Consider the following 101,149-nt stretch of genomic DNA (forward strand, 5'->3'; position numbering starts at 1 on the left):
TGTGGCTCTTCTCCCCTCTGAACTACTCCCCCCCCCCCCCCCCCCCCCCCGCCCCGCGCCCCCCCGCCCGCGCCCCCCCCCCCCCCCCCCCCCCCCCCCCCCCCCCCCCCCCCGGCCGTGGCGTTCTGCCTGGCCGCGGCGTTTTGCCCGGCCGCGGCGTTTTGCCCGGCCGCCGCGGCAGCTCGCGTCGGGCACGTCACAGCACGTTCTGCACGGACTCCGCGACCGCCGAGATCCTGGTGTACACCCCCGGGCGCCCGGCCTGCGCGCAGCCGGCCCCCCAGGACACCAGGCCGGCCAGCCGCCCGCCCACCAGCAGCGGGCCGCCGCTGTCGCCCTGGCAGGCGTCCTTGCCGCCCCGGTCCTCCCCCGCGCACACCATGGTGCTCGCGTCGTACGCGCTGTCCGGTCCGCCCGGGTAGGCGCGCCCGCAGGCGGCGTCCGAGATCACCGGCACCGTCACCTGCCGCAGCGTGTTCGAGTAGCTGCCGTTGCCCCGGGTGTCGCCCCAGCCGAACACCGTCGCCGGGGTGCCCACCGCGTACGGCCGGCTCTCGCCCGCGCCCACCATCTCCAGCACCTGCCGGTCCTCCTGCGGCTCGGCCAGGGTGACCACCGCCACGTCCCGCGAGTTCGCGGCGAAGCTGTAGTTCGGCTCGATCCACACCCCGCTGACCGCCACCTCCTGCCCCGCGCTGCCCCGCAGGTCGTCCCGCCCGACGATCGCCCGCAGCCCCGGCCGCTGGACCGGCCGGCCGGTGGTCTCGTCGTAGAAGCAGTGCGCGGCCGTCACCACTTTGGTCGGGGTGACCAGCGCCCCGCCGCAGAACTGCCCGGAGCGGGACGAGCCGAACTGCGCACGGCTGGACAGCGCCACCATCCACGGATGATCGCTGGTGCTGGCACTCGTCCCCCCGACGATCCGCCGCTGCGCGGCGGCCGGGGCGGCCGCACCCAGCGCGATCAGCGGGGCAGGCAGGGCCGCCAGGGCGACGAGCGCGACCGCCCGGCGGCGGAGCCGAGGCGCGGACGGGTCCAGGATGGGCACCGGTTCTCCAGGGGGTTCGGCATGCAGACGTGGGAAGTGCACTGGTCGGAGTGCGACAACCTGCCCAGCGTAGTCGCCCCGTCACCCACCGTGCCCAATCCGAACGCACCGGCCACCCCATCGGGCGACCCCCGGACATACGAACGGGCCCCTCCGCCGGCGGCGAAGGGGCCCGTCCAGGTGACGAACTGTCAGTCCAGGTAGTCGCGCAGCACCTGCGAACGCGACGGGTGGCGCAGCTTCGACATGGTCTTCGACTCGATCTGACGGATGCGCTCACGCGTCACGCCGTAGACCTTGCCGATCTCGTCCAGCGTCTTCGGCTGACCGTCGGTCAGGCCGAAGCGCATCGAGACCACGCCCGCCTCGCGCTCGGACAGGGTGTCCAGCACCGAGTGCAGCTGCTCCTGGAGCAGGGTGAAGGAGACCGCGTCGGCCGGAACGACCGCCTCGGAGTCCTCGATCAGGTCACCGAACTCGCTGTCGCCGTCCTCGCCGAGCGGGGTGTGCAGCGAGATCGGCTCGCGGCCGTACTTCTGAACCTCGATGACCTTCTCGGGGGTCATGTCGAGTTCCTTGGCCAGCTCCTCCGGGGTGGGCTCGCGGCCCAGGTCCTGGAGCATCTGGCGCTGCACGCGGGCGAGCTTGTTGATGACCTCGACCATGTGCACCGGGATACGGATGGTGCGGGCCTGGTCGGCCATGGCGCGGGTGATCGCCTGCCGGATCCACCAGGTCGCGTAGGTGGAGAACTTGTAGCCCTTGGTGTAGTCGAACTTCTCGACCGCACGGATCAGACCGAGGTTGCCCTCCTGGATCAGGTCCAGGAACAGCATGCCGCGGCCGGTGTAGCGCTTGGCCAGCGAGACCACCAGGCGGAGGTTGGCCTCCAGCAGGTGGTTCTTGGCGCGGCGGCCGTCCTCGGCGATGATCTCCAGCTCGCGCTTGAGCTTCGGGGCGAGCTTGTCGGCCTGGCTCAGCTTGTCCTCGGCGAACAGGCCGGCCTCGATCCGCTTGGCGAGCTCGACCTCCTGCTCGGCGTTGAGCAGCGGGACCTTGCCGATCTGCTTCAGGTAGTCCTTGACCGGGTCGGCGGTGGCACCGGCCACCGCGACCTGCTGCGCCGGGGCGTCGTCCTCGTCGTCGTCGGAGAGCACGAAGCCCTGGTCCGACTCCTCCTCGGGGCCGCTCTCTTCCTTGCCGTCGCCGGGCAGGGCCACGTCTTCGAGGAGCTCTTCCTCGCCGATCATGTCCTCGTCGCCCTTGGCGCCGGCCTTGCCGGCCGCGGTCTTCTTGGCGGCGGTCTTCTTCGCGGGAGCGGCGGTCTTCTTGGCCGCCGCCTTCTTCGCCGGCGCGGCCTTCTTGGCGACCGGGCGGGCCTCGGCGAGACCGATGGTCTCGACGACGGTGACCTCACCGGTCGTCACCGCGGCGGCCACGGCCACCGACGGGGCCGAGACGGGCGCGCCGGGGGCGATCCGGACCGGGGGCTTGGTCTGGGCGACCGGCGTGCGGGTGGTGACCGCCTTGGTCGCGGTGCGCTTGGTGGTGCTCTTGGCCGCAACGCTCTTGCGCTTGGCGCCGGCCGGCTCGGCCGCGCTGACCATGAGCTCCACCCCCTCCTCAATCAGCACCTGATTGAGGCTGCGCATGACGTTCTTCCACTTGGTGACCGGGATCTGGTCCGCCTCGAACGCGTGGCGCACGTCGTCACCGGCGATCTGCCCCTGGGCCTTGCCCCGCTCGATGAGCGCCAGCAGTGCCGCGGACTCGGCGATCTCGGGGGGAAGCGAACGGGATGTGCTGGCCGACACGAACAACCTCTCGGACGATGAGTGGACGATCCCGCACCGACCGCCCGAGCAGCTCGGGTGGGTGGACGGTGATCGGGGTCTGCAGGACGGCAGCAGCGCCGCGCACCAACACAGCCATCTGGTCTGTGGTGGTATTCCGGAGCTGCTTCCGCTCCGTACACATCGCTGCCGCCACTCAAGTGTTACGCATGCCCGTCGTGGCGCCCGTCACACCACCCGGCGGCCGGTACGGGCTGCCCCGGGCGGCCTATCGGCGAGCGCGGCGCCGGGGCCCTCGCGGCCGGCGGCCGAGGGCCCGGTGGCACCCTCCCGGACGGACCGCGTGCCTTTGCGGACAAGGTACCGGGGCCCTCGTGGGCGAGGTCTTCGCGGGCCGCCTCGCGGTGTGGCCCGCGCAACTGTGTGGCACGCGACACGCCGATGGCCCCCCGGCTGCGGGTGGAGCAGCAGAAGGGCCATCCGTTCGGAACGGGCGGGGCTGGACCGCTCAGTGCTCCCGCGGGGCCGGGACGGCGTGCTCGACGTCCGGGTGGACGGTGAGCAGCGCGCGGACGGCGGCCTCGGCGGCGGTGCCGTCCCCGGCGCCGAGCGCGTCGACCAGGCGGGTGTGCAGGCCGACCGCCGACTCGGACGGGCGCTCGCAGGTACTGCCGGAACCGCCGGACACCTGGAGCGCGCCGGCCACGATCCCGGAGAGGTGCTCCAGCATCCGGTTCCCGGCCATCTGCAGCACCAGACCGTGCAGCTCGGCGTCGGCGCGGGAGTAGCTGACCAGATCGCCCTGGCTGCCCGCCTGGCTCATGATCTCGGTCAGCTCGGCCAGCCGCTGCTGAACGTCCTCCCGGCCGTGGCCGGCGGCGAGGCGGGCGGCCAGCGGCTCGATCGCCCAGCGCAGCTCGAACAGCTCACGGCGCTGCTCGTCGCGCTGCGGCCCGAAGGCGCGCCATTCGATGATGTCCGGGTCCAGCAGGTTCCAGTCGCTGACCGGGCGGACCCGGGTCCCGACGTTCGGCCGGGCCGAGACCAGGCCCTTGGCCTCCAGCACCCGGAGCGACTCGCGCACCACGGTGCGGGAGACCTCGAAGCGCTGGCCGATCTCCTCCGGCACCAGCGGGCGATCGGCGCCCAGGTCTCCGGAGACGATCATCTGGCCGAGCTGCTGAACCAGCTGGCCGTGCAGGCCGCGGCCGCGGCTGCTGGTGGTCTTCCGACCGGCCCGGGCGAGTTCGTTCTCCGCCCCCTCCCAGCGGGGAGCGGGTGGCATCGGGCGGTCGGCGTACGGAAAACGGTCCAGCTCGGAGGCGGAGATCGACTCGGCCTGGCGAGCGGCGGTCACGGTGGGGTGCGCAAGGGTACTCACGCCATCCTTTGTCGGCGATCGGCGGGGCCGTCTTGAGCATTCTCCTGAAAAGCACACGAAAGGGTGATCGGCCGTGTCTGGATAATTGACTTCTTATCAGCCAGAAATGCGCATATCGGTCATCCTGGCTCGAATTCAGCTGCCGTTCCGAACGGTGCTTCACCCCGCCGCCACCGGCTCCGCCACACCTGCCGAACCGTCAGCACCGGCTGCCCGATGCACCGCCACCAACAGTTCCGGGGCGGGGTTTCCGTGCGGATTCCCGCGGTGCGCTGGGCATCCGAAAGCGGGCGGGGCCTTCCTGGCAGGCCGGGTCGTTACAGTGCGCGGCGGCGGAACTGGGCCACCAGCACCGCCAGCACCAGCAGCCCGGCCGGCGCCAGCAGGGCGGCGATCACCACGACGTCCAGCGCCGCCGCCGTCCGGTCGGCCGCCTCGCGCACCAGGTTGAAGCCGTACTGGAAGGGCAGCAACTCCCATACCCACAGCGGCCAATTCCGGCCGGAGCGGTGCAGCAGCAGACCGGCGGTGGGCTCCAGCAGGGCAGGCGTCGCGCAGGTGAGCAGAACTCCCAGGACGGCACTGCGCACCAACGTCGCCAGCAACAGGCCGGCCCAGCCACCGGCCACCGCCAGCGCCAGGAACACCGGGAGCGGACGGCCGATCCCGCCCACCGCGAACGGGCCCGCCGCCGGGGCCGGCGCCAGGCCCGGGAAGGCCGTCAGTTCGGCGGGGTGCGGCAGGGCGAACACCGCCGAGGCATCCACCGCGCCGGGCAGCGCGAACCGGACCACCAGGGCGTTCACCACGAGCGTCAGCACCGCCAGCAGGAGCGCCGCCGCCCCGACCACCAGCAGCTTCGCGAGGAGCGCGCCGAGCCGCCGGCCCAGATTCACCCGGGACGCGGCCAGGCCCGGCCAGCGCATCTCGTGGCTGTACGCCAGCGCGCCGAGCACCGCAGCGGCCAGCGCGGTCAGCGGGAGCGGCAGCCACGGGACCACACCGGCCAGCGCCCGCACCGCCCCCGGCACCGCCAACTTCCCGGCCGGGAACCGCTGGGCCAACGTCGCCGCCAGGGCCGCGTTCAGCAGCAGTGCCGCCGCGACCACCACCCACGTGGAGCGCACCCCGCGCAGCCGACGCACCTCACAAGCCACCAACCGCACCGTCACTCACTCCCGTTCTCGTCACCGACGGCACGCCTGCGCACCGCACTTGCCCCGCCCTCGCCCGCCGACACCTGCGCCCGACCCGCCGCCGCCGACCCGGTCGGCCTGGCCGGCCCGGCCGACCGCAACTCGGTGGCGTGGACCGGCCGGAGACGCACCTGCGCCCGGTCCTGCTCCTGCGCGGGCACCGGCCCCTGGGCTTGCGCCGGAGTGGAACCGTGGCCAACTCCCCTGATCCGGGCGGGAGTCAGCAACTCAGCGTCGGTCGGGTTGGCGGCCAACTGGTCGGCCTCGAGCACGATCGGCGTGGACGCGGCGGGCGTCGGGCCGGGCCGGGTCGCTGCGGGCTCGGGAGCGTTTCCGGCGGGCTGCTCCAGGTGTTCGGAGACCGGCTGCTCGGTGCGTACTCGGCGGAGCGCGGAGGCGCCGCGGGGCGTCCGGCGGGTGAGGTCGACAACGGGCGGCTCGGCCGGGGGCGTCGGGGCTGCGGGCGTCGCCTCGGGGGCAGTCGGGGCTGCCAGGGCTGCCGGGTCGGGCGGGGCCGCCGGGTCGGGCGGGGCCGCCGGGTCGGGCGCGAGGGCGGCGGCGGCCCAACGGCCGGCCTGGAGGCCGCGATGGCCGAGGGCGCGGTGCTCGATGGTTCGCTCGGCGTCCGGGCCGGCGGCCGGGCGGCCGACGGTGACGGGCCTCGGGGCGGCGGGGGCGATCTGGGCCTGCCCGCCGGTACTTTGCCGGACCGGGCTCTGCCAGGCCGGACGGATCGCGACCTGGCCGGAGTGGCCCGATCCGCTGGGCAGGGCGGCCGGGAAGGAGATCGGACGCTGCACCACCCGGTCGGCCAACTCGTGCAGCAGGACACCGTTGCGGTAGGCGAGTTCACCGATCTCGGTGCGACCGACCCCGCTCACCGCGAGACCGACACCGCCCTCCCGCCGGACCTGCGCACCTTGGGCGACCAGCAGGTCCGCGAGACGGGCCATCTGCGGGCCCCGGACCAGGACTTCGGGGTGCAGCCGGCTGCGGCGGAACTCCACCACGGGCTGGTCGGCGGCCAGCCTGCCAGCGTCCAGGGTGATCACCCGGTCGGCGAGCACGGCGGCCGCCTCCGGGCTGCGGGTGGACATCAGCACGGTGCCGCCCGTCAGCGCGAAGGAGCGCAGAAAGCCGTGCAACCACTCCTCGCTGCGCGGAGACAGGCCCTCGGCCGGGGCATCCAGCAGCAGCGTCGCCGGGTCGCCGAGCAGGGCGGCGGCCAGGGCGAGCCGGCGGTGCATTCCGGGCGAGAAGGTGCCGATCCGGTGGTCGGCGACAGGGGCGAGGCGGACCTGCTCCAACAGGTCGTCGGCCCGACGCGCCGAAACCCCGACCGCCCCTGCCAGCATCCGCAGGTGCGCCCGGGCCCGCTGCCCCGGATGTCCGGCCTCCGGCCTGCCGGACGGCAGCAGCGTGCCGATCTCCCGCTCCGGTCGCCGGATCCGCCGATAGGTGCGGCCGTCGAACAGGGTGAGGCCGTGGCCGCGTTCGAGCTCCACCATCAGCCGGAAAGCGGTGGACTTGCCCGCCCCTTCCTCCCCCAGCACCGTGGTGATCATCCCTGGACGGGCGTCGAAGGTCAGGTCCAGCACCGCTGGGGGGTGGCCCCTTCGGTATTTCTTGGTCAGTCCGGTGATTTGGATCATCGCCGCCCGCTCCCTCGCCCGCCGACAGACCGGGGTTCGTCCGCCAGGCCTGAGCCTGCACAGTAGGACGCGGAAGCGGTGAAACCAGGCATTCCGGATGGATCGTTGACGGTGTTAGCGCCGAGCTCACCCGAACAGGGGACAGCGCACTCGCGCCACTGACGATTTACTTACGGATCGCCACCACCCCACCACCACAAGGGAACTGGCCCACCTCGTCTCGCCGAGCCCTCCCCTCGGCGACGGCGGCCACGACCTCGCCAGGGTCGGACGTCAGGCCTCGGGGCGGAGCATCGGCGGATTGAGGACGGTCGCCCCGCCCGCGGTGAACAGCTGTGCGGGGCGCCCGCCTTGACGGGTCGTCGTGCCGCCGGAGGGCAGCAGGAAGCCCGGGGTGCCGGTGACCTTGCGGTGGAAGTTCCGCGGATCCAACACCACGCCCCAGACCGCCTCGTACACCCGGCGCAGCTCGCCGACGGTGAACTCCGGCGGGCAGAAGGCCGTTGCCAGCGAGGAGTACTCGATCTTCGACCTGGCCCGCTCCACGCCGTCCGCCAGGATCTGCCCGTGGTCGAAGGCCAGCAGTTCACCGTCGTTGCCGTCGACGCCGAACAGTTCACTGACCGGTGCCCACCGGGCGCTGCTGGCGTCGCCGCCCGCACGGGGCGACGGCAGGTCCGGGGCGAGCACCAGGTACGCGACGCTCACCACCCGCATCCGGGGGTCGCGCTGCGGGTGTCCGTAGGTGGCCAGTTGCTCCAGGTGCGCCCCGAACGGGTTCTGCCCCGCCAGGACTTGGCCCGGTGCGGACTGTGCCCGCAGCCCGGTCTCCTCCGCCAGCTCCCGGGACGCCGCCTCGGCCAAGCCCTCGTCCGGCCGCACGAACCCGCCGGGCAGCGCCCAGTAGCCCTGGAACGGCGCCTCACCACGCTTCACCAGCAGGGCGCACAGCTCATGGTCGCGCACCGTCAGCACCACCAGGTCAACCGTGACTGCGAACGGGGGGAAGGCCGACGGGTCATAACGCGACATGCCGCCGATCTTAGTCGTCTCTCTGACGATAATCACAGACCACGGCCTTTTCCCGTCCCCTTTCCCGCGCCTTTCTCTTGTCCTTCTCCCGTCCTTCCCGTCTTCTCTCCCGCCTCCTGGACCGCCCCGTGGACGGTCAGCCGGCGGCCAACTGCAGGAACGACGGCGCCTCTTCCACCACCGCGACGCCAATCCTGCTGACCCGAACCGAGAACGGCTCGCCGGCCACCCGCAGGCCGGTGAGTTCCAATGCGCCCAGGGGCGCGGTGCTCGCCGGGTGGGTGGCCACCCGCCCTGAGGGGACGTCGGGCCGGACTCCGGCCAGTGAGAGCACCAGGTGGACGGCCGCGGCCGCCGACATGGCGGCCGGACGGCAGGCCGCCGGGTGCGGCACCGGTGGGCAGTCGGCGACCTTCTGCTCGCCCGCGTACATCTCCGGCAGCCGGTACTCGAAGTGCGCGGACGCCTCCAACAGGCCTTCCAGCAGGATCTCGGCCTCCCGCTCGAATCCGGCGTCCACCAGCCCGCTCACCGCGAGCGCGGTCTCCTGCACCCGGACCACGCCGCTGCGATGGCCGAGCGGGTTGAACCGTGGGGACTTCGCGCTCAACGTCCGCAGGCCCCACCCGCAGTCGAGTTCGGGCGTCACCAGCCGCTGGGCGAGCAACCTGGTCTGCTCCCGGTCGAGCAGGCCCTCGTGCAGCTCGCCCTCGGCGCCGAGTCCGACGTCGAAGAGGTGGACCAGAGTTGAGGCGAGGGCCGGCACCGGCCGGTCCGGGCCCAGCAATGCGGCTGCCGGCCGACCACCTGACAGGTCGTCGATCCAGAACTGCTCGCGGAACCGTTCCCTCAGCTCAGCTGCCCAGGCCCGCCACTCCGCCGCTCCGGGACGGTCGAACGCTTCCAGCAGGTCCGCCCCTTGGAGCGCCGCGCGGTGCGCCTGCGCCTGGACTTCGCACCTGGCCGGACCTGGCCGCGCGGCCCGCTCCTCCGCCGGGCGACCGAGGTCGGTGACGAAGCCGACCGGCCCGTCCGGCCCCTCCGCCACTGCGGCCCGCAACGCCCCGAGGGCGCGCTCCGCGGCGGGCAGCAACTCGGCGACCTCGGCCCGGGGCATGCCCCAACGCCAGGCCTCTGCCAGCACGGTGACGAACAGCAGCGTCGCCTCCGTGGCCGTGCAGCTCGCCGGCAGCTCCGGGCCTCCGTGCCGCAGCGGCCCGGGGATCACGCCGTCCATCGCCTGCGCCGCCGCACCACTGTCAGTGGCCGGGGCGGACACGCTGCCCGCGCCCTGCACAGCGGCAGGCTGCGCTGCCGGTGCGCCGCCCGGCGCGGCGGCGACGGCCGGCGACGAACCGACCGCCGATGGGCTGGATGCCCCGTCGGCAGCGCCACTTTCGGCCGGGCGTGCGGCGCCTGCCGATGGCTGGGGCGCGAGGTGCTGACGGCGGGCCGTCGCGCGGAGCGTTCCGGCAGCGAGCCGGGTGCCGAGCGGCAGCGTCATCCGGGCCGCCCAGAGCGCGTCGGCGGCGGTGAGGCCGAAACGCCAGGGGGCGCCCGAGGCGGTGTAGAGGTCGGTCGGACGGTCCGCGTCGGCGAGCAGCAGCCCGCTCAGCGTGCCGAGGGCGCGGCCGACCAGGCGTGTGGCACGGCGGTCGTCGGCCCGGACCTCCGGCTCGGACCACGGCAGCGGCACACCCGGGCCGCGCCCCGTCGGTGGACGACCGGTCGATGGAGCCTCCAGCTCCACCTGCAGGTCCACCGACCATCGGGCCCCTGGCTGGATGTCCAGATCCCACCGGAGCACACCCGCGCCGGCCAGCACCGCGTGCGGCGACGGGCGGGCGCTGACGGTGGCCGCGCGGCCCTGCCCGGCCCAGCGCAGGCCCGAGGACTGGACCTGGCCCGGCAGGTCGGCCGAGCGCCGGCCCGCCGCGATGTCGGTGAGCTGGCCCAGGTCGGTACCCAGGGCGATCTCCAGTGGGAGGCGGGCCGGTCGGGCACCGGTGTTCCGGACCGTCACGGTCTCCGCGCCGTCGGCGTGCCGCAGCCGTTCGACCGTCAGCGCCGGATCCGGGTCGAGATCGCCCGGCACCCGGACCGAGCCGAGGAACCGAGCCGCCGCCGCGGACGTCAGGGTGCCCTGGAGCGGGAGCGGCTCCACACCACCGAGGCGCAGCTCCATCCTGGCCAGGGTGCGCACGCCGTGCCGGAAGAAGCCGTGCAGGCTCTGGCCCCGCAGCTGTCCGTCCGGGCCGGAGGCTGCCATGCCCGGGGCATTGACGCACAGGACGTCGTGCGCCGCCGAGGGCTGCGGTCGTGGCACCGCCGCCGGAGCCGGCTGGCGGGCCGCCCCTGGAGCGGCCGCACCGGCCACCTGCTCCGAGCGTGCGCCCGCCACGCCACGCCCCGGGGCCGTCACGCCCGGGCCCGACCGGGTCGGGGTGCTGTAGGGCGGGGTGGGAGTGCCGTACGGCGGGGTGGGAGTGCCGTAGGGCGGGGTGGCCCCCGGTGCGTAGGGCGTGGGCGTGGTGGGAGTGCCGTACGGCGGCGTGCTGAGCGGGGCTCCGTGCTGCTGGACGGCGGCACCCGCGAGCGGCGTGCCGTACGCGGGGGTGGCGGATGCCGGGCTCGCGCCGGGCGTCCCGGGGGCGTGGCCGGTGGGTACCGGGGCGCCGGTGGGCGTGCCGTGCGGGGGTGTGGCCCGGCGCGGACTCGGTGGGCCGGCCAAGTGTGGGGGCATGAGGGGAGCCGCTGCTCCGATGGGTGCCGAAGCGCCGCCCGGTGCGGGCGGGTTGGTGGGCGGCAGCGGGTGGGACGCTGCGTGGGGTGGCCTTGAATCGGTCACCAGGCTCTCCTCCCCTCGACCGGCCGACGGCTGCGGGCCCGGCCGGCCGCGAGCGTGCTCGATCGCGGACTTTGCTGCTCTGCCGCCGGAACACGCGGCTCTGACCTGGGCGGGACCGGATCGCCGGTGCTCCGCCCCGACCGGGGTGGTGTCCCGGCCCGGACGCCAAGGTCGCGCGTGGCCCGGTCGCACCGGGTCGAGCGACGCGTGACCGGTGCCCGACACGGTCGCCCTGGCCGCTACTGGCCCGGCGGTGCCGGTTCTGGTTTCGGCGTTCCGCAGGTTGAACGCCGTACACCTGCCCGAGGTCACGCCTGTCCGGCGGACCTCCGGTCGAATGCGGCCACGCGCCGTCGGTCCTTCGGCAGTCTGCGGCCGGCACCCGGGGTGCCCGCTATGTCGTGGCGCCGTTCGGGGTTCTCCGCACGTGGCGGCCGCCCCCTGGCGGCTCCTGTCCGCCGTCAGGATACGGTGCGAGCACGGCGACGGAACCCCTGGTGACCTCGGTGACCGGCGCCGCAACCAGCCTGTGACCAGCTCACATCTAGGAGTTGCATGTCCTCCCTCAGCCGCATCCCCGGGATCGTCGCCACGGATCATGTCTTCCGGGTGCCGCTGGACCACGGAGCTCCGGGCGGCGAAGCGATCAAGGTCTACGCCCGCGAGGTGGTGGCCGCCGGACGCGAGCACGACGAACTTCCTTGGCTGCTCTACTTGCAGGGCGGCCCGGGTGGAAAGGCCAATCGGCCGCTCGGCCGGGACGGCTGGCTGGACCGGGCGCTCGACGACCACCGGGTGCTGCTGTTGGACCAGCGCGGCACCGGCCGCTCCACGCCCGCCAACCGGCAGACCCTGGCCCGGCGCGGCGACGCCCGGCAGCAGGCCGACTACCTGGCGCACTTCCGTGCCGACTCGATCGTCCGGGACGCCGAGCTGATCCGCCGCCAACTGCTGGGCGAGGACGGTCGATGGAGCCTGCTGGGGCAGAGCTTCGGCGGCTTCTGCACCCTCACCTACCTCTCGCTGGCCCCGGAGGGCCTGCGAGAGGCGTTCGTCACCGGCGGGCTGGCCGGCCTTCGCCGCTCGGCGGACGAGGTCTACCGCGCGGCATACCCGCGGGTCGCCCGCAAGAACGCCGGGCACTACGCGCGCTTCCCCCAGGACGTGGCGGCGGTACGGCGAATCGCGGCGCACCTGATCGAGCAGCCCGCGCCTCTGCCGGACGGTGGGGTCCTCACCGTCGAGGCCTTCCAGGCGCTGGGCATGATGCTGGGCAGCGGCACCGGCTCCTACGTCCTGCACTATCTGCTGGAGGAGGCCTGGGTGGAGGGGGCGGACGGGCCGGAGCTGTCCGACACCTTCCTGGCGGGGGCGCAGGTGCAGCTGTCCTTCGCCCAGGGGCCGCTGTACGCCGTGCTGCACGAGTCGATCTACGGGCAGCGCTCGGTCGACGCCGGGGCCACCGACTGGTCGGCGGAGCGGGTGCGCAAGGAGTTTCCCGAATTCGACGCCGCGGCAGCGCTGGCCGGGGACGGGCCGGTACTGCTCACCGGCGAGATGATCTACCCCTGGATGTTCGAGACCGACCCGTCGCTGCGGCCGCTGCGCGAGACGGCGCAGCTGCTGGCCGAGCGCACCGAGTGGCCCGACCTGTACGACCCGCAGCGCCTGGCTTCGAACCAGGTGCCGGTGTACGCGGCGGTGTACCACGACGACATGTACGTGGACACGGCGCATTCGCTGGAAACCGCGGATGCGGTGGCCGGTGTGCGGACGTGGATCACCAACGAGTGGGAGCACGACGGGGTGCGGGTGAGTGGCCGCCGGGTGCTGGACCGCCTGATGCGGATGGCGCGCGGCGAGGTCTAGCCGTTCGCCCCGCGGCCGGGGGATGAGCATACGCATGTCAGCCTCCGGTGGACTGCTGGTGTCGGAATGCCCTGCTGCGGGGCCTGGGGATTCGCGGCGACGCGGCCCGCGGCGGGCAGGATCGGTGCTCGCCGCCCGGCCGGCGGACCTCGGCTGACGCGGCGTCGGGCGAGATTGTCGACCGGCCGCCGCCTGGGCTGCCGTCCTCGCCCGGCTCGGCGTGGCCCGGCCCGGGCTCGGCGCCCGCGCGGTCCGGCCCGGATCCGCCCTGGCCTGCCCTGACGGCTTTCGTCGGTTCGGCGCCGGACCGGGGCGGGGGCCCGGGCGGGGCGGCGGACGCCCGCGAGGGACCGCCGGGCCGTTCGGCTCCCGACGGCCCGGCGGGCGGCAGGAGTTCTGGGTGCCGGCGGCTCCCCGCCCCGCGCAGCCGGGTGCTGCGTTCGCTCCGGACCACCTGGAGCAGTGCCTCCGCGGCGAGGCCGGAGTTCAGTGATTCGTAGAGCAGTTGGGCAAGGGTGTAGCCCGCGTCCAGTTCCAGTGCCCTGGCCAGTACGACCCTCGCCGTGGCGGGGTCTCCGGCCAGCCAGGACGTCCAGGCCAGCAGTGTCATCGGCGGGGCGGCGAGGTGTTCGAACGGGTCGACGCAGCGCTGGATGAGGTAGCGCCACAGCTTCTGGGCGGTGGCGAGTTCGTGCGGTTCGGCGTACTCGGCGGCGCGATCGCGGCCGAGTTTGTCCTGCAGGCCGATCAGCAGGCGGGCCGTCCGTCTGGTGTCGAGCTCCCGGGCGCCGCTGCGGAACTCGGCCATCGCGCTGGCCAGCAGCTCGTCGGTGCGCTCGACCGCCGTATGGCGGCCGCCGGGGCCGGCCAGCTCACGGATGAACGGCGGCCCGGCGTCTTCCAGGGCGCGGCGCTGCACCTCGCAGAGCGGCGGGCCCACCGGGGCGAGGCCGGCCACGATCGCCTTGCGGCTGCCCCTCGGGGCGAGGCCCGCGAAGGTGGCCGCGGCGGCGAGCGGACTGGGCTCGTGGGCGGCACGGACCGGAGTGCCGTCCGGCGGACAGCAGTCGACTCCGGTGCACAGGAAGGACCACCAGCGGCCCGCAGAGACGCACAGCGACTCCTTGACGATCACCTGCTCGCCCTGGAAGGCCCTGGTGAGTGCGGCAGCCAGTGGGCGGAGCTCCGCCAGCACGGCCTGCCGCCCCTCGGACACTGGCGTGCCGTCGGCGGGATCCCGGCACAGGTACAGCAGGACTTGGACGGGGCGGCGGTCGCGCTGTTCGGACAGCTCGACCAGCAGCCGGGCGGATTCTTCGGCGGTGCGCTCCCAGGATTCCGGATCGGCCGGAATGTCGATCCGGATCACTCCGCCCTGATCGAGCGCGGGGCCCTGCAGGCCCACCGCGACGATGCTGTCGTCGGGGAAGAAACCCAGCAGGTAGGGGAGCATCTCCGCCATGTCGGCGGGGCCGCGCAGCCGGACCGGGAGGTGGCCGGGGCGCGAGGAGGGCTTGGTGGTGCGGTCGTCTGCGGTCATGGCGGAAAGCCTGGACCCGATTCCGCCACCACTGCGGATATTTCATTCGCCCTGTGGATAAACCGGGGGGTTCAGCATTAGCTACCCCTAATGGCGGACAATTCCGGCCCGAACAGCGCACTCTGACGCCATATCACCCGATTAGATCCAGGTTGTCCACAGCCCGCCATTCGCGGTCCGTCCGTGAAGCGCGGTATCCATGACCTCATGCAGACGCGCGAACTCCATCCGACCACCCCAGCCGACCGCAAAGCCGTCCGGGCCGCCGCGGAAGCCGTGCTGCACAGCCTCGCGGGGCCCTCCGCGACGCTGCGCGAGGACCAGTGGAAAGCCATCGAGGCCCTGGTGGTGGACAGCCGCCGCGCCCTGGTGGTGCAGCGCACCGGATGGGGCAAGTCCGCCGTCTACTTCATCGCCACAGCGCTGCTCCGCGCGCGCGGGGCCGGCCCGACGGTGATCGTCTCGCCGCTGCTGGCGCTGATGCGCAATCAGGTCGAATCGGCCGCCCGGGCGGGCATCCACGCCCGGACGATCAACTCGGCCAACCCGGAGGAGTGGGAGGAGATCCAGCAGGAGGTCGCCGACAGCCGGGTCGATGTCCTGCTGGTCAGCCCGGAGCGGCTCAACAACCCCGACTTCCGCGATCAGGTCCTGCCCAAGCTCGCCGCCTCCACCGGCCTGCTGGTGGTGGACGAGGCGCACTGCATCTCCGACTGGGGCCACGACTTCCGGCCCGACTACCGACGGCTGCGCACCATGCTCGCCGAGCTCTCCCCCGGCGTCCCGGTGCTGGCGACCACGGCGACCGCGAACGCCCGGGTCACCGCGGATGTGGCCGAGCAGCTCGGCACCGGCGTCGGTGACGCGCAGGCCCTGGTGCTGCGCGGCCCGCTGGACCGGGAGAGCCTCAGCCTCTCGGTGCTCTCGCTGCCCGACCCGGCGCACCGGCTGGCCTGGCTCGCCGACCACCTGGCCGATCTCCCCGGCTCCGGCATCATCTACACCCTGACGGTCGCCGCCGCCGAGGAGGTCACCGAGTTCCTGCGCGAGCGCGGCTACCCGGTCGCCTCCTACTCCGGCCGGACCGAGGACGCCGAGCGCCGCGAGGCCGAGGCCGCCCTGCTGGCCAACCGGGTCAAGGCCCTGGTCGCCACCTCCGCGCTCGGCATGGGCTTCGACAAGCCGGATCTCGGCTTCGTGGTCCACCTCGGCTCGCCGAGTTCTCCCATCGCCTACTACCAGCAGGTCGGCCGCGCCGGCCGTGGCGTCGACCGTGCCGAGGTGCTGCTGCTCCCGGGCCGGGAGGACGAGGCGATCTGGCGGTACTTCGCCTCCATCGGCTTCCCCGCCGAGGAGCAGGTCCGCCGCACCCTGGCCGCGCTGGCTGAGGCCGGCCGCCCGCTCTCCACGGCGGCACTGGAGACCTCTGTCGACCTCCGCCGCTCCCGGCTGGAGATCATGCTCAAGGTGCTCGACGTGGACGGCGCGGTCCGCCGGGTACGCGGCGGCTGGGAGTCCACCGGCGAGCAGTGGCGGTACGACGGCGAGCGGTATGCCAAGGTCGCCCGGGCCCGCACGGCCGAACAGCAGGCGATGCGGGACTACATCGCGACCGAGGGCTGCCGGATGGAGTTCCTGCGCCGCCAGCTCGACGACCCGGAGGCAGCCCCGTGCGGGCGCTGCGACCGGTGCACCCATGCCCAGCACTCCACCGAGGTCTCGGCCGAAGCCACCGGCGCGGCCCGCGCCGCCCTCGGCCGGCCCGGGGTCTCCTTCGAGACCCGGCGAATGTGGCCGACCGGCATGGAGTCCCTCGGTGTCCCGCTGCGTGGCCGCATCCCTCCCACCCAGCAGGCCGAGCCGGGGCGCGCCCTCGGCCGGCTCTCCGACATCGGCTGGGGCACCCGGCTTCGCACGCTGCTCGACGAGCGTTCCCCGGACGGCCCGCTGCCGCGCGAGGTGCTGGACGCCGTCGTCGGTGTGGTCGCGGACTGGGCACGCGGCCCGGGCGGCTGGGCCGGACCGGCCGGTCCGGACGGCACCCGGCTGGAGCGCCCGATCGGCGTGGTCGCCCTGGAGTCCTCCACCCGACCACAGTTGGTGTCCGATCTCGCCGGAGGCCTCGCCTCGATCGGCCGGATGCCACTGCTCGGCCGGATCCAGTACGCCACCGGGGAGCCCCCGCACGGGCCGCGCAGCAACAGCGCCCAGCGGCTGCGCTCGGTCGCCGGAACGCTCGTACTCTCGCCGGGCCTGGCCGACACACTGGCCGCGACTCCCGGCCCGGTCCTACTGGTGGACGACCTGGTGGATTCCGGCTGGACGCTGACGGTCGCGGCTCATCTGCTCCGCCAGGCGGGTGCCACCGCGGTGCTCCCACTCGTCCTGGCCATCCGGGGGTGAGGACGATTCGGCCGGGCTCGACGCCGGGCCTGGCACTCCGGCACGCCCGGACGCCAGGCCCCGTTCACCGGTCGGCCTCCACACACCCCGCTCACCGATCGGTCAGCCGAATGGCCGCACGACAGGGCTGGGACATGTCGGGCAATTAGGCGGGTCCCGGGCGGCGTTTGTCAGTTCATCATTGCCGCCCGGCGGCTCTCGCCCGAGAATTGGAAGGCATCCAGCGCCCGGTCCGTCGGACCCGGCCTTCGGCGTACGCCCGCGCACCTCCGGGAGCGTGGGCACGGGAAGGAGGATCGTGATCAACGGCATCGACCGAGGTCCTTCCCACTACGACGGCCGTCGGGCCATCATGCTGCAGGAGTGGGAGCGCCTCGGCGTGCCCCTCCTTCGCACACCCCGAGAGTTCGTCACCGAACTTCACCAGCGGCACCTACCGCAGCCCGGCACCACCGTGGTCGCGGTACTCGACCCCGAGCATCGGGTGGTGGCGTCGGCCTCCTTCGGCGTCCGCCCGCAGTTCAGCGACGGCTGGGACCACCGCAACGCCCTGCTCGGCCACCTCCGCCGGGTCACCCCGCACGACCTGAGGCGAATATCCCCGAGCCGCACCGCCGTCCTGCTGCGCTGCCGCGACGGCGGGCCGGACTGGACCGAGCAGGACGGGGCCTGGATGTGGGCGCTGCGCGCCGCCGCCGAACTGCACGGGCTGCGCTGCGGCTCGTACCTGACGCTCACCCCGGCCGGCTGGCAGTCGCTCGGCGACGGCCGGCGCGGGCGCAATCCGCACGCCGGGTCGTGGGCGCTCGGCCCGATTCACACCGTCACCGAACTACCCTCGCGCATCCCGTCCGGCACCGGCTCCGAACACCCCGCACTGCCGGCGCCCTTGGAGCCACCGGTCGCCCCGGTCACCTCACTGAACGCGATCCGCGCCCTGGAGGCCGGCCGCGACAGCCGGGCGATCCGTAGAACCGCCACCCGCTGAGCGGTCGTCCACCCGCGGTGACCCGCTCACCGAAGCAGGCAGCCCGACGCGCCCCGGCAGCAAAAGCCCCAACGGCACCGCAGGACAACCGCGTTACGGCCCGACGGAACCAGGACATGGCAACGGTCCGGCCCCGCCCGCAGACGGAGCCGGACCGGCACGACGAACCGGCGGTCAGGCGGACCGGCAGACCAGCGGACCAGCGGTCAGGCGAACAGCGGGGCGACGGTGTCCGTCTCGCCGCAGACCACCAGCAGCTTCGCGGCACGCTCCAGCGCCTTGCGCGCCGCAGCGGCCACCCGCTCCGGGTGATTCTCGTTGACCACCAGCACCACCACGTCGCGGCGCAGCGTCCGGGCCGTGGCGGCGTCGGCGTAGAACACGTCGCCGCCGTCGGCGAGTTGAGCCCAGTAGCGCTCCTCGCCGAAGCTCGTCTCGTGCTCCTGCCAGGGGTGCGCGGCACCGACTGTCAGGACCAGCACGTCGCCGGGGCGGCGGCCGGACTCCAGCAGTGCGTCGACGGCCTCGTCGGCGCGGTCGAGCGCCTCGGCCGTAGCCACGGGCAGGAGTTGAACGGTCGGCCGACCGGGGCGCGGCGCGTGGCCGGGCTTGGGTCGGGGTGCGGGCCGCGGACCGGGAATCGGCCGGTCCGCACGGGGCGGTGCGGGACGCGGCGGGCCGGGGCGAGGGCCCGGGACCGGAGCGGCGACGGCGGTGGAGGAAGGCATACGGTGGGCAGGTGCGTCCGACTTGTGGGGAAGGGGAACGCCGGGGCCCGGGATCGTCTCGTGAATCTCCGGCTCCTCGGGGAAGACAGGCATACCCGGATTCCTATCAAATGCCGGTCGGATGCGCACGGGCACCCCACCACTTGAAAGTGTCGCCGCCGGAACGCGGGTACGCCACAACGCCCGAGTGACGGGTGGATGAATGTTGACGAACCGTCAGAATCGACGAATATCGACGGACACGGTCGCCGCCAAAGCCCTCGGAGGGCACCCGGCAGCCGCAGCGAACCATCGGATTGTGCGACTGCGCGAGGGCGCGTTGCGGCACTGAGGGCGCTCAGAAACCGAGCGAGAGCTGCTCGCCGGTGTCGACCGGGATCCGCTGCCGCTTGAGGTGGCTCCACTTCGGCAGGGCGTCCATGTAGGCCCAGGACAGGCGATGGTGCTCGGTGGGCCCGAACTCCTCCAGTGCGGCGCGGTGGGTCGGCGAGGGGTAGCCGGCGTTCTCCTCGAACGCGAACGCCGGGTGGTCCACCCCGAGTTCGGCCATCAGCGCGTCCCGCCGGACCTTGGCCAGCACCGAGGCGGCGGAGACGCAGACGCACGACTGGTCGCCCTTGATCACCGTACGGACCCGCCACGGGCCGCCCAGGTAGTCGTGCTTGCCGTCCAGGATCACCGCGTCGGGCTGCACCGGCAGCGCCTCCAGGGCGCGGACGGCGGCCAGCCGCAGCGCGGCCGTCATGCCGAGGTCGTCGCACTCCTGGGACGAGGCGGCGCCGATCGCATAGGCGGTCACCCAGTTCTCCAGGATCGGGACGAGCGCCTCCCGGCGCCGCTCGGTGAGCAGCTTGGAGTCGGTGAGCCCCTCCGGCGGGCGGCGCAGGCCGGTGACGGCGGCACCGACCATGACCGGCCCGGCCCAGGCGCCGCGGCCCACCTCGTCCAGCCCGACCACCAGGCGGGCTCCGGCCCGGCGCAGGGAGCGCTCGACCGAGTGGGTCGGGGGGTCGTACGGCATCGGGGTTCCTTCACTGGACAGGGGGACAGCCGGGGCCGCGCACGAGGACGCGCCCAGCTGCTTTCAGCCTACGCCGCCGCCCGGACAGCCCAGCCGCCCAAGCCGGGCCCGGCGGCCCAAGCCGGGCCCGGGCCCGCCACGCCACGCCACGCCACCGGGCCAAGCCCGCTCCCCCGCCCGGCCCGCGTCACGGCCTGATCGCCGGCAGCAGCACCTGCCCGAGCAGGTCCTCGCAGAACTCGTCGTCGAACACCCCGGCGCAGAACTTGGCGCGGTACAGCAGCATCGCCGGCAGCACGTCGGCGACGATCGACACCGCCGCGCCCCGGCGGACGTCGCCCCGGGCCTCGCCGCGGCGCAGGATGCCGAGGATGCCCTCGGCGGTCGGTCCGACCACCCGCTCGTGCATGAAGCCCTTGAAGAACTCGGCGCGCTCGTGGTCCAGTTCACCCATCAGGGCGCGGACGGCCGCACCGGTCCGGGAGTTCAACACCGCGATGTAGGCCTGGATGACGTGCCGCAGCTCGGCCTCCGCGGAGCCGAGGTCGGGGATGTCGGCGGGGGGCGGCATCACGGCGACCAGGGCGTCCATCACCAGGTCCGCCTTGGAGGCCCAGCGCCGGTAGAGCGCGGCCTTGCCGGTCTGCGCGGCGCCGGCCACGCCTTCCATCGTCATCCGGGCGAACCCGCCGGACGTGAGCTGGTCGAGCGCGGCCTCGAAGATCGCGGCCTCCAGCGCCTTGCCGCGCCTGCGCAGCGGGGCTCCCTCCACGGGGCCGTCGGCCGATTGCCGCCGGTCCGGCTGATCCATCGTCATCCACCCTAAAAGACGGTTGCGTTCACTATCGGCGCCGACTAATGTCCCCGACAGTGAACGAGACCGTTCACTATCCGCATTGCCGAGCACCTTACCCAAACAGCAACCGATAGCAGTAGCCGGCAGGGGGCACAACAGTGGCTATCTCCGACATGCTCAGCAAGTCGGCTCCACCGGGGGCCGGTCGCGACCGGCGCAAGGGCATCACGCTCACCGTCATCGCGGCCACGCAGCTCATGGTCGTCCTCGACGCGACCATCGTGAACATCGCGCTTCCGCACATCCAGGACGCGCTGAAGTTCTCCACCACCGACCTGTCCTGGGTGATCAACGCCTACACACTGACGTTCGGCGGCCTGCTCCTGCTCGGCGGCCGGGCCGGTGACATCCTCGGCCGCCGGCGGGTGTTCGTCGTGGGCGTACTGTTGTTCGGCCTGGCCTCGCTGCTCGGCGGTTTCGCGCAGAACGGCGGCATGCTGCTGGCCGCCCGGGCGCTGCAGGGCGTCGGCGGTGCGATCTGTTCACCGACGGCGTTCGCGCTGATCGCCACCAACTTCAAGGAGGGACCGGAGCGGAACCGCGCGTTCGGCGTCTTCTCGGCGGTGGCCGGCTCGGGCGCCGCGATAGGCCTGCTGGCCGGCGGAGTGCTCACGGAGTACCTGAACTGGCGCTGGGTGTTCTTCGTGAACGTGCCGATCGCCGCGCTGATCGCCATCGCCGCGCCGCGCTACATCAACGAGTCCGAGCGGCACCCGGGCGCCTTCGACCTGCCCGGCGCGCTCGCCTCCACCCTCGGCCTGGTCAGCCTGGTGTACGGGTTCATCCACGCCGCGGACCCGAAGGCCGGCTGGGGCAACGGCGTGACGATCGCCTCGTTCGCCGTCGGCGCGGCCCTGCTGGTCGCGTTCGCGGTGATCGAGCAGCGCACCGCCCAACCGATCACCCCGCTGCGGCTGCTGCGGAACCGCAACCGCACCGGCGGCCTGATCATGATGCTCTGCCTGGCCGCGGCCATGTTCGGCATCTTCTTCTACGTCACGCTCTTCGTTCAGCGCGTGCTCGGCTACAGCGCGCTCAAGGCGGGTGTGGCCTTCCTGCCGATCAGCGCCGCGATCATCGTCGCCGCGCAGCTCGCCTCCGCCCTCCAGGCCAGGCTCGGGCCCAAGCCGTTCCTGGCCACCGGCAGCCTCCTGGTGACGGCCGGTCTGAGCTGGCTGACGCAGACGGACGTGCACAGCAGCTACCCACTGGGCGTGCTCGGCCCGACGGTCACCTTCGGCTTCGGCATGGGCCTGATCTTCGTCCCGGTGATGCTGATGGCGGTCTCCGGGGTCGCGGCGCACGAGACGGGCGCGGCCTCGGGCCTGCTCAACTCGGTGCAGCAGATAGGTGGTTCGGTCGGCCTGTCGATACTCACCACGGTCTTCGCCAAGGCCGCCACCTCCGAGGGCAGCCGCCAGCAGCCGGACTTCCTCGCCCACGCCGGCCCGGCCGAGCTGCAGTTCGCCCAGCAGCACCAGACCTTCCCGCCCGGCAGCAGGTGGGCCAACGAGGTGCTGGCCTACGCCGTCTCGCACGCCTTCGTGGCGGGTGTGGCGTTCGCGGCGGTCGCGCTGCTGTCCGCAGTGTTCGTGGTCAGGGCGAGGGCCTCCGACCTGCCGGCCGAAGCCCCGGCCGGAATAGCGATATGACGCCACATCACGCCGGCTGACGCACAAGGAGGGCGGGGGGTGCCACTCGACACTCCCCGACCCCCGTCAACGACCGCCGGCCGCCGGCCGCCGAACGTCAGCGGACCTCAATGACCGTGACCAGCCCGACCCGCCGGCAGGCCTCGCCTCGGTCCCAGACCACGGGGTGTGCCGCGAGGATCTCCCGGGCGCGGGCCTCGGCCCGGCTGACGGCGTACCAGGAGGGCGCGGGCTCGTTCGCCAGGTCGGCGGCGATGGGCTGGAGCGCGCAGGTGCGCAGGTCCTCGGGCAGCCGGTCGAGAGCGGGCACGGCGTCGACGGAGAGGCCACGCAGGTAGTCGACGTCGAGGTGGGCCGCGGAGGTGCGGTAGCGGTCGACGTTCTGCTCGGCGATCAGGCCGTCGGTCCGCAGCAGGCCGAACAGCGCCACGGCCAGGGCGGCACTGAGCACCACCGCGCGGGGCAGCCAGCGGCGGGAGGAGAGCACCGAGCCGACCAGCACCATCAGGAAGACCAGGCCGAGCCAGATCTCCATCGCGGCGACGTTGACCCGCAGGCGGGTGAGTCCGAAGGCGTCCATGTACAGGCTCATCCGGACCAGCGCGGTGCCGACCACCACCAGGGTGAGCGCGCACAGCAGTCCGAGCATCACCTTGACCAGCAGCCGGTCGCCCGCGTTGCTGCGCGGCGCCCAGTACTTGGCGAGCGCGACGACCACCAGGGTGAGCACGGCGATCCAGAGCAGCTGCCAGAAGCCCTGGCGGGCGTACTCGGCGGGGGTCATCCCGGTGCGGCGCATGATCGAGCCGTAGCCGCCGATCAGCACCACCAACTGCACCACCACGAAGACGCCGAACAGCAGGTTCATGACCGCCAGCGGCATCGCCCACTCCAGCCGTCCGCGCTCCTTGCCGGCCCGGGTCCTGGTGCGGTCCCAGCGGCGGGGGGCGGCCGCAGCGTGCGCGGCACCCAGGGCAAGCAGCACTCCACCGACGAAGTACACGAAACGCTGCGGGACGTCCCCGGCCTCGACCGAAGGAACGAGGTGCCCCAGCAGGCCGGCAACGGTGGAGTCGGCGCCGGCGAACAGCATGCCGAAGACCACCAGCAGCACCAGGGAGACTCCGACGGCCTTCACCACCTGCCCGACCCGGGCCTTGGCCGGAAAGCGACGCTCCTTCAGCGCCCGTATTCCCCACGCGAGTCCGGGCAGGAAGTGGGCCCACAGACCGATCGATCCCATCGCCACCCCGACCCAGCGGGCGCCGCCGTGCAGGGTGAGTGAGGCGACGCAGATCGCGGCGATCACCGCGAGCGTCACCGCCCCACCCGCACCGCTGACGGCCGGGACCAGGCAGAGCAGCAGCGCGGCCGCGGCGAACGCCAGGTGCCAGGGCTTGACCCGCCGCCCGGTGCCCAGTGCGGTGATCGCGGCACCGACCGCGCCCGCGAGGGCGCAGAGCAGCAGGTTGACGCCGAGTCCGCCACCGAGCGCCAGTGCGCTGACCAGCCCGGACGCACCCGCCGCCGCCAGCACCCGCAGCCCGGCGGGCTCGATCGTCCGGGCCTTGCTGGGCCGCAGCCACTCCGGCTCGGGCAACGGCGCCTGCGGCCGGTGCTGGTACGGCGCGTAGGGATTGGCACCCGCCACACCCGCCACACCCGCCGCACCCGCCGCAGTCGCCGAGCCCGCAGCGCCCCCCAGCGGCGTCCCCTTCCCGAACGCCCCCGGACGCGGCCCCGCAGGTGCCGCGAACGGGTCCGCCGGCTGCGGCTGTTCGCCGGAAGCCCCGGGACCGGTAGAACCGCCAGCGCCACTGGAGTCGGACGGCTGCGACATGAAACCCCCTCAGAATGCGGGCATGCGGCGGTTTTCGGCCAGCCGCACGCCCGGTCGTGCCGGTGACTCTAGAGCCCGAACACCACTTCTGAACAGGTTCAAAAAGCCGCCGGGGCGGCTTGGTCACAGACTTGTGACACAAACCGCCCCGGCGGTGGGACGACAAGCGGGACAACGGGTGGGACGTCGGACGGGGCCAACAGGCCCGGTCAGTAGGCCCCGTACAGCGAGTACACGAGGTTGTCCTTCACGGCGGTGCCGAAGCTCGCCGGGAAGGTGCCGAACGGGACGCTCGCGTTGCTGTAGACGCCGGACCCGGCGGGGCCGGAGCTGTAGTGCATGTTGTTGACCGTGGAGCTGGTGCCGTTGGAGTTGTAGACCAGCCAGTAGGTGGTGTTGGCGGCCAGCGTGTAGGTGACGGGGGCGCTGTTCCAGGCGTTGGCGTTCAGCACGCCGACCGAACTGGTGGCCAGCAGGGCGTCCGGCGAGCCACCGTTGTCGCTGTAGACGGCGATCTGGAACTGGTTGTTGGGCGAGGCGCTGGTCTGTCCGGTGTGCACGTTCAGCGAGCTGAGCGCGATCGGCGAGTTGCCGGTGGTGATCTTCGAGCCGTTGAGGTGGTTGGAGTTGGTGTCGTCGAGCTGGGTGCCGATGGCGTTGTTGCCGATGGTCTGCGGCGGTGCGCCGGCGGTGGTGAAGGCCGCCGTGTAGGCGGCGGCCTGGGTGTTGCCCGCCAGGTCCTTCACGTTGGCGACGCTCAGCGTGTAGCCGGTGTTGAGCGAGAGGGCGGCGTTCGGGGTGAAGGTGGCGGTGTTGGTCGCGGAGTCCAGCGCGACGGTGCCGACCACCGCGGTGCCGCCGCTGGTGGTCTTCAGCGTGACGTTGGTGGAGTTGACGGTGGCGGCCTGGACCGGCTCGCTGAAGGAGGCCTTCACCGGGGCGGTGGCGGCGACGCCGGTCGCGCCGTTGGCCGGGACGGAACCGGTGACGGTCGGCGGGACGGTGTCGGTGCCGTAGGTCGCGGTGTAGGAGCCCACGTTGCCGTCGAAGAAGGCGTACGTGATGCCGTGGATGGTCTCGATCCGGTAGTTGACGGCGGTGGTGCCCTGCTTGATGCCGGTGAGCGTGCCGCCCGCCGAGTTGACCGGGACCATGGCGCGCAGGCCGTTCGCGCCGCCGGTGATGCTGAAGCTCAGGGTGTTCGCGTTCCACGCCATCCCGGAGAACGCGGAGCCGTTGCGGAAGTCCAGCCAGTTCAGCAGCTGGCGGCCGGAGACCACCGGGGTGCCGTGCGCCTTGGCCGAGGCGATGACCTGGTCGGACGCGGTGGAAGCGGCGTAGTCGGTGTGGATGTTGGCGGTCAGGACGGTGTAGTAGCCCTTGGCGTTGTACGCGTTGTCCAGCAGCGTGTTGACGGTGCCCGGCATGGACTGCCCGGACTCGTCGGTGAGTTGGGTGGTGGCCTGGTACTCGTTGATGGTGGCGCCGTTGCTGTCCGCGAACTTCATCGGCAGGCCGGTGCCGTTGAAGTAGCCGGGCCGGTCCTGCACGAAGCTGCCCGGGTAGTAGTAGTAATCGGTGTCCAGCCGGATGCCGTTGGCCAGCTTGGTCTTGGCCTGGGTGGCCCAGTCGTCCCACTCGACGCAGTGGGTGCGGGTGCTGTCCGGGTTGGGCAGCGAGGGGTACTTGGCCTTCCAGGCGGCGAGCTGGGTGGTGTAGACGTTCGCCAGGTCGGTGGGGGCGCCCCACGGGGTGCAGTTGGTGGTGATGTGGGTGCTGATCTCGAAGCCCTGGTCGGAGTAGGCCTTGGCCTGGGCGTCGGTCATCGGCCCGCTGGCGTAGACGTTGGACGAGGCGCGCACGCACTCCCAGTTGGCGACGTTGCAGCCGGCCGGGCTCTGCGCGATGTAGCCGTCGAAGCGTCCGGTGGTGCCGCCGATGCCGTGGTCGTCACCGGTCATCACCACGACGGCCTTGACGTCGCGGGGGAAGTACCAGAACTTCGGCAGCGGCTTCTTGGCGGCGTCCATGGTGGTGATCAGGTTGCCGAGCAGGCGCTGCTGTTCGTCGGCGATCGGGATCTGCGCCTTGTCGAGGTTGTTCCAGTTGAGTTGGCCGCCCGTGCCGAAGAACATCTCGCTGGCTTCGATGCCGTCCACGTTGTCGCGCTGCTGGCCGCCCCAGGCGATGTTGCCCTGGCGGGTCTGCACCACGGACTTGGCGAGGTCGAAGGTGAACGCGGCGGCCTGGCCGGTGCCGGCGGTGCGCAGGGTGACGGCCGGGTTGGTGGTGGCCACGGCGACGTCGCTGTACAGGGTGGCTACGGCGGTGGCGCCGTTCAGCGTGTACTTGTCGGCGGTGCCGTGGAAGCCCATGGTGTCGGAGGTCAGTCCGGTGCCGGGCGCGGCGGTGGTGTCGATCTTCAGGTAGGAGTCGGCCAGCGTGTCGGTGGTGGCGGTGAGGCCGAGCAGTCCGGCGAGCTGCTTGTCGGGCCGCATCGCGACCAGCCGTCCGCCGCCGTTCACCCAGGTGGTGAACATGGTGGTCTGGGCGGCCGTCAGCTGGTTCTCCGCCAGCAGCACCACGTCGTACTGGGCGAGCGTGGCGGAAGTGACGGTGCCGAGGTCGGCGGTCTTGTAGTAGTTCAGGCCCTCGGCCTTGAGGATCTCGCCGTAGTACGAGGTGTACGGGTTGGCGGGGTCGGTGACCAGCAGGATCGGGCCCTCGTTGCCGGGGCCGTTGCCGGGTGTGGTGCTGCCGCCGCCGGACGGGGTGTAGGTGGCGTAGATGGAGTAGTTGAGGCTGCCGGTGGAGACGGCGCCGAAACTGCTGGGCCAGGTGCCGAAGGCCTGGCCGCCGGTGGAGTAGCCGCTCTGGCCGCCGCTGGAGTAGTTGAGGTTGTTGACGGCGGCGGAGACGCCGTTGGAGTTGTACGCCAGCCAGTAGGGCGTGTTGGGCGCGAGGGTCGCGGCGACCGGCAGGGTGTTCCAGGCGTGCGCGGTGAGCGTGCCGGACGCGGAGGAGCCGAGCAGCGGGCCGGGCTTGCCGGCGACGTCGCCGTACACCGCGACCTGGTACTGGTCGTTGGGCGTGGAGCCGACGGCGCCCACGTACACGCTGACGCTGTTGACCGTTCCGCCGCTGGAGCCGGTCACGAAGCGCGAGGTGTTGATGTAGTTGGAGTCGCCGGAGTCGGTGGCGGTACCGACGGTGTTGTTGCCGAGGACGGCGGTGGTGTCCGCGTGTGCCGCGGGCGCCGCCATCAGTCCGGTGGATGCGAGCAGGGCCACGAGCAGCCCGGCGAGCCGTTTTCTGAACCTCACGCCAACCCCCCAAGGTCGGATGACCGGATGAACGGCAGAAGTGCCGTCCTCCGTCCTATCGGCTCCGACCCCGGCGCGTCCGCAGAACCCTCACATCACAGCCACGACTTCCGGCCAACTCGAACGCGAAAGCTCCGCATCCGACCAGTATGTCTGCACACCTTCAACACGGCCGTTTGCGTTCAACACTTGAACAACCCGGTCGCAGGCGTCACAGGCTTCAGCCCTTCACCGACCCTGCCAGCAGCCCGCGGACGAAGAAGCGCTGCAGCGCGAAGAACACCGCCAGCGGCACCAGCATCGACAGGAAGGCGCCCGCCGAGAGCAGTTCCCAGCGGCTGCCGTTGGAGCCGGACAGCTGGGCGAGCCGGGAGGTCATCGGCGCGACCGTCGGATTGCCGCCGGCGAAGGTGAGCGCCACCAGCAGGTCGTTCCACACCCACAGGAACTGGAAGATGGCGAACGAGGCCAGCGCGGGGGCGCTCAGCGGCAGCACGATCGAGCGGAAGATCTTGAAGTGCGAGGCGCCGTCCACCACCGCGGCCTCCATCAGGTCGCGCGGCAGCTGGGCGATGAAGTTGTGCAGCAGGAAGATCGCCAGCGGCAGCGCGAACATCGTGTGGGTCAGCCACACCGGCACATAGGTGTCCTTCAGATTGAGCGCCGGAATGATCGTCATCGAGCCGAGGTGGGCGCCGCCGGAGAACAGCCGCAGCAGCGGGATCAGCGACATCTGCAGCGGAACGATCTGCAGCGCGAAGATCACGAAGAACAGGGTGTCGCTGCCCTTGAACCGCACCCAGGCCAGCGCGTACGCCGCCATCGCGGCCAGCACCAGCGGGAAGACGGTGGCGGGGATGCTGATCGCCACCGAGTTGACCAGGTACGGCATCAGGCCGCCGGAGGTGCCGAAGGAGTTGTCGAACAGCACCGACCGGTAGTTCTCCAGCCCGAAGTCGGGGTGGACGAACGCCTCCCACCAGCCGGTGGACGCCACGTCGGCCTTGGGGCGCAGCGAGGTGACCAGCAGACCGACGGTCGGGATGGTCCACAGAGCGGTCACGACGACCACCAGGAGGCTCGCCAGCGGGCTGCTGAAGGACCGCCGGACGGCCTTCACGGGCGGCAGTTCGGGCTCGGGTGCCCTGGCGGGGGCCAGGGTGGGCTGGGCGCTCATCGGGTCGCACGCTCCTTGCGCAGCAGGGCGATGTTGTAGACCACCAGGGGGACCACCGCGAGGAAGAGGATCACCGCGAGGGCGCTGCCACGTCCGTAGTTGTACTGCTCGAAGCTCTGCGAGTACATCTCGTTGGCGAGCACCTGGGTGCCGTAGTTGCCTCCGGTCATGGTGCGGACGATGTCGAAGGCCTTCAGCGTGATGATCATGATGGTGGTGAGCACCACCACCAGCGTGGTGCGGATCATCGGCACGGTGACGTGCAGGAACAGCCGCAGGCCGGTGGCGCCGTCGAGCCGGGCGGCCTCGGTGATCTCGTCCGGGATGGCCTTGATCGCGGCGGACAGCACCACCATGGCGAAGCCGGTCTGCACCCAGATCAGGACGGCCATCAGCAGGAAGTTGTTCAGCGGCTGGGACAGGATCCAGTTCGGCGGGTCGTCCCAGCCGAGCGCGACGGCGAGCTGGCTGAGCAGGCCGACCTGGTTCTGCCCGGCGCCGCGCGACTCGTACACCAGCTTGAAGATCAGCGAGGCGGCCACCAGCGAGACCGCCATCGGCATGAAGATCAGCGACTTCCAGACCGCCTGCCCGCGCATCCGGTCCACCATCAGGGCCAGCGCGAGGCCGAGCCCGGTGGCCGCGAGGGGGGCGATCACCAGCCACAGCAGGGTGTTCAGCAGCACCCCGTGGATGGGTGAACTGGTCAGCGCCCAGGCGTAGTTCTTCCCGCCGACGAAGCTCGCGCTGTCGGCGTCCAGGAAGCTCAGCACGACGGTGCGCACCAGCGGCACCACCAGGCCGGTGAGCAGCAGGACGATCGCCGGGCCGAGCATCAGCGCGATCGCCAGTGGCCGGGAGAAGCGTCCGGTGGCGCGGCCGGCCGCGAAGAACACGGCGAGCAGGATGCCGACGAAGCCCAGTACGGCGCCGCCGGTGTTGCCGAACTTGACTGCCGCGTCCTGCCACAGCGAGTCCGCGAGCTGGAGCGCCGGCCCGGCGAGCCGGGTGTCGGTGGGCATGCGCAGGGTCCTTCCTCAAGACCTGGTGATCCCGGGCATGGGGAGGGCAGCGCGGGCGGACGGCTCACCTGCCCGCGCTGCCCTGCGAGTTCGACCTACTGGGGCCAGGCGGCGTCGATGTCGCCGGCCGTTTTCTGGATCGACTGGCCCTCGGCGAACCAGGCGGTGAGCGCCTTCCATTCGGCGCCGGCGCCGACGGCGGCGGGCATCAGGTCGGAGGCGTCGAACCGGAAGGTGGCGGTCGGGTCGGTGAGGAACTGGGCGGACAGCTTGTCGATCGGGTCGGTGTAGAGGCTCTTGTCGACGCCCTGGTTGGCGGAGACCCAGCCCGGCGAGACCTTGACCCGGCTGCCGGCCCACTCCGAGGTGGACAGGTAGTTCTGCACGGCCTGCACCTCGGGCCGGTCGGAGAACGCGGTGAGGAATTCGCCGCCGCCCTCGACCGGGCTGGTGACCTGCGGGTTCACCGCGGGCAGGTGGAAGGCGAAGACGTCGCCGTCGGGGCCGATGTTGGTGCCCTTGGGCCACTGCGCGCGGTAGAAGGACGCCTGCTGGAGCATCGCGCACTTGTTGCTGAGGATCGGGGTGCCGGCGTCCTGGAAGGTGGTGGTGGCGATCGACTTGACGTCGCCGAAGCCGCCGTTGACCCAGGCCGGGTTCTGCATCCAGTCGGCGACGGTCTTCATCGCTGTGGTGATCTTCTCGTCGGAGAACTTCACCTTGTGGCTGACCCACTGGTCGTAGACGTCGCCGCCGTAGGAGCCGAGGACGATCTCCTCCAGCCAGTCGGTGGCGGGCCAGCCGGTGGCGGTGCCGGAACCGATGCCGCCGCACCAGGGCTTGGTCGCGCCGGCCTTGGCGATCTTGTCGCTGAGCGCCATCAAGTCGGCCCAGGTCTTGGGGACTTCGTAGCCGGCGGCCTTGAAGGCCTTCGGGGAGTACCAGACCAGGGACTTCATGTTGGCGCTCATCGGCGCCGCGTAGAAGGTGCCGTTGACCGATCCGTAGGTCTTCCAGATCGGCGACCACTTGTTCTCGTTGTCGACGGTCTGCTGCGGGGGCTTGACCACCTTGCCGCTCTTCACCATCTGGGCGAGCAGGCCGGGTTGCGGGATGACCGCCAGGTCGGGGGCGTTGCCGCCGGCCACCCGGACCGGCAGCTGCGACTCGAAGTCGTTGGAGCCCTCGTAGACGATTTTGATGCCGGTACAGGAGCTGAAGTCGGCCCAGGACTTCTCCAGCGAGTCCGACTCGGGCGCCAGGATCGACGCGTACATCGACACCTTGGTACCCGAATGACCGGCGTAGGCCTGGTACTTGGCGCAGTCACCGGTGAGTGCGGCGGCCGGCGCCCCGCCCCCGCCGGACGAGGAGCTGTTGGAACAGGCGGCTGTCAATGCCAGTGCCAGAACAGCCGGTACGGCCAGCAGCCTCCGGCGTCCAGTGGTCACGGGGATGATCAATGCGGTCCTCCTTGCCAGGGCATGGGCATGCCAGCCGTAAGAGAAACAACACTGCGCTGTACCGAAGATGGGGCCTGTGTACCCAGCTGATCGCTGGCTCAAAGACGTTAACCCACCGACCACCCCACGCCAAGGAGCGCGTTCGACCTTCATCGGGCAGCACTCCAGTTGTGACCGCGCCGTGCTACGAGGCCGCCGCCCGGCCGTCCGTCAGCGCCGCCTCCGCCTCCCGTTCCAGATCCGCCAGGTCCACACCCCGCTCGCGCAGCAACCGCGCCGCCGCACCGCCCTCCCGGATCAGCCCGAGCAACAGGTGGCCGGTCTCGATCCGGCGCACCCGCCGCCCGGCCGCCGCGCGCAGCGACAGCGCCAGCACCCGCTTGGCCGAGTCGGTGAACCTCGGACCGCCCCAGCGCGACGGCCGGCCCGGCGACGGGGCGTCCAGCGCGCCCGGGCCGAACGTCGACTCGACGGCCTCGCGGACCGCCGCCAGGTCGATGCCGATCGCCGCCAGCGCCGCCCCGTCCCGCTCCGGGTCGGGGCCGCCCACCGCACGCCTGGCCTCGTCGAGGCCGACGCCGAAGCGGCCGAGCAGTACGGCCGTCGGGTCCTGCGGCTGGGCGAGCAGGCCGAGCAGCAGGTGCTCGGCGCCCAGGTGGTCGTGGTGCAGGAGCTGAGCCTCCTCGGCGGCGAGCGTCACCGTGCGGCGGGCCTCCGCCGCGAACCGTTCGAACATCTCAGTCCCCTCCCTGTTCCGTCGTCCGCTTGGCGTACTTCTTGTGCACCGCCTGCCGGGTCACGCCCAGGCAGACCGCGATCTCGTGCCAGGACCAGCCCTTGCCGCGGGCGTTGCCGACCTGGAGTTCCTCCAGCCGGTCGGCCAGGTCGCGCAGCGCCCGGACGGCGCGCAGGCCGATCGCCGGGTCGCCGCTGCTCGCGTCGGCCGCGAGCTGTCTCGTCTCGCTCATGGTGTCAACATAGGTTGACACCATGAGCCACGTCAACCTTGGTTGACAAAATCAGTACCGCTCCGCCAGGAACTCCGAGAAGGTGATCCGCCCGTCCGCGTGCTCGGGCGTCAGGTTCGCCCCGGCGCGCATCGCTCGCACCGCCCCGCCCGGCGTCGGCACCCGCAGCACCGGCCGCCGCCGGCCCCGCGCGTGCAGGAACTCCGCCGCCAGCCCCTCCACCGCGCGCACCTGCGGGCCGCCGAAGTCCGCCACCCGCCCGGCCGGCCCGCCCTCCGCCAGGTCCGCCAGCCGCTCGGCGACGTCGCGGACGTCCACCGGCTGGAACGCCACCCCGCGCGGCAGCAGCAGCACCGGCGCCTTCGACAGCCCGTCCAGCACCCGCAGCACCAGGTCGTGGAACTGGGTGGCCCGCAGCACCGTCCAGCCGAGACCGGACCCGGCGATCAACCGCTCGCACTCCTCCTTCGCCCGGTAGTAGCCGAGCGGCACCGCGTCCACGCCGACGATCGACACGTACACCAGGTGCGCGACGCCGGCCGCGCGGGCCGCCGCGACCAGCCGGCCGGTCGCCTCCACGTCCCGCTTCCCGCTGGTGGTCGCGCAGTGCACCACCGTGGTCGCGCCCGCCAGCGCCGCCTCCACCCCGCGGCCGGTCACCAGATCCGCGACCGCCCACCCGTGCTCCCCCGGCGTGTGCGCCTGCCGGCTCACCACCCGCACCGGGCGCCCTCGCGCCACCAACCGGCGCACCACGACCCGCCCCAGCGTCCCCGTCCCGCCCGTCACCACGATCTGCCGCATCGCGCTCACCCCTCTCCTCCCCCAGCCTGCGCGGGCCACCCGCGTCCGGCAGCCCGGCCGACGCACCCGGGGGAACGGGGTCACCCCGCGGTCACAGGTCCTCCGGCCACGGGTAGCCGAGCTGTTCCGCGTACTCCGCACTGCCGCCGCAGACCCGCGCCCAGGCCCGCGGGTCCGCCGAGGTGAGGCGGTCGACCAGCTCGGCGGCCAGGGCGACTGGGTCTCCGGCGGGAACGGTCAGCTCGGCCAGGAACTGCAAGTGCGGAGATGTGCCGCGGCCGACCGGCACGGCCGGGTGGTAGAAGGTCAGGTCGATCCGGTCAGGGCCCCCGGGCCAGGTCCACACCTCATCGAGCTCGCACTCCCAGGCGGCCAACAGCTCCGGCCGGCGGACGAGTTGGGCCTGCAGCAGGCGGCCGACGCCGCGCGCGGGCCAGTCCGGGACACCGGTGCCCGCGCGGTCGATCTCCCCGAGGTACTGCCCGGCATCGAACCGGTACGCCGGGAGGTCGAGGTCCTTGATGTACGGGTTGCGCCAGCCGTCCCAGACCACGACGCCGCCCTCCTGGCGCACCGTCACATACAGGGCGCCGCAGCACTTCTCGCCACATCCGGACAGGTGAAGCCGGACTTCCCGGGGTTCAGGACCCGGAACCAGCACGCTGTACGGCCCGAGCAGCGACCGCGGGTCCGGGCCGAGGTGCCCGTCGGTGAAACCGGTGTCCAGCAGGTCGCGCCCGTCGACCAGCAGCCGGAGGTGGCGCCGTCCTTCCGAGGCGTCCTCGATGCGCAGTTCCAGCCGGTTGTTCGATGCCTCGTCCATCCCGGCATTGTGTCCCCGCACGGCGCAGGGCGCCGACCGAATTACGGTCGACGCCCTGCGCGTCACTGCACGTTGACGGCTTGTCAGCTGCAGCCGCTGGTGGAGCCGCAGCCCTCGCAGAGGTAGCAGCTGCCGGCGCGGCGCATCTTGGTGCCGCAGGAGAAGCAGAGCGGCGCGTCGGCGTTCAGGCCGAGGCGGATCTCGGCGAGCTCCGTGGAGTTGTGCGCGGCCGGGGCCGGCTTGGGCTGCTCGACGACCGGCAGGGCGACGTGCGGCTTCTCGGCGGCGAGCGGCGCGGACTGGGCCAGCGACTCGACGTCGAGCTCGTCCTCGATCGGCTCGTAGGAGCCGGTCTCCAGGTGCCGGGTGCGCTCCTCGACGGAGTGGATGCCGAGCGCGGAGCGGGTCTCGAACGGCAGGAAGTCGAGGGCCAGGCGTCGGAAGATGTAGTCCACGATGGACTGCGCCATCCGCACGTCCGGGTCGTCGGTCAGACCGGCCGGCTCGAAGCGCATGTTGGTGAACTTGGCGACGTACGTCTCCAGCGGGACGCCGTACTGGAGGCCGACCGAGACGGCGATGGAGAAGGCGTCCATCATGCCCGCGAGGGTCGAGCCCTGCTTGGACATCTTCAGGAAGACCTCGCCGAGGCCGTCGTCCGGGTAGGAGTTGGCGGTCATGTAGCCCTCGGCGCCGCCGACCGTGAAGGAGGTGGTGATGCCGGGGCGGCCCTTGGGCAGGCGCTTGCGGGTCGGGCGGTACTCGACGACCTTCTCGACGGCGGGGGCCGCGGCCGGGGCGGAAACCGAAGTGGCCGCCGGGGCCTTGGTCTTGGCCGAGAGCGGCTGGCCGACCTTGCAGTTGTCGCGGTAGATGGCGAGCGCCTTGACGCCGAGCTTCCAGGCCTGGAAGTAGATCTCCTCGACGTCCTCGACGGTGGCGTTCTCCGGCATGTTGACGGTCTTGGAGATCGCGCCGGAGATCCACGGCTGGATCGCGGCCATCATCCGCACGTGGCCCATCGGGGAGATCGACCGCTCGCCCATGGCGCAGTCGAACACCTCGTAGTGGGCGGCCTTCAGGCCGGGCGCGTCGATGACGTTTCCGGTCTCGCCGATGTGCGCGACGATCGCCTCGATCTGCTCGTCCTGGTAGCCGAGGCGCTTCAGGGCGCGCGGGACGGTGCCGTTGACGATCTGCATCGAGCCGCCGCCGACCAGCTTCTTGAACTTGACCAGGGCCAGGTCGGGTTCGACGCCGGTGGTGTCGCAGTCCATCATCAGGCCGATGGTGCCGGTCGGGGCGAGCACCGAGGCCTGCGCGTTGCGGAAGCCGTTCTGCGCGCCGAGCCGGACCACGTCGGTCCAGGTGTCGTTGGCGACGGCCCACACCGGAGCGTCCAGGTCGTCGAGCGGGGCGACGGCGGAGGAGGCGTCCGCGTGCTGCTTCATCACGCGCTGGTGCGGGGCGGCGTTGCGGGCGTAGCCGTCGTACGGGCCGACCACACCGGCGAGTTCGGCGGAGCGGCGGTAGGCGGTGCCGGTCATCAGCGAGGTGATCGCGCCGGCCAGGGCGCGGCCGCCCGCGGAGTCGTAGGCGTGGCCGGTGGCCATCAGCAGGGCGCCGAGGTTGGCGTAGCCGATGCCGAGCTGGCGGTAGGCGCGGGTGGTCTCGCCGATCTTCTCGGTCGGGAAGTCGGCGAAGCAGATGGAGATGTCCATCGCGGTGATGACCAGCTCGACGACCTTGGCGAAGGTCTGCGCGTCGAAGGTGTCGTCGTCGCGGAGGAACTTCATCAGGTTCAGCGAGGCCAGGTTGCAGCTGGAGTTGTCCAGGTGCATGTACTCGGAACACGGGTTGGAGGCGTTGATCCGGCCCGACTCGGGGCAGGTGTGCCAGTGGTTGATCACCGAGTCGTACTGGATGCCCGGGTCGGCGCAGGCCCACGCGGCCTCGGCCATCTTGCGGAACAGGCCCTTGGCGTCGACGGTCTCGATGACCTCGCCGGTCATCCGGCCGCGCAGGCCGAAGCCGGTGCCGTTCTCGACCGCGGTCATGAACTCGTCGTTGACGCGGACCGAGTTGTTGGCGTTCTGGTACTGGACGGAGGCGATGTCGTCGCCGCCGAGGTCCATGTCGAACCCGGCGTCGCGCAGGGCGCGGATCTTCTCCTCCTCCTTCACCTTGGTCTCGATGAAGGCCTCGACGTCCGGGTGGTCGACGTCGAGGACGACCATCTTGGCGGCCCGGCGGGTCGCGCCACCGGACTTGATGGTGCCGGCCGACGCGTCGGCGCCGCGCATGAAGGAGACCGGGCCGGAGGCGTTGCCGCCGGAGGAGAGCAGCTCCTTGGAGGAGCGGATCCGGGACAGGTTCAGGCCTGCGCCCGAACCGCCCTTGAAGATCATGCCCTCTTCCTTGTACCAGTCGAGGATCGACTCCATGGAGTCGTCGACGGACAGGATGAAGCAGGCGGAGACCTGCTGCGGCTGCTGCGTGCCGACGTTGAACCAGACCGGCGAGTTGAAGCTGAACACCTGGTGGAGGAGGGCGTACGTCAGCTCGTGCTCGAAGATCTCGGCGTCGGCCGGGGAGGCGAAGTAGCCGTGCTTCTCACCGGCGGCGCGGTAGGTGAGCACCACGCGGTCGATGATCTGCTTCAGGCTCCACTCGCGCTGCGGGGTGCCGACCGCGCCGCGGAAGTACTTGCTGGTGACGATGTTCACCGCGTTCACCGACCAGAAGTCGGGGAACTCGACGCCGCGCTGCTCGAAGTTGATCGAGCCGTCGCGCCAGTTGGTCATCACGACGTCCCGGCGCTCCCAGGAGACCGCGTCGTACGGGTGGACCCCAGGAGTGGTGTAGATCCGCTCCAGCCGCAGGCCCGACTTGGGGGCCTTGGCGCCCTTCGCGGCCTTCTCCGACTTCGACCCGCGCGCGGAACCGCTCGTGGTGTCTGTCATGCCTTGCTCCTCCTCCTGGGCAAACGCCCGAAGTGCCCTGAAAAGTCCGGGCACGACTGGTTCGTTCTCCTGGTGCGCGGGCAGGCCGGAGCCCGGCCACGGCACACGGGTAATGCGGTGACTTGAATGAAAAAAGATGAAAGGAAGGGCCCGGCCGTTACGGCACGGGCAGCGGGACCGCGGGCCGCTCGGAGCGCAGCTCCGCGATCGCGGCCTCGAAGTCCTCGAGGTTGTCGAACGCCCGGTAGACGGAGGCGAACCGCAGGTACGCCACCACGTCCAGCTCCTTCAGCGGGCCGAGTATCGCCAGGCCCACATCGTGGGTGGAGAGCTCGGCGCTGCCGCTGGCCCGCACGCACTCCTCGACCCGCTGCCCGAGCTGGGCCAGCGCGTCCTCGGTGACCGGGCGGCCCTGGCAGGCCTTGCGGACGCCGGAGATCACCTTCTCGCGGGAGAAGGGCTCAGTGACGCCACTGCGCTTGATCACCATCAGGGTGGCGGTCTCGACGGTGGTGAACCGGCGGCTGCAGTCCGGGCACTGCCGGCGGCGGCGGATCGAGCACCCGTCGTCGCTGGCGCGACTGTCCACGACACGGCTGTCCGGATGCCGACAGAAGGGGCAGTGCACCTGGAACTCCCTCCCTGCGACCCGACGGCGAACGACTCGTACCACTCTACCCGACTCGAAACACAAGACCTGTGCCCGATCGAGGACACTAGCCACTAGATCTAGTGGCGGATGGGGCGCCACGCCGGGCGAACGGGTGACAGCCGGGGACCGGCCGGGGACATCGCGCGCCGGGACCCCATAGACTGTTCGAGTCGAACATGCAATCGACTTACACCCGGAGGCTTGATCAAGTCAGGCAACCTCGAATAAATTCACTCGAACGTGTGTTTGGCGCAACCTTTCGATAGAGGCGCCAGTTGAGCTGGGCAGTTGGAGCACCAGTCGAGAGGGTCGCCCGCGATGTCCACCCCCAGCGCCGCCAGCGTCATGCACACCGTCGAAGCCAAGACCGCCATCCCGGTGCAGGAGCGTTCCGCGCGCACCACTGACCAGGAGAGCATGGATCAGACCATGAGCCGTAGTCAGCCGATCGAGGAGTCCCCGCTCGGTGTGCCCACCCCCGTCGTCCGTGCCCTCCCCGGCCGACCCCCCGGCATCCGCACCGACGAGGCAGGACTGACCGAGCGCCAGCGCCGCGTCATCGAGGTCATCCGGGATTCCGTCCAGCGGCGCGGCTACCCGCCGTCCATGCGCGAGATCGGCCAGGCCGTCGGCCTGTCCTCCACCTCCTCGGTCGCCCACCAGCTGATGGCCCTGGAACGCAAGGGCTTCCTGCGCCGCGACCCGCACCGCCCGCGCGCCTACGAGGTCCGCGGCGTCGAGGTCGCCCGCCCCGCCGCGGCGGAAACCTCCGGCCGGCCCTCCACCTCCTACGTCCCGCTGGTCGGCCGGATCGCCGCCGGTGGCCCGATCCTCGCCGAACAGACCGTCGAGGACGTCTTCCCGCTCCCCCGCCAGCTGGTCGGCGAGGGCGAGCTGTTCGCCCTGACGGTCAAGGGCGACTCGATGATCGACGCCGCGATCTGCGACGGCGACTGGGTCACGGTCCGGCGCCAGCCGGTCGCCGAGAACGGGGACATCGTCGCGGCGATGATCGACGGCGAGGCGACGGTGAAGCGCCTGAAGCGCGAGGACGGGAAGATCTGGCTGATGCCCCACAACGTGGCGTACGAGCCGATTCCCGGCGACAACGCGACCATTCTGGGCAAGGTCGTGGCCGTTCTGCGCCGCCTCTGAACGCACTACGTGGATCGGCCCGAGGAGAGGGGTTCTCTCGTCGGGCCGATCTTTGCGTTCAGCGCCTTCCGCTTCGCGCAGTTCCCCGCGCCCCTGTCGGGGCGCGGGGGAGTCAGCGAGGCTTGACCGGGGGCGCCGACGCGTCGATCGCGGCCAGCGACCGGCGGACCTGGTTGCGGTCCGTGGTGTACCAGAAGTCCGGCATGGAGGAGCGGAAGAAGCTCCCGTACCGCGCGGTGGCGAGTCGCGGGTCGAGGACGGCGACGACGCCGCGGTCGTCCGCCGCGCGCACCAGGCGGCCGGCGCCCTGCGCCATCAGGAGCGCGGCGTGCGTCGCCGCGACGGCCATGAAGCCGTTGCCGCCGTGGGCTTCGACGTCCTTCTGGCGGGCGCTCATCAGCGGGTCGTCGGGGCGCGGGAAGGGGATCCGGTCCATGACGACGAGCTGACAGGCGGAGCCGGGGACGTCGACGCCCTGCCAGAGCGAGAGGGTGCCGAACAGGCAGGTCTGCGCGTCGGAGGCGAAGGTGCGGATGAGTTCGCCGAGGGTGTCCTCGCCCTGGAGGAGGATCGGCACGTCGAGGCGTTCCCGGAGGGCTTCGGCCGCGGCCTGCGCGGCCCGCATCGAGGAGAACAGGCCGAGGGTGCGGCCGCCGGAGGCGCCGATCAGTTCGGTGAGTTCGTCGAGCATCTCGGGCCGGTCGGGTTCCCGGCCGGGCGGCGGCAGGTGCTTGGCGACGTAGAGGATGCCCTGCTTGGGGTAGGTGAACGGGGAGCCGACGTCCAGTCCGCGCCAGTACGGCGGGGCGTCCTCGCCGGTCTCGGCGCTGGGCCCGTCGGGGGTGCGGTGGTCGGGCAGCCTGGTCTCGCCGGGCAGGCCGAGGGACGCGGCGACGCCGTTGAAGTCGCCGCCGAGCTTGAGGGTGGCGGAGGTGAGGACGACCGAGCGGTCCTTGTACAGGTTCTCCCGGAGCAGCCCGGAGACGGACAGCGGGGCGACCCGCAGCGACGCGGTGCCGAGGCCGAAGCGGTCGCTGCGTTCGATCCAGATGACGTCGTACTCGGAGCCGGTGAGCAGCCGGTCCGCCGTCTCGTGCAGGGTCTCCGCGGAGGCCATCGCCTGCTTGCGCACGGCGTCCTCGTCGCTGAGGCCCTTGTCACGGTTCTCGCCGAGCGAGGTGATGACCTGGCGGCAGGCGTCCCGGATGCCGGCCACGGCGTAGCCGAGGTACTCGGGGAGTTCCTCGACCTGGCCGGGCTGGGCGGTCTCCATCAGGCCGTGGAAGTTCTCGGCGGCGGCCTGCAGCGCGTCCACCGCCTTCTCGTTGGCGAGTTTCGCCGCGCGCTTGACCGCCCGGTTGACGGCGCCGACGGTGAGTTCGGCGGTGGCGGCGCCGGTGACGCGGTTCACCAGCTCGTGGGCCTCGTCGATGATCAGCAGGCCGTGTTCGGGGAGGACGGGCGCGCCCTCGATGGCGTCGATCGCCAGCATCGCGTGGTTGGTGACCACCACGTCCGCCAACTTGGCGCGTTCGCGGGCCTGTTCGGCGAAGCACTCCTGGCCGTAGGCGCACCGGGCGGCGCCCAGGCACTCCTTGGAGGTGACGGAGAGCTGGGCCCAGGCCTTGTCGGAGACGCCGGGGGTGAGGTCGTCGCGGTCGCCGGTCTCGGTCTCGTCGGCCCAGTCGCGCAGCCGCAGGACGTCCTGGCCGAGCTTGCCGGTGGGGCCGCCGAGCGCGTCGACCGGGTCGAACAGGCCCTCGCCCTCGTCGCTCGGGGTGCCCTCGTTGGCGCGGTGCAGGCACAGGTAGTTGGAGCGGCCCTTGAGCATCGCGTACAGCGGGCGGCGGCGCAGCGTCGGGTGCAGGGCGTCGACGGTGCGCGGCAGGTCGCGTTCGACGAGCTGGCGCTGGAGGGCGAGCGTCGCGGTGGCGATCACCACGTTGTCGCCGTGGGCGAGGGCGGGCACCAGGTAGGCGAGGGACTTTCCGGTGCCGGTGCCGGCCTGGACGAGGAGGTGTTCGCCCTCGTCGACGGCGGCGGCGACCGCCTCGGCCATCCGGACCTGCCCGGGCCGCTCCACGCCGCCGACGGCGTTGACGGCGGCGTGCAGCAGCTCCGGGATACGGGAGGCGGGGACGGGGGGCGCCGATGCGTCCGGGCCGCCGGGCAGGGGTGCGGTGTCGTTCGTCATGACGCAACCAGCCTACGGGGCCGGGGTGACAATTCGGTGCCGTCGGGACGGGAGGTGCGCGGTGCTGTGCAGCGGGTTGTCGACCTGACCGTGGACGGCGGCGTGCGGACGGTCCGGGCGGTCGCGGTAGCCGTCGAGCAGCAGCCGGTTGCGGTTCAGGCAGAGCCGGTCGATCCGCGGCGCGAACAGGTCGAACAGTTTGTGCCGGTCGGCGAGTTCCGGGAAGCGCCGCTGGCAGTCCCGGATCCGCTCGGCGAGCAGCTCCCAGAACTCGGTCTCGGGGAGGCCGAGTTGTTCCTCCAGCAGGGGTGCGAGGTAGCGGTAGACGCCGATGAACAGCCCGGAGTGCAGGAACTGGCACAGGTAGTCGGGGTTCTCGCGCAGCAGGACGTCGCCGATGCCGTCGGGCAGGTCGGCGAGTTCCGGCAGCGGCTGGTCGCTGATGTTGACGTCGTCGACGAAGTCCTTGACGGCGAGCCGGACGGGGACGTCCTGCTGGTCGAAGACGATGATCGCGTTCTCGCCGTGCGGGGAGAACACCAGGCCGTAGCGGTACAGGAAGTGCAGCAGCGGCGGCAGCATCACGGTGAACAGCCGGTCGGTCCACTCGCGGACGTCCAGGCCCGAGCGGGCGACGAGTTCGGCGGTCAGCGCGCGGCCGTCGGAGCCGGTCTGCAGCAGCGCGGCCAGGGTGCGGCCGTGTTCGCCGTCGTCGAGGTGGCGGCCGAGCGGCTCGCGCCAGATCGCGCCGAGCAGTTCCTTGTACTGGTAGGGCGCGTCGGGCAGGTCCCGGTACAGCGGGTGTTCGACGGTGACGGAGGCGATCTCGCCGAGCAGGATCACCCGGCATTCGTCGCGCAGGTACGGGTCCTGGTCGCGCAACCCCTGGATCCAGCCGGTGACGGCGGGTGCGGCGAGGGCGCGTTCGGTGGGCAGGCCGCGCCAGACCAGGGTGTTGAGGATGGCGAGCGGCAGTTTGACGGTGCACCGGTCGGGGCGGCTGAGGTTGAAGAACGACCGGATGGACTGCTGGGGCAGCCGCAGGTCGCCGTCGGTGGGCAGTGGGACGATCTCGCCGCTGGCGATCCAGGGCGCGAACAGGCCGACCACGGTCTCGTCCCACTGCCAGGGGTGCACCGGCAGCAGCCAGAACTCGTCGGCCCGTTCGCCGAGTTGGGCGCGGAACGCGGGGTCGAGTTCGGTGTCGTAGATGGTCTCGTCACCGCGGAAGGCGGCCAGGTTCTTGTGCACGGCGAGCCACGGCAGGGTGCGGGGCAGCCGGGCCTCGGGGGCCCAGCGGGCGGCGTCGGCGGCGGAGAAGCCGAGCCGGCCCTTGTTGGCGACGATCCACGGGTGGCCGGTCTGTCTGCCCTCCAGCGCCGCGTGGTCGAGGTCGGCGAGTTCGGCGGCGGTCAGTGCGGTGGCCCGCAGGTGGGCGTCGGCGATCAGGGTGGCGGTGAGTTCGCGGACCAGGTGGCCGGTGGTGTCGCCGGTCAACTTCAGGGTGTGCCGGGCCTGTTGGAGGAATCTCAGCGGGTCGTCGCCGCCGATTATCGAGGCCGGGTCGACCCGCCAGCTGCCATAGGCGCCCCGGCGCGCGGTGAACCGGTAGTCGGCGTCCGGGAGTTCGAGCAGGTAGTGGTCGCCCTCCGGCCGGGGGTGCAGCAGTTCCTCGTAGGCGAATTCGCCGAACAGTTTGGCCAGCATGGCGCGTGCGGCGGCCTGCCAGTGACCGGTGGTGAGCTGGGACGGCAGGTGGAGTGCGGTGTCAACGGCCGGCTGCGGCACGCTCGTTCCCTTCCTGGGGTCGCGGGAGCACCGGGGCCGGGGCGGGCTCGGGTGCGAAGGTGGTCCAGGCGGTGCGGTGGGGCAGCGGGTGCAGGGTCTTGCCCGCGACGGCGTTCAGGATCACGGCGGCGCGGTGCGCGCCGAGCCCGAGGTCCGGGGTGCCGACTCCGTGAGTGTGCAACTCGGCGTTCTGGACGTACAGCCCCCCGGTGAGTTCCGGCCGGGTGGCGACCCGGTGGTCGAGGTCGACCCGGTAGCGGCCCTGTGCGTCCCAGTCGATCAGCCCGGCGATCGGGTCGAGCAGGGCGGGGCGGTGCGCCCGGTAGCCGGTGGCGAGCACCACGGCGTCGGTGCGGATCAGGTGGCGGCGGCCGGAGTCGGTGTGCCGGCAGCGCAGTTCGAGCCGGCCGTCAGGGCCGGGGAGGGCCTCGGTGACGGCGGTGCCGGGGAGGATCTCGACGGGTTCGGCGTCGATCGGGCGGCCCACGGTGCGCTCGTACAGGTGGTCGTGGATCTCGGCGAGGGTCTCCGTGCTGGCCGCCTTGTGCAGTTGCCACTGGGCGGGCACCAGGGCGTCCCGGACCGGCTCGGGCAGGCCGTGGAAGTAGCGGGTGTAGTCGGGGGTGAACTGTTCCAGGCCGAGCTTGGAGTACTCCATCGGCGCGAGCGCCCTGGTGCGGGTGAGCCAGCGCACCAGGGTGCCGTCGCCGGCGTGCCGGCGCAGCAGGTCGAGGAACACCTCGGCGCCGGACTGGCCGGAGCCGACCACCGTGATGTCCCGTGCGCCGTCAAGCCTCTGCCGCTCCGTCAGGTACTCGGCGGAGTGCAGCACCGCCGGGTGGTGGCGCAGCGCCGCGAACGCCTCGGGGCGGGCGGGTTCGGTGCCGACGCCGAGCACCAGGTTCCGGGCCAGGTGCACCGCGCCGGCCGCGTGCACCCGGTAGTGCTGCTGCCCGGCGTCCCAGTGGACGGCGTCGACGGGGCTGTCGAAGCGGCAGTTGGGGAGCCGGTCGGCAGCCCAGCGGCAGTAGTGCTCGTACTCGCGGCGCGGCAGCTGGAAGCGTTCACTGAAGTAGAACGGGAACAGCCGCTGCTGGTGGCGCAGGTAGTTGAGGAACGACCACGGGTTGGTGGGGTCGACCAGCGAGACCAGGTCGGCGAGGAACGGGACCTGCATCCGGGCGCCGTCCACCAGCATGCCGGGGTGCCAGCGGAATTCGGGGCGGGCGTCGAGGAACAGCGCGCTGACGGTGTCGGCCCGGTCGGCGAGCGCGGCCAGCGAGAGGTTGAACGGGCCGATGCCGACGCCGATCAGGTCGTACGGCTCGGGCTGCTGAGTGTTCATGACGTCCTAGGTCTCGGGCCGCGCGCGGATCATCAGGGCGGCGCGCTTGTCGGGGAGGTCGAGATCGGCGGCGCGGGTGAATCCGGCGGCGGTGAACGCCCGGACGGAGGGCGTGTTGCGGACGTCGGGTTCGGCGAGCACCCGGGTGCAGCGGGGTTCGTCCCGCAGCAGCCGGGCGGCGATCGCGTCGAGCAGCAGGGCGCCCAGGCCCCGGCCGCGGGCGGCGGGGGCGAGCAGCAGGTGGATGCCCAGGTCGTGCGGGCGGGCGGGGTAGTGCGCGGCGAGCGGGTCGAGGTCGGCGCGGTACAGCTCGAAGTAGCCGGTGGGTTCGCCGTCGAGCAGCGCGAGGACGGGGCGGCTGCGGCCGTCGCCGTCGAGCTGCCCGGCGAGGTGCGCCGCGGTGGTCCCGGGCGGGCCCGCGAGGGCCCACCAGCGGTCGGTCTCCGGGTCGTTCATCCACCCGGTGATCAGGTCCAGGTCGGTGCTCAACCGGACGGTGCGCAGGACGAGTTCACCGGCGCTGGTGGCGATGGGCCTCACGCCCGGGCCACCGGGTTGTCGATCTCCACGTACACCGACTGGGTCTCCACCGGGCCGACCAGTTCGTCCAGGCCGTGCAGCCGGGTCAGCAGGTTGGCCTTGCAGCGCAGGGTGGGGGCGTCCAGCAGGTGGGCGGGCAGCGTGGAGCGGGTGGCGGTGGCGGCGGGGCCGGACAGGAAGCGGCGCAGCGCGGCCAGCAGCAGTCGTTCGTCGGCGAGTTGCTGGGAGCCGAAGGCGCCGATCAGGCCGAGCACGTGGTTGATGCCGAGGTAGTAGGCGAAGCGTTCGTCGGCGACCGCGTCGGGGACGAAGGTGTCGCTGTGCGCGCCGAGTCCGGGCAGCATCCGGTGCAGCCGGTCGGCGTGCGAGGTGCGGAAGTAGTAGCCCTGGTTGTCGCGGTAGCGGCCGCCGGTGGGCCAGCCCTGCGCGTCGAGCCGGACCAGGCTGTTCTGCTGGTGGGCCTCCAGCGCGATGCCGGCCTGCCCGTCGAGCCAGAGGATCGGCAGCACCACGGCGTCCAGGTAGCGCAGGAACCATTCGGTGGCCACGGTCGCCGCGGGTCGGCCGCTGCGGGCGGCGAGTTCGCCGATCAGCTGGGCGAGTTGCGAGCCGTCCGGGTCGATGGGCTGTTCGGCGACCAGGCCGGCCACGCACAGCGCCCGGTCGGCGGGGCCGAACGGCAGCTCCCGCAGCACGGTGTCCAGGCCGTTGGGGTCGCCGAGGGCGGGGTGGTCGACGCCGATCCAGGCCGGGTCGCGGACGATGTCGAAGCCGGGGTGGGCGGCCTGCCACTTCCGGCCCAGGCCGGCCTCCAGCAGCCGGTGCACCTCGACGCCGCGGTGGAGTTCCTTGCGCAGGTTCTCCCGGCGGGAGTTGGTGATCCGCAGGCCCAGCGAGAGTTTGAGCATCCACGGGGTGCCGGGTCGGCAGACGGTGCGCACCGAGCTGGTGGGGTGCCAGGGGTCGCCGTGCTGGCCGAGGTCGGTCAGCAGGCCCTGGTCCAGCAGGTCGGCGACGGCGGGACGGAGGGTCAGCTCCCGGGCCTGCCACGGGTGCAGTGGCAGTGCGGCGGTGCCGGCGGGCAGCGGGCGGCCGTACAGCTCGGCGGTGAGCCGCTCGGCGGGGGCGCCGGCGGCGGAGTCCGCGGCGAGCAGGCTGCGGTCGACGGCCCACCAGTGCAGCCGGAACGAACCGTGCAGCTCCGGCGAGTAGGCGGCGGACTGGGCGGGGCCGAGGCCGTCGCGGCTCTTCGGGGTGGGGTGCAGCGGGTGGCCGAGCAGCAGCGACTGTTCGGCGCGCAGGAACGGGTCGACGGGGGCGGAGGTGAACGTCCGGCGGTGGGCGAGGATCTCGGCGGTGCGGCCGACCGAGTCGGCCACCCGGGAGGTGAGGTCGGCGAGCTGGCCGGGTTCGGGGCGGCCGGTGGCGCCGGCCACCAGGGCGGCGACGGTGACGGCGTCCACCGGGTGTTCGGCGTTGCCGGTGGAGACGGTGGCGGGGCCGAACCGGTGCCAGCCGCAGGCCGACCAGTGCCGCACCGGCGCGGACAGCTGGGCGGCGCCGCCGAGGACGGGGATGCGCAGCAGGTCGCCGTCGGGGCGTTCGGCGGCGGTCTCCCGGGCCCAGCACCGCAGCAGGCTCTCGGTGGCGGCGTGTTCGGCGGCGACGGCCGGATCCGGGTGGAGCAGCAGGTCCGGGGTGGGGTGCCCGGCCGACGGCAGGACGACCGGGAGAACCTCGGTGAGGGTGGTGGACAAATCCGCTCCTTGAGCCGCGCGAGAGCCTTCGGGTAAGGGTTACCTATCCCGGAGCGCCGGATACAAAATCGCCTCACCCGTTCCAGTGAGTTTCCGTTGATCACCCGCGCAGCAGCCGGCCGGCTGGGATCCTGACGGACCGTCACCATCACGGTTCGATGACCGGACGCCAACAGGACCGCACCGCCCGCCGGTGGTTCGCGCCCCGAATGAAAGACTGTCCCGGGGGAACGGACCGTTTCAGGGGGGTTGAGAGTGAGGGCACGGGGGGTGCTGGCCGCGCTGACCGCGGCGGTGCTGCTGGGCGGGGTGGCCGGCTGCGGCTCGGACGGCGGCCCGGGCGGGGACGGGAACCCGCACAGCTTCGCCGAGTTGAAGCACTGGGGGTTCACCGAGTGGGACCACTGGGCGCAGCGGCACAGCTTCCGCAATCCGGTGGTGGCGGGCGCGTGGAGCGCCGAGACGATGGACCAGGCGCCGCCGCAGCAGCCCGCGCCGGCGCCCGAGTCGGCGGCACCTGAGTCGCCGTCGGCCGTGCCGTCCACGGGAACCGGTCCGGGCCCGGTCCCGGCGGTCGCCGCGCAGCCGGTGCCGCGGCCGTACACCAGCTATCCGGCGTCGGGGAAGGTCTTCCTGACCGCGCCGAACGGCGGCACCGGCCAGTGCTCGGCCACCGTGGTGGCCGATCCGGCGAACCCGGGCCGCAGCAACCTGGTGTGGACGGCCGCGCACTGCGTCCACGAGGGCAAGGGCGGCGACTGGTACAAGAACCTGGTCTTCGTCCCGGCCTACAACAGCTCGGGCGCGGCCAGCGACCACCACAAGGCCTCGCTCGCCGAGGTCGCCCCGCTCGGGCAGTGGTGGGCGGACAAGGTGATCACCTCACCGCTGTGGACCACCGAGGGCACCAGGGGCGGGGACGCCGCGAACCAGTACGACTTCGCGGTGATCAAGGTGCACGGCCCGGAGGGCGAGAGCCGCTCGCTGGAGGAGGTGCTCGGCACCGCCGTTCCGGTCTGGTTCGACGCGCCGCGCGAGCAGCTCGCCATCCAGGCCTGGGGCTACCCGGCCGTCGCGCCGTTCGACGGGCAGGAGCTGGAGCGCTGCGACTCCGGCCGCCCGGCCGCCCGGAGCTTCGACGCCGCCCGCCCCGCGATGCTGGTGATCGGCTGCACCATGACGGCCGGCGCCTCCGGCGGCGGCTGGTTCGCGGACGGCCCGGACGGCCGCCAACGCCTGGTCAGCAACACCTCCATCGGCACCCAGGCGCACACCGCCCTGAACGGCCCCTACCTGGAGGGCGTGGCCCGCCAGGCCCTCGACTACATCTCCCGGAAGTGACCGCCCGTCACCTCCGCACGACCTTCTCGACCGAACGACGACCACGGGGGGAATCACCCATGACCGACCAGCACCGCGTGAAGCGCCGCATCCGAAACGCGTCCGCGGCCGCCCTGGTGACGGTACTCGCCGTCACCACCGCCGCCTGCCAGAGCGACAAGCCGAAGGCGAGCCCGGCGCCGGCCGGACAGTCCTCCGGGGCTTCGAACAAGGACTCCGTCGACATCGGCGACGTACAGAACTTCCTTTCCCAGGTGCCGAACTGGAGCGCCGACGACTGGAAGAAGTGGGCGGCCAAGAACGGCTTCAAGCCCGAGGACATCGCGAAGATCAAGGACTTCTGGGACAAGAAGAAGCCTTCCGACCCGACGAAGAGCACCGAGATCACGCCGGACGCCCCCTCGATCAAGGACCTGACCCTCCCGACCCCCGTCAAGGCCAAGGCCCAGCCGCACCCGTACAGCGCGGACACCGCCGTGATCGGGAAGGTCTTCTTCCAGGCCCCCGACGGCCCGATGGTCTGCTCGGGCACCGTGGTCTCCGACCCGGCCCACCCCGGCAAGAGCAACCTGGTGTGGACGGCCGGCCACTGCGTCCACGACGGCAAGGGCGGCGACTTCTTCACCAATTGGATGTTCGCGCCCGGCTACAACCGCAGCGGTGTCACCAGCAACGGGAAGAAGCCGGAGATCACCTGGGCCCAGGCCGCCCCGATGGGCCGCTGGCTGGCCACCGACATGCTGATCATGCCGCAGTGGGCCAAGGAGGGCACCAAGGTCGGCACCGCGGCGATGCAGTTCGACTTCGCGGTGGTCCGGGTGGCCGCGCTCGACGGCTCCGACCGCTCGCTGGAGGAGACCGTCGGCTCCTCCGTCCCGATCTGGTTCGGCGCCAAGCCGGACGAGATCACCTCGCCGTCGGGGTACGGCTACCCGGGCGCCGCGCCCTACAACGGCGAGGAGCTGGAGCACTGTGACGCCCCCAAGCTCAGCCCGTTCGTCTTCGACCGCTCGCGCCCGCCGATGCTCGCCATGGGCTGCACCATGACCGGTGGATCCTCGGGTGGCGGCTGGCTCACCCGCCAGAACGGCAAGACGATGCTGTTCTCCAACGTGTCGATCGGCGACCACGTGAACGACTGGCAGGCCGGGCCGACCCTCGGCCCGGAGGCCAAGAAGATGTTCGACGCCTTCGTCGCCAAGAAGTAACCGGAACGCCGGACGGGCGGCACACCACGAAGGTGTGCCGCCCGCCCGTCCGTCCGGATGCCTCAGGCCGTGACGACCGCGTACCGCTCCAGCTCGGCCGCCAGCACCGCCGCCACCTTGGCGTGCAGCAGCGTGCCTTCCGCGGTGTGCTCGGCGCTGATCAGCTCGCCCTCCGCGTGCACCCGGGAGACCAGGTCGCCGCGTGTGTAGGGGACCAGGACCTTGACCTCCACCGCGGGGCGGGGCAGTTCCTCGTCGATCAGGGTGAGGAGCTCCTCGATGCCCATGCCGCTGCGGGCCGAGACCACGATGGCGTGCGGCTCGCGGCGCAGCAGGCGCTGGAGCACCGCCGGGTCGGCCGCGTCCGCCTTGTTGATCACCACGATCTCGGGCACGTTCTGTGCCTCGACCGAGACGATCACCTCGCGCACGGCGGCGAGCTGCGTCTCCGGCTCCGGGTGGGAGCCGTCCACCACGTGCAGGATGAGGTCGGCGTCGGCGACCTCCTCCATGGTGGAGCGGAACGCCTCGACCAGGTGGTGCGGCAGGTGCCGGACGAAGCCGACGGTGTCGGCCAGCGTGTACAGCCGGCCGCTCGGGGTCTGCGCCCGGCGGACCGTCGGGTCCAGGGTGGCGAACAGCGCGTTCTCCACCAGGACGCCGGCGCCGGTGAGCCGGTTGAGCAGCGAGGACTTGCCGGCGTTGGTGTACCCGGCGATGGCCACCGAGGGCACCTGGTGGCGCCGCCGCTCCTGCCGCTTGGTGTCGCGGCCCTTCTTCATGTCGGCGATCTCCTTGCGGAGCTTCGCCATCTTCTCGCGGATCCGCCGACGGTCGGTCTCGATCTTGGTCTCACCGGGACCACGGGTGGCCATACCGCCGCCCGAGGTACCGGAGCCACCGCCACCCATCTGCCGGGACAGCGACGCGCCCCAGCCGCGCAGGCGCGGCAGCATGTACTGCATCTGCGCGAGCGAGACCTGCGCCTTGCCCTCACGGGACTTGGCGTGCTGGGCGAAGATGTCCAGGATCAGGGCGGTGCGGTCGACGACCTTGACCTTCACCACGTCTTCCAGGTGGATCAGCTGACCGGGCGTGAGCTCACCGTCGCAGACCACGGTGTCGGCGCCGGAGGAGGCGACCAGGTCGCGCAGCTCCTTGGCCTTGCCGGAGCCGATGTAGGTGGCCGCGTCGGGCTTGTCACGGCGCTGGATCACACCGTCCAGGACTTCGGAGCCGGCCGTCTCGGCGAGCGCGGCGAGCTCGGCCATCGAGTTCTCCGCCTCCTCGAGCGTGCCGTCCGTCCACACGCCGACGAGCACCACGCGCTCCAGGCGGAGCTGGCGGTACTCGACTTCGGTGACGTCCTGCAGTTCGGTGGAGAGGCCGGCGACACGCCGGAGCGCGGCGCGCTCGGAACGGTCGTACTGCTCTCCGTCGTAGTTGCCGAGGCCCTCGTCGATCGCCGCGAGGTCCTCGTCCATCAGGGCTTCCGCCTTGAGGTCGGCGAGGCGGTTGGCCGACTCGCTCGATCGGGTGCGGCTGTCGAACGTGGAGGTCATTTCATCCTTGGATTGATCGGGTGATGCTCTCGGACAACACGGCGGAACCGCCGTGAATTCCCCACGATGGTCGCACGCCCGCTGTGCCCGAGTCATCCCTTTTACCAGCCGCCACGACGGCCTCCGCCACCGGCCCCGGCACGGCCCGCTCCGCCCCGGCCGCCGGCGCCGGAGCCCGGCCGGGCAGCTCCTCGGGCCCGCCCGGCCGGTACACGTCGTACACGCCCGACACCCGGAGCATCGCCCGCATCACGGCGGGCAGCTTGGCGGCGTCGGCGAGTTCCAGGGTGTAGCTGTGCCGCACCCGCAGCTGGCGGGGCGGCTCGACGTCGGCGGAGAAGATCGACACGCCCTCGCCGGAGATCGCGGCGGTCAGGTCGGCCAGCAGCCGGGGCCGGTTCAGCGCCTCGGCGTGCAGGGTGGCCCGGTAGCCCCACTGCGGGGCGCCGCCGGGCAGCCAGCGGACCGGGACCGCCCGACGGCCGCCGCGCAGCATCCGGGTGCCGGTCGAACAGCCGGTCCGGTGCACCGCGACGACGCCGCCGCTCAGCACGATGCCGGCCACCGCGTCGGGCGGCACGGGCGTGCAGCAGCGTGCCAACCGGACGGTGGCGCCCGGCAGTTCGGGCACGTCGGCGGGCGCGCCGGGTGCGGCGGCGGGCGGCGCGGGCGGGGCGGCGGCGGGCACCGGGGCGCCGGCCGCGGGCGGCCGTTCGGCGGCGGGCGCGGGCAGCGGCCCGGCCGCCAGCCGGCGCTCGATGGCGAGCCGGGCGGCGGGGGTGCGGACGTACTCCAGCCACTCCCGGTCGGGGCCGCTGTCCTCGCCGGGCGGGGCGGTGAGCAGGCCGAGCACGTCGCCGTCGCGCAGTTCGGTGGAGAGCGCGGTGAGCCGGCCGTTGATTCGGGCGCCGATGCAGCGGTGGCCGGTCTCCTCGCCGATCAGGTAGGCGGCGTCCAGACAGCTGGCGCCGGCGGGCAGGTGCAGGGTGGTGCCGTCCTCGGTGACGGCGGTGATCTCGCGGTCGTCGCGCAGGTCGGCGGTGAGCGCGGACCAGAAGGCGTCCGGGTCGGGGGTGTCCTGCTGCCACTCCAGCAGCCGGGCCAGCCAGCCGGGGCGGGCGGGGTCGGTGCGGTCCTCGGGGTCGTCGGCGGCGCCCTGCCGGTCGGCGGTGCGCGGGTCGCCGAGCGCGACCACGCCGGTCTCGGCGACCTCGTGCATCCGCCGGGTGCGCACCAGGACCTCGATCACCTCGCCGCCGGGCAGCGCCACCGCGGTGTGCAGCGACTGGTACAGGTTGAACTTGGGGGCGGCCACGAAGTCCTTGAACTCGCCGGGCAGCGGCGTCCAGCAGGTGTGCAGTTCGCCGAGCACCGCGTAGCAGTCGGCGTTCTCCTCGACCACCACCAGCAGCCGCCCGTAGTCGGCGGGCCGCAGCGCCGCGCCGTCCGGGCCGGCCCCGCGTTTGATCATCACCCGGTGCAGCGAGACCAGGTGCCGGGGGCGGACGGTGACGGCGGAGGAGATCCCGGCCTCGCCGAGCTGGCGGCCGAGTTCGGTGGCGAACGGGGCGAGCACGCCGTCGGCCCAGCCGCCGGCCACCGCGCCGGTGTCCGCGTACTCCTCGGGGTGCAGGGTGGCGAACACGATGTCCTCCAGCTCCGCCTTCACCACCTGGATGCCGAGCCGTTCGGCGAGCGGGATCAGCACGTCCCGGGTGACCTTGGCGATCCGCACCTGGCTGGCCGGCTTCATGTGCCGGATGGTGCGCATGTTGTGCAGCCGGTCGGCGAGTTTGATCACCATCACCCGGACGTCGTCGCCGGTGGCGACCAGCATCTTGCGGAAGGTCTCGGGTTCGGCCGCCGCGCCGAAGTCGACCTTCTCCAGCTTGGTGACGCCGTCCACCAGGTACGCGATCTCCGGCCCGAAGACCTCGGCGACCTGATCGAGCGTCACTTCGGTGTCCTCGACGGTGTCGTGCAGCAGCGAGGCGACCAGCGTGGTGGTGTCCGCGCCGAGCTGGGCGAGGATCATGGTGACGGCGAGCGGGTGGGTGATGTACGGCTCGCCGCTCTTGCGGGTCTGCCCGCGGTGGCTCTCCTCGGCGACCCGGTAGGCCCGGGCCAGCAGCGCCAGATCGGCCTGCGGGTGGTGCACCCGGTGCGCCTGCACGATCGGTTCGATGGCGTCGGGGACGGGCGTCCGCCCGGTGGCGAGCAGCGCCGCCCGGCCGGCCCGGCCGAGCGCCGCACGGCTGAAGCGGCTCGCCTGCTGCTTGGACGGCGAGCCCGCCAACTCGGAGCGGATGGTCATCTGCACCTCCGGCAGCAACACCGGAGCGACGGCCGACCCGGTGGTCCATGCTACCGAGCACAGCACGTTCGGCGAGCCCCCGCTTCGGCTCTGCCATCGGTATCACCCGAACGGGGGGATTAGCCGGATAGCGGCGTGGGAAGCGGGAGCTGACGGTTCGTCCAGCTGACCTGCCGTTACACCAGAACACCCTCGGCGACGATCACGGCGGGGCCGGTCATCTCGATCCGGCCGTCGGGGAACTCCTCGATCACCAGCCGCCCGCCGGGCAGGTCGACCGTCCAGCTGACGGCCCGTCCGGTGTCCGCCGGGTCCAGCCCCGCGCGGCGGATCGCGGCCACCGCGACGGCGCAGGCGCCCGTCCCGCAGGAGCGGGTCTCGCCGGAGCCGCGCTCGTGCACCCGCATCGCCACGTGCCGCTCGCCGCGGTCCACCACGAACTCCACGTTCACGCCCTGGGGGTACACGCCCTGGGGCGCGGTGGCCGGCGCGTCGTACAGGAGCCCGGCGTGCGCGAGGTCCTCGACGAACGCGACGGCGTGCGGATTGCCCATGTTGACGTTCAGCGCGGGCCAGCTGCGGTCGTCGACGGTGACGGTGATGTCGTCCGGGCCGGGCAGCACCGCGCGGCCCATGCCCACGGTGATCTCGCCCGGGGTGCCGTCGGCGGCGTCCTCGGCGATCCGCATCTGCTTCACCCCGGCCCGGGTGGCGACCGCCAGCTCGCCCGGCTTCGCGTGCCCGGCGTGCACCAGGTAGCGGGCGAACACCCGCACCCCGTTGCCGCACATCTCGGCGATCGAGCCGTCCGCGTTGCGGTAGTCCATGAACCACTCGGCCTGCCCGGCCATCCCCACCGCCACCGGCTCGGCCGCCGAGCGCACCACCCGCAGCACGCCGTCCGCGCCGATCCCGGCCCGCCGGTCGCACAGGGCGGCGACGGTGGCCGCCGACAGCTCCAGCTCACCGTCCGGGTCGGGGACGATCACGAAGTCGTTCTGGGTGCCGTGCCCCTTGAGGAAGGCCGTTCCGCTGATTCCGCTGCGCTCGCTCACACCGCCGATGGTAACGGCCGCGAAGAGCTAACCGCGCAGGTGGACGACCCGCCAGACGGCCAGCGCCAGGGCGACGGCCACCAGCAGGGTGTAGACCACGATGGCCTTCCAGCCGGCCCGCTCCGAGGAGCCCCGGCGCGGCACGCCCGGCCACTTGTAACCGGCCCGGCGGGCGGCCATCGCACCCCAGCCGACCGAGGCGGCGGTGATCAGCAGGCCGAGCATCCCGATCATCGCGGTCGCGCCCTCGCTGCCGAAGGCCAGCGGGAAGGCGAACATCAGCGAGCCGAACATCACCGTTCCGGCGATCGGCAGGATCTGCCACCAGCGCAGCCGGCGGCGCGGCCGGATGTCCCGCACGTGCACCACGCCCGGCGCGGTGGCCAGGTCGTCGATCGCGGGAAGCGCCACCGCGTACGAGGTGGTCGGGACGGCCAGTTCGGGCAGCGTCTCGGAACCGTCGGACACGTCGCCCAGCAGCTCATCGGTTTCGGGGCCGGTACCCGTTGACACGCGGCCTCCCCTGACGGCTCGACGCGAACTCCGGAGCTCGCGGGCGGTGAGGCCGGCCCGCGTGCCGGGCCTCGGTGCTACCGATGATGGCACGCGGCAAGACCCGGACAGGGCGTCCCACGGGGTGATCGGGTGATCCGATGCCAGGACGTGATCCGGCCGTGACCGCCGGTACCTCCTGCACCTGCGTCTGCCGGTGCAACTGCCCGGGCGACTGGCCTGATCACGCCCCTGGGCAGCCGAAATCCGCCGGTCAGCCGGTGTCGCCGGGGCGTTCCGGGCGATCAATCAGTTCCATTGCGCGGCCCAGGAGTTCGACCGGATCGGCGCCCTCCGGACGGTCCAGCCAGTGGATCCGGTCGTCCCGCCGGAACCACGACTCCTGACGCCTGGCGAACCGCCGGGTGGCCCGCACCGTCTCCGCCCGCGCCTCGTCCTCGGTGCACTCGCCGGCGAAGAACGCCAGCACCTGCTGGTAGCCCAGCGCCCGGCTCGCGGTCAGCCCCTCGCGCAGCCCGACCCGCTCCAGCGCCCGCACCTCGTCCAGCAGGCCGGCCTCCCACATCCGGTCGACCCGCAGCTCGATCCGCCGGTCCAGCTCCGGCCGCGGCACCTGCACACCGATCTGCACCGCCTCGTACACCGCGCGCTGCGTCGGCAGGTTCGCGGTGAACGGCTGCCCGGTGATCTCGATGACCTCCAGCGCCCGGACGATCCGCCGCCCGTTGCTGGTCAGGATCGCCTCCGCGGCCGCCGGGTCCAGCCCGGCCAGCCGCCGGTGCAGCACGCCCGGCCCGACCCGCTCCAGCTCCTCCTCCAGCCGGGCCCGCACCTCGGGGTCCGTACCGGGGAACTCCATCTCGTCGATCGCCGCCCGCACGTACAGGCCCGAACCGCCCACCAGCACCGGCACCCGGCCGGCCGCCAGCAGCCGGTCCATCTCGGCCCGGGCGAGACGCTGGTACTCGGCCACCGAGGCGGTCTCGGTGACCTCCCAGATGTCCATCAGATGGTGCGGAACACCGCCGCGCTCGTCCTCGGGCAGCTTGGCGGTGCCGATGTCCATGCCCTTGTACAACTGCATCGAGTCGGTGTTCACCACCTCCCCGCCGAGCTCACTGGCGATCGCCACCGCCAGATCGGACTTGCCGGCCGCCGTCGAACCGACCACCGACACCACCCGGCGCGGACGTACAGAAGAAGAAGAGGAGGAACCGCTCACCCCACCAGTCTCGCAAAACCCGGGCACCTCTCGTGTCGCGACCTCGTTGACCGGGGAAGATCAGCTATGCCTGGTACCGATCTGACACGAAAAGCGAGGAACGCCCCATGGGTCTGATGGACAACCTCAAGGGCAAGGCCGAGGAACTCAAGGACAAGGCCAGTGAGCTGGCCGGAAAGCACGGCGACAAGATCGACAACATGGTGGACAAGGCCGGCGAGACCATCGACAAGGCCACCAAGCACAAGTACAGCGAAAAGATCGAGAAGAGCACCTCGGCCGCCAAGCACGCCCGCGACGACTTCGCGGCGAAGCCCAAGGACGACTGAAACCTCGCGCCCCGGTGGCCTGCTGGTGATCAGCGCCAGGAGGCCACCAGGTAGCCGACACCGTACGGAGCGTCCTCGTACCGCAGCTCGCCGCCGAGCGACGCACCCTCCGCCGCGCCCGCCAGCACCTGCCAGGGCGCCCGGCCCTCCGCGAGCAGCTCCGCCGAGAGCTCCGCGTCCAGCGCGGCCAGCGCCGCCACGTCCGCCGCGGCCAGCGCCGCCGCCACCGCCCCGTCGTAGCCCTCGGCCCGCTCGTCCAGATACCCCGGAGCCTTCACCGAACGCCGGGCACTGCCGTCGCCCAGCACCAACAGACCCACCCGATCAGCGAGTTCGGCCAGCCCCCGGCCCAGCCCCAACAACCGCTCGGCGGCCGTGTCCGGCCGCACCGCGACGGCATGCGTCGGCACCTGGACGCCCGCCTCCTCCAGCAGCCACGCCCCCACCGTCAACGCCGGCGAAAGCTCCGGGCCGTCAACCCCGCCCAACGGCAGCTTCACGGCCTTCGGCACCCCGTACCGACGGAACGACCCCGCCCCGCCCTCGGTCCACACCCCGGCCTTGTCGCCCGTCCCCACCACGACGACCAGCTCGACATCCGCGAGCCCCCGCACCGCGTCCAGGCACGCCCCCCGCAACGCCTCCGCCTCCCCCGCGGCCCCCACCGCGACCTCGGGCACGAGCAACGGCGGACACGGGCACACGGCGGCGGCAACAAGCATGCCGATCACTCTACGCGGTGCGAAAACAGGGGCGCGGGAATACTTGCGCGAGCTGGCGGGTGACCATTCAGGGGCGCGGGGAACTGCGCGCCAAGCGCACACCACGTCCGCAAGGTCGCGATCACGTGCAGGTCATTGCCCTGCGTCGCGACCTTGCGGTGGGGTTCCTTCCGCTACGCGCAGTTCCCCGCGCCCCCGGTTTCGCACCCACCAGCCGCAGGCACGGGAGCCGGGACGCCGATCGACGGCAGGCCCAGCATCACGCCGGCCGCCTTCGCGGGCGCAGCCTGTCGCTTCTCCCACGCGTCCCCCGCCCGGGTGCGGCGCACGCCGAGCGCGGGGCCCTCCGCGAGGAGGTGGTGCGGGGCGGCGTAGGTGATCTCGACGGTCACCACGTCGCCGGGGCGCACGCCCCCCTCGGGGCGGGTGCTGTGCTCGTCGTTCACCCCTCGCAAGCTCCGGGTGAAGTGCACGAGCCGGTTGTCGGGCGCGCGGCCGGAGAGGCGGTCCGTCCGGTCGTCCTTCTTGCCTTCGCCCTCGGCTACCAGGATCTCCAGCTTGCGGCCGACCTGCTTCTTGTTCTCCTCCCAGGAGATCTCCTCCTGGAGGGCGATCAGCCGGTCGTAGCGCTCCTGCACCACGGCCTTGGGGATCTGGTTCTCCATCTCGGCGGCCGGCGTCCCCGGGCGCTTGGAGTACTGGAAGGTGAACGCGTTGGCGAACCGGGCCTCCCGGACGACGTGCAGGGTCTGCTCGAAGTCCTCGTCGGTCTCGCCGGGGAAGCCCACGATGATGTCGGTGGAGATGGCGGCGTCCGGCATCGCGGCGCGCACCTTCTCGATGATGCCGAGGAAGCGTTCCTGCCGGTAGGAGCGTCGCATCGCGCGCAGCACGGTGTCGGAGCCGGACTGGAGCGGCATGTGCAGCTGGTGCATCACGTTCGGCGTCTCGGCCATCGCGGCGATCACGTCGTCGGTGAAGTCCTTCGGGTGCGGCGAGGTGAAGCGGACCCGCTCCAGGCCGTCGATCTCCCCGCACGCCCGCAGCAGCTTGGAGAACGCCTGCCGGTCGCCGAGGTCGGAGCCGTAGGCGTTGACGTTCTGGCCGAGCAGGGTGACCTCGACGACGCCCTCGGCGACCAGCGCCTCGACCTCGGCGAGGATGTCGCCGGGCCGGCGGTCCTCCTCCTTGCCGCGCAGGGCGGGGACGATGCAGAAGGTGCAGGTGTTGTTGCAGCCGACCGAGATGGCGACCCAGGCCGCGTACGCGGACTCGCGCCGGGTGGGCAGGGTGGAGGGGAAGGTCTCCAGCGAGTCGAGGATCTCGACCTGCGCGGTCCGCTCGATCGCGGCGCGTTCGAGCAGGGCGGGCAGGTGGCCGATGTTGTGAGTGCCGAAGACCACGTCGACCCAGGGGGCCTTGCGGACGATGGTCTCGCGGTCCTTCTGGGCGAGGCAGCCGCCGACGGCGATCTGCATGCCGCGGTTGGCCTGCTTGGCGGGGGCGAGCCGGCCGAGGTTGCCGTACAGCTTGTTGTCGGCGTTCTCGCGGACCGCGCAGGTGTTGAAGACCACCAGGTCGGGTTCGCCGTCGTCGGCGGCCTTGGCGTACCCGGCCTCCTCCAGCAGCCCGGACAGGCGCTCGGAGTCGTGGACGTTCATCTGGCAGCCGTACGTGACGACCTTGTAAGTTCGCAAGCTCTCCTCCATACCCACAGAGCAAGGGTACGGGCAGCGGAAGGGGCCTCCCGCCGGGCGGTCCCGGCTGGCAGTATCCCTGCATGGCTGCTTCGACCGATCCGCCCAGAACCACCGGTGCCGTGCTGCGTTCCGCGGTGCGCAGTCCGCTGGTGCGCGTGCTGGCGGTGTTGCTGCTGGTGGTGGCCGGTGCGAGTGGGTGGTGGGTGTCCTCGGCGCGGACGGGGTCGGGGCTGCGTGGGGAGGCGGCGTTCGCGACCGGGGTTCCGCGCGGGGTGTACGACCGGTACGGGGTGCTACTGAAGGACTCGATGCGGTCGGCGATGCCGGGGGTGAAGGTCCGGCTGGACAACTCCGAGGGCTCGTTGGACAACCTGAAGCGGTTGGTGTCGGGCCAGGACGACTTCGCGATCGCCACGGCGGACGCGGTGGCCAGCTTCCTGAAGGACCAGGACCGGCCGAAGCCGGACCTCCGGGCGATCGCCCGGCTGTACGACGACTACATGCAGCTGGTGGTGCCGGCGGATTCGCCGGTGAAGACGGTGTCGGACCTGCGCGGGCTGCGGGTGGGGGTGGGCCAGGACGGGTCGGGCGTGAACCTGGTGACCAAGCGGCTGCTGGAGGCGGCGCACCTGAACCCGGGCACGGACATCCAGCCGAAGAAGCTGGGGGTGGGCGACGCGGCGGACGCGTTGCAGGCGAAGCAGCTGGACGCGTTCTTCTGGTCGGGCGGCCTACCGACGGCGGCGCTGACCGACCTCTCGGAGCACACCCCGATCCGGATCGTGCCGCTGGGCGAACTGTCGGATCCGCTGCACAAGTTGGAGGGCGGCGGGATGGACGCGTACCGGGCGGCGACCATCCCCGCGGACGCCTACCCGCTGGCGGGGCCACCGCACACGCCGGTGCCGACGGTGGCGGTGCCGAACCTGCTGGTGACCCGGGCGAGCATGGACCCGGCACTGGTGGAGGCGCTGACCCGGGTGGTGATCGACAGCCGGGACCGGATCGGCGGCGAGGTGCACGCGGCGCAGCTGGTGGACCTCCGCACCGCGGTGTACACCGATCCGCTGCCGCTGCACGAGGGCGCGAAGCGCTACTACCAGTCGGTCAAACCCTGACGTCAGTTCCACTTCCGGCGCGGCACGGTGAGCAGCACGCTCAGCCCGTTCGGTTCGGCGGGTGCGAAGCCGAGGCTGCCGCCGCCGGCCAGCAGCAGGGTGCGGGCGATGGAGAGGCCGAGGCCGGAGCCGTCGACGTTCTGGTGCCGGGAGGAGCGCCAGAACCGGTCGCCGATCCGGGCGAGTTCCTCCTCGGTGAGGCCGGGTCCGGCGTCGGTGACGGTGGCGGTGACCTCGTCCTTGGTGATGGTCAGGCCGACCCGGACGGTGCTGCCGACGGGGGAGAACTTGAGCGCGTTGTCGAGGACGGCGTCCAGCGCGCTGCCGAAGCCGATCGGGTCGGCCCAGGCGTGCGCCATCGGCGGTCCCTGCCACTGGAGCCGGACCTGGCGCCGGTCGGCGAGCGGCTGCCAGGCGTCGGTCCGGGTGCAGACCAGTTCGGCCAGGTCGACGGGTTCGGGTTCGGGCCGGGAGCCTTCGGCGGTGGCGAGTCCGAGCAGGTCGTCGAGGACGCGGGCGAGCCGGGCGCCCTCCTCGCGGACGGCGGCGAGTTCCTCCTCGCTGCCTTCGGGGAGGTCGAGTCCGATCAGTTCGACCCGGAGCAGCAGTGCGGCCAGCGGGTTGCGCAGCTGGTGGGAGGCGTCGGCGACGAAGGCCCGCTGCTGGTCGATGGCGAGCACCACGTGGTCGGCCATGTCGTTGAACGAGCGGGCCAGGCGGCGCAGTTCGGGCGGTCCGCCGCTGGGGGCGACCCGGGCGCCGAGCCGTCCGGTGGCGATGTCGTGGGTGGCCCGGTCGAGGGTGCGGACGGGGCGCAGCACCCAGCCGGTGAGGCGCATGGCGAGCAGGATGGCGACGATCATGGCGAGCGCCTCGCCGCCGGCCAGCACCAGCCAGCGGTGCAGGATCCGGGCGCGCAGCGGGCCGGTGGGCGATTCGGTGAGCACCACGGCGACCACGTCGCCGTCGCGGACCACGGGCAGTGCGACGGTGAGGGTGCGGTCGGTGGTCCACGGCCACACCTGGGGCGGGTTGTGGCTGCGCCGGCCGGCCAGTGCCTCCCGGTAGGCCTGGGCGCCGGGGCCGTCCTCGGGGGCGTGCCAGTCGCCGGGCGCGACGGCGACGGCGCTGCCGTCGCGCTGGAAGACGCCGATCCGGGCGCCGTACAGCTCGCGGTAGCGGGCGGCTTCGCTGGTCAGGGCGTGCCGCCGGCCGTCGTCGCCGGGGACGGGCTGCGGGTCGCCCTTGACGGCGCTGGTGCTGGCGCCGCCCTGGGTGGGCAGGTCCTGGGCGAACCTGGCGGCGTCGTCGATCCGGTCGACGACGACCTTGGACTGCTCGGACGAGGCGATCAAGTAGGCCAGCGGCACTCCGAGGGCGGCCAGCACGCAGGCCATCAGGGCGATCAGGATGCCGAGCAGGCGGTTGCGCACGGGTGGTCAGCGCTCCGCGGTGTCGCCGGCGGGCCCGGCCGGGCCCTCGGGGTCGTCGGGGATGAGCCGGTAGCCGACGCCGCGGACGGCCTCGACCAGGCCGGGCAGGCCGAGTTTGGTGCGCAGTGAGCCGATGTGGACTTCCAGGGTGCGGCCGTTGCCCTCCCAGCCGGAGCGCCAGACCTCGCTGAAGATCTGCTCGCGGCGGTAGACCACGCCGGGGCTCTGGGCGAGCAGCGCCAGCAGGTCGAACTCCTTGCGGGTGAGCGGCACGTCGCGTCCGTTGACGCTGACCCGGCGGCGTTCGCGGTCGATCTCGACGCCGCGGGAGGCCAGCGGGCCGTCGAACTCGGGGCCGCTCTCCTCGGCGCCCTTGGGGGTGCCGCGGCGGGCCACCGCGTGGATGCGGGCGAGCAGTTCGCCCATGTCGTACGGCTTGACCACGTAGTCGTCGGCACCGAGGTTGAGTCCGTGGATGCGGGAGCGGATGTCGGCGCGGGCGGTCACCATGATGACCGGGACGCCGCTGCCGGCCCGGATCCGGCTGCACACCTCGAAGCCGTCGCGGTCGGGCAGTCCGAGGTCGAGCAGCACCACCCGGTAGGGCTCGCTGCCGTCCGGGACGAGCGCGTCCAGCGCTTCGTGGCCGCTGCGGGCGTGCCGGACCTGGAAGCCGTGCCGGCCCAGCACCGCGACCAGAGCGGCGGCGACGCGGTCGTCGTCCTCGACCAGGAGCAGGCGCATCGGGCTCCTTCCTGCGGTGTTCGCCGGTGTGCGTGCGGGCCGCCGTCGGCAGTCGGGCGGCATGGCTCGGTCCGATGTGGAACCGGGCCATCCTGGCATCCACTCCCATCCGGCGTCACCAGGTCAACCGCATCGGCCGGTCCGTTACAGCTCCGGTATTCGGCGTGCGGTGACTACCCGGCGTAGCCGAACCGTGATCCTCAAGTTCAGCTCAGATCGGCTGACTGGGCGTCGTGTACCTGCCTAAAGTCGCCCCGTTCGGGGGGCCGAGAGCTCCGCCGGCTCCGGCCCCCCCGAACATCAGACGGACCATCACCGGCTCTGCGGACCAAGCGAGTTGGCCCCGGGTTCGGAGGACGAGGGAGCGGACGGCGATGACCGAGAACAGTGTCGAGCTGCGCGAAACCGCGCCGTTGGTGGCCCTGCGCGGGGTGAACAAGCACTACGGCGCCCTGCACGTGCTGCAGGACATCGACCTGGAGATCGCCCAGGGTGAGGTCGTGGTGCTGATCGGCCCGTCCGGCTCCGGCAAGTCGACGCTGTGCCGCACCATCAACCGGCTGGAGACCATCGACTCCGGGACGATCGAGGTCGACGGCAAGCCGCTGCCGGCCGAGGGCCGCGAACTGGCCCGGCTGCGTGCCCAGGTGGGCATGGTGTTCCAGTCCTTCAACCTGTTCTCGCACAAGACCGTGCTGGAGAACGTGGTGCTCGCCCAGGTGAAGGTGGGCAAGGTCGCCAGGGCCGAGGCCGAGAAGACGGCCCGCGAACTGCTGGAGCGGGTGGGCGTCGGCGCCCAGGCCGACAAGTACCCGTCGCAGCTGTCCGGCGGCCAGCAGCAGCGCGTGGCGATCGCCCGCGCGCTGGCGATGAACCCGAAGGTGATGCTCTTCGACGAGCCGACCTCCGCCCTCGACCCGGAGATGGTCAACGAGGTGCTCGAGGTGATGCGTTCGCTCGCCGCGCGGGGCATGACCATGGTCGTGGTCACCCACGAGATGGGCTTCGCCCGCTCCGCGGCCAACCGCGTGCTGTTCATGGCGGACGGCCGGATCGTCGAGGAGAACACCCCCGACGCCTTCTTCACCGCGCCGCGCTCCGACCGTGCCAAGGATTTCCTGTCCAAGATCCTGCAGCACTGAGTCCCGCAGTCGATCAAGCGTCAGTAATCGTCAGTTCGCAGTGGCCCGGAGCCTGCCGTGGCCCCCACCCGAGGAGAAGAACGACCGCATGAAGGCCCGTCGCACTGTTGCCGCCGCCCTGTCCGTTCTCGCCCTGACGGCAGTCGCCGCCTGCGGCAAGGACGGCTCCCCGAGCGACACCGCCGCCCCCAACGGCTCGGCCGCCCCGCAGCTGCCGACCTACACCGTCAAGACCGACGCCAAGCTGGACGGTTCGCCGGCGTGGACCGAGGCCAAGAAGCGCGGCAAGCTGAAGATCGGCGCCAAGGCCGACCAGCCGTACCTCGGCTTCGAGGACGTCCAGACCACCAAGCGCAGCGGCTTCGACATCGAGATCGCCAAGATGATCGCCGCCGACCTCGGCTTCTCGGCCGACCAGATCGAGTTCTCCACCATCGCCTCCGCCAACCGCGAGACCGCGATCACCGGCGGCCAGGTCGACTACTACGTCGGCACCTACTCGATCACCCAGACCCGCAAGGACAAGGGTGTCGCGTTCGGCGGCCCGTACTACATCGCCGGCCAGTCGCTGCTGGTGAACAAGGACAACACCGAGATCACCGGCGCCGAGTCCACCAAGGGCAAGTCGGTCTGCACCGCCACCGGCTCCACCTCGATCGGCAACATCCAGAAGTACGAGGCCAAGGTCACCCAGTTCGACAACTACTCGCTCTGCGTGGAGAAGCTGCTGACCAAGGAGGTCGACGCGGTCACCACCGACGACTCGATCCTCAAGGGCTACGCCGCGAAGAACCAGGGCAAGCTCAAGGTCGTCGGCACCCCCTTCTCCGAGGAGCGCTACGGCGTCGGCCTGAACAAGGGCGACGCGGTGCTGCAGAAGGCGATCAACGACGCCCTGAAGGCGCACGAGGACAACGGCGACTGGAAGAAGGCGTACGACGCCACCCTCGGCCTGTCCGGCTCCGCCGCGCCGGCCATCCCGGCCCTGGACCCGATCGCCGGCTGACGTCCGGTCAGATCCAACTACTGAGAAAGGAGGGCCGCCGGCATGGGATTGATCTTCGAGAACGGAAACTTCTCGGCATTCGCCGAGGGTTTCCTGCGGACGATCGAACTGAGCGCGCTCAGCGCCCTCTTCGCCCTGATACTGGGCGTCGTGCTGGCGGCCTTCCGGGTCTCGCCCGTCCCGGTGCTCCGAATATTCGGCACCGCCTGGGTGACGATCTTCCGTAACACCCCGCTGACCCTGCTGTTCTTCGCGGTGACCTTCGTCCTGCCGCCGCTGGACGTGCACTTCAGCAGCTTCACGCTCGCGGTGATCGCGCTCAGCGCCTACACCGGCAGCTTCGTCTGCGAGGTACTGCGGGCCGGCATCAACACCGTGCCGATCGGCCAGGCCGAGGCGGCCCGCTCGCTCGGCATGGGCTTCGGCCAGACCCTCCGGCTGGTGGTGCTGCCACAGGCGGCCCGCTCGGTGATCGCCCCGATGGGTTCGGTGTTCATCGCCCTGCCCCGCAACTCGGCCATCGCCGGCGCCTTCAACGTGCCTGAGCTGTTCAGCTTCCAGAAGGTCCTGTCCGAGGAGGCATACGACATCTTCGCCATCTTCTTCTGGATCGCACTCGCCTACCTGGCGATCAGCTTCAGCATCAACGCCGTGTTCTCCACCCTGGAGCGTCGCGTGGCGGTGGCCCGATGAGCACCCGCGCCGCCTCCGTCCTGTACGACGTCCCCGGCCCCCGGGCCCGGGTCCGCAACCTGATCCTCGGTCTGCTCGGCCTGGCCGGCATCGCCGGCCTGATCTGGTACGTCGTCGTCCGCCTCTCCGACGCCGGGCAGTTCGACGCCGTGCTCTGGTCGCCGTTCGAGTACACGGCCGTCCAGCAGCGCATCCTCGACGGCGCGCTGTCCACCCTGGAGGCCTTCGGCCTGGCCGCGGTCGGCTCGCTGGTCCTCGGCTCGCTGCTAGCCGCCGGCCGGCTCTCCGACCACTTCCCGGTGCGCGTCGCCAGCAATGTGGTGGTCCAGTTCTTCCGGGCCATGCCGCTGGTCATCATGATCTTCGCGCTGTACCGCGCGGCGTTCGGCGCCCAGCCGATGTGGGCGCTGGTGATCGGTCTGACCCTCTACAACGGGGCCGTGCAGGCGGAGATCATCCGTTCCGGTATCAACGCCGTCCCCCGCGGCCAGGCCGAGGCGGCCTACGCCCTGGGCCTGCGCAAGACCCAGGTGATGGGCATCGTGCTGGTGCCGCAGGCCGTCCGCTCGATGCTCCCGGCGATCATCGGTCAGCTGGTGGTCACCCTCAAGGACACCTCGCTCGGCTACATCATCACCTACCCCGAGCTGCTGTGGCAGATGAAGCTCATCGCCTCCAACTCGGACGGCTACCCGTACATCCCGGTGGTCCTGATCGGCACCCCGATCTACATCGCGATGTGCCTCGCCCTCACCGCCCTCGCCCGGTGGATCGAGTCCCGCGGCCGCCGCGGCGCGAGCCGCCGCAGCACAACCGCTGCTTGACGGACACCCAGGTGATCTGTTGCATTGCTCTTCGTGACACCACCTGGGACCTCCCACCCGGCAGCTGACGAAACGGCCGCCGGCACCGCCGGCCAGAAGGCCCCGACATGGATCCAGTGATCATCGTCGGGGCCGGGCCGGTCGGTCTCGCCCTCGCCCTCGCCCTCGCCCGCAGCGAAGTTCCCAGCGTGGTCCTCGACGAGGGCACCGGCGTCTGCCCCGAGAGCCCCCGCACCGTCGTCCTCGGCTCCGACACCGCCGCCTTCCTCGACCGCATCGGCTACACCCGGGTCGGCTCCGACGCCGCCCGCTGGGACGCCTTCACCGTCTGGCGCCGCCGCGCCGAGGTACTGCGGCTGCCGCTGGACGACGAGCCGGTCCTGCACCTCGCCCAGCACCGCCTCCAGCGCGGCCTGCGCGACGCCGCCACCGCCACCCCGCTGATCCGCCTCCTCCCGCGGCACCGGGTGGTCGAACTCGCCCAGGACCGCGACGGCGTGACGGTCCGCACCACCTCCGCCGACGGCGAGACCAGCTGGCGCGGCAGCCACCTGGTCGGCTGCGACGGTGCCCGCTCCACCGTCCGCAAACTCCTCAAGGTCCGCTTCCCCGGCCGTCCCGCCGTCGACCGGCACGCCGTCGCCACCGTCCGCGTCGACCTGCCCTTCCCCGGCGAGGCCCGGCTGCACCGCGAACCCCCGTGGCGCGGCGACCGCGAAGCCTCCGCCCGCCCGCTGCCCGACGGCGTGTGGCGACTCGACTGGCGGCTGCCCCCCGGCCGGCCCCAGCCCACCGAACCCGTCGACCCGCACGCCACCTGGCCGGGCATCGTCACCGGCGACACCCTGGTCACCCGGGTCACCTCCGCGCTCACCGGCTGGTGCGGCGAACTCCCCCCGCACCAACTGCTCGCCGCCGCCGACCACACCTACCAGCAGCGCCTGGCCGGCCGCTTCCGCACCGGCCGCTGCTTCCTGGCCGGCGACGCCGCCCACCTGCACGGCGCGCTCGGCATGCAGAACCTCGCCGACGGCCTGCGCGACGCCGACAACCTCGCCTGGCGGCTCGCCCTCGCCTGGCACCTGCCACCCGGCGGCTCCCCCGCCGACAGCGCCCTGCTCGACGGCTACGAGACCGAACGCCGCGGCGCGGTCGGCGCCCGCCTGCGCGCCGTCGACCAGACCATGCCGCTGCTCCGCCCGCTGCGCGGCTGGGCCCAGACCCGGCGCGCGCTGATCTCCGGCTCCTTCCGCAAGAACGCTCCGCTGCTCGCCGACGGCCAGCTCGGCACCGGCCGCTTCGGCGGCGCCCCCGCCTACCCGGCGACACCCTCCGGCGTCGCCGTCCGCCTCCCCGAGCAGCGCGGCACCGGCCGCGGCACCTCACTCACCGAACAGCTCGCCCCGACCGCCCCCGGCGTCCAGGTCCCCGACCTGCCCGTGGTCACCGCCGACGGCACCGCCGACACCCTCCGGGCCCGCCTCGGCACCGCGTTCCTGCTCCTCCTGGTCGCCCCCGGCACCACCGTGTGGTCCGCCGAACACTGGCTCGGCACCGGCTTGATGCCCCGCCTCACCGAACTGGCCGACGCCCTGCCCGTCCCCACCGAGGTCCTGGTCACCGACGCCTACCCGGGCGCCACCCCCCACACCGTCCTCCTCATCCGCCCCGACGGCCACCTCCTCGGCACCACCCCCGGCCTCCACCCCGAAACCCTCCACACCCTCACAGCCCCCCTGCAGGGAGAGCACCACCAAGGAGGGCACCACCAGGGGCGCGGGGAACTGCGCGAATCGGAAGACGCTCAACCGTGAGATCGCGCCGCAGACCATGACTTGCACGTGCTCGCGAGTGGCGGACGGGCTTGCGCTTGTCGCGCCGTTCCCCGCGCCCCGGTTCCGCGCCCACCCGCGCCCTGCCCTCGCTAGCGCGCCACCTCTGTCGCACGACTCTCCCGCACCACCGTGATCCGAATCTGCCCCGGGTACGTCAGTTCCTCCCGCACCTGCCGAGCCACGTCCCGCGCGATCTCCTGAGCGCGCACGTCGTCCACCTTCTCCGGCTGCACCATCACCCGGACTTCCCGCCCGGCCTGCATCGCGTAGACCTTGGTGACGCCGTCGTGCGCCCGGGCGATCTCCTCCAGCCGCTCCAGCCGCCGGACGTACGCCTCCACGGACTCCTTCCGCGCGCCGGGACGCCCGGCCGAGCAGGCGTCCGCGGCCTGGGTGAGCACCGCCTCGACGGTTTTCGCCTCGACCTCGCCGTGGTGGGCCGCTATCGCGTGGACGACCTCCGCCGACTCCCCGTGCCGCCGGGCGAATTCCGCGCCGATCAGGGCGTGGCTGCCGGCCACCTCGTGGCTGAGTGCCTTGCCGATGTCGTGCAGCAGCGCCACCCGCCGTACGGGCTCGGGGTCGACGCCGAGTTCGGCGGCCATCATCCCGGCCAGGTGCGCGGACTCCACCAGGTGCCCGAGCACGTTCTGCCCGTAGGAGGTGCGGTACCGCAACGTCCCGAGGGTGCGCACCAGTTCGGGCGCCATCTCGCCGACGGTGCCGATACCGACGGTGAGCAGCGCGTCCTCCCCGGCCCGGACGCACAGCCGTTCGACCTCGCTGCGGCTGCGCTCGTGCGTCTCCTCGATCCGCGCGGGGTGGATCCGCCCGTCGGTGAGCAGCGACTCCAGGGTGAGCCGGGCGCTCTCCCGCCGGACGGGGTCGAAGCAGGAGAGCTGGACCAGCCCGGGGGTGTCGTCGACGATCAGGTTGACGCCGGTGACGGCTTCGAAGGCCCGGATGTTGCGGCCTTCCCGGCCGATCACCCGGCCCTTCATGTCCTCGCTGGGCAGTCGGAGCGTGGTGACCACGGTCTCGGCGGTGTGTTCGGCGGCCAGCCGCTGGACGGACGAGGCGATGATCTCGCGGGCCCGGCCCTCGCCCTCGACGACGGCCTGCCGTTCGATCTCCCGGACGGTCAGCGCGGCTTCCCGGCGGGCCTCGGCCTCGGCGCCGCGGACCACTTCGTCACGGGCCTGGGCGGACGTCAGCCCCGCGGTGCGTTCCAGCAGCAGCCGGCTTTCGGTGTCCCGTTCGGCGAGTTCGCCGCGCACCCGCTCGGACTCGGTGGCGCGGGTGGCGAGTTCGTCCTCGTGCTGGTGCAGGCGGTGGAGTTCGGCGGTCAACCGCTCCTCGCGGCGGTCGAGTTCGGCGCGGCGTTGCCGGAGCATCCGGAAGCCGACGGCCAGCACCAGGCCGAGCGCGACGATCAGTAGGCCCGCAACCAGCAGCAGGGAGGACCCGGTTCCGGTGTCCTGAGCGATCCCCATCCGGCCACTCCCCGTCCTGCGCGCGGCCGCTGAGATGACCTCCGCGATCGTCCAGCCACTGAGTGCGAGGCTAGGCCGAGGTTACGAAACGGTCAAGATGCGATCGAGAATTGGCTCCGATGATCTGATCAGCAGTCATCATGTCCTCCCGCCGAACAGCGCCGGACAGCGCCGAACGGCACCGGCCGAGACTCCGTGCTACCAGTCCTCGCCCTCCTCCGCCGGCTCCGCGTCCAGCGCCTCCCGGACCACCCGGTACGCCAGGCCCTCCGAGTAGCCGCGCCGGGCCAGCACCCCGACCAGCCGGCGCATCCGCACCTCCCGGTCCAGCCCGGCGGTGGAGCGCAACTTCCGTGCCACCAGCGTCCGGGCGGCCTCCGACTCGTCCTCGGCATCGACCTGCAGCAGTGCCTGCTCCGCGGTCTCGCCGGTGACGCCCTTGGTGCGCAACTCCTGGGCCAGCGCCCGCCGGGACAGTCCGCGCACCGCGTGCCGGGACTCCACCCACGCCTCGGCGAAGGCGGCGTCGTCGATCAGCCCGACCTCCTCCAGCCGGGACAGCACCTGCTCCGCGACCTCGTCCGGGATCTCCTTGCGGCGCAGCGCATCGGCCAGCTGCTTGCGGGACTTGGCGGCCCCGGTGAGCAGTCGCAGGCAGATGTCCCGGGCCCGCTCCGCCAGATCCCCCTGCTCGGCGGCAGCCCCCTGCCCACGCCGCTTCCCCCGCGCGCCCGCCTCGCCCGCCGGACGCTCCGAGCGCTCCGAACCCTCCGAACGCTCGGACTTCGCCCGTCGCTTCGGCCGCGGCCGCTCCTCCGCCGGTGCCGCGACCGGCAGTTCGCCCAGCGCGCTGCGCCGCCGACGCCGCCCCCCGGCCAGCTCGGACGCCCGCATCAGCCCGGGCAGCTCCCCCACCGCAGGCGACTCGCCCGAAGACGGATCTCCCGCCGCAGGCGGCTCTTCGGCCACCGCCGCGAACCAGTCGGGCGGGCCGGAAGGATCGTCGTCCTCCGCGACCGCCGCGAACCAGTCCGGCGGGCCGGATGCGTCGTTCTGTTCGTCCGCCCATACGCCCGCACCGGGCTCGTCCTCGGACGGGCCCGGTGCCGGGTGGTCGGCGTCATGCCGGTGTGTCAACGGTTCAGCCCTTGGCGGCGGCCGCCGTCTTCTTGGCGGCCGCCTTGGCGGGGGCGGCCGCGGCCGGGATCTCCACGGCGGGGGCGTCGCCCTCGCCCTCGGCCGGCTTCGGGCCGATGCCGAGCTTGCCCTTGATCTTGGCTTCGATCTCGTCGGCCAGCTGCGGGTTGTCGCGCAGGAAGTTGCGGGCGTTCTCCTTGCCCTGGCCGAGCTGGTCGCCCTCGTAGGTGTACCAGGCGCCGGACTTCCGGATGAAGCCGTGCTCCACGCCCATGTCGATCAGGCCGCCCTCGCGGCTGATGCCCACGCCGTAGAGGATGTCGAACTCGGCCTGCTTGAACGGCGCGGCGACCTTGTTCTTGACGACCTTGACGCGGGTGCGGTTGCCGACCGCCTCGGTGCCGTCCTTCAGGGTCTCGATGCGCCGGATGTCGAGGCGGACCGAGGCGTAGAACTTCAGCGCCCGGCCACCGGTGGTGGTCTCGGGGGAGCCGAACATCACACCGATCTTCTCGCGCAGCTGGTTGATGAAGATCGCGGTGGTGTTCGACTGGTTCAGCGCACCGGCGATCTTGCGCAGCGCCTGGCTCATCAGACGGGCCTGGAGACCGACGTGCGAGTCGCCCATCTCGCCCTCGATCTCGGCGCGCGGGACCAGCGCGGCCACCGAGTCGATGATCACCAGGTCGATCGCGCCGGAGCGGATCAGCATGTCGGTGATCTCCAGCGCCTGCTCACCGGTGTCCGGCTGGCTGACCAGCAGGGCGTCGGTGTCCACGCCGAGCTTCTTGGCGTACTCGGGGTCGAGCGCGTGCTCGGCGTCGACGAAGGCGACGGTGCCGCCGGCCTTCTGGGCGTTGGCGGCCAGGTGCAGGGTCAGGGTGGTCTTGCCGGAGGACTCGGGGCCGTAGATCTCGACCACTCGGCCGCGAGGGATGCCGCCCACGCCCAGCGCCACGTCGAGCGCGGTGGACCCGGTGGAGATCACCTCGACCGGCTCGTTCGCCTTCTCGCCGAGGCGCATCACCGAGCCCTTGCCGAACTGCCGTTCGATCTGGGCGAGTGCGGCCTCCAGGGCCTTCTCGCGATCCGTTCCTGCCATGGCTTCCACCCTCGGGTTCTGTCCGTTGCGCTTCATCGTCATCGACGCTAGCGCGTCCCACCGACAAACGGCCCAGATCGGGCTCGGCCTGTGGAAAACTCTGCGCCGAAGCGTACAAAGAACACACGTTCGAATCCAGTCGAAGGTCACCCGACACACCGCGGCCCCGCCCCCGAACCTCCGGGGACGGGGCCGCGACAGCGCACCGGCCGCTGCTTATCCGTGCTGGCCGGAGTCCGTCGGCGTGCCGCTCTGCTGGCCGGCGAACCGCCAGTCGCCGACGCCCTCGGTGGGCCGCGTCTGCACCCCGTTCACCTGGTACTGGGAGTCCGCGGGGCTGTTCCCGGTCTGCGGCGCGCCACTGGCGCCCTGGCCCGGCTGGCACCCGTCCCCCTTGGCGGGCGCCGGGCCGACGATCGACAGGGTGACCGTGTTCTGCGGCACGCCGGGCGTGCCCGCCCCGTCGAAGACGCTCAGCTGGACGCTCCTCGTCTGCTGCCCAGCAGTCTTCCCGGGCGCCGGGATGCCGGCCAGCGTGTCGCGCTTCTGCCGCGCCCCGTCGACGGTCGAGTACAGGTCGATGATGTCATCGGTGGAGCTCCAGGACTTCTGGACGGACGCCTCCGTCGGCTTCTCGAGCGACGGGTCCGCGGCGTGGCGCTCCTGCCAGATCGCCACCGCCTGCTCATACGCCTTCTCCTTCGGGGCGAGCGGCCAGTGCGACTTCCAGACCTGCCACTTCTTGCCCTCGGTGGTGCCCTCCGTGACCATCTGCCGCTGGGGCTTGAGCGGGTCCCGCCCGTCGGCCTGCGGCTTCGCCGACGCTCCCGCGCAGTCGCCGGCGGCGGCCTGGACCGCCTGCGCGTTCGAACCGTTCCCGCCGAAGCCGTACAGGCCCGCGGCCGTGCCGCCGCCCAGCGCCACCACCGAGGCCAGCGTGAGCGCGCCGAGCATCGTGCGGCGCCGGCGCCGGATCCGCCGTCCGCCGTCCAGGATGCCGTCGACCGGCACCGGGCCGATCGTCACGGCCTCCGCTGCCGCCGCGAGCCCCAGCTCGACCGGCTGGTCCCCACCGACCTCGGGCATTCCGTTCTCCCCCGCAGTCATACCGCACCTCCCACACGCGTCATGTCCGTCAGTTCCTTCAGCCCCGCGGTCGCCCGCAGTTTCGCTATCCCCTTGGCCGCGTGGCTGCGCACGGCCCCCGTCGAGCAGCCCATGGCGGCGGCCGCCTGGCTGTCGGTCAGGTCTTCCCAGTGCCGGAGCACCACGGCCTCGCGCTGCCGGGGCGGCAGTGCGGCGAGTGCCGTCAGCAGCACCCGGCGCTGGTCGGAGCGGGCGTACCCGTCCTCGGTCCCGGCGGTGTCCGGCACGGCGTCGACGAGCACTTCCGGTGCACGGCGCCGGAAGCGGCGGGCGTGCTGGTTGATCATGATCCGACGCACGTAGCTGTGCGCGTCGTCGGCACGACGCACCTTCGACCAGGCCGCGCAGGTCCGCTCCGCCGCCGATTGCGCGAGGTCCTCGGCCGCGTGCTGGTCACCGGTCAGCAGGTACGCCGTCCGCAGCAGCCAGGGCCAGGCGCCGACGATGAACGCCCGGAACTCCTCGTCCGGACCGATCTGTTTGTCGCCCATGAACACCTCCTCGCCCATCAAGAGCCCAGCGGTGGGGCAAACCGCTTACTCATGCGACGACCGACCTGCCGGACGTCTCCGGACGGCAGGTCGGTCGTGGTGCGGGGTGCGGGTGGTCAGACCTCGGAGCGGCGCTCCTCCGGCTCCGCGCCGGCGTCGGCCGGCCCGCCGCTCACCATCTGCCGCAGTCGCCGCACGGCCTCCCGTCGCCGCTGGCGGCGCTCCTCGCCGCGGTCGATCCGCGGGTCGTCCTCGACCTCGTAGCGCCGCACGTAGGTGCCGACGAAGCCCTGCAGGGTGGCGGCGGCGGGGATGGCGATCAGTGCGCCGACCGCGCCGAGCAGCGCGGCGCCGGCGATCACCGCGCCGAAGGCGACGGCGGGGTGGACGTCGACGGTCTTGGCGGTGATCCGCGGGTGCAGCAGGTAGTTCTCGATCTGCTGGTAGACGATCACGAAGCCGAGCACCCACACGGCGTCCACCGGCTGGCCGGTGAGCGCGACCAGGACGGGCAGCGCGCCCGCCAGGTAGGTGCCGATGGTGGGGACGAACTGCGACATGACGCCGACCCAGACGCTGAGCGCGGCCGCGTACGGCAGTCCGATGATCGTGAAGAACGCCCAGTGCCCGAGGGTGGAGACCAGCGCCAGCACCGCCCGGGAGTACAGGTAGCCGCCGGTCTTGGCGAGCGCGATCTCCCAGGCGCGCAGCACCTCGGCCTGCTTGGTGGGCGGCAGCATCGAGCAGACGGTGCGCCGCACCCGGGGGCCTTCGGCGGTGAAGTAGAAGGTGAACAGGCCGACGGTGAAGGCCTGGAAGAGCCCGCCGACCACGGTGCCGGTGACGCCCCAGACGTTGTCGGCGGCCTGCTGGGCGTACTTCTCGATGGTGCCGGAGTCCTTGAGCACCTGGTGCTGGAGCTGGTCGAGGGACAGCTCGGTGTGGAAGGTGTGGTTGGTCCAGTCGATCACGTCGTGCAGCATCTGCGGCAGCTTCCCCGCGACCTGGGTGACCTGGTCGACCATCAGGGTGCCGAGCGCGGTGAGGAAGCCGGCGACGGCCAGGCCGACGCCGATGAACACCAGGAAGGTGCCGACGCCGCGGCGCACGCCGCGGGCGGCCATCCGGTCGACGGCGGGTTCCATCGCGAGCGACAGGAAGAACGCGACCAGCAGCATCACGAACAGGTTGATCAGCTGGTGGAAGGCCCAGTCGGCGAGCTGGAACAGGCCGACGCCCACCAGTGCGAGCAGCATCGCCTTGGGCAGCCAGCGCGGCATCGCACCGCTGCCGGCGCCGCCGCGGCGCAGCCGGTGGCCGGTGGGGTCGGCGGTGTCGCCGCCGCTCTGTGTGCCCGGCGGGGCGCTCACGGGGAGGTGTTCGTCGGAAAGCTGGTCGGGGGTCTCTGCACTGCTGGCCACCGACCAAGTCTCACCCAACGACCGGCGAATCGGGTCACCGCAGCTGTGCGGACACTCCCTGGGTGACGCACACCACTCGCCACACGTCCTTGGCCTCCCAGCCGGCGTCCAGTGCCTGGCGGACGGTGCGGCCGTCGAGTTCGGCCATCACGTGGTCCTGGGCGAAGGACTCCGCGTACGCCTCGCCGAAGTGCAGGTGCATCCGTCGCCAGAATTCGGTCAGCCTCATGCGCCCAGTATCCGGTACCGGCAGGTCAGTGCGGCAGGGCGAGGATGCCGGAGCCGTAGTAGTCGCGGTTCTCGCAGCCGACCGGCAGGGTCTGCACGCAGTTGCCGTCGGCGGCCCGGGTGAGCGCGGCGGTGATCCGGTCGGGGTCCCAGTCGGGGTGCTGGGCGGCGACCACGGCGACGGCGCCGGTGACGTGGGCGGCGGACATCGAGGTGCCGGCCAGGGCGGCGTACTTGCCGCCGGGCCAGTCGGAGATGACGGCGCCGTCGGTGCCGCCGTCCGGGTCGCCGCCGGGTGCGGTGAGGGAGATCCGGCCCCGGCCGTAGTTGCTGTAGGAGGCGGGCAGGCCGTTGCGGTCGACGGCGCCGACGGTGACCACACCGGGCAGTTCGCCGGGCAGCCGGATGCATTCGGTGCCGAGTTCGCGGTCCTGCGGGGGGCCGCCGGTGCGGTCGTTGGGGCTGCGGTGGTCGGGCCGGGTGGCGGCGAGGTCCTGGGCGTCGTTGCCGGCCGAGGCGACCACCACGGCGCCCTTGCGCTGGGCGTAGGCGACGGCGCGGCCGACGGCGGCGATCAGCGCGGCCTGGTCGGCGTCCTCGGGGCAGTTGTACTTCCACGGGTCGGCGAAGTAGCTGTCGTTGATGGCGCGGGCGCCATGATCGGTGGCCCAGAGCATGCCGCAGACGATGTTCTCCGCGTAGTACTGGCCGAGCGGGCCGAGCAGCCGGACGGCGGCGATCCGCACGCCGGGGGCGACGCCGGTGACGCCGTGGCCGTCGCGGGCGGCGCCGACGATGCCGGCGACGTGGGTGCCGTGGCCGCTCTCGTTGATGGCCGGGTCGGGCCGCCAGGCGCCGCTGCGGGAGTCGGGGCGGCCGTCGGCGCAGGACGCGGAGGCGGCGGGGTCGACGGCCTCGCGCAGGTCGGGGTGGGTGTCGTCGACGCCCGAGTCGAGCACCGCGACGGTGACCTGGGACAGCTGCTGGGCGGTGGGGACGGCGCCGGTGCGGTCGGCGGAGCGGTCGGCCGGGTGGTCCAGCGGCGGGTGCAGCAGCGCGGCGTGGCCGACGGGGCGTTCGACGGCGCCGATCATGGCGAGGTTCCAGTCGCTGTGCTCGCCCGGGTCGGGGACGGTGGCGGTGCTGTCGTCCTGGGCCTCGATCGCGTCGGTGGTGCCGGCCCCCGGTCCGAAGGCGGCGCCGGCCAGCGGCCGGGGCGGGGACGGCACGGGAACGGTGCGGGTGGCGCCGACCCCGGCTATCCCGGGCCGGGCGCGCAGCTTCTCGGCGAACCTGCCGTCGGCGTAGGCGAGCACGGCGCCGATCTGCGGATAGCCCTGGACGACCTGCCCGCCGGCCGCCCGGACCTGGTCGGCGGCGTGGTCGGCGCCCTGGGCGTCGGCGCGCTCGTCCAGCACCAGGTAGCTGAGGTAGCTGCCGTCGGTGCCGGTGACGTAGGGGACGGCTCCGCCGAGCAGCAGTCCGGAGAGCAGGGTGGCGCCGAGGATGCGGGCGCTGCGGCGCCGTGGGGTGCTGTCGGGGGCCTGGCTCACCTGCTCCATCGCACGCTCCGCTCGTCGGCCGGGCCGGACGCCCGAGGGGTCGGGCGTCCGGTTCCTCACGATATGAGCGATTTATACGATTTGCTGAGCGGGCTGCGGCAGACGGTGACCACCCCCTGACCTGTCAGCGCGTCGGGGCACCATGGGTGCATGGCCACCTCCGTCCCCGCCCCGTCCCCGAACCCGCTGGACGGCTTCGCGCCGGCCACCCGGTCCTGGTTCACCGGCGCGTTCGCCGCCCCCACCGAGGCCCAGTCCCGGGCCTGGGCGGCGATCCGGCTGGAGACGGACGTCCTGGTGGTCGCCCCGACCGGCTCCGGCAAGACCCTGGCGGCCTTCCTGTCCGCCCTGGACCGGCTCAGCTCCACCCCGCCCCCGGCCGACCCCAAGCGCCGCTGCCGGGTGCTCTACGTCTCCCCGCTGAAGGCCCTCGCGGTGGACGTCGAACGCAACCTGCGCGCCCCGCTCGCGGGCCTGCGGCAGGCCAGCGTCCGGCTCGGCCTGCCCGAGCCCGAGGTGCAGGTCGGAATCCGCTCCGGCGACACCCCCGCCGCCGACCGCCGCAAGTTCGCCACCCACCCGCCGGACATCCTGATCACCACCCCCGAGTCACTGTTCCTGCTGCTCACCTCCGCCTCCCGGGAGGCGCTGCGCGGCATCGACACGGTGATCCTGGACGAGGTGCACGCGGTGGCCGGCACCAAGCGCGGCGCGCACCTGGCGCTCAGCCTGGAGCGGCTGGACGAGCTGCTGGACCGCCCGGCCCGCCGGATCGGCCTGTCCGCCACCGTCCGCCCGGTCGAGGAGGTCGCCCGCTACCTGAGCCCGCAGCGCGGCGCGGCGATCGTCCAGCCCGGCAGCGACAAGCGTTTCGACCTGTCCGTGGTGGTGCCCGTCCCCGACCTCGCCGACCTGCCCGCCACTCCCGCCGAGGAGACCGACCCGAAACGGCAAGGGTCGATCTGGCCGCACGTCGAGGAACGGATCGTCGACCTGGTGCAGGCACACCGCTCGACCATCGTGTTCGCCAACTCCCGCCGCCTCGCCGAGCGGTTGTGCAACCGGCTGAACGAGATCGCCTACGAGCGGGCCACCGGTGCCCCGCTGCCCGAGTCGCACGCCCCCGCCGAGCTGATGGGCGGCTCCGGCGCCGCCGCCGGCGCCCCGCCGCTGCTGGCCCGGGCTCACCACGGCTCGGTGTCCAAGGAGCAGCGCGCCCTGGTCGAGGAGGAGCTGAAGGCCGGCCGGCTGCCCGCCGTGGTCGCCACCTCCAGCCTGGAACTGGGCATCGACATGGGCGCCGTCGACCTGGTGGTGCAGGTCGAGTCACCGCCCTCGGTGGCCTCCGGCCTGCAGCGGGTCGGCCGGGCCGGGCACCAGGTCGGCGCGGTCTCCACCGGCGTGGTCTTCCCCAAGTACCGGGGCGACCTGGTGCAGTCCGCCGTGGTCACCGAACGGATGCGCTCCGGCGGCATCGAGGCCCTGCGGGTGCCCCGCAACCCGCTGGACGTGCTCGCCCAGCAGCTGGTCGCGACGACCGCCCTGGACACCTGGGACGTGGACGAGCTGCTCGCGCTCTGCCGCCGCGCCGCCCCGTTCGCCACCCTCCCGCAGTCCGCGTTCGACGGCGTCCTCGACATGCTGGCCGGCCGCTACCCGTCCGACGCCTTCGCCGAGCTGCGCCCCCGCCTGGTCTGGGACCGCGTCGCCGGCACCGTCACCGGCCGCCCCGGCGCCCAGCGCCTCGCCGTCACCTCCGGCGGCACCATCCCCGACCGCGGCCTGTTCGGCGTCTTCATCGCCGGCGCGGACCCCAAGAAGGGCGGCGGCCGGGTCGGCGAGCTCGACGAGGAGATGGTCTACGAGTCCCGGGTCGGCGACGTGTTCACCCTCGGCACCACCTCCTGGCGGATCGAGGAGATCACCCACGACAAGGTGCTGGTCACCCCCGCCCCCGGCATCCCCGGCCGGCTGCCGTTCTGGAAGGGCGACTCGCTCGGCCGCCCGCTCGAACTCGGCCGCGCCGTGGGCGCGTTCGTCCGCGAGGTCGGCGCTATGGAGCCCGCCGCCGCCACCGCCCGGCTCCGCGCGGCCGGCCTGGACGACTGGGCGTCCGGCAACCTGCTCGCCTACCTCGCCGAACAGCGCGAGTCCTGCGGCCACCTGCCCGACGACCGCACCATCGTGGTGGAACGCTTCCGCGACGAACTCGGCGACTGGCGCATCATCATCCACTCCCCCTTCGGCGCCCAGGTGCACGCCCCGTGGGCGCTGGCCATCGGCGCCCGCCTGCGGGAGAAGCACGGCCTCGACCCGCAGGTGATGCACGGCGACGACGGCATCGTGCTGCGCCTGCCCGACGCCGACCTGCTGGCCGACTTCCCCTCCGGCATCGCGGCGCCGCCCGCCGACGAGGCCCCGGTCGGCGCCGACGCCGCCGTCTTCGACTCCGGCGACATCGAACAGCTCGTCACCGACCAGGTCGGCGGCTCCGCCCTGTTCGCCGCCCGCTTCCGCGAGTGCGCCGGCCGCGCCCTGCTGCTGCCCCGCCGCAACCCCGGCAAGCGCACCCCGCTCTGGCAGCAGCGCCAGCGCGCCTCCCAACTCCTCGAGGTCGCCGCCGAGTACGGCTCCTTCCCGATCGTGCTGGAGGCCGTCCGCGAATGCCTGCAGGACGTCTTCGACGTCCCCGGCCTGGTCGAGCTGATGCGCGACCTGGAGTCCCGCGCCGTCCGCCTGGTCGAGGTCACCACCCCCGAACCGTCCCCGTTCGCCCGCTCCCTGCTGTTCGGCTACGTCGCCCAGTTCCTGTACGAGGGCGACTCCCCGATCGCCGAACGCCGCGCCGCCGCCCTCTCGCTGGACTCCCGGCTGCTGTCCGAACTGCTCGGCCAGGCCGAACTGCGCGAACTGCTCGACCCGAAGGTGCTCGCCGACCTGGAGGCCGAACTCCAGCGCCGCACCCCCGAACGCCGGATCAAGGACGCCGAGGGCGTCGCCGACGCCCTGCGCCTGCTCGGCCCGCTCGGCGAGGACGAACTCACCGAACGCGGCGCCGAACCGCTCTGGGCCCTGGAACTCGAAGCCGCCCGCCGGGTCATCCAGGTCCGGATCGGCGGCCGCCTGCGCTGGTCCGCCATCGAGGATGCCGGCCGCCTCCGCGACGCCCTCGGCACCCCACTGCCGGTCGGTGTCCCCGAAGCCTTCACCGAGCCCGTCAAGGACCCGCTCGGCGACCTGCTGGCCCGCTACGCCCGCACCCACGGCCCGTTCACCGCCCACGAGGCCGCCGAACGCTTCGGCCTCGGCAGCGCCGTCGTCACCGGCACCCTGCACCGCCTGACCGCCGCCGGCCGCCTGGTCCAGGGCGAGTTCCGCCCGCCCGTCGCCCACCACCACCCTTCTGACGAAGCGCTTCGCGCCCCCCTTTTTGCCACCGGCACCACCCCCGAATGGTGCGACGCCGACGTCCTGCGCCGCCTGCGCCGCCGCTCGCTCGCCGCCCTCCGCCACGAGGTCGAAGCCGTCCCCCCGAAGGCCCTGGCCGCGTTCCTCCCCCAGTGGCAGCACCTCGCCGGGCACCGCCTGCGCGGCGCCGACGGCCTCTACCGGGTCGTCGAACAGCTCCAGGGCACCGCCCTGCCCGCCTCCGCCCTCGAGAAGCTCGTCCTGCCCGCCCGCCTCACCGACTACTCCCCCGGCCTGCTGGACGAACTGATGGCCGCCGGCGAGATCGGCTGGTCCGGCGCGGGCGCACTGCCCGGCAAGGACGGCTGGATCAGCCTCCACCTGCCCGAGAACGCCCACCTGCTGCGCCCCGAACCACTGCCGCTCACCCCCGGCCCCGTCCACACCGCCCTGCTGGAGGCGCTCACCGGCGGCTACGGCGCGTTCTTCCGGCAGCTCGCCGAACGCGTCCCCGACACCCCGGACGCCGAGATCGTCGAAGCCCTCTGGGACTTGGTCTGGGCCGGCTACGTCACCAACGACACCCTGGCCCCCCTGCGCAACCTGCTCGGCTCCGGCCGCACCGCCGGCGCCACCGCCCACCGGGCGCCCCGCTCCACCCCGCGCGGCCGCTACGGCGGCGCGGGCCGCGGCCTGGCCCGCCCCAGCTCCCGCTCCGGCCCGCCGACGGCCGCCGGCCGCTGGTCCCTGCTGCCGTCCTTCGGCGGCGACCCGACCGTACGGGCCGCCGCCCAGGCCCAGGCCCTGCTGGACCGCCACGGCATCCTCACCCGCGGCACCGTCACCGCCGAACGCGTCCCCGGCGGCTTCGCCGGCGTCTACCGCGTCCTGGCCGCCTACGAGGAACGCGGCAAGGCCCGCCGCGGCTACTTCGTGGAAGGCCTCGGCGGCGCGCAGTTCGCCATGGAGGGCGCCGCGGACCGCCTGCGCTCCGTCAACTCCCGTCTGGAGCGCACCAACGGCGACTGGTCCACGAGCACACCCGCGGAGGCCCCGCAGGCAATCGCACTGGCCGCCGCCGACCCCGCCAACGCGTTCGGCGCGGCGCTGCCCTGGCCGGAACCCCCCGCGGACACCACCGGCGCCCACCGCCCCGCCCGCAAGGCCGGTTCGCTGGTCGCCCTGGTCGACGGCGAGCTGGTCCTCTACCTCGAACGAGGCGGCAAGTCACTGCTCACCTGGTCCACCGACGCCCCGACCGTCACCGCGGCCCTCACCGCCCTGTCCCAACCCCTCACCATCGAACGCGTCAACGGCCACCCCGCCCTCACCAGCCCCCTGGGCCCCCACCTGGAAACGGCCGGATTCCACGCCACCCCGAAGGGCTACCGGATCAGATGATTGCGCGACAAGCGCAAGCCCGTCCGCAAGGTCGCGATCACGTGCAAGTCACTCTGCCGCGTCGCGATCTCGCGGTTGGATGCCTTCCGCTTCGCGCAGTTCCCCGCGCCCCCGGTCTCGCACCCGCACAGTCTTCGCGTGCACCGGAATGAGCCCCGCCCCCCACCAGCCGGCCGCAAGCATGCCGAGGGCGGCACCGCCATCTCTCACGGTGCCGCCCGTAAGCAGCAGTATCAGACCCAGGCCCACCAGTGCCGTGGCACCCAGCAGCAGCGCTCTGCGCAACGCGGGCATTGCGCCCCTCCTTCACCCGGCGCTCCGCGAGTGCGGAACGGTCGAGGTCCGGTCAGGCCGCCACCACGTCCATCGCCGCCTTGGGCGAGATGGATCCGGACCGGTCGACGCCGGGGGCCGGCAGCGGAACCGGTTCGAGCACCGGCCTCAACAGGTCACCCTCGGAGAGGGTGGCCATCGCCGCAAGTTCGGCGAGCGACAGTTCGTCGCTGACCTCGCGCATGACCTCCGACATCCGCACGTCGAGTGCGTCGCAGATGGCGGAGAGCAACTCGGAGGACGCCTCCTTCTGACCCCGCTCGACCTCGGAGAGGTACCCGAGCGAAACCCTGGCGGCTGCCGACACCTCGCGGAGTGTGCGGCCCTGGCGCTGGCGCTGCCGACGCAGCACATCGCCAAGCAGGCGACGGAGCAGAATCATCGGTGCCTCCCTCCTCGGACTGCGGATCGAGATGTCACGACCCCACCGTACCGCCTTGTCCGTGTCCCGTGCGGGGACCGGGGTCGTGTTCACTCTGGGCTGCAAGGCGTCCCCTCCCCTGTTCTTCCCCTTCCGGGCCGTCGAACCACCCGTGACGGGCAGATGTCCGGCTCCGGACGCCCGGTCGAACCCTGGTCGACGCGGGGGCGGTCCGACCGGGTTCGGCCCGGCCGGAGCATCCGGTGTAACACGTTCCTCCATCGGCTGCTGCGGGTTCACGGGTTTCGGCCCGCCCCGCCCGGCTGCCGGTGATGGTCAGCCGTTGGCGTCGGGCCCGGTCAGCCGGCGCAGCAGCAGATCGAGCGCGGCGTCCACCGACTGGTGCCGGATTGTGTCACGCCCACCCGACAACCGGAGCGGCAGTGCTTCTGTTCCCCGCGCTCCGGCGAGGCCCACGTACACGGTGCCGACGGGCTGTCCGTCCTGCGGGTCGGGCCCGGCGACGCCGGTGGTGGCCAGGGCCCAGTCGGCGCCGAGCAGGTGCCGCGCCCCCTCGGCCATCTGCCGGGCCACCACGGGGTGGACCGGTCCGTACACGTCCAGCAGGCCTTCGTCCACGCCGAGCACGGACGCCTTCAGGTCGGTGGCGTACGCGGTGACCGAGCCCCGGAACACCGCGGAGGCGCCGGGGACGTCGACCAGGGTGGCGGCCAGCAGGCCGCCGGTGAGCGACTCGGCGACGGCCAGGGTGGCGCCGTCGGCCCCCAGCGCCGCGAGCAGGCGGGCGGCGAGGTCACTCACCGCGGCGCTCCCGGGCGATGCCCTCCCGGCGCAGCCGGACCGCCTGGACCACGTAGTCGAGGCCGGTACCGACGGTGAGGACGACGGCGATCGCCATCATCACCGCGCGGCCGGTGGCCAGCGGGCCGGTGAGCACCAGGACGTACATGCCGACGGCGATGCCCTGCGCGAGGGTCTTGAGCTTCCCGCCGCGGCTGGCCGGGATGACCGCGTAGCGGATCACCCAGAACCGCATCAGGGTGATGCCGAGTTCGCGGGCCAGGATCACGGCGGTGACCCACCAGGGCAGGTCGCCGAGGATCGACAGGCCGATCAGGCCGGCGCCCATGATCGCCTTGTCGGCGATCGGGTCGGCGATCCGGCCGAAGTCGGTGATCAGGCCCTTGCTGCGGGCCAGCGCCCCGTCGAACACGTCGGTGATCATGGCGACGGCGAACGCCGCCCAGGCGAACGCCCGCCACTTGGGGTCGTGCCCGCCGTCGGCGAACATCAGCGCCACGAAGACCGGGACCAGCAGCAGCCGGAACATCGTCAGGACGTTGGCGATGTTCCACAGGCCGGGCTGCGGCGGCGGGACGGCGGCCGGGGTCGGCCGGGTCTCGGCCGGGGCCCCCGGCCCCTTGGTCATACGTCGGCTCCGAGCTGCGTGATCGCCTCGGCGACCAGGTCGACGCCCTCGGTGCCGACCACGGTGGCCCGGTAGAACTGCCCGATCTCGGCGTCGTCGGCGCCGAGCAGGGTGGTCAGGCCGTCGGTCTCGGGGGCCTGGTGGACGGCGCGGCCCTCGACGACACCGTCCTCGATCGACTCGACCAGCACGGTGACCTCGCTGCCGACGCGCTGTTCGGCGCGCTGCGCGGTGAGTTCCTCGGCGAGCTTGGAGAGCCGGGTGACGCGGTCGTCGACCACGTCCTGGTCGAGCTTGCCGTCGTAGCCGGCGGCCTCGGTGCCGTCCTCGTCGGAGTAGCCGAAGACGCCGATGGCGTCCAGGCCGGCGTGCGTGATGAACCGTTCCAGCTCGGCGAAGTCCTCCTCGGTCTCGCCGGGGAAGCCGACGATGAAGTTGGAGCGGGCGCCGGCCTCGGGGGCCTTGGCGCGGATCGACTCCAGCAGGCCGAGGAACTGCTCGGTGGAGCCGAAGCGGCGCATCCGGCGCAGCACGGCGGGCGCGGAGTGCTGGAAGGACAGGTCGAAGTACGGCATGACCTTGTCGGTTCCGGTCATCACGTCGATCAGGCCGGGGCGCATCTCGGCGGGCTGCAGGTAGCTGACCCGGACCCGCTCGATGCCCTCGACGGCGGCGATCTCGCTGAGCAGGGTCTCCAGCAGCCGGATGTCGCCGAGGTCCTTGCCGTACGAGGTGTTGTTCTCGGAGACCAGCACGACCTCGCGCACGCCCTGACCGGCCAGCCAGACGGCCTCGTTCAGCACGTCGCTGGGGCGGCGGGAGATGAAGGAGCCGCGGAAGGCGGGGATGGCGCAGAACGAGCAGCGGCGGTCGCAGCCGGAGGCCAGCTTGATCGAGGCGACCGGGGCGTCGTCCAGGCGCTTGCGCAGGGTGCGCGGGCCGGAGGCGGGGGCGAGGCCCTCGGGGAGGTCCTCGGGGGTGCCGTGGCCGGGCAGCGCGACCTCGGCGGCGGCGGCCTGGCGTTCGACGGGGGTGAGCGGGAGCAGCTTGCGGCGGTCGCGGGGCGTGTGGGCCTCGACGTGGCCGCCGGAGAGGATGGTGTTCAGGCGGGTGGAGATGTCGGCGTAGTCGTCGAAGCCGAGGACGCCGTCGGCCTCGGGGAGGGCGTCGGCGAGTTCCTTGCCGTAGCGCTCGGCCATGCAGCCGACGGCGACCACGGCCTGGGTACGGCCGTGGCCCTTGAGGTCGTTGGCTTCGAGCAGGGCGTCGACGGAGTCCTTCTTGGCGGCCTCGACGAACCCGCAGGTGTTGACGACGGCGACATCGGCTTCGCTGGCGTCGTCGACCAGCCGCCAGCCATCGGCCTCCAGTCGCCCGGCGAGTTCCTCGGAGTCGACCTCGTTGCGGGCGCATCCGAGCGTGACCAGGGCGACAGTGCGGGGTTCAGGCATGACGCCAAGATTAACGCGCGCCCCCCGGTGGAGTTCCCCCCGGAGGGCGCGCGATCTGTTCGGGCGGCCGGATCAGCCCGCCTGCGGGTCGCCCGGGGTGTACGTGAGGTGCACCACCTGGCCGTCCTGACCGGCCGGACCGAGGTCCTTGCCGTTGACGAACAGGTGCACGGCCCCGGCGTTGCCGATCACCAGAGTGATCTTCTTCGGGTCGGTGAAGGTCTGGTCCTGGCCGGCTTCCAGGTTGTTGGAGAACAGCGACTTGCCGCTGCCGTCCTTGGCGGTGACCCAGCTCTTGTCCTGCCCGGCGACCAGCTTGACGGTGACCTTGTCGGCGGGGGCGGCGGCGACCGCTCCGGCGCCCGTCTCGGGGGCCGGCGGCTGCGCGGAGGCCTCCAGGGTGGCCGGGGCGGAGACGCCGGACGGCAGCGGGGCGCTGGCCGCGCCGGGGCCGTTGTCGGTGGAGGACGAGGAGCCGACCAGGTTGTAGCCGATCAGCACGACCACCGCGACGATCGCCAGGACCATCGCGGCGGTCCAGTTCGGGCGGCGGTGGTCGGTGACCTTGACCGGCCCGACGTCGAACAGCCGGGCCGCGGGCGCGGCCCCGCCGTGCTCGGCGTCGTAGCGGGCGACCAGCGCCTCGCCGTCCAGGCCGACCTCGCGGGCCAGCAGCCGCAGGTGGCCGCGGGCGTAGAAGGCGCCGCCGCAGCGGTCGAAGTCGTCGGACTCGACGGCGTGCACGATCGGCACCCGGATCCGGGTGCGGGTGCTGATCTGGTCGACCGTCAGGCCGGCGTCGATCCGGGCCCTGGCGAGCAGCCGCCCGATGCTCGGCCCGTCGGCGGCGTGACTCGGCTCCGCGGGGCGCTCCGGGCCGGCGAAGGCGGACGCGGAGGAGCCGGAGGCGGAGCGGCGGGGGGACTTGCCGATGGTCACTGGGCACGCCTTTCGAGCGGAGGCCATCTGCTGAGTAACCAGTCTAGGGGTGCTGCCGTAACGTTTCTCAACCGGAGGGGGCCCGAACGTGCCACAGTCACGCCACAGAAGTTGACGGGTGGTCACCTCGCCTCCCGGCCGCCGGGACCACCCGCCGCTCACCCGCGCAGCGTCATCAGGACCCCGTCCAGCTCGTCCGGCTTGACCAGCACGTCGCGGGCCTTGGAGCCCTCGCTGGGGCCGACGATGCCGCGCGACTCCATCAGGTCCATCAGCCGGCCGGCCTTGGCGAAGCCGACCCTCAGCTTGCGCTGGAGCATCGAGGTGGAGCCGAACTGGGTGGTGACGACCAGTTCGACGGCCTGGACCAGCAGGTCGAGGTCGTCGCCGATCTCCTCGTCGATCTCCTTCTTCGGGCCGGAGCCGACCACCACGTCGTCCCGGTAGCGGGCGGCCAGCTGGTCCTTGCAGTGCTGGACGATGCGGGCGATCTCCGCCTCGGTGACGAACGCGCCCTGCATCCGGACCGGCTTGGACGCGCCCATCGGCAGGAACAGCGCGTCGCCCTTGCCGATCAGCTTCTCCGCGCCGGGCTGGTCGAGGATGACCCGGGAGTCGGCCATCGCCGAGGTGGCGAAGGCCAGCCGGGACGGCACGTTGGCCTTGATCAGGCCGGTGACCACGTCCACCGAGGGGCGCTGGGTGGCCAGCACCAGGTGGATGCCGGCGGCGCGGGCGAGCTGGGTGATCCGGACCACCGAGTCCTCGACGTCGCGCGGGGCGACCATCATCAGGTCGGCCAGCTCGTCGACGATCACCAGCAGGTACGGGTAGGGCGTCAGCTCGCGTTCGCTGCCGAGCGGCGGCTGCACCGTGCCGGCCCGCACCGCGGCGTTGAAGTCGTCGACGTGCCGGAAGCCGTAGGCCGCCAGGTCGTCGTAGCGCATGTCCATCTCGCGCACCACCCACTGGAGGGCCTCGGCGGCCTTCTTCGGGTTGGTGATGATCGGCGTGATCAGGTGCGGGATGCCCTCGTATGCGGTCAGCTCGACCCGCTTGGGGTCGACCAGCACCATCTTGACCTCGTCGGGGGTGGCGCGCACCAGCACCGAGGTGATCAGGCAGTTGATGCAGGACGACTTGCCCGCGCCGGTGGCGCCCGCCACCAGCACGTGCGGCATCTTCGCCAGGTTGGCCATCACGGTGTGGCCCTCGACGTCCTTGCCCATGCCGACCACCATCGGGTGGGTGTCCTCGGCGGCGGTGCGCGAGCGCAGCAGGTCGCCGAGGGTGACCATCTCGCGGTCCCGGTTGGGGATCTCCACGCCGACCGCGGACTTGCCGGGGATCGGCGAGATGATCCGCACGTCGGGGGTGGCCACCGCGTAGGCGATGTTCTTCGCCAGCGCGGTGATCCGCTCGACCTTCACCGCCGGGCCGAGCTCGACCTCGTAGCGGGTGACCGTCGGACCGCGGCTGAAGCCGGTGACCCTGGCGTCCACCTTGAACTCGGCGAACACCCCGGTGAGCTGGCTGACGATGTCGTCGTTGACCTGCGAGTGGGCCTTGGCCGGGGCCCCGCGCTCCAGCAGGTCCATCGACGGCAGGGAGTAGGCGATGTCGCCGGACAGCTGGAGCTGTTCCATCCGGACAGGCGCCTCGCCGTGGCCGTCGGGCGCCTCGGACGGCCAGGGCTCCTCCGGGGGAGCAGTGTTGTCCTTCACCTGGCCGACCATGCTGGCCACGGTGGGCGAGCCGGCCACGCCGAACAGCAGCGCGCCGTCCACCAGGTCCGCGGCGGCGCCGGCGGCCAGGTCGCGGGTCTGGTACGGGTCCTTCTCGAACGAGACCGGCACCGGGGCGGACGCCTGGTCCTCGTCGCTCTTGCGGCGACGGCGCCTGCGGGGGGCCTCGTCCTCGATGGTGATCGGCAGCGCGTCGGGGTCGGCGTCCTCCGGCGGGGCGGTGGAGTACTCGCGCTCCCCGGTGCCGGGCTCGCCGTCGGCGTCCTCGTACTCGCCGGGCAGCGGCTCGGCGACGCCCAGGCGGACGCCCAGCAGGCGCAGGCGCTGCGGGATGCGGTTGATGGGGGTGGCGGTGACCACCAGCAGCCCGAAGAAGGTGAGCAGCAGCAGCAGCGGGACGGCCAGCGGCGGGCCGGCGGCGGCCATCATCGGGGTGGACACGGCCCAGCCGATCAGGCCGCCGGCCTGCCGGATCCGGGTGGCGCCGGTGCCCATCGCGGGCGCGCCGCAGCCGATGTGCACCAGGCCGAGCACGGCGATCACCAGCGCGGTCAGGCCGATCACTATCCGGCCGTTGGCCTCCGGCAGCTCGGGGTGGCGCATCAGGCGGACCGCGACGGCGCCCAGCAGGAACGGCACCAGCACGTCGAGCCGGCCGAACAGGCCGGAGACCACGGCGGTGGCGGCCTCGCCGAACCAGCCCTGCGGGCTGGCCCAGGTGCCGGCCGCGACGACCAGGGTGAGCGCCAGCAGCAGCAGCCCCACGCCGTCCTTGCGGTGCTCGGGGTGCAGGTTGCGGGCGCCGTGCCCGTAGCTGCGGAACACCGCGCCGATCGCGTGCGCCAGGCCCAGCCAGATCCGCCGGACGGCCCGGAAGAGTATCGGCCTGGGCGCGGGCGCCGCGGGTGCGGCGGCGGCCGCCTTCTTGGCCGGGGCCTTCTTCGCCGGAGCCTTCTTGGCAGCGGGCTTCGCGGCGGATTTGGCGGGGGCGGCCTTCTTGGCGGCTGTCTTCTTGGCCGGCCCGGGCTTGCTGGTGCGTGCGTCGGCGCTTCCGGGCGTTCGTGTGGCCATGGGTGGCAGCCTACCGGCGCCACCGGGCCCCGGACATGCGCGGGCGCACTTCGGCGGGTTGCACCGTCGACGTACCGTCAGCGGCCGGCGAACCACTCGAACGAGTGACGCTGACGGCCGTTCAGTTCGCGCCGGGGCGCAGCGCGTCCAGGGCCCGGCGCAGGCCGGCCAGTTTGCGCTCCAGGTGGGCGGCGGTCGCGGCGGCGCCGGCGCTGTCGGCGGTGGCGTCGAGCTGCTTGGTGAGCGCCTCGGCCTGTTCCTCGACGGCGGCCAGCCGGGCCGACAGCTCGCCGAGCAGCGCCCCGCCGATGGCCGGTTCCTCGTCCGTCTCCAGTTGCAGGCGCAGCAGCGCGGCCTGCTCCTTGAGCTGGGTGTTCTTCACGTACAGGTCGACGAAGACGGAGACCTTGGCGCGCAGCACCCACGGGTCGAAGGGCTTCGAGATGTAGTCGACCGCGCCGGCCGCGTAGCCGCGGAAGGTGTGGTGCGGACCGTGGTTGATCGCGGTCAGGAAGATGATCGGAATGTCCCTGGTCCGCTCGCGGCGCTTGATGTGCGCGGCGGTCTCGAAGCCGTCCATGCCGGGCATCTGAACGTCCAGCAGGATGACCGCGAAATCGTCGGTGAGGAGCGCCTTGAGCGCCTCCTCGCCCGAGGAGGCGCGTACGAGCGTCTGGTCGAGCGCGGAGAGGATCGCCTCCAGGGCGAGCAGGTTCTCCGGACGGTCGTCGACCAGGAGGATCTTCGCCTTCTGCACCAGGACCCGCCCTCCTGCCGGTTGTTTCCCCAGAGCGGGCACCTTCGTGCCGCCCATCACTGCCCCGGTCATGCTAGCCGTACCCCCTTGCCTGCCACAGGCCCGGTGCCGGCCGTCACCGTCCGGTCACTGTTGGCAACGACGGGTGACCTTACCGGGTTCCCGGCCGGGGCCGCCAGCGCGGGCGGCCCCGTCGGGCGGCGGTTACCTGACGGGCAGGTGCTGGCGCATCACCGCCAGCAGGTGATCGGTCTCCACCGGCTTGGTGATGTGGTCGGTGGCGCCCGCCTGGAGGCTCTTCTCGCGGTCGCCCTTCATCGCCTTGGCGGTCAGCGCGATGATCGGCAGGCCGGCGAACCGGGGCATCCGGCGGATCTGCTCGGTGGTCGCGTAGCCGTCCAGCTCCGGCATCATGATGTCCATCAGCACCAGGGCGACGTCCTCGTGCTGTTCGAGCATCTCGATGCCCTCGCGGCCGTTCTCGGCGTACAGCACGGTCAGGCCGTACTGCTCCAGCACGCTGGTGAGGGCGAACACGTTGCGGATGTCGTCGTCGACGATCAGCACCCGCTCGCCGTCGAAGCGGACCGGGGTGCCGGCGCTGGTGCGCACCGGGTCGCCCTGGCGCGGGATGCTCTCCTCGGCCGCGCGCGGGGCCTCCTCGGGGCGGGCGGTGCGGCGGCGTTCCAGGGTGGAGCGGCGGCGTTCCTCGACCAGGCCGCGGGCCTCCTGGGTCCACTGCTCGGCGGGCGTACGGGAGGGCTCCAGGGCGCGCGGGACGGCGCCGCGCTCCAGCGCGACCGGCTCGGGGCCCTCGCTGCGCAGCGGCAGGTAGAGCGTGAAGGTGGAGCCGCCGCCGAGTTCGCTGGCCACGTGGATCTCGCCGCCCAGCAGCCGGGCGATCTCCCGGCTGATGGACAGCCCCAGGCCGGTGCCGCCGTACTTGCGGCTGGTGCCGCCGTCGGCCTGCTTGAACGCCTCGAAGATCTCCCGCAGCTTGTTGCCGGGGATGCCGATGCCGGTGTCGGAGACCGAGAAGGCGATCAGCTGCTCGTCGGGGTCGCCGATGGTGCCGGTCTCCAGCAGTTGCTCGCGCACGTGCTGGGGGGTGTCCGGGCCGGACACCGGGCGGATCATCAGCTCGACCGCGCCGGCGTCGGTGAACTTCACCGCGTTGGAGAGCAGGTTGCGCAGCACCTGCTGGAGGCGCTGCTCGTCGGTGTGCAGGGTGACCGGCAGGTCCGGGGAGACCCGGACCGCGAAGTCCAGGTTCTTCTCGGCGGTGAGCGGCCGGAACGCGGCCTCCACGTAGTCGACCAGCTGGACCAGGGCGATCCGGGCCGGGCGGACGTCCATCTTGCCGGCCTCGACCTTGGACAGGTCGAGGATGTCGTTGATCAGCTGGAGCAGGTCGCTGCCCGCGCCGTGGATGGTCTCGGCGAACTCGACCTGCTTGGCGGACAGGTTGCCCTCGTTGTTGTCGGAGAGCAGCTTGGCCAGGATCAGCAGCGAGTTGAGCGGGGTGCGCAGCTCGTGCGACATGTTGGCGAGGAACTCGCTCTTGTAGCGGGAGGCCAGCGCGAGCTGTTCGGCGCGCTCCTCGAGGATCTGCCGGGCCTCCTCGATCTCGCTGTTCTTGATCTCGATGTCGCGGTTCTGCTGGGCGAGTTGCTCGGCCTTCTCCTGCAACTCCTCGTTGGTGCGCTCCAGTTCCTCCTGGCGGGCCTCCAGCTCGGCCGAACGCATCGACAACTCGGCGGTCAGCCGCTGGGATTCGAGCAGCAGGCCCTCGGTCTTGGTGTTGACCGAGATGGTGTTGACGGTGACGCCGATCTGGTCGGCGATCTGGATCAGGAAGTCCAGCGCGACGGTGGTGAAGCTGGAGAAAGTGGCGAGTTCGATCACGCCGAGCAGCCGGTCCTCGAACAGCACCGGCATCACCACCACGTGCGCCGGGGAGGATTCGCCGAGGCCGGAGGAGATCTTCAGGTACCCGGGCGGGGTCTCCTTCAGCACGATCGGCCGCTTCTCCACCGCGGCCTGCCCGATCAGGCCCTCGCCGAGCCGGAACGTGGTGGGCATGGTGCGCCGGTGGTAGCCGTAGGAGCCGATCAGGCGCAGCACGATGTCGTTCTCGTCGTCGTCCTCGGTGACGAGTTCGGCGGTGCGCCCGGCGGGCTGGGCGAGGAAGAACGCGCCGTGCTGGGCGGAGACCACCGGGGTGAGCTCGCTCATGATCAGCGAGGCGACGGCGGACAGGTCGCGGCGGCCCTGCAGCAGGCCGGACATCCGGGCCAGGTTGGACTTCAGCCAGTCCTGTTCCTTGTTGGTCCGGGTGGTCTCGCGCAGGTTGGCGATCATCTGGTTGATGTTGTCCTTGAGCTCGTCGAGCTCGCCGGACGCGTCCACGTTGATCCGCAGCGACAGGTCGCCCCTGGTGACGGCGGTGGCGACCTGGGCGATCGCGCGCACCTGCCGGGTCAGGTTGTTGGCGAGTTCGTTCACCGACTCGGTCAGGTCCTGCCAGGTTCCGGCCACGCCGGGGACGCGGGCCTGGCCGCCGAGCCGGCCGTCGGTGCCGACCTCGCGGGCGACCCGGGTGACCTCGTCGGCGAACGCGGACAGCTGGTCGACCATGGTGTTGATGCTGGTCTTGAGCTCCAGGATCTCGCCGCGGGCGTCCACGTCGATCTTCTGCGAGAGGTCGCCGCGGGCGACCGCGGTGATGACGAGCGCGATGTTGCGGACCTGGCCGGTGAGGTTGTTGGCCATCAGGTTGACGTTCTCGGTCAGGTCCTTCCAGATGCCGGCCACGCCCGGCACCCCGGCCTGGCCGCCCAGCATGCCGTCGGTGCCCACCTCGCGGGCCACCCGGGTCACTTCGAAGGCGAACGCCGACAGCTGGTCGACCATGGTGTTCAGGGTGTCGGCGAGCGCCGCGACCTCGCCGGCCGCGTCGACGGCGATCTTCTTGGACAGGTCGCCGCGGGCCACCGCGGACGCCACCTCGGCGATGTTTCGCACCTGGGAGGTGAGGTTGGACGCCATCAGGTTGACGTTGTCGGTCAGGTCGCGCCAGATGCCGGAGACACCGGAGACCCGGGCCTGACCGCCCAGCATGCCGTCGGTGCCGACCTCGCGCGCCACTCGGGTGACCTCGTCGGCGAACGCGGACAGCTGCTCGACCATGGTGTTGACGGTGGTGACGAGCTCGCGGATCTCGCCCTTGGCGTCGACGGTGATCTTCTTGGAGACGTCGCCCCGGGCCACCGCGGTGGTCACCTCGGCGATCGAACGCACCTGACTGGTCAGGTTGTTGGCCATCAGGTTGACCGAGTTGGTCAGGTCCTTCCAGGTGCCGGACACCCCGGGCACGCTGGCCTGGCCGCCGAGGATGCCCTCGGTGCCGACGTCCCGGGCGACCCGGGTGACCTCGTCCGCGAACGCCGAGAGCTGGTCGACCATGGTGTTGATGGTGTTCTTCAGCTCCAGGATCTCGCCGCGCGCGTCGACCTGGATCTTCTGCGACAGGTCGCCCTTGGCGACCGCGGTGGTGACCTGCGCGATGCCGCGGACCTGCGAGGTGAGGTTGTTCGCCATCGAGTTGACGTTCTCGGTCAGGTCCTTCCAGACACCGGCCACGCCCGGCACCTGCGCCTGACCCCCGAGGATGCCCTCGGTACCGACCGCGCGCGCCACCCGGGTCACCTGCTCGGCGAAGCCCGACAGCTGGTCGACCATGGTGTTGATGGTGTTCTTGAGTTCGAGGATCTCACCGCGGGCGTCGACCTCGATCTTGCGCGACAGGTCGCCCTTGGCGACCGCGGTGGTCACCTCCGCGATGTTGCGGACCTGCGCGGTCAGGTTGGCGGCCATGAAGTTCACCGAGTCGGTCAGGTCGCGCCACACACCGGCCACGCCCGACACCTGCGCCTGACCGCCCAGGCGGCCCTCGGTACCCACGTCACGGGCCACCGTGGTGACCTGCGCGGCAAAGGAGTTGAGCTGGTCCACCATGGTGTTGACGGTGTTCTTCAGCTCCAGCATCTCGCCGTCGACATCGACGGTGACCTTCCGCGACAGGTCGCCGCGGGCCACCGCGGTGGTCACCTCCGCGATGTTGCGCACCTGCGCGGTCAGCCGGCCGGCCATGGTGTTGACGGAGTCGGCCAGGTCCTTCCAGGAACCGGAGACGCTGCGCACCCGGGCCTGACCGCCGAGCTTGCCCTCGGTGCCGACCTCGATCGCCACCCGGGTCACCTGCTCGGTGAACTCGCTCAGCTGGTCGACCAGCCCGTTCACGGTGCGGCCGACCTTCAGGAACTCGCCGCGCAACGGGTAACTGGCGCCGGTGGTGTGCACCGAGCGCAGCTCCATGGTCTGCGTCAGGTCGCCCTCGGCGATCGAGGACAGCACCCGGCCGACCTCGGCCATCGGCCGGGCCAGATCGTCGATCAGCGCGTTGCAGTTGTCGACGGCCGCCATCCAGGCGCCCTCGCCCACACCGGTCTCCAGGCGCTCGGACAGCCGGCCCTCGCGGCCCACCGCCCGCCGCACCCGGGCCAGTTCACCCGTCAGGTGCTGGTTGCGCTCGGCGACCTCGTTGAACACCGCGGCGATCTCCGCCAGCAGGCCGTCGCCCGGGAAGGTCAGCCGGCGGCGGAAGTTGCCGTCGCGCATCGCGGTCAGCGCGGCCAGCAGCTTGCGCAGCTCCGCGGGCTCCGCGCCGCGCTGACCGGGGCCCTGGCGCCGGCCGCCGGCCCGGGCGGGCGGCGCCGACCGCGTGCCGCGCGCAGCGGCCGTCGTGGTTCCGGACACGTCCTTGGTCGCCGAACTCAACGGGGCCCTCCCAGGTCCTCACTGTCACCGCGACGGAAGGGCCGGAGAAACGGCCCGTCGATTCCCCGCCGTCCCCTCGACCGTACTGCGGTGGTGACGGCACACGGACCCCCCAGTGTGACAGCACTGGCACCCGGTGTCGGACCGGTTGCGGAGGGTTTTCGCGGGCGACCAGGGGAACGACCGGAGAAAGTCGTGAAGGAAATCACCCCCAGGGGCTTGTTTCAGCTCCCCGCCCCCGCGGGGTACCAACCGGAAAGTAGGGTGGAGGGCCGCACCGGGTCGAGGCGACCCCGCCCTGGCCCGCCGCAGATCCCGCCCCACCCGACGTACCAGCAGCAGAGGAGACGTGGCCGTGGTCACCGCGCGCGCAGCCGCCACCTTCGAACCGGTCGACCGGTCGGCCGCCGCGGCCCGCGGCTTCGTCCGGGACGCCCTGCTCGGGTGGGACCTGCCCGAGGTGGTGGACGACGCCGTGGTGCTGGTCAGCGAACTGGTCACGAACGCCGTGGTGCACGCCGGGACGGCCGCCGAGGTGGCCTGCGTGCGCGAGGAGGAAACCGTCCGGATCGAGGTCAGCGACCGGCACCCCGAACGCGGCCAGACCTCGTTCGCCAACGTCACGCTCAACTCCGACCGGTACGCCGACCCGGACAGCGAGGGCGGCCGCGGCCTGCTCATGTGCTCGGCGCTGTCCAGCAGTTGGGGCATCGAGTACGCGGCCGGCCGGAAGACCGTCTGGTTCCGCCTCGCCCTGCCCCAGCAGCAGCCCGGCACCCGGTACGCGCTGCCCAGCCTGCCCGGCGGCGAACTGCCCGCCGCGGACGGGCCGGTGCGGGTCGCCGTGGTCCAGCTCGACGACCACGGCCGGATCCGGCACTGGAACGCCGACGCCGAATCGCTCTTCCAGCTCCCCGCCGACGCCGTGTTCGGCCGCCCCTGGGCCGAACTCGCCGTCTGGCCGCAGACCCCCGGCCTCGGCCTCGGCGACACTCTGCGCCTGGCCCGCTGGGAGGGCAGCTACACGGTGCACGGCGGCGACGGCGCCGCCCGCGAGGTGTACGGCGCCCACGTCCGGCTGCGCGACAGCGGCGGCGCGCCGATCGTGATGTGCCTGCTGGTGCGCGAGTCCGACCGCGCGGTGCTGCGCACCCCGGGCACCGCCGCCTCCACCGAGGCCGCCACCACCGCCGTCGAACCGCTCGACCTGCTGGTCGGCCCGGTCGCACCCGACGACCTGTCCAGCCTGCTGCAGCGGATCGTCGAACGCGCCCGCGACCTGCTCGACGCGGACGCCGCCTACCTGATGCTCACCAGCGAGGACGAGACCGAGTTCGAACTACGCGCCGCCACCGGCCTGGCCGGCCCGGCCCGCCGCTTCGCCCGGCTGCCGATCGACGGCGGCGCCGGCCGCTTCGACTCGGCCCGGCTCCCGGCCGTCCACGAGGACCTCGCGGTGCGGCCCGGCGCCGCACCGCTGCTGGCCGGCACCGACCTGCGCTCGCTGATCACCGTCCCGCTGAAGGTCGAGGGCCGCCTCACCGGCTCGCTCGGCGTGGCCGCCGCCCCGCCCGGCCGCTACGACAACGAGGACGCGCTGCGCCTCCAGTTCGCCGCCGACCGCATCGCGCTGGCCCTGGAGAGCGCCCGGCTCGGCGAGCTGGAGCGGCTGCGGCGCGGCTCGCTGTCCTTCCTGGTGGAGGCCTCCGACCTGCTCGCGGGCACCCTCGAGCACGAACAGACGCTCGCCCTGATGGCGCAGATGGCGATCCCCACCCTGGCGTCCTGGTGCGCCGTCTACACCACCGCGGACGCCGCCGCCGGCGCCGACCTCGCCTTCGTCCTGCACGAGGACGAGGACCGGATCGACGCGCTGCGCGCCCTGCTCGACAAGACCCCCGCCCCGGAGGCGGTGTACAGCCCCGGCGCCCGCACCTGGGCCGCACCCGCCGAGACCGCCCACGCGCTGGGCCTGGCCGACAGCCCCGAACTGGCCGGGCTGCTCGGCGAGACGGTGGTGCTGCCGCTGTCCGCCCGCAACCGGGTGATCGGCCTGCTGGTGCTCGGCACCCGGCGCGGCGTCCGGTTCCGCCAGGAGATCCTGGAACTCGGCGAGGACCTCTCCCGCCGGGCCGCCCTGGCGCTCGACAACTCCCGCCTGTACTCGGAGCGCACCGCCATCTCGCAGGCCTTCCAGCGCGCCCTGCTGCCGCCGGAGCTGCCGAAGATCCCCGGCGTCGAGGTCGAGGTGTTCTACCAGGCCGCGGGCGAGGGCAACGAGGTCGGCGGCGACTTCTACGACCTGTTCCCGATCCGCGAGGGCACCTACGGCTTCGCCATCGGCGACGTCTGCGGCACCGGCCCCGAGGCCGCCTCGGTCACCGGCCTGGCCCGCAACTCGCTGCGCCTGCTGGCCCGCGAGGGCCTGAGCGCCCCGCAGGTCCTCACCCGGCTGAACGCGGCCATCCTGGACGAGGGCAGCCGGGCGCGCTTCCTCACCCTGCTGTACGGCGAGCTGACGCCCCGCGAGGACGGCTCCACCGCCCTGTCGCTGGTCTGCGCCGGCCACCCGCTGCCGCTGCGGCTGCGCACCGACGGGCAGGTCGACCAGGCCGCCTCGCCGCAGCCGCTGCTCGGGGTGATGGACGAACTCGACCTGACCGCCGAGGAGTTGGTGCTCGCCCCGGGCGAGGTGCTGCTGTGCGTGACGGACGGCGTCACCGAGCGCCGGGAGGGCCGCCGGATGCTCGGCGACGACGGCCTGATCGAGGTCCTGACCGGCTGCGCGGGCCTCACCGCCGGCGCGGTCGCCGCCCGGGTGCACCGCGCGGTGGAGCGCTTCGCACCCGAGCCGCCGTCCGACGACATGGCGATCCTGACCCTGCGCATCCCGACCCAGCGGCTCAACTAGTCACGTTTTGCTCACACTTGCTCGTTCAGCGCGGTTCACAAGGGTACAAATCCCGGAGGCCGGGTAGACCGTAGGCGCCGGGGGATTCCACCCCGGAGGGCATCGACCGGCGGCTCGGCCGCCGGTTCTCTCATTCGCCGCAGCCGCCGCACCCCTCTTCGGTGCGCCCACGACCCGGCACCCGGAACCACCTCGCACACCCACCCTTCACCGCGATCTCGCCATGCCCTGGCGCAGAGTGAAAGGAGCCTCCGGTGAGCAATGACGCCTCCGGGGCGAACGCCCGATCCGCAGACGCGGGTCCTCTCGGTTACCTGGCCCTCGGTCTCACCCTGCTCGCGTACGGTCTGCTCGGCACCGGTGTCCTCAGCGGCACCTCGTCCGGCGGCGCCTCCGCGCTGGCTCACCTGGTCGGCGGGGTGACGCTGTTCGTCGCCGGCCTGTGGCAGTTCCGTGGCGGCGACCGCTTCAGCGGCACCGCGTTCACCGCTCTCGGCGCCTTCTGGGCGACCTGGGCGGCGGCCGGCGGGGCCGGCCGGCACACCGCGGGCCTGTTCCTGCTGCTGTGGGCGCTGCTGGCGCTCACCCTGACCGCCGCCTCCTGGGGTGACGGCCTGCTCGCCCGCGCGGTCTACGGCCTGCTGACGCTGTCCCTGGTGCTCAGTGCCATCGGTGTCCTCAGCGACTCCGGCGGCTGGGGCAAGGTCGGTGCCTGGATCGCCGCCCTCTCCGGCCTGGCCGCCTGGTACTGGGCCACCGCCACCCTCACCGGCGGACGTTGGGGCCGGGTGGCACTCCCGGTCAAGTAACCGCCGCAGTCCCCGAGGCCCGGACGCCACCCCCACGGCGCCCGGGCCTCGGCATGTCCGCGCCCGCCCGCATCTCTCCTGGTCAGCGCCCTTGATGAAACCCTTACTTGACGATCCGTCGGATCATCAGTTCTATAGTGCTAGGAAGCTAGATAAATGAGGTTGTGGTGATCGAGTTCCACATCGAGCCCCGGTCCGGTGTCGCCCCTTACCTGCAACTGGTCCACCAAGTACGACAGGCCCTCCGACTGGGCCTGCTGCACGAGGGCGACCGGCTGCCGAAGGTCAAGGACGTCGCGGCCAAGGTCGCGATCAACCCCAACACCGTGCTCAAGGCTTACCGCCAACTGGAGAACGAGGGCCTGGTCTCCCCCAAGCCCGGCGTCGGCACCTTCGTCACCGGCACGCTCGGCGACCCCGCCACGTCCGAACACGAGCCGCTGCGGCAGGAGTTGCGCCGCTGGCTGGCCTCGGCCCGGGCCGCCGGACTGGACCCGGAGTCCATCGAGGCCCTCTTCCTCCAGACCTTCCGAAGCACCGTCGAAGAGGAGCGATGACCGCGATCGTCGAAACCCGGGCGCTGACCAAGCGCTACGGCCGCCGCACGGCCCTGGCCGACTGCACCCTGACCGTCCCCGCCGGACGCGTCGTCGGGCTGGTCGGCCCCAACGGCGCCGGCAAGTCCACCCTGCTGCAGCTCGCCTGCGGCCTGCTCACCCCCACCAGCGGCACCGTCGAGGTGTTCGGCCGGCCCCCGGCCGCCGACAGCGCCCAACTCGGCCGGGTGGGCTTCGTCGCCCAGGACACCCCCACCTACGCCGCCCTGAGCATCACCGACCACCTGCGCCTGGGCGCCAAGCTCAACCCCCGCTGGGACGCCGCCCTCGCCGAGCGCCGCATCCGGCAACTCGGCCTCGACCCCACCCAGCGGGCCGGCCGCCTCTCCGGCGGCCAGCGCGCCCAGCTCGCCCTCACCCTCGCCGTCGCCAAACGGCCCGAACTGCTGCTGCTGGACGAACCGGTGGCCGCCCTCGACCCACTCGCCCGGCGCGCCTTCCTGCAGAGCCTGATGGAGTTCGTCGCCGAATCCGAGTCGCAGGCCACCGTGGTGCTCTCCTCCCACCTGGTCTCCGACCTGGAACGGGTCTGCGACCACCTGATCGTGCTGGCCGGCTCCCGCATCCAGGCCGACGGCGAGATCGACGACCTGCTCGCCACCCACTTCCGGCTCACCACCGCCCGCCGCGACGCCGACACCCTGCCGGCCGGCCTGCGGGTGATCCACGCCGAACACACCGAACGCCAGAGCACCTTCGTGGTCCGCGCCGACGCCGCCGTCGACGACCCGTCCTGGGTGATGGAACCGCTCGGCCTGGAAGACCTCGTCCTCGCCCACCTCGAAGCCACCGCCGACCCCCGACCCGCCCTGGAGCTCCAGCGATGATCTGGCTGACCTGGCGCCAGTTCCGCGCCCAGTTCATGGTGGCCGCCGCCGTACTCGCCGCCGCCACCGCCTTCCTGCTGATGTCCGGCCTGGACCTGCGGGACAAGTACCACGACCTCACGTCCGGCTGCCCCGGCGGCGGCTGCGCCGACGGGAACCAGCTGATCGACACCTACGCCTTCCCCTACTGGACGGGTACGACGCTGGTCATCGTGGTGCCCGCACTCATCGGGGCGTTCTGGGGCGCGCCGCTGATCGCCCGCGAGCTGGAGACCGGCACCCACCGGCTGATCTGGAACCAGGGCATCGGCCGCGGCCGCTGGCTGGCCGTCAAACTGCTGCTGGTCGGCGCCACCGCCGTGATCGTCACCGGGCTGCTCAGCCTGCTGGTGACCTGGTTCTCCGCCCCGCTGGACCACCTCAGCCACGACCGCTTCACCCCGGTGCTGTTCGCCGCCCGCGGCATCGTCCCGCTCGGCTACGCCGCGTTCGCCGTCGCCCTCGGCACCTGCCTCGGCCTGTTCCTGCGCCGCACCGTCGCCGCGATGGCCCTCACCCTGGCCGCCTTCGCCGCCGTCCAGGTGCTGGTCCCGCTCGCCGTCCGCCCCCACCTCGAGCAGCCCGTGCACAGCGTGATCGCACTGGACGCCGACGCCCTGAGGTCCACGCGGATGCTCGGCTTCACCGGCGCCCACGGGCCGTCCGCGACCTTCGTGGCCGGCATCGACAAGCCCGGCGCGTGGATGCTCTCCAACAGCTCGCCCGTCCAAGACAGTTCCGGCCGGACCCTCACCCTCGGCACCCAGCCGTGCGCGAACAACAGCCACGACGTCCCGTCCGAGGAATGCCTCGCCCAGGCGAACCTGCACATCGCCGTCGACTACCAGCCCGCCGACCGCTACTGGCCGTTCCAGTGGATCGAGACCGCGATCTACCTCGCCCTCGCCGCCGCCCTGGCCGCCCTCACCACCTGGGGCCTGCACCGCCGCCTCGGCTGATCAACACACAGGAGCGGCCGAAGCCAACGCAACTGGCTTCGGCCGCACCCCTCACCCTACGACCGACCGAGTCACCGGCTGAACGATCCCGCAATCCACTCCCGCCCCACCGGCCGATTGCTAGGGTCTCCGATCGGAGGCTACGCATGGGCCAGTGGCAGGTGGGCACGGAGACACTCGCCGCATGCCGTTTTGCGTTCTCGCCGCTGGTCGAGACCGTCGCCACCCTCGGCATCCTCGCCGAGATCCGGCCCGAACCCTGGCGCCGCGCCTGGCTCGCCACCCACCAGCCCGCGTTCCACCAGCACCTAGCCGCCTCGCCCCAGCTCGCCGACTGGCTGGCCGGCCGCCAAGCCGCCTACTGGCCCACCGAGTTCCGGCTCCCACCGCCCGACCCGGACGCCACCCCGCACGAGTTCGACCTCACGGGGCTCGACCTGGCCCCCGCACTCGCCGAACTCCTCGGCTGGACCTGGCAGCACGTCGTCCACCCCGAATGGCCGGCCCGCCTGCGTGCGCTGCGCGCCGACGCCACCGGCCGCCGCCGCCTCGCCGACCACCACGGCTGGCCCGCCGCCCTCCCCGTGCTCGGACCCCGGCACCGCTGGCTCTCCACCGGCCGGCTCCAACTCACCGTCCCCACCGACGGCCCCCCGGACGCCGAGCTGCTGTTCGTCCCGACCGGCGCCCGCCACGGCTGGATCACCCAGGACGCCACCCGCGTCGCCGTGATCTACCCGATCTCCGCCGCGCCCGTCCCCACCCCGCGCACCCCGCCCGCCAGCCTCGGCCGCCTGCTCGGCAGCGCCCGCGCCGAACTGCTCGCCGGCCTCGACCGCCCGCGCGACACCGTCCAGCTCGCCACCCTCACCGGCCTCAGCCCCGCCGCCGTGGACGACCACCTCACCGTGCTGCTCGACGCCCGCCTGGTCGCCGGCGCCCGCTCCGGCACCGCCGGCCGCTACTACCGCACCGCCCTCGCCGAAGCCCTGCTCTCCGCCCAGCCCGGCTGAGCCCGTCAGCCCTCCACCGCGCTGGACTCCCGCTCCTGCTCCTCGGGAAGTACCGCCACCGCCTCCTCCGGCTCCTCCGGCCGGCGCCACCCCGACAGGGCCGCCTGCACCAGGTAGACGGTCAGCAGGATCGCCAGCGCCACCAGCCCGTCCGCCCAGAAGTGGTTGGCCGTCACCACGACCACCCACACCGTCACCAGCGGGTGCAGCACCATCAACCACCGCCACGGCCCGCGGGCGACCGTGATCACCGCCACCGCCGTGATCACGCACCACGCCACGTGCACCGAGGGCATCGCCGACAACTGGTCCGCCACCACCCCCGCGACCGCGTTGCCGTACACCGACTGCCCGTACTGCGCCGCCAGATCCACGAACCCGTTCCCCGGCAGCATCCGCGGCGGCGCCACCGGAATGAACTGGATCAGCAGACACACCGCCGTGGTCGCCACCACCGTGGTCCGCACCCACGCGTACCGCTGACGGTGCCGCAGGAACAGCCACAGCAGCACTATCAGCATCACGCCGAAGTGCATCGTCGCGTAGTAGTAGTTCGCCACCTGCACCAGCCACGGATGCCCCACCACCGACCGCTGCCAGTCCGCCTCGTCCGGCAGCCCCAGTCCCAGCTCCGTCCGGTGGATCCAGTCCGCCCGGTCCAGCGCATGGTCCGTCCCCACCAGCGACAGATGCCCCACCACCTGCCACAGCGCGAACAACGCCAGCAGCGTCCCCGCCTCCCGCAGCACATCCGCCGCGACCCGCCCCCGACGCCACTCCCCCGTACTGGCCCGCCGCGCGGCCACCCGACCGACGGTGAACGCCGCTCCGTACAGCGCCGCGGAGGCCGCGGCCGAGGTTTGCCAGGTCAAGGTCAGGTTCTGCATTGGCGAAGGTTATCCGGAAATTTTCCGGCCGGGAATGCAAAGAAGCCCCCTGACATCCCGTCAGGGGGCTTCTTCTGAAGAATTGTTCGGCGGCGTCCTACTCTCCCACAGGGTCCCCCCTGCAGTACCATCGGCGCTGTGAGGCTTAGCTTCCGGGTTCGGAATGTAAC

General features: G+C 72.3%; 75 protein-coding genes and 1 rRNA gene. 21 read left to right on the plus strand and 55 right to left on the minus strand.

Features of this window, described 5'->3' with window-relative positions; all coding sequences use genetic code 11:
* Nucleotides 1–196: 196 nt before the first annotated feature.
* From ACGFWJ_RS30945 to ACGFWJ_RS30975, 7 genes are all read right to left on the minus strand, one after another.
* A complete protein-coding gene (locus ACGFWJ_RS30945; RefSeq protein ID WP_392955384.1) occupies nt 197–1,048 on the minus strand; it encodes a S1 family peptidase in 852 nt (283 codons plus the stop codon).
* Between the two features lie 191 nt (nt 1,049–1,239).
* Complete coding sequence (locus ACGFWJ_RS30950; protein ID WP_387648843.1) at nt 1,240–2,862, minus strand: RNA polymerase sigma factor; 1,623 nt, start codon at nt 2,860–2,862, stop codon at nt 1,240–1,242.
* 487 nt (nt 2,863–3,349) lie between these two features.
* Nucleotides 3,350–4,222, minus strand: coding sequence for a FadR/GntR family transcriptional regulator (locus ACGFWJ_RS30955; RefSeq protein WP_387648840.1), 873 nt, complete (start codon nt 4,220–4,222; stop codon nt 3,350–3,352).
* 317 nt (nt 4,223–4,539) lie between these two features.
* Nucleotides 4,540–5,379: a hypothetical protein gene (locus tag ACGFWJ_RS30960; RefSeq protein WP_392955386.1), complete on the minus strand. Its 840-nt coding sequence runs from the start codon at nt 5,377–5,379 to the stop codon at nt 4,540–4,542.
* Nucleotides 5,380–5,390: 11 nt separating this feature from the next.
* Nucleotides 5,391–7,016: an ATP-binding cassette domain-containing protein gene (locus ACGFWJ_RS30965; protein ID WP_392955388.1), complete on the minus strand. Its 1,626-nt coding sequence runs from the start codon at nt 7,014–7,016 to the stop codon at nt 5,391–5,393.
* 327 nt (nt 7,017–7,343) lie between these two features.
* The gene (locus ACGFWJ_RS30970) at nt 7,344–8,102 is read right to left on the minus strand and encodes an NUDIX domain-containing protein (RefSeq protein ID WP_380486908.1); all 759 of its coding nucleotides are present in this window, start codon (nt 8,100–8,102) and stop codon (nt 7,344–7,346) included.
* Between the two features lie 136 nt (nt 8,103–8,238).
* A complete protein-coding gene (locus ACGFWJ_RS30975) occupies nt 8,239–10,845 on the minus strand; it encodes a glycogen debranching N-terminal domain-containing protein (protein ID WP_392955390.1) in 2,607 nt (868 codons plus the stop codon).
* 660 nt (nt 10,846–11,505) lie between these two features.
* On the opposite strand from ACGFWJ_RS30975, the gene ACGFWJ_RS30980 reads away from it, so the two are divergent.
* Entirely contained in the window at nt 11,506–12,819 is a 1,314-nt protein-coding gene (locus ACGFWJ_RS30980; protein ID WP_387648829.1) for an alpha/beta fold hydrolase, read from the plus strand.
* 37 nt (nt 12,820–12,856) lie between these two features.
* Here the strand turns inward: ACGFWJ_RS30980 and ACGFWJ_RS30985 are convergent, their stop codons facing one another.
* Entirely contained in the window at nt 12,857–14,359 is a 1,503-nt protein-coding gene (locus ACGFWJ_RS30985; RefSeq protein WP_392955392.1) for a DUF4192 domain-containing protein, read from the minus strand.
* 207 nt (nt 14,360–14,566) lie between these two features.
* Here ACGFWJ_RS30985 and ACGFWJ_RS30990 point away from each other — a divergent pair, with 207 nt between their 5' ends.
* Entirely contained in the window at nt 14,567–16,762 is a 2,196-nt protein-coding gene (locus ACGFWJ_RS30990) for a RecQ family ATP-dependent DNA helicase (RefSeq protein WP_392955394.1), read from the plus strand.
* A 352-nt stretch (nt 16,763–17,114) separates the two neighbouring features.
* The gene (locus ACGFWJ_RS30995) at nt 17,115–17,750 is read left to right on the plus strand and encodes a hypothetical protein (protein ID WP_392955492.1); all 636 of its coding nucleotides are present in this window, start codon (nt 17,115–17,117) and stop codon (nt 17,748–17,750) included.
* 206 nt (nt 17,751–17,956) lie between these two features.
* Here the strand turns inward: ACGFWJ_RS30995 and ACGFWJ_RS31000 are convergent, their stop codons facing one another.
* From ACGFWJ_RS31000 to ACGFWJ_RS31010, 3 genes are all read right to left on the minus strand, one after another.
* Complete coding sequence (locus ACGFWJ_RS31000; RefSeq protein WP_392955396.1) at nt 17,957–18,310, minus strand: hypothetical protein; 354 nt, start codon at nt 18,308–18,310, stop codon at nt 17,957–17,959.
* A gap of 505 nt (nt 18,311–18,815) precedes the next feature.
* The gene (locus ACGFWJ_RS31005) at nt 18,816–19,499 is read right to left on the minus strand and encodes a ribonuclease HII (RefSeq protein WP_392955398.1); all 684 of its coding nucleotides are present in this window, start codon (nt 19,497–19,499) and stop codon (nt 18,816–18,818) included.
* 187 nt (nt 19,500–19,686) lie between these two features.
* The gene (locus ACGFWJ_RS31010) at nt 19,687–20,310 is read right to left on the minus strand and encodes a TetR/AcrR family transcriptional regulator (RefSeq protein WP_392955400.1); all 624 of its coding nucleotides are present in this window, start codon (nt 20,308–20,310) and stop codon (nt 19,687–19,689) included.
* A 143-nt stretch (nt 20,311–20,453) separates the two neighbouring features.
* On the opposite strand from ACGFWJ_RS31010, the gene ACGFWJ_RS31015 reads away from it, so the two are divergent.
* The gene (locus ACGFWJ_RS31015) at nt 20,454–22,007 is read left to right on the plus strand and encodes an MFS transporter (protein ID WP_392955402.1); all 1,554 of its coding nucleotides are present in this window, start codon (nt 20,454–20,456) and stop codon (nt 22,005–22,007) included.
* Nucleotides 22,008–22,104: 97 nt separating this feature from the next.
* On the opposite strand, the gene ACGFWJ_RS31020 is transcribed toward ACGFWJ_RS31015, so the two are convergent.
* The 11 genes from ACGFWJ_RS31020 to nrdR form a co-directional block, all read right to left on the minus strand.
* A complete protein-coding gene (locus ACGFWJ_RS31020) occupies nt 22,105–23,658 on the minus strand; it encodes a DUF4153 domain-containing protein (protein ID WP_392955404.1) in 1,554 nt (517 codons plus the stop codon).
* Between the two features lie 398 nt (nt 23,659–24,056).
* Entirely contained in the window at nt 24,057–27,170 is a 3,114-nt protein-coding gene (locus ACGFWJ_RS31025) for an Ig-like domain-containing protein (RefSeq protein WP_392955406.1), read from the minus strand.
* Nucleotides 27,171–27,390: 220 nt separating this feature from the next.
* Nucleotides 27,391–28,347: a carbohydrate ABC transporter permease gene (locus ACGFWJ_RS31030; RefSeq protein WP_392955408.1), complete on the minus strand. Its 957-nt coding sequence runs from the start codon at nt 28,345–28,347 to the stop codon at nt 27,391–27,393.
* Nucleotides 28,344–29,369: a carbohydrate ABC transporter permease gene (locus tag ACGFWJ_RS31035; RefSeq protein WP_392955410.1), complete on the minus strand. Its 1,026-nt coding sequence runs from the start codon at nt 29,367–29,369 to the stop codon at nt 28,344–28,346. The genes ACGFWJ_RS31030 and ACGFWJ_RS31035 overlap by 4 nt, the downstream gene beginning before the upstream one ends.
* 95 nt (nt 29,370–29,464) lie before the next feature.
* Nucleotides 29,465–30,832, minus strand: a complete 1,368-nt coding sequence (locus ACGFWJ_RS31040; protein WP_392955412.1) for an ABC transporter substrate-binding protein — start codon at nt 30,830–30,832, stop codon at nt 29,465–29,467.
* A 184-nt stretch (nt 30,833–31,016) separates the two neighbouring features.
* Nucleotides 31,017–31,568, minus strand: a complete 552-nt coding sequence (locus ACGFWJ_RS31045) for a Clp protease N-terminal domain-containing protein (protein WP_392955415.1) — start codon at nt 31,566–31,568, stop codon at nt 31,017–31,019.
* 1 nt (nt 31,569) lies between these two features.
* Nucleotides 31,570–31,800, minus strand: a complete 231-nt coding sequence (locus ACGFWJ_RS31050) for an RNA polymerase subunit sigma-70 (RefSeq protein WP_392955417.1) — start codon at nt 31,798–31,800, stop codon at nt 31,570–31,572.
* 51 nt (nt 31,801–31,851) lie between these two features.
* The gene (locus ACGFWJ_RS31055; RefSeq protein ID WP_392955494.1) at nt 31,852–32,604 is read right to left on the minus strand and encodes an SDR family oxidoreductase; all 753 of its coding nucleotides are present in this window, start codon (nt 32,602–32,604) and stop codon (nt 31,852–31,854) included.
* Between the two features lie 91 nt (nt 32,605–32,695).
* The gene (locus ACGFWJ_RS31060; RefSeq protein WP_392955419.1) at nt 32,696–33,427 is read right to left on the minus strand and encodes a hypothetical protein; all 732 of its coding nucleotides are present in this window, start codon (nt 33,425–33,427) and stop codon (nt 32,696–32,698) included.
* 83 nt (nt 33,428–33,510) lie between these two features.
* Complete coding sequence (locus tag ACGFWJ_RS31065; RefSeq protein ID WP_392955421.1) at nt 33,511–36,390, minus strand: vitamin B12-dependent ribonucleotide reductase; 2,880 nt, start codon at nt 36,388–36,390, stop codon at nt 33,511–33,513.
* 157 nt (nt 36,391–36,547) lie between these two features.
* A complete protein-coding gene (gene nrdR / locus ACGFWJ_RS31070; protein WP_387648791.1) occupies nt 36,548–37,018 on the minus strand; it encodes a transcriptional regulator NrdR in 471 nt (156 codons plus the stop codon).
* A gap of 453 nt (nt 37,019–37,471) precedes the next feature.
* Between nrdR and lexA the strand changes: the two genes are divergently transcribed.
* Nucleotides 37,472–38,197, plus strand: coding sequence for a transcriptional repressor LexA (gene lexA, locus ACGFWJ_RS31075; RefSeq protein WP_198520699.1), 726 nt, complete (start codon nt 37,472–37,474; stop codon nt 38,195–38,197).
* A 112-nt stretch (nt 38,198–38,309) separates the two neighbouring features.
* On the opposite strand, the gene ACGFWJ_RS31080 is transcribed toward lexA, so the two are convergent.
* Genes ACGFWJ_RS31080 through ACGFWJ_RS31100 form a run of 5 tightly spaced genes read right to left on the minus strand, consistent with a single transcriptional unit; the run spans nt 38,310 to nt 45,821 of the window.
* On the minus strand, nt 38,310–40,391 hold the full coding sequence (locus ACGFWJ_RS31080) for an ATP-dependent DNA helicase (protein ID WP_387866634.1): 2,082 nt from the start codon (nt 40,389–40,391) through the stop codon (nt 38,310–38,312).
* 12 nt (nt 40,392–40,403) lie between these two features.
* Nucleotides 40,404–42,179, minus strand: coding sequence for an IucA/IucC family protein (locus ACGFWJ_RS31085; RefSeq protein WP_392955424.1), 1,776 nt, complete (start codon nt 42,177–42,179; stop codon nt 40,404–40,406).
* The gene (locus ACGFWJ_RS31090) at nt 42,160–43,524 is read right to left on the minus strand and encodes a lysine N(6)-hydroxylase/L-ornithine N(5)-oxygenase family protein (protein ID WP_392955426.1); all 1,365 of its coding nucleotides are present in this window, start codon (nt 43,522–43,524) and stop codon (nt 42,160–42,162) included. The genes ACGFWJ_RS31085 and ACGFWJ_RS31090 overlap by 20 nt, the downstream gene beginning before the upstream one ends.
* Nucleotides 43,525–43,530: 6 nt before the next feature.
* Entirely contained in the window at nt 43,531–44,064 is a 534-nt protein-coding gene (locus ACGFWJ_RS31095) for a GNAT family N-acetyltransferase (protein WP_392955428.1), read from the minus strand.
* Nucleotides 44,061–45,821, minus strand: coding sequence for an IucA/IucC family protein (locus ACGFWJ_RS31100; RefSeq protein WP_392955430.1), 1,761 nt, complete (start codon nt 45,819–45,821; stop codon nt 44,061–44,063). The genes ACGFWJ_RS31095 and ACGFWJ_RS31100 overlap by 4 nt, the downstream gene beginning before the upstream one ends.
* Nucleotides 45,822–46,076: 255 nt before the next feature.
* Here ACGFWJ_RS31100 and ACGFWJ_RS31105 point away from each other — a divergent pair, with 255 nt between their 5' ends.
* Together ACGFWJ_RS31105 and ACGFWJ_RS31110 are read left to right on the plus strand one after the other, a co-directional pair.
* A complete protein-coding gene (locus ACGFWJ_RS31105) occupies nt 46,077–47,162 on the plus strand; it encodes a trypsin-like serine peptidase (protein ID WP_392955432.1) in 1,086 nt (361 codons plus the stop codon).
* Nucleotides 47,163–47,221: 59 nt separating this feature from the next.
* Nucleotides 47,222–48,370, plus strand: a complete 1,149-nt coding sequence (locus tag ACGFWJ_RS31110) for a trypsin-like serine peptidase (RefSeq protein WP_387648778.1) — start codon at nt 47,222–47,224, stop codon at nt 48,368–48,370.
* A 62-nt stretch (nt 48,371–48,432) separates the two neighbouring features.
* On the opposite strand, the gene hflX is transcribed toward ACGFWJ_RS31110, so the two are convergent.
* The 5 genes from hflX to miaA form a co-directional block, all read right to left on the minus strand.
* The gene (gene hflX / locus ACGFWJ_RS31115; protein WP_392955434.1) at nt 48,433–49,932 is read right to left on the minus strand and encodes a GTPase HflX; all 1,500 of its coding nucleotides are present in this window, start codon (nt 49,930–49,932) and stop codon (nt 48,433–48,435) included.
* Nucleotide 49,933: 1 nt separating this feature from the next.
* The gene (locus ACGFWJ_RS31120; RefSeq protein WP_392955436.1) at nt 49,934–52,246 is read right to left on the minus strand and encodes a RelA/SpoT family protein; all 2,313 of its coding nucleotides are present in this window, start codon (nt 52,244–52,246) and stop codon (nt 49,934–49,936) included.
* A 176-nt stretch (nt 52,247–52,422) separates the two neighbouring features.
* Nucleotides 52,423–53,301, minus strand: coding sequence for a diaminopimelate epimerase (gene dapF / locus ACGFWJ_RS31125; protein ID WP_392955438.1), 879 nt, complete (start codon nt 53,299–53,301; stop codon nt 52,423–52,425).
* A gap of 27 nt (nt 53,302–53,328) precedes the next feature.
* Nucleotides 53,329–53,814, minus strand: a complete 486-nt coding sequence (locus ACGFWJ_RS31130) for a hypothetical protein (RefSeq protein WP_387648770.1) — start codon at nt 53,812–53,814, stop codon at nt 53,329–53,331.
* A 253-nt stretch (nt 53,815–54,067) separates the two neighbouring features.
* Nucleotides 54,068–55,036 (minus strand): tRNA (adenosine(37)-N6)-dimethylallyltransferase MiaA, encoded by a 969-nt coding sequence (miaA, locus tag ACGFWJ_RS31135; RefSeq protein WP_392955440.1) that lies wholly within the window; start codon nt 55,034–55,036, stop codon nt 54,068–54,070.
* 107 nt (nt 55,037–55,143) lie between these two features.
* On the opposite strand from miaA, the gene ACGFWJ_RS31140 reads away from it, so the two are divergent.
* A complete protein-coding gene (locus ACGFWJ_RS31140; protein ID WP_387648766.1) occupies nt 55,144–55,365 on the plus strand; it encodes an antitoxin in 222 nt (73 codons plus the stop codon).
* A gap of 29 nt (nt 55,366–55,394) precedes the next feature.
* Here ACGFWJ_RS31140 and ACGFWJ_RS31145 read toward each other — a convergent pair whose 3' ends face one another.
* Together ACGFWJ_RS31145 and miaB are read right to left on the minus strand one after the other, a co-directional pair.
* On the minus strand, nt 55,395–56,087 hold the full coding sequence (locus ACGFWJ_RS31145; RefSeq protein ID WP_392955442.1) for a hypothetical protein: 693 nt from the start codon (nt 56,085–56,087) through the stop codon (nt 55,395–55,397).
* A gap of 173 nt (nt 56,088–56,260) precedes the next feature.
* Nucleotides 56,261–57,796, minus strand: coding sequence for a tRNA (N6-isopentenyl adenosine(37)-C2)-methylthiotransferase MiaB (gene miaB, locus ACGFWJ_RS31150; RefSeq protein WP_392955497.1), 1,536 nt, complete (start codon nt 57,794–57,796; stop codon nt 56,261–56,263).
* A 71-nt stretch (nt 57,797–57,867) separates the two neighbouring features.
* Here miaB and ACGFWJ_RS31155 point away from each other — a divergent pair, with 71 nt between their 5' ends.
* Nucleotides 57,868–58,905, plus strand: coding sequence for a TAXI family TRAP transporter solute-binding subunit (locus ACGFWJ_RS31155; RefSeq protein WP_392955444.1), 1,038 nt, complete (start codon nt 57,868–57,870; stop codon nt 58,903–58,905).
* A 2-nt stretch (nt 58,906–58,907) separates the two neighbouring features.
* On the opposite strand, the gene ACGFWJ_RS31160 is transcribed toward ACGFWJ_RS31155, so the two are convergent.
* Nucleotides 58,908–60,338, minus strand: coding sequence for a sensor histidine kinase (locus ACGFWJ_RS31160; RefSeq protein WP_392955446.1), 1,431 nt, complete (start codon nt 60,336–60,338; stop codon nt 58,908–58,910).
* Between the two features lie 6 nt (nt 60,339–60,344).
* A complete protein-coding gene (locus tag ACGFWJ_RS31165; protein ID WP_387648754.1) occupies nt 60,345–61,082 on the minus strand; it encodes a response regulator transcription factor in 738 nt (245 codons plus the stop codon).
* A gap of 374 nt (nt 61,083–61,456) precedes the next feature.
* Here ACGFWJ_RS31165 and ACGFWJ_RS31170 point away from each other — a divergent pair, with 374 nt between their 5' ends.
* The 5 genes from ACGFWJ_RS31170 to ACGFWJ_RS31190 all read left to right on the plus strand — a co-directional run bounded on the left by ACGFWJ_RS31170 (nt 61,457) and on the right by ACGFWJ_RS31190 (nt 66,561).
* A complete protein-coding gene (locus ACGFWJ_RS31170; RefSeq protein WP_392955448.1) occupies nt 61,457–62,224 on the plus strand; it encodes an amino acid ABC transporter ATP-binding protein in 768 nt (255 codons plus the stop codon).
* A gap of 88 nt (nt 62,225–62,312) precedes the next feature.
* The gene (locus ACGFWJ_RS31175) at nt 62,313–63,230 is read left to right on the plus strand and encodes a glutamate ABC transporter substrate-binding protein (protein ID WP_392955450.1); all 918 of its coding nucleotides are present in this window, start codon (nt 62,313–62,315) and stop codon (nt 63,228–63,230) included.
* A gap of 42 nt (nt 63,231–63,272) precedes the next feature.
* The gene (locus ACGFWJ_RS31180; RefSeq protein ID WP_387648746.1) at nt 63,273–63,923 is read left to right on the plus strand and encodes an amino acid ABC transporter permease; all 651 of its coding nucleotides are present in this window, start codon (nt 63,273–63,275) and stop codon (nt 63,921–63,923) included.
* Nucleotides 63,920–64,747: an amino acid ABC transporter permease gene (locus ACGFWJ_RS31185; RefSeq protein ID WP_392955453.1), complete on the plus strand. Its 828-nt coding sequence runs from the start codon at nt 63,920–63,922 to the stop codon at nt 64,745–64,747. Before ACGFWJ_RS31180 ends, ACGFWJ_RS31185 begins: the two co-directional genes overlap by 4 nt.
* Before the next feature lie 107 nt (nt 64,748–64,854).
* Nucleotides 64,855–66,561, plus strand: coding sequence for an FAD-dependent monooxygenase (locus ACGFWJ_RS31190; RefSeq protein ID WP_392955455.1), 1,707 nt, complete (start codon nt 64,855–64,857; stop codon nt 66,559–66,561).
* 110 nt (nt 66,562–66,671) lie between these two features.
* Here the strand turns inward: ACGFWJ_RS31190 and rny are convergent, their stop codons facing one another.
* The 8 genes from rny to ACGFWJ_RS31230 form a co-directional block, all read right to left on the minus strand.
* Nucleotides 66,672–68,075, minus strand: coding sequence for a ribonuclease Y (gene rny / locus ACGFWJ_RS31195; protein ID WP_392955457.1), 1,404 nt, complete (start codon nt 68,073–68,075; stop codon nt 66,672–66,674).
* A 198-nt stretch (nt 68,076–68,273) separates the two neighbouring features.
* Nucleotides 68,274–69,212: a regulatory protein RecX gene (locus ACGFWJ_RS31200; RefSeq protein ID WP_392955459.1), complete on the minus strand. Its 939-nt coding sequence runs from the start codon at nt 69,210–69,212 to the stop codon at nt 68,274–68,276.
* A gap of 4 nt (nt 69,213–69,216) precedes the next feature.
* Nucleotides 69,217–70,314 carry a recombinase RecA gene (recA, locus tag ACGFWJ_RS31205; RefSeq protein ID WP_387648734.1) on the minus strand — a complete coding sequence of 366 codons (1,098 nt, stop codon included), beginning with the start codon at nt 70,312–70,314 and terminating at the stop codon, nt 69,217–69,219.
* A 216-nt stretch (nt 70,315–70,530) separates the two neighbouring features.
* On the minus strand, nt 70,531–71,400 hold the full coding sequence (locus ACGFWJ_RS31210; protein ID WP_392955461.1) for a hypothetical protein: 870 nt from the start codon (nt 71,398–71,400) through the stop codon (nt 70,531–70,533).
* Nucleotides 71,401–71,417: 17 nt separating this feature from the next.
* A complete protein-coding gene (locus ACGFWJ_RS31215; RefSeq protein WP_387648728.1) occupies nt 71,418–71,951 on the minus strand; it encodes a SigE family RNA polymerase sigma factor in 534 nt (177 codons plus the stop codon).
* Between the two features lie 116 nt (nt 71,952–72,067).
* Nucleotides 72,068–73,372, minus strand: a complete 1,305-nt coding sequence (locus ACGFWJ_RS31220) for an AI-2E family transporter (RefSeq protein ID WP_392955463.1) — start codon at nt 73,370–73,372, stop codon at nt 72,068–72,070.
* Between the two features lie 34 nt (nt 73,373–73,406).
* Nucleotides 73,407–73,601 (minus strand): DUF3046 domain-containing protein, encoded by a 195-nt coding sequence (locus tag ACGFWJ_RS31225; protein WP_387648722.1) that lies wholly within the window; start codon nt 73,599–73,601, stop codon nt 73,407–73,409.
* A 25-nt stretch (nt 73,602–73,626) separates the two neighbouring features.
* The gene (locus tag ACGFWJ_RS31230) at nt 73,627–75,162 is read right to left on the minus strand and encodes a S8 family serine peptidase (protein ID WP_392955465.1); all 1,536 of its coding nucleotides are present in this window, start codon (nt 75,160–75,162) and stop codon (nt 73,627–73,629) included.
* A gap of 150 nt (nt 75,163–75,312) precedes the next feature.
* Between ACGFWJ_RS31230 and ACGFWJ_RS31235 the strand changes: the two genes are divergently transcribed.
* Nucleotides 75,313–79,971, plus strand: coding sequence for an ATP-dependent helicase (locus tag ACGFWJ_RS31235; protein ID WP_392955468.1), 4,659 nt, complete (start codon nt 75,313–75,315; stop codon nt 79,969–79,971).
* Nucleotides 79,972–80,019: 48 nt separating this feature from the next.
* On the opposite strand, the gene ACGFWJ_RS31240 is transcribed toward ACGFWJ_RS31235, so the two are convergent.
* The 9 genes from ACGFWJ_RS31240 to ACGFWJ_RS31280 all read right to left on the minus strand — a co-directional run bounded on the left by ACGFWJ_RS31240 (nt 80,020) and on the right by ACGFWJ_RS31280 (nt 92,758).
* Nucleotides 80,020–80,265 (minus strand): hypothetical protein, encoded by a 246-nt coding sequence (locus tag ACGFWJ_RS31240; protein WP_392955470.1) that lies wholly within the window; start codon nt 80,263–80,265, stop codon nt 80,020–80,022.
* A 52-nt stretch (nt 80,266–80,317) separates the two neighbouring features.
* Nucleotides 80,318–80,686: a helix-turn-helix domain-containing protein gene (locus ACGFWJ_RS31245; protein ID WP_030457965.1), complete on the minus strand. Its 369-nt coding sequence runs from the start codon at nt 80,684–80,686 to the stop codon at nt 80,318–80,320.
* 315 nt (nt 80,687–81,001) lie between these two features.
* The gene (locus ACGFWJ_RS31250; protein ID WP_387866593.1) at nt 81,002–81,487 is read right to left on the minus strand and encodes a CinA family protein; all 486 of its coding nucleotides are present in this window, start codon (nt 81,485–81,487) and stop codon (nt 81,002–81,004) included.
* Nucleotides 81,480–82,115 carry a CDP-diacylglycerol--glycerol-3-phosphate 3-phosphatidyltransferase gene (gene pgsA / locus ACGFWJ_RS31255; protein ID WP_387648709.1) on the minus strand — a complete coding sequence of 212 codons (636 nt, stop codon included), beginning with the start codon at nt 82,113–82,115 and terminating at the stop codon, nt 81,480–81,482. Before pgsA ends, ACGFWJ_RS31250 begins: the two co-directional genes overlap by 8 nt.
* A complete protein-coding gene (gene rimO, locus ACGFWJ_RS31260; RefSeq protein WP_387866591.1) occupies nt 82,112–83,566 on the minus strand; it encodes a 30S ribosomal protein S12 methylthiotransferase RimO in 1,455 nt (484 codons plus the stop codon). Before rimO ends, pgsA begins: the two co-directional genes overlap by 4 nt.
* A 72-nt stretch (nt 83,567–83,638) precedes the next feature.
* Entirely contained in the window at nt 83,639–84,532 is an 894-nt protein-coding gene (locus ACGFWJ_RS31265) for a helix-turn-helix domain-containing protein (protein WP_392955474.1), read from the minus strand.
* A gap of 131 nt (nt 84,533–84,663) precedes the next feature.
* Complete coding sequence (locus ACGFWJ_RS31270) at nt 84,664–87,321, minus strand: DNA translocase FtsK (RefSeq protein ID WP_392955476.1); 2,658 nt, start codon at nt 87,319–87,321, stop codon at nt 84,664–84,666.
* A 121-nt stretch (nt 87,322–87,442) separates the two neighbouring features.
* Nucleotides 87,443–88,081 (minus strand): two-component system response regulator, encoded by a 639-nt coding sequence (locus ACGFWJ_RS31275; protein WP_380488803.1) that lies wholly within the window; start codon nt 88,079–88,081, stop codon nt 87,443–87,445.
* A 201-nt stretch (nt 88,082–88,282) separates the two neighbouring features.
* A complete protein-coding gene (locus tag ACGFWJ_RS31280; RefSeq protein WP_392955500.1) occupies nt 88,283–92,758 on the minus strand; it encodes a HAMP domain-containing protein in 4,476 nt (1,491 codons plus the stop codon).
* Between the two features lie 514 nt (nt 92,759–93,272).
* Between ACGFWJ_RS31280 and ACGFWJ_RS31285 the strand changes: the two genes are divergently transcribed.
* The 6 genes from ACGFWJ_RS31285 to ACGFWJ_RS31310 all read left to right on the plus strand — a co-directional run bounded on the left by ACGFWJ_RS31285 (nt 93,273) and on the right by ACGFWJ_RS31310 (nt 100,092).
* On the plus strand, nt 93,273–95,828 hold the full coding sequence (locus ACGFWJ_RS31285; protein ID WP_392955478.1) for a SpoIIE family protein phosphatase: 2,556 nt from the start codon (nt 93,273–93,275) through the stop codon (nt 95,826–95,828).
* A 254-nt stretch (nt 95,829–96,082) separates the two neighbouring features.
* Entirely contained in the window at nt 96,083–96,637 is a 555-nt protein-coding gene (locus tag ACGFWJ_RS31290) for a GPR1/FUN34/YaaH family transporter (RefSeq protein ID WP_392955480.1), read from the plus strand.
* 167 nt (nt 96,638–96,804) lie between these two features.
* Complete coding sequence (locus tag ACGFWJ_RS31295) at nt 96,805–97,194, plus strand: GntR family transcriptional regulator (protein WP_392955482.1); 390 nt, start codon at nt 96,805–96,807, stop codon at nt 97,192–97,194.
* Complete coding sequence (locus ACGFWJ_RS31300; RefSeq protein WP_392955484.1) at nt 97,191–98,081, plus strand: ABC transporter ATP-binding protein; 891 nt, start codon at nt 97,191–97,193, stop codon at nt 98,079–98,081. Before ACGFWJ_RS31295 ends, ACGFWJ_RS31300 begins: the two co-directional genes overlap by 4 nt.
* Nucleotides 98,078–99,079 carry an ABC transporter permease subunit gene (locus ACGFWJ_RS31305; RefSeq protein ID WP_392955486.1) on the plus strand — a complete coding sequence of 334 codons (1,002 nt, stop codon included), beginning with the start codon at nt 98,078–98,080 and terminating at the stop codon, nt 99,077–99,079. Before ACGFWJ_RS31300 ends, ACGFWJ_RS31305 begins: the two co-directional genes overlap by 4 nt.
* 146 nt (nt 99,080–99,225) lie before the next feature.
* The gene (locus tag ACGFWJ_RS31310; RefSeq protein ID WP_392955488.1) at nt 99,226–100,092 is read left to right on the plus strand and encodes a winged helix-turn-helix domain-containing protein; all 867 of its coding nucleotides are present in this window, start codon (nt 99,226–99,228) and stop codon (nt 100,090–100,092) included.
* Between the two features lie 5 nt (nt 100,093–100,097).
* Here the strand turns inward: ACGFWJ_RS31310 and ACGFWJ_RS31315 are convergent, their stop codons facing one another.
* Together ACGFWJ_RS31315 and rrf are read right to left on the minus strand one after the other, a co-directional pair.
* Nucleotides 100,098–100,979 carry a phosphatase PAP2 family protein gene (locus ACGFWJ_RS31315; protein WP_392955490.1) on the minus strand — a complete coding sequence of 294 codons (882 nt, stop codon included), beginning with the start codon at nt 100,977–100,979 and terminating at the stop codon, nt 100,098–100,100.
* Between the two features lie 84 nt (nt 100,980–101,063).
* Nucleotides 101,064–101,149: ribosomal RNA gene (gene rrf / locus ACGFWJ_RS31320) — 5S ribosomal RNA — on the minus strand; the annotation flags it as partial.

This window comes from Kitasatospora sp. NPDC048407 (genome assembly GCF_043200475.1).
In the GTDB taxonomy this organism is placed as follows: Bacteria; Actinomycetota; Actinomycetes; order Streptomycetales; family Streptomycetaceae; genus Kitasatospora.

Coding starts and splice junctions, on each gene's coding strand:
- ACGFWJ_RS30970 (WP_380486908.1), bottom strand. CDS start 8,102: ATGTCGCGTTATGACCCGTCGGCCTTCCCCCCGTTCGCAGTCACGGTT.
- ACGFWJ_RS30975 (WP_392955390.1), bottom strand. CDS start 10,845: ATGCCCCCACACTTGGCCGGCCCACCGAGTCCGCGCCGGGCCACACCC.
- ACGFWJ_RS30980 (WP_387648829.1), top strand. CDS start 11,506: ATGTCCTCCCTCAGCCGCATCCCCGGGATCGTCGCCACGGATCATGTC.
- ACGFWJ_RS30985 (WP_392955392.1), bottom strand. CDS start 14,359: ATGACCGCAGACGACCGCACCACCAAGCCCTCCTCGCGCCCCGGCCAC.
- ACGFWJ_RS30990 (WP_392955394.1), top strand. CDS start 14,567: ATGCAGACGCGCGAACTCCATCCGACCACCCCAGCCGACCGCAAAGCC.
- ACGFWJ_RS30995 (WP_392955492.1), top strand. CDS start 17,115: ATGCTGCAGGAGTGGGAGCGCCTCGGCGTGCCCCTCCTTCGCACACCC.
- ACGFWJ_RS31005 (WP_392955398.1), bottom strand. CDS start 19,499: ATGCCGTACGACCCCCCGACCCACTCGGTCGAGCGCTCCCTGCGCCGG.
- ACGFWJ_RS31010 (WP_392955400.1), bottom strand. CDS start 20,310: ATGGATCAGCCGGACCGGCGGCAATCGGCCGACGGCCCCGTGGAGGGA.
- ACGFWJ_RS31030 (WP_392955408.1), bottom strand. CDS start 28,347: ATGAGCGCCCAGCCCACCCTGGCCCCCGCCAGGGCACCCGAGCCCGAA.
- ACGFWJ_RS31035 (WP_392955410.1), bottom strand. CDS start 29,369: ATGCCCACCGACACCCGGCTCGCCGGGCCGGCGCTCCAGCTCGCGGAC.
- ACGFWJ_RS31045 (WP_392955415.1), bottom strand. CDS start 31,568: ATGTTCGAACGGTTCGCGGCGGAGGCCCGCCGCACGGTGACGCTCGCC.
- ACGFWJ_RS31050 (WP_392955417.1), bottom strand. CDS start 31,800: ATGAGCGAGACGAGACAGCTCGCGGCCGACGCGAGCAGCGGCGACCCG.
- ACGFWJ_RS31055 (WP_392955494.1), bottom strand. CDS start 32,604: ATGCGGCAGATCGTGGTGACGGGCGGGACGGGGACGCTGGGGCGGGTC.
- ACGFWJ_RS31060 (WP_392955419.1), bottom strand. CDS start 33,427: ATGGACGAGGCATCGAACAACCGGCTGGAACTGCGCATCGAGGACGCC.
- ACGFWJ_RS31065 (WP_392955421.1), bottom strand. CDS start 36,390: ATGACAGACACCACGAGCGGTTCCGCGCGCGGGTCGAAGTCGGAGAAG.
- lexA (WP_198520699.1), top strand. CDS start 37,472: ATGAGCCGTAGTCAGCCGATCGAGGAGTCCCCGCTCGGTGTGCCCACC.
- ACGFWJ_RS31080 (WP_387866634.1), bottom strand. CDS start 40,391: ATGACGAACGACACCGCACCCCTGCCCGGCGGCCCGGACGCATCGGCG.
- ACGFWJ_RS31090 (WP_392955426.1), bottom strand. CDS start 43,524: ATGAACACTCAGCAGCCCGAGCCGTACGACCTGATCGGCGTCGGCATC.
- ACGFWJ_RS31110 (WP_387648778.1), top strand. CDS start 47,222: ATGACCGACCAGCACCGCGTGAAGCGCCGCATCCGAAACGCGTCCGCG.
- hflX (WP_392955434.1), bottom strand. CDS start 49,932: ATGACCTCCACGTTCGACAGCCGCACCCGATCGAGCGAGTCGGCCAAC.
- ACGFWJ_RS31120 (WP_392955436.1), bottom strand. CDS start 52,246: ATGACCATCCGCTCCGAGTTGGCGGGCTCGCCGTCCAAGCAGCAGGCG.
- ACGFWJ_RS31140 (WP_387648766.1), top strand. CDS start 55,144: ATGGGTCTGATGGACAACCTCAAGGGCAAGGCCGAGGAACTCAAGGAC.
- ACGFWJ_RS31145 (WP_392955442.1), bottom strand. CDS start 56,087: ATGCTTGTTGCCGCCGCCGTGTGCCCGTGTCCGCCGTTGCTCGTGCCC.
- miaB (WP_392955497.1), bottom strand. CDS start 57,796: ATGGAGGAGAGCTTGCGAACTTACAAGGTCGTCACGTACGGCTGCCAG.
- ACGFWJ_RS31155 (WP_392955444.1), top strand. CDS start 57,868: ATGGCTGCTTCGACCGATCCGCCCAGAACCACCGGTGCCGTGCTGCGT.
- ACGFWJ_RS31165 (WP_387648754.1), bottom strand. CDS start 61,082: ATGCGCCTGCTCCTGGTCGAGGACGACGACCGCGTCGCCGCCGCTCTG.
- ACGFWJ_RS31170 (WP_392955448.1), top strand. CDS start 61,457: ATGACCGAGAACAGTGTCGAGCTGCGCGAAACCGCGCCGTTGGTGGCC.
- ACGFWJ_RS31175 (WP_392955450.1), top strand. CDS start 62,313: ATGAAGGCCCGTCGCACTGTTGCCGCCGCCCTGTCCGTTCTCGCCCTG.
- ACGFWJ_RS31180 (WP_387648746.1), top strand. CDS start 63,273: ATGGGATTGATCTTCGAGAACGGAAACTTCTCGGCATTCGCCGAGGGT.
- ACGFWJ_RS31185 (WP_392955453.1), top strand. CDS start 63,920: ATGAGCACCCGCGCCGCCTCCGTCCTGTACGACGTCCCCGGCCCCCGG.
- ACGFWJ_RS31190 (WP_392955455.1), top strand. CDS start 64,855: ATGGATCCAGTGATCATCGTCGGGGCCGGGCCGGTCGGTCTCGCCCTC.
- rny (WP_392955457.1), bottom strand. CDS start 68,075: ATGGGGATCGCTCAGGACACCGGAACCGGGTCCTCCCTGCTGCTGGTT.
- recA (WP_387648734.1), bottom strand. CDS start 70,314: ATGGCAGGAACGGATCGCGAGAAGGCCCTGGAGGCCGCACTCGCCCAG.
- ACGFWJ_RS31210 (WP_392955461.1), bottom strand. CDS start 71,400: ATGCCCGAGGTCGGTGGGGACCAGCCGGTCGAGCTGGGGCTCGCGGCG.
- ACGFWJ_RS31215 (WP_387648728.1), bottom strand. CDS start 71,951: ATGGGCGACAAACAGATCGGTCCGGACGAGGAGTTCCGGGCGTTCATC.
- ACGFWJ_RS31225 (WP_387648722.1), bottom strand. CDS start 73,601: ATGAGGCTGACCGAATTCTGGCGACGGATGCACCTGCACTTCGGCGAG.
- ACGFWJ_RS31230 (WP_392955465.1), bottom strand. CDS start 75,162: ATGGAGCAGGTGAGCCAGGCCCCCGACAGCACCCCACGGCGCCGCAGC.
- ACGFWJ_RS31235 (WP_392955468.1), top strand. CDS start 75,313: ATGGCCACCTCCGTCCCCGCCCCGTCCCCGAACCCGCTGGACGGCTTC.
- ACGFWJ_RS31240 (WP_392955470.1), bottom strand. CDS start 80,265: ATGCCCGCGTTGCGCAGAGCGCTGCTGCTGGGTGCCACGGCACTGGTG.
- ACGFWJ_RS31245 (WP_030457965.1), bottom strand. CDS start 80,686: ATGATTCTGCTCCGTCGCCTGCTTGGCGATGTGCTGCGTCGGCAGCGC.
- pgsA (WP_387648709.1), bottom strand. CDS start 82,115: ATGACCAAGGGGCCGGGGGCCCCGGCCGAGACCCGGCCGACCCCGGCC.
- rimO (WP_387866591.1), bottom strand. CDS start 83,566: ATGCCTGAACCCCGCACTGTCGCCCTGGTCACGCTCGGATGCGCCCGC.
- ACGFWJ_RS31265 (WP_392955474.1), bottom strand. CDS start 84,532: ATGGCCTCCGCTCGAAAGGCGTGCCCAGTGACCATCGGCAAGTCCCCC.
- ACGFWJ_RS31270 (WP_392955476.1), bottom strand. CDS start 87,321: ATGGCCACACGAACGCCCGGAAGCGCCGACGCACGCACCAGCAAGCCC.
- ACGFWJ_RS31280 (WP_392955500.1), bottom strand. CDS start 92,758: ATGCGCGACGGCAACTTCCGCCGCCGGCTGACCTTCCCGGGCGACGGC.
- ACGFWJ_RS31300 (WP_392955484.1), top strand. CDS start 97,191: ATGACCGCGATCGTCGAAACCCGGGCGCTGACCAAGCGCTACGGCCGC.
- ACGFWJ_RS31305 (WP_392955486.1), top strand. CDS start 98,078: ATGATCTGGCTGACCTGGCGCCAGTTCCGCGCCCAGTTCATGGTGGCC.
- ACGFWJ_RS31310 (WP_392955488.1), top strand. CDS start 99,226: ATGGGCCAGTGGCAGGTGGGCACGGAGACACTCGCCGCATGCCGTTTT.
- ACGFWJ_RS31315 (WP_392955490.1), bottom strand. CDS start 100,979: ATGCAGAACCTGACCTTGACCTGGCAAACCTCGGCCGCGGCCTCCGCG.